The sequence below is a fragment of the Polaromonas sp. P4_F4 genome, from assembly GCF_056401355.1.
In genome coordinates, this window is sequence record NZ_JBFUJO010000007.1 from 1 (window position 1) to 111638 (window position 111638).

Sequence of the window (111638 nt, forward strand, 5' to 3'; positions counted from 1 at the left end):
GCTTTGGGCATTACGATCCATGGTGGCTGGCCTTTGGGAAGATGGTTTGGGTGCTTCGTAAACAACCATCCTATCGACCCTTTGGTCAGCCATCTCCCTTTGCTTTCAAGCACTTACGCACGTCGCCGAAGGCCAACCTGCCAAAGTAAGTGCCATTCGCATTAGCCCGACTTCCACCCCATGCAACTGTCAAAACCCGGAGAGTCCCGTATGAACAAACGCAATTTCCTCGCTGTGGCCGCTGCGGCCGGCATACTGCCGGCAACCTCGGCACCTGCCCTGGCCAAAACATCAGCAAGTGGTCCTGCGCTGCTCACGGTGGCTGGTGCCATCAAAAAGGGCAACCGCGGCCCGCTGGATGCGGCGCTTGACCAGATGATGGCCAAGCATGGCGTCAAGTTCTCCGAGGCGTTTACGCTGGATACCGCGGCGCTTCAGCGTCTGCCGAGCATCACCATCAAGCCCACGCTGGAGTACGACAACAAGGTGCACACTTTGACGGGCCCCTTGTTGACCACGGTGCTGAATGCGGCGGGAGTCAAGACTGATGCTGCGCTGCGTCTTGGCTTGCGGGCTGTCGACGGCTACAACGTGAATATCACTCTGGCTGACGTGAAAACGTACCGGATGATGGTGGCCACCCACATGGATGGCACGCCCTTGGCGCTGGGTGGGTTGGGGCCGCAGTGGGCTGTTTATGATGCCGACACGCTGACCGCATTCAAAGATAAACCCGTCAAGGAACGGTTTGCCCTGTGCCCCTGGGGGCTTTATTTCATTGACGTGAGCCCTGCGTAGAACGCTTCCTGGAACGCTTCGTCAGGCATCACGCAAACACCCTCACACCCTCACACCCTCGTGGCAAGGACTAAAAAAACATGGCCTCGTCTGCTCTCGAATCCTTCGTCTCACAAGCCATGGCGCACGCGCGCGATCTCCCTGAGCCTGCCGACTGCGTGCTGGCGCTCGCCCCGCTGATGCTCGAACTCATCGAACGGGCAACGACGTTTCTTGAACCGCAGCACTATCGAAGCGACCCGAACCACTACGCTCGCAATCTCGTCTACAACGCACCGGATGCAAGCCTCTCGCTCTACACCCTGGTTTGGTCGCCGGGGCAATGGACGCCGGTACACGACCACGGCAGCTGGGGTGTGGTTGGCGTATTGGAGGGCGTGCTGGAGGAGCGTGACTACGTGCGCCTGTCACCCGACAGCGGGGCCGATGAAGGCATTCATCTTGTGCGTGGTGGCGTCATCCTCTTGGGGCGCGGTGCGGTCACGAGCTTTGTGCCAAACCCCGACCACATCCACGTCACGGGCGTTCCACCGGAGAGGCCCCGCGCCGTGAGCCTGCATCTTTACGGCCGAACGATGAACAGCTTCAATACCTATGACATTGCCTCAGGCACACGCCGGCGTGTAAGCGTAGCGCACAACGAAAGTTGAACCGGGACCACGGGCCAGAACACCAAATCCAGGGGCTGCCTGACCCGGCCTGGGGGTTTTATTTCATCGACGTGAGCCCTGCGTAGAACGCGCTACAACACGCGGGCCGCCTGCTGTTTCTTTGAGTTCAGGCGTGGGTTGCCACCAGCACGGCGGCCCACGACAGCAGCGCAACACCAAGCGGCGTGCTGAGGCGTCGGCCCCAGGAAACGTTTTTTTCGATCGCCATCACGGCGGCAAGAACGAGCATCCAGCCGAGGCTGCCGGTGCCGACCGCGAACATCAGCAGCATCAGTGCCCAGCAGCAGCCCACACAGAACAGGCCGTGGTGCGCACCCAGCGCGAACGCCTGCCGCGCCTGCGCATGCCCACGCCAGTGCTCGATCACGAAGCTCAAGGGCGTGCGGCACTTTTCAAGGCACCGGTACTTCAGCTTGCTGAACTGAAAGGCGCCGGCCAGCGCAATCGTCGCTGCGCCAATCAGCCAGCCGTGCCAGGCCAGCGTGGGCACGCTGGCGAGCAGGGTCAGCACCGCGCTGTGCAGCGCATGCGCCAACAGCCCGAATGCGCCCCACACCGCCATGTAGCCCAGGCCGAGCAGCAGCAGCAGGCGCCCATGGTCCGGGCGTTCGGCCGTCAGCCGGTCGAAGGTGTTGAACAGGGGCAGGGTGGTGGGCAGCATCATGGCTGTCGTCATGAGTATCCACGCGGCGGCGTACAGCACCATGGGCACGACCACATCGCCAGCGGGCACGATGCGGCACAGAAACGCCGCCGGGCCGGAGGCTGTCCAGTCAGCGTGCTCGAGATAGCGCCCGTACGGGCTGCGCGCCCACGCCCACAGCGCCATCCACGCGAGCGCAACCAGCGCGACCAGCACGGGCAGGAACACGCGATGGTGGCGCGAGAGGATTGGCGGCGCCGGGCCTGCCACCGGGTTCATTGGGAAATCTCCGCGCTACGCGTTGTTGTATTGGCCCTGGGAGCGGCCCAATGGCTCATGCGTCGAAGACGAAGGTGCTCTGCAGGGCGTTGTGGTTCTTGATGTCGAGGTTAATGCCGAGCGCGGCGTTCTTGGATCGGTAGGTCGGGGCCTTGCCAACAAACACCGGCGCCCCCGGGACCGTCGAGAACACGGTGTCGGATAGCGTGGTCAGCCCACCCATCGCACCACGGTACGGCTCGAGTTCAGCGAAGTAGTTCTTGCCGATCTCGAGTATGCCCTTGCCTTCCTCGACGGTGAATCGGATTGGCGCCCGTTCCACCGACACCACCTCGCCTATGAGCTTGGCAAGATCGGCGACCGGGCCGCCGGCCTGGCCGGTGTAGACCTTGAGCAGTGCCTCTTCCTGTTCCTTGGAGGCCTTGTCGTCGACAAAGATCGCGGCCCTCCAGTTGCCTTCCAGGATATTGCCGGGCACATGGGCCACGGCTGCAATGGTGTTGCCGCCTACATCGACGCCGTCGACCGTTCCCTTGTCAATGCGCCATGCGACGATGGTGTCGCAGGTGCCGTTGTCCGGATCTTCACCGATCCAGCAGGGGCACAGGACGTTGCAGTTGCAAACCTCGAGCAGACGACCTTCCAGGTGATAGCTCATACGAACCTCCATGGGAGCCACATGAACAGGGACTTGTCGTCTTGGCTCGCGGCGGCAAGAGAAAATGATTCTCCGCCGCGGGATGTGCCAAGTCAAGGACGGTGATGGGTGATAAATAGTGATGAAAGGCGATGATGGCCAGCGCAGGGGGGTGAGGGCAGTCCGAGGGGCAGTCCGAGGGGCAGTGGGAGGCCTGCTCTGACGTTCAGGCGCTGACGTTCAGATATTCACCAACGAAACGCCATGCAGGGTTATCCTCCAATTAGAGGATGGACTGGCTGGCTCATCGCTCCCAGACTCGGCTCCTCACGACTGCCGGTTTCAACCAAAAGGAGAACTGACCTATGCGTACCCGAACCCTCATCGGCCGCTCATTGCAGCTGGCTCTGTTGTTTGTTTTGGGCCTTGTCGGCTCATTCGCGCTCGCCCAGGCGCCTGCCCAGGAGCAGGCGCTGACGCGGACGGCCCGTGATGCACAGCTGAAGTGGGGGCCCTGCCCGCCGTTCTTGCCCAAAGGATGCGCGATCGCCGTGCTTCATGGCGATCCTGCGAAAGAGAACGTGGATGTCTTCTTCAAGGTGCCCGCCAAGTCGACCATTCCGCTCCATTGGCACACGTCGGCGGAGCGCATGATCCTCGTGGCAGGTGAGCTTCATGTCACCTATGACGGCCAGAAAACAGCCGTTCTCAAGCCCGGAACTTACGCCTACGGCCCACCCAAGGCACCGCACAAGGGCTTCTGCGCCAGCACCAGTGCCTGCGTCCTCTTCATTGCCTTTGAATCGCCGCTGGACGCAGTGCCCGTCGAGAACAAAGAGAAGTAACGCACCGCTGCCCAATAAATCGTTCGAGCGGACGCGCTAAACGCGCGGATATTGAGGATCGCAAGCTGGGGTTGCGAGGTGGTGTGCTGGCCGCCTGCAGAGGCCGGCATCGGCCCGATATGAGCCGGATGGCCTTATGCGCCTTGCCCGTCTGTTGATCCAGTTGCACACCGTCCGAGATGAGCGCATCCTTCAACACCAGTTGCTACTGCCACGCAGTAAGGAGGTCGTATGAAGCCTGCAAGACTCACCGTAAAGGATGTGCGCGCCCGACCCGTGCTCGTGCCCTTGAAAAGGCCAATCGTCTCGCGGGTCGGCTTGTTCCAAGATTGGCCACTGATCCTCATCGATCTGGAAACGAATGAAGGAATCGTTGGCCGCAGTTATCTCGAACCTTATCTGAAGCATTCTGCGCGTTACATCGTGCCGATGATTGACGATCTTGTTCAGRCCATCAAAGGGCGCGCCGTAGTACCTTTTGATGAGTACCGCAAGGGAATCAACTCGCTCCACCTCGTTGGACGGGAAGGCCTCTCGATGATCGCGGTTTCGGGTCTCGATATGGCCGCCTGGGACGCGCTCTCACAGGCGGCGGGCATGCCGCTCGCCGAGTATCTGGGCGGATCCATAGGGCCCGTGCCTGCATATAACAGCAACGGTTTGTGGCTCACTCCGCTCGAATCCATTGGAGCCGAAGCTGACGAACTCGTACGAGAGGGTAACTTTTCAGCGCTCAAGCTTCGTCTCGGTCGGGACAAATTGGAGGACGACATTGCCTGCATTCACGCTGTTCGGGACGCGGTAGGCAGCGACGTCAAACTCATGTGCGACTTCAACCAGGGCCTGTCTTTCGGCGATGCGCTCCTACGCTGTCACGCATTGGACGATCATGGTCTGTATTGGTTTGAAGAGCCTATCACCTATGACAACATCTCGGGCTACGCGCAACTGGCTCGCGAGCTGAAGACACCGCTACAACTCGGCGAGAACTTCTACGGGCCGCGTCATATGTACCAGGCACTTCTCGCCGGTGCAGGCGACCTTGTGATGCCGGACATGATGCGAATTGGAGGCGTCAGCGGCTGGCTGCGTGCAGCAGCCATTGCGGGCGCCGCAGGTGTTCCCATGTCAACTCATCTGTATCCGGAAGTCGCGGCACACCTCATGCGAGTTACTGAAACGGCGCATTGGTTGGAGTGGCAAGACTGGGCAGATCCCGTGTTGACGGAGCCGTTCAAGATCGAGAATGGGTTTCTCTGCATACCGGACCGGCCTGGGCAGGGCATCACGTGGGACGAGAAGGCCGTTGCCAGGTACTTGTATTGAACGAGCCCCTGCTGCGTACCGCGCCTTAACCCTTGCTTATGTGACCGCAAAGGGCACCAGGCGGTCTTGCCCCGCTTGTTATTTGACCAGCAGCCCGTCAATCTGGCGCAAGTCCTCTGGCGTCAAGGTGCCGTTGGCTTGCCGCAGGCGCAGGCCGCCCAGCAGCACGTTGTAGCGCGCCTGGGCCAGGTCGCGCTTGGTCTGGAACAGCTGGCTTTGCGCGTTGAGCACGTCGATGTTGATGCGCACGCCGACCTGGTAGCCCAGTTTGTTGGCGTCCAGCGCGCTCTGGCTGGACAGCTCGGCCGCTTCCAGGGCCTTGACCTGGCCCTGGCCCGACAGCACGCCAAAGTAGGCGGTGCGCGTACTTTGGGACACGGTGCGTTTTGCCCCCTCGAGGTCGCTGCGCGCCTTGTCCTTCAGTGCGAGGGTTTCTTTCACGCGGTTTTGCGTGGCAAAGCCGGCAAACAGCGGGACATTGAGCAGCAGGCCGACATTGCTGGAATTGGTACGCGTGGACAGGATGCTCGTAGTAGTGCCTGACGGACTGCGGGTGACGTTGTAGCTGGCGGTGGCGTCGAGTGTGGGCTTGTGACCGGCTTCCGCTTTTTTGACTTCGAGCTCGGCAATGTCCAGCCCGCTTTGCGCCTGGCGGATGCTGGGGTGTACCGCTTCGGACTGCTGCACCCAGGCATTGACGTCGGCCGGCACCACCGGCGGCAAATTCACTGGGGCCAGCAGGCCCTTGGGCTGCGATTCGGTTTTGCCGACCAGCTGGTCCAGCGCGATTTTCTTGACGCGCAGGTCGTTCTCGGCGGCGATTTCCTGGGCAATCACCAGGTCGTAGCGTGCCTGCGCTTCCCGGGTATCGGTGATGGTGGCGGTGCCCACCTCAAAGTTGCGTTTGGCCGAGGCCAGCTGCTCGGCCACCGCGGCCTTTTGCGCCGTCACAAAGGCCAGCGTGTCCTGCGCGGCCAGCACATCAAAGTAAGCCTGGCTGGTGCGCACGATCAGGTCCTGTTCGGCTGTCTCCAGCTGTGCCTTGGCCAGATCCACCTGCCGGGCACCCTGCTCGTAAGTGGCCCAGTTGAAGGGACGGTACAGCGGCTGCGTGGCGGTCAGCGTGGCGTTTTGCGTGTTGAAGCTGCGGTCGACCACCGGGTTGGTGTTTTCGAAGCCGGTGCGTGACGCGCCCGCCGCAAGGCCCGCCGTCGGCAGGATCCCGGCCTTGGCCTGTTCGGCCCTGGCAAGGTTGGCGTCGTATTGCAACCGGGCCGACTGGTAGGTTGCGTCAAACGCACGGGCTGATTCGTACAGTTCTACAAGACTCTGGGCCTGCGCCTGCTGGGCAACAGCCATCAACGCCAGGGCGATTGCCATCGACAGGGGCGCTATCACAGGAGGCAACGCAAGCGCCTGAAGTTTCTTGGGCGTGGTCATAAGGGTCCTGAAGAAGTGATGAATCGGCAAATAAAAGGCGAGATGGAAGGCGAGAAGGCAGGGAAGGTGGGCAATCGGCTCAGCGGGCTGTCAGCCGGTCGGCAGCAGTCATCAGTAAATCGGCACGGAAGGGTCGACCTGCTGCGACCAGGCGTCAATGCCGCCTTGCAGGTTGACGACCTCGGTGAAGCCGCTTTGCGCCAGGTAGTTGGCCACCTGCAGGCTGCGCATGCCGTGGTGGCACAGGCAGGCGATCGGCTGGTCGGTGCCGCCGGCTTCCTGCAATTCGGCCAGGCGCGCTGGAATCTCGCGCATCGGGATGCGCATCAGCCGGAAGCCGTCCTCCTTGATCGATGCGGTCTGCAACTCCCAGGGCTCGCGCACGTCGAGCACCACGGGCGGGGAGCCGGGCGCGGCAGCCTGTGCGCTGTCACGCCAGGCGGCGAAGTCGGAAGGATTCAGTTGGGAAATCATTGCGGCGCCCTTGGTTCCTGATATTGCTGGTGTTGCAAGTGTTGCTGTTTGGCAGGTGGTGGCAAGAAAGCTTGTCAGAAGTTGAATTTCGAAGGCTCGGCGAAGTTCAGCAGCCGCGGCGCCACCGTGTCCCAGGCCTGGGTGGTGCGCCAGGATTCTTCGGCGACACGCGTGACCAGGGTGGCGCGCATTACGGGCTCAAAACCCACGATGGCGCTCAGGCGTCCGCCGACCTTGAGCAGCGACAGCAGCGAAGCGGGCACCTCGGCGACCGAACCGCTGAGCACAATCACGTCAAACGGCCCGCGCAGCGGATCGGTGCTGGACACAGCCTGCGCAATGTTGGCGGCGCCGTCGCCGGTGCGCACTTCGGCGTTGTAGATGCCGGCTTTTTGCAGGTTGTCCCGTGCCATCTGGGCCAGCGTGGGGTCGATTTCCAGCGTGATCACTTGCTGCGCGCGGTGCGCCAGCAGCGCCGCCATGTAACCGGAACCGGCGCCGATTTCGAGCACTTTTTCGTGCTTTTGCACGGCCACATCCTGCAGGATGCGGGCTTCGACCTTGGGCGCCAGCATGCACTGGCCGGGGTTTTTCTGCTGCGCCGCTTCGGCGGTCAGCGGGATTTCCATGTCCACAAACGCCAGCGCCCGGTAGGCGGCCGGTACAAAATCCTCGCGCTTGACCACGGCGAGCAGTGAAAGGACCTGGCTGTCCAGCACTTCCCAGGGGCGGATTTGCTGCTCAATCATGTTGAATCGGGCTTGTTCGTAGTTCATGGGGGACCTGTGGGTTGGCGGGGTAAGAAGGGAAGGGGAGTGCACGAGATAAACCCTTGATTTTAGCCGGGGCTGGAGACGGAAGCCGGGCCGGCGGGAGCCGCTTCAGCCGGGGCGGCCGCGTGCGCTTTTCGGCGGAATTTGCGCTTGAACCACTGGCCCAGGTCGTCCAGGTAGCAGTAGGTCACGGGCACCACCACCAGGGTGAGCAGGGAGGAGGTGATCACGCCGCCGATCACCGCCTGGCCCATGGGGGCGCGCTGCTCCGAGCCTTCGGTCAGGGCAAAGGCCAGCGGCACCATGCCGAAAATCATGGCCAGCGTGGTCATCAGGATGGGGCGCAGCCGCACCCGGGCCGCCTCCAGCAGGGCCTCGCTGCGGTCCAGGCCGGGCACCTGGCGGCCGTCTGCGCCGGTCCAGGGCCGGCGCATGCGGATGGCGAAGTCGACCAGCAGGATGGCGTTTTTGGTGACCAGGCCCATCAGCATCACCACGCCAATGACGGAGAACATCGACAGCGTGGAGCCAAACAGCAGCAGGGCCAGCACCACGCCGATCAGCGTGAGCGGCAGCGAGGTCATCAGGGCCAGCGGCTGCAGAAAGCTCTTGAACTGGCTGGCCAGGATCATGTAAATAAACACAATGGCCATCACCAGCGCCGAGACGGCATAGCCAAACGACTCGGCCATGTTCTTGGTGGAGCCGCTGAACTGGTAGCGGTAGCCCGGCGGAAGATCGATGCCATCCAGCACGGCCTTGATGTCGTTGGACACCTCGCCAGCCGAGCGGTTGTAGACGTTGGCGTTGATGGCTACCTCGCGGGTCAGGTCGCGCCGGTTGATCTGGTTGGGGCCGGTCGATGCCTTCACGCTGGCCACCTGGCTGAGCCGCACCACGCGCGTGGAGCCGTCTGCATTGCTGCCGATGGCGCTGCTCATGAAAGGCAGGCGCTCCAGGTCCTGCGGCGCGTTGCGCGCATCGGGCGCCAGGCGCACGTTCACGTCATAGGTCTGGTCGTCGGGTGCGCGCCAGTTGCCGACGGTCTGGCCGGCCACCAGCGTGCGCAGCGAGGCCGCAATCTGCGACACCGACAGCCCCAGGTCGGAGGCGGCATCGCGCCGCACATCCACTTCGATCACCGGCTTGTCGGCCTTGACGCTGGAGTCCAGGTCGACCAGGCCGGGAATGCCGCGGATTTTGTCGGTGACGAGGCGGCTCAGGCGTTCCAGTTCCTTGAGGTCGGGGCCCTGCAGCGAAAACTCGACCTGCTTGTTGCCGCCCACGGCGTCGAGCAGGCCAACGTGGGTCACGGTGATGCCGGGCACCTGCTTGAGACGCTCGCGCAGCACGCCCGACATCTGGTCGGCATTGCGGCTGCGTGCCTTCCGGTCGACCAGCCGCACATACACGCTGGCGTACATCTTGCCCTGTGCGCTGCCGGTGTTGAGGGTGGCCAGCGTGTAGTTCACCTCGGGAAATTCGCGGATGATGGCTTCCACCTGCCGGGCCTTCGCCTCGGTGGCTTCCAGCGATGAGCCCACGGGGGTGTAGAAGTTGAGCGAGGTCTCGGAAAAGTCGGCCTTGGGCACAAACTCCGTGCCCAGCAGCGGCACCATGACGAGACTGACGAGGAAAATCACCACGGCCAGCGCCAGCGTGGCCAGCTTGTGCAGCAGCGACCAGCGCAGGATGGCCTGGTAGCTGTTGCCCAGCGAGTCGGTGGCATGGTCGAACCAGCCGGTCACGCGGCCAATGGTCTTGTCATACCAGGTGACCGGCGCGCGGTGCCGGCCGTGCGCCTCGATGGACGGGTCATGCCAGATGCTGGAGAGCATCGGGTCCAGCGTGAAGCTCACGAACATCGAGATCAGCACGGCCGCGACGATGGTCACGCCGAACTCGTGGAAAAACTTGCCGATGATGCCGCCCATGAAGCCGATGGGCAGGAACACCGCGACGATGGAGAACGTGGTGGCCAGCACCGCCAGGCCAATTTCCTGCGTGCCATCCATCGAGGCCTGGTAGGGCGCCTTGCCCATCTGCACGTGCCGCACAATGTTTTCGCGCACTACGATCGCGTCGTCGATCAGCAGGCCCACGCACAGCGACAGCGCCATCAGCGTGATCATGTTGATGGTGAAACCGAACATGTTCATGAAGAGGAAGGTGCCGATGATGGAAATCGGCAGCGTCAGCCCGGTGATCACTGTGGAGCGCCAGGAGTTGAGAAACAGGAACACGATCAGCACCGTGAGCAGGGCGCCTTCGGTCAGCGTGCGGCGCACGTTTTCCACCGCGACGCGAATCGGCCGCGAGCCGTCGGTGATCAGCTCCAGCCGGGCGCCGGGCGGCAGCAGCGGCTGCATTTCCCGGATGGCCTTGTTCAGCCCGTCGACTACGGCAATGGTGTTTTCATCCTGGGCTTTTTGCACCGTCAGCAGCAGGGTGCGCTCGCCGTTGTAGAGCGCCAGGCTGTCGAGTTCCTGCGCGCCGTCGGCAATGCGCGCGACCTGCTCGACAGTGACAGGCGCGCCGCCGCCCGCGGCCATGCTCTTTCGTGCCACGATGATCTTGCCGAAGTCCTCGGGCCGTTTCATGCGGGCGTCGATCTTGACCACGCGCTCCTGCGCCAGCGAGCGGATGGCGCCGACCGGCAAATCCTGGTTTTCGCTGCGCACCGCGTTGACCACCTGGTCGGCGGTGATGCCCAGCGATTCCATGGCCTGCGGGTTCAGGTCGATATTGATTTCGCGTTTGGTGCCGCCTACCAGCGTGACCGAGCCCGCACCGCGCACGTTTTCCAGGCGCTTTTTCAGCACCTGGTCAGCCCAGTTGGTCAGGTCCACCGCAGACATGCCAGCCCCCACGCTTGTCGCTTCGCGTACTGCGCTGCCCCCCGAGGGGGCTGAACTTGCTTGGGGCGGCCCGGCGCTGCGTTCGGCTATTTTTGATCGGGCGGGGAGTACTGCTACCGACCAGATCGCGCGGCTGGCCGGGTCAAAGCGCAGCACGCGCGGCTCCTTCACCTCATCGCGGAAGCTGGGCCGGATCGCCGCTATTTTTTCGCGCACATCTTCGGCTGCCTTGCGCCCATCCACATACAGCTGGAACTCGATGATGACGATGGCCTGGCCTTCGAAGCTGCGCGAGGTCAGGGCATTGATGCCGGCGATCGAGTTGACGCCTTCTTCAATCTTCTTGGTGACTTCGCTTTCCACAATCTCGGGCGAAGCGCCGGGGTAGTCCGCCGTGACGACCACCACCGGGAAGTCGATGTTGGGGAACTGGTCCACCTGCATGCGCTGGTACGAGAAAAGCCCCAGCACGACAATGGCCAGCATGACCATGGTGGCAAACACGGGATTCTTGAGGCTGACCTGCGTGAACCACATGGTTTGTGCCGTTCAGGGGGCCAGTTTGGCGGGGGCTGGCGCAATGGCCGGTGCATTGCTGGCGGGATTCACCGCGGCGCCGTCCGGTGTGCCCGGCATCTTCGTGAACCGGACGCGGGTTCCTTCACGCAAGGCCGGAATTTCGCCCCGGATCACCAGCGTGTTTTCCGCCAGTCCCGTGATGGCCACGACCTCTTCATTACCGGACGTTCCGCGCGCGCCAGGCTCCACCGCCCGGTGCACCACCCGACCGTTTTCAATCGCCTGCACATAAGGGGCCGGCTTGTCGGTGCGCACCGCGCCGACCGGGACCGCCAGCAGCGATGCCCGCACCGTACCCAGCGTGCCCTGTGCGAACAGGCCCTGGCGCAAGGGCAAGGCACGGCCTTCGCCGGCGCCGGTGCCGGCTGATTTGTCAATGTTGTCAATGTTGTCGATCGCCAGGTAGGCCAGCACGCTGCGGCTGCCCGGCTGCGCACTGGGGTTGATGCGTACGACGCGGGCGCTGATGGGCCGCCTGCTGCCTTCGATTTGCAGCTCGGCGCGCTGGCCCACCCGCACGTTCAGGGAGTCGGTGGCGCTCAGGGTGGCCTCGAGTTCGAGCCGGCTCAGGTCGACCACTTCCACAATCTTCGCGTCGATGCCCACCCGTTCGCCCGGCTGCGCCAGTCGCTGCGACACCTGGCCCGAGATGGGCGACCTGAGCACCGTGTCATCCACCGATTTGGCCGCAACGTCGGTGGCTGCCAGCGCTGCCCGATAGGTGGCTTTGGCGGCATTGAGGTTGGCCAGTGAGGCGTCCAGCGCGGTTCTGGAAATAAAGCCCTGGTCTACCAGCGCCTTGTTGTTGTCGTACTGGCGCTGCACCACCTCGACCTGCGCCCGGGCCGATTCGGCCTGCTCCCGCGCCTGCCGCACGCGCGACTGGTATTCGCCGGCATCAATGCGCGCAATCACCTGGCCGGCCTTGACGAAGTCGCCTTCGCGCACTGCCAGGCCCTGCAGTTCTCCGGCCACGCGGGCCTTGATCACGGCGGAGTTGACGGCCTTGAGCGCGCCCGAGACCGCCAGGCCCTGCAGCACCTCGCGTGGCGCCGCCTTGACCACGTCGGTCGCCGCGAGTTCCACCAGGCTCTGGTCTTTGGCCGCGCTGGCGGCGGCCAGCGCCTGCTGCTGGGCCTTGCGGGCCGACAGGGCACGCAACACGCCGCCCGCGACAAGCAGGACGATGACGAGGGCCACAGCCCATTTGACCCAGCGTTTCGTCATCAGGCTGGTTCCAGGCTCCGACCCGACTCACCCGGGCGAGCGCTCACGCCGTACAGAATGGTGTTGACCTGCATGGCCACGTATTTTTTGGGGTCCATGTCAATGTCGTCGCGAACGCACACGCCCATGGAGTGCTTTGACAGCATCAGGAAAATCATGGGTGCGATCACGGTGTAGACGCCGTAGTCGAGGTCCATGTCGCGGAACTCGCCGCGCTCTATGCCTCTTTGCAGGATGCGGCGAATCAGGCTTTGCCCGGGCTGGATCACTTCCTGCTGGTAAAAAGCCGCGATCTCCGGAAAGTTCTTTGCTTCGCTCATCATCAGCTTGGTGATGCCCGAGGCTTTGGTGGCGCCGACGCGGTCCCACCAGACATTCATGCAATAGGTCAGCATCTCTGCGCTGGTGCCTTCGAAGTTCTCGAGTTCCTCGTTCCATTCCTTGAAGCGGCCCGAAATGTTTTCGCGCACCACCGCCTTGAGGAGTTCTTCCTTGCTTTGAAAGTACAGAAAGAGGGTGCCCTTGGACACGCCGGCACGCGCCGCCACTTCTTCAGCGCGGGTGGCGGCAAAGCCTTTTTCGACGAAAAGATCCAGCGCGGCGTCCAGCAGTTCGCCGGGCCGTGCTTCCTTGCGGCGTTCGCGCTTGGCGGCGACCGACGGAGTGGGTGGGCGGACGAGTTTGGAAAGTGGCATGATTACTGACTGACTGGTTAGTAATATAGCCACTTGCTTTCTGACCGTCAACCAGGTTGATCGGGTTGATTGGGTCAATCGGGTCAACCCGACGCCATCCCCGCACCCGGACGGGGCGGGTCGGTAGACGCCTCGGGTGTTAACTGCGCTTCAAAGGCGTGCCAGCGCGAGCGCCAGCCACTCGCGCAGCACCTGGCGCGAGGCCATCAGCCCCTGCGCAGAAGGCATCCATTCCAGGATATCGCGCTCCAGCGGGACCACGTAGCCCATGGGCGCTGGTGTGACCTGCAGGCCGACAGCCTCAAAAGCGGCGACGGAGCGCGGCATGTGCCAGGCGTGAGTGACCAGGGCGATGCGCTGCACGCCATCGCGCCGGAGCAGGGGCGCCATCAGGCGGGCATTGCCTGCCGTATCACGCGCCTCGGCTTCGTTCCACCGCAGTGTGATGCGGTAGTCCTGCAAGGCCGCGCGCCTTGCCACCTCGGCTTCAGAGTCCCGCTGTGCATCGCTGGCCGCCCAGCCCATGCCGCCGCTGAACCCGAGGGGCAAGCCCGACTGGCGTGCCAGCCAGACGCCATAGCGCAGGCGTGCCGCCGTGTGTGCATTGGGTTGGGCCTCGCCGTATTCAGGCGCCTGCGGCAGCGCCCCGCCGCCCAGCACGACCACAGCCTGCACCTTGCCGGTTTTCAGCGCGGCCACGGGGAGCGGGGCGAATTGCGGCAGGATGGTGCGCGCCAGCCAGACCGACGTGCCATGGCAACTGAGCAGCCCCAGCAGAATCAGCGACACCAGCGCCAGCGAGAGGCCGCCGCGCCGTCCCCGGAAGGCCAGCAGCAAACCGAGCAAGGCGAGCAGCAAGGGCGCCACGGGGGGCAAAGCCAGGCTGGCCAGCAGCGGTCTGAGGGTGCCGAATTCCATCAATTGCTATAAAAATAGAAACTGATGGTACCCCGCGCGCCGGGGCGGCCGTTCCTGAGCGCTCAGTAAAAGCTCAGTAAAAAGCCTGCAGGCCGGTTTGCGCGCGCCCCAGGATCAGCGCATGCACATCGTGCGTGCCTTCGTAGGTGTTGACGGTTTCCAGGTTGATCATGTGGCGGATGACGTGGTATTCGTCATGGATGCCGTTGCCGCCGTGCATGTCGCGCGCCATGCGGGCGATGTCGAGTGACTTGCCGCAGGAGTTGCGCTTGATCAGCGAAATCATTTCAGGCATGGCCTTGTCCTCGTCCATCAGGCGGCCTACGCGCAGGCAGGCTTGCAGGCCTAGCGTGATCTCGGTCTGCATGTCGGCGAGCTTCTTTTGAATGAGCTGGTTTTGCGCCAGCGGGCGGCCGAACTGCTGGCGGTCCATGGTGTACTGGCGGGCGCGGAACCAGCAGTCTTCGGCCGCACCTAAAGCGCCCCAGGCAATACCGTAGCGCGCCTTGTTCAGGCAGCCAAACGGGCCCTTGAGGCCGGACACATTGGGCAACAGGTTGGCATCGGGCACAAACACGTCGTCCATGACAATTTCACCGGTGATGGAGGCGCGCAAGCTCATCTTGCCCTCGATCTTGGGAGCGGAAAGGCCCTTCATGCCTTTTTCCAGCACAAAGCCGCGAATTGCTTCCTGGCCGCCGACCTTGCCGTCCTCATCTTCCAGCTTGGCCCAGACCACAAACACGTCCGCAATCGGGCTGTTGGTGATCCACATCTTGGAGCCCTTGAGGATGAAGCCGTCTACCCCGTCACGCGTCGCGGGCTTGGCCCGCGTCAACATGCTGGCCGGGTCCGAGCCGTGGTTGGGCTCCGTCAGGCCGAAGCAGCCGACCCATTCGCCGGTGGCGAGCTTGGGCAAATACTTCTGGCGCTGCGCCTCGCTGCCATAGGCATGGATCGGGTGCATGACGAGCGAGCTTTGCACGCTGATGGCGCTGCGGTAACCGCTGTCCACGCGCTCCACTTCGCGCGCCACCAGGCCGTAACTGACGTAATTGAGGCCGGCGCAGCCGTAGCCTTCAATGGTCGAACCCAGGAAACCCATGGCGCCCGCTTCATTCATGATCTCGCGGTCGAACTTTTCGTGGCGCGCGGCCATCAGCACGCGGGGCTGCAGTTTTTCCTGGCAGAACTCGTGCGCGGCGTGCACGATGGCACGTTCGTCGTCGCTGAGCTGCTCCATCAGGAACAGGGGGTCTTCCCAGTTGAATTTGGTTTTCATGGTGAGTCTCCTTCTGGATGCATTCGAGATGCGTTGAGGTGCGCTGAAGTGCGTTGGGGCTTTTGCAAAGTGTAGGACTTGGGGCGCCGCCATTGCGCCGCCTTTCGGCCCACCGTAAGTCACCCATTGTTTGACAAGCATGAATAGTTGTCTAATATCAAATAACGATCCAACGATACATTTTTCATATTCATGGAATTCCGCCACCTCCGCTATTTTCTGGTCCTGGCCGAAGAATTGCACTTCGGCCGGGCCGCGCAGCGCCTGTCGATTTCGCAGCCGCCGCTGTCGCTGAACATCCAGCAGCTGGAGGCCTCTGTCGGCGCGAAGCTGTTCACCCGCAACAGCAAGGCGGTGCAACTGACGGCCGCAGGGCTGGCCTTTGTGCCGGCGGCGCGTGCGCTGATTGACCAGGCCGCGCAGGCTGCCAGCCACGCGCGCGACGTGGGGCAGGGCATGGCCGGCAGCCTGGCCATCGGGTTTTCCGGCACCATGCTTTACAGCGGCTTGCCCAACATCCTGGAACGCTTCCAGGCAGAGCATCCTTTGCTGCGCCTGACGCTGAAGGAGCTCAGCTCCAGCGAGCAGCTCATTGAACTGGCGCATGACCGGCTGGACCTCGGCTTTGTGCACACCACGCGCGTGCCGCCCGAGTTGTCGCAGATCCTCGTGTCCAGCCAGGCGTTTGTGTGTTGCCTGCCGGCGGGCCATGCGCTGGCGCGCAAGCGCTCTTTGTCACTCAAGCAGTTGCATGGCGAGGCGTTTGCCGTGGTGTCGCGCGCGGTGTCGCCCGACTACCACGAGCGCATCCTGGCGATCTGCACCGAAGCCGGCTTTTATCCGGAATTCCGCTACGAACTGCGGCACTGGCTGAGCGTGGTGTCGCTGGTGTCGCAGGGCATGGGCGTGGCGCTGGTGCCGGCGGCGCTGCGGCAATCGGCCATGGCCGGCGCCGCCTTTGTCCCGCTGGATGCCGCCACCACGCCTTACGACACGCACTGCCTCTGGAAGACCGCGCGCGACCACCAGTCGCTGGCGGCCTTTGTGAAGGCGGTGCGCGCCATCGCGCCGCCTGTGTCTGAAAAGGCCTGAAAAGGCTTTCCATACCGGCAGGCGGCCGCCAAAAAGCAAAGAGCAAAAAGGCCCTTGCAAAAGTATGTCCCGCGCACGGGACCTAAAGCTGTCACCATAGGGCAGTTCATGGACTTCAAGGAGAACGGCATCAACCCGTATATCTGGTGTGTGGTGGGTGTGCTCCTTGGCGGGCTGGCCTGCCTGCTCGCGAACACCCGCGAAAAAATCATCATCCTCGAGAACCTGGGTGTCGGCGTATTCGGCGCCTACATTGGCGGTGACTTTGTGGCCTCCCTGCTCAGCCATGGCGCTACCAACGACAAGACTTTCAGCATGGGCTCGCTCGGCCTGGCTGTCGCGGGCGCGGTTGTCTCGCTGATCCTGCTGCGGCTGATGCGCCGCGCTGTCGGCCCCATGCACCAGACCAAAGGCCCGCGCCGCCGGGATTGAGCCGCTGCCCGGCAAGGGCAAGGGGGCCGCGCACGGCATTCGCGCGGCCTGCGGCGTAAGATCATCGCTCTCTTTACGACTAACGATGACCAACGGTTTCAAGCGGAGATTTCCATGCCCTCATCCCCCCAAACCATCACGCTAGGCGGCGGCTGCTTCTGGTGCACCGAGGCGGTGTACGTCAAGGTGCGAGGCGTCACCGACGTCGAATCGGGTTACAGCAACGGCCAGGCCGAGCGCCCCAGTTACGAGGACGTGTGCACCGGGCGCACCGGCTGCAACGAGGTCGTCAAGCTGACCTATGACCCCGAGGAAATCTCGCTGCGTGAAATCCTCGAAATCTTCTTCGTGATTCACGACCCGACCAGCCTGAACCGGCAGGGCAACGATGCGGGTACCCAATACCGCAGCGGCATTTATAACTCGACGCCCGAGCAAAAGCAGGTGGCCGACGACTTCATTCGCCAGGCCAGCCAGGACAAGCTGTTTGGCAATCCCATCGTGACGGAAGTGCTGCCGCTGGCCAATTACTGGCCGGCCGAGGCTTACCACCAGGACTATTTCGAGAACAACCCCAACCAGGGCTATTGCGCCTTTGTGGTGGGCCCGAAGGTGGAGAAATTCCGCAAGACCTTTGCCTCGCGCGTGAAGGACTGAGGTCCAGCTGAGGGGCACGCTGAGGGGTCAAGCGCATCGCTTGGTGATGTGGCTCCTTCCCCCGCTGGGGGAAGGCAGGGATGGGGGCTCCCTGCGCATGGGCACCCCGCACCGGTCAATCAGGCCGGAGGCCCCCATCCCAACCTTCCCCCAGCGGGGAAAGGAGTAAGAAGTAAGAAGGGGCGGGACATCAGGCGCCAGCTCACGGGCCGCATGGGCCGGGCGCCAAAAAACAAAAACCTGCAATCCCTAAACCCGGCGCTGTGCGAGATAAAACCACTCCTGGCCCGCGTCGCCGTGCGGATTGGGGAACACCACAAACCCGTCTGCCGGCGCCTTCACCTCCGAGCCGTCGTGGCGCACGCCAATCACCTCGCCGGCCTGCACCGCGTCGAAACTGCGCCACTCGCGGCTGAATTGGTCGTCGGCATGTTCGCGGTCGATGACGTCGACCAGACGCAGGATTTCCGGGTTCACGGACACCGGCGCGAGTGGCAGGGAAGCAATTCCGAGCAAGGCCAGCGTTTGCAAAATGGCATGCCGGGCGACCTGAACCGCCTGCGGGTCGTCGTGCTGGCCGCATTCCAGCGTCACCCCATAGCCGCCGCGTGAACGCATGTATTCGGTGGTGCCCACACCGTAGTTGGGGTCGATCACCAGCGTCTGGGTGCGGGCATTGCCGACCGCGACCGGAGCCGCGCCGCGCCGCTGTACGCCGCGCGCATAGGTTTCCAGCCAGCCCTCCACCATGCGAGGCGCTCCGGTGTGCAGCGCCAGCTGCATTTCCTCTTCGGCCCTGCTGAACGGCTCGAGCGTGCCGCTGTTGTTTTGCGGGCCAACCATCACAAAAGAAGCGCCCCCGGTGTGAAACGAGTGCAGGTCCAGCAGCGCGTCATGCGATTCGAGCAGCGGGCACAGCACATTGGCAATCCGGTCCTCGAAATCCTGCGGAATGGCGCTCGGCGCCATGTTGCGGTTGAGGTTGCGCTCGCCAGTGCGCTGCCTGAGCTGGTAGGCGAGCGGATTGGTGACCGGCACAAAGGTCACGCTGCCGCGTTCGATGGCGAATTGGCCGTTGTCGATTTCTTCCAGCAATTGCGCGATGGCCCGCGCGCCGCAGACTTCGTTGCCGTGCACCGCGCCAGTCACCAGCAGGCGCGGGCCGGGCGCCAGGCCGTGGTAAGTGTGGGCGCGCAGGTGGGTGGGGCGTTGTTCGCGCGCCTGCAATGTGCCGCTCTTGATCGTGTCATTCATGGGTTTGTTTATACAGCGGTTCGCATAAGGCGTGGGTCTCCATCACTGGCCAGTCCCTCATGCATTCAGGGGATAGGCGCTGCTCAGGTCCATCGACATACCCACACCGTTCGCCAGTTTCGATGACTACTGGCAACCGTTCCTGGGCGGCCAGGGTCCCGCTCCGGCCTATGCCATGTCGCTGACCGAGACGGCCAGGGCGGAACTCCGGGAATGCCTGCGAGAGCGCCTGCCCGTACAGCCGGATGGGTCCATTCCCTTAACTGCGCGCGCCTGGGCCGTTCGCTCATTCGTTCCCGCGAAGTGACGCCTGCAGCGGTCAGCGGGCAGTCGTGCCGCTACGGCTGAAAAAAAAACGGGCGAATGGCCGAAAGGCTTGCAAACCCGGTAATAATGCAACTCGATTGCGTTATTGCGCAAAAAAGCAGAACCGAAAAAAACCTACGGAACCATGGCCTCCGCGCTTCCCACCCTTGCCCGCACTGCGGACCCCATCGATGCACTGCTGTCGGCCCATGGCCTGCGCCGTACCAGCGGTGCCCGCCTGGTGCTGGGCTGGTTGCTGGCGCATCCCGATACCAGCTACACCCACGGCCAGCTGCAGGCGGCGCTGTCGGTGGCGAGGGACGGGGAGGGTGAGCAGGTTCAGGGTGGGGCACTGGACCGCGTGACGCTTTACCGCCTGATTGACCGCCTGACGCAGGTGGGCCTGTTGCTGTGCCGGGTGGATGTGAACCGGGTGCGCCGCTACCAGGCCATGCCCGCCAGCGTGCATGCCATCCCGCACTTTGAATGCCAGAGCTGCCACCGCGACAGCCCGCTCGCGGGTGCGCTCGAAGCCAATGCCAGAGACCTGGAACGCGCCGCGCAAACCGCACTGGAGGCGCTCCAGGCTTTGGGCTACCAGGGCACGAGCATGGACTTTGCCGTGCGGGGCGTGTGTGCCGACTGTGTGGCCGCTACTGCTACCGCTGATTCGCAGGGCATGACCGCGTGATCAGCACCCGCCAACTCGCCTACCGCTACTCCGGCGGCCCGGAATTACGGTTTGACGATGTGGACGTGGCGCAGGGTGGCGTGCTGCTGCTTCGCGGCGCGTCGGGTTCGGGCAAGTCGACCTGGCTGGCGCTGGCGGCGGGTTTGCTGAGCCCCAGCGAGGGCAACATGACCGTGGCGGGGCAGTCCATCCAGGCGCTGGGGAAGGCTGCCGGTGATGCGTGGCGCGCGCAGACCATCGGTTTCCTGCCGCAACGTCTTCACTTGAGCGCAGCACTGACGGTCCACGGCAACCTGGCCCTGGCGCAATGGGCGGCCGGCCAGCCGCTTCAGGAGGGCCGCATCGCCGAAGCGCTGGCAGCGCTGGATGTGCAGGCGCTGGCCGACCGCAGGCCGGCGCAGCTTTCGGGCGGGCAGGCCCAGCGGGTGGCGCTGGCCCGGGCGGTGCTGCTCAAACCGTCGGTGATCCTGGCCGACGAACCCACGGCGAGCCTGGACGATGAGGCTGCTGCGGCGTCGTTGGCCTTGCTGCAAAGCACGGCGCAGCAGCAGGGCGCCACGCTGGTGATTGCCACGCACGATGGCCGGGTGGGCACTTTTTTCAAGGATGAAAAAGGCCTTCAGTCCCTGAAAACCGGGGCTGGCAGGCCATGAAAACAATAGCACTTGCCTGGCGTTACCTGTGGTCGAGGCCGCTGGCCGCCACACTGAACCTGCTGCTCTTGAGCCTGGGGCTGGCCTCTGTCACTTTCCTGCTGCTGGTCAGCCACCAGATCAGCCGGGCCTTTGAGCGCGACCTCGCCGGCATTGATGTGGTGGTGGGCGCCAAGGGCAGCCCGATGCAGCTGATCTTGTCGGGCGTGTTTCACCTGGATGTGCCGACGGGCAATGTGCCGCTGGCCGCTGTCAAGGCGCTGGAGAGTCATCCGCAGGTGGCCAAAATCATCCCCATCAGCCTGGGGGACAGTTTTCGCGGCTTCCGTATTGTGGGCACCACGCCGGCCTATATCTCGCATTACGACGCCCGGCTGGCGCAGGGCGCGCTGTGGGCCCAGCCCATGCAGGCGGTGGTTGGCGCGCAAGTCGCCCGGCAAACCGGCCTGAAAGTAGGTGACACCTTTGCGGGGACCCATGGCCTCGGGGGTGGCGGGGATGTGCACGGACAAACTCCCTACACCGTGGCCGGGGTGCTGGCGCCCAGCGGCACCGTGCTGGACCGCCTGGTGCTGACCGCGACCGAGTCGGTGTGGAAGGTGCATGAAACCGACACGGCCCTCGATGAAGAAGACCAGAAGATTCTGGAAGAAGAGCGCGAGGTCACGCTGGCGCTGATCCAGTACAAGTCGCCGCTGGCGGCGGTGACCTTTCCGCGCTACATCAACAGCAGCACCGACATGCAGGCGGCGGCCCCGGCGCTCGAAATCACGCGCCTGCTCAACATGGTGGGCGTGGGCACCGATGTACTGCGCGCCCTGGCCGGCGTGCTGCTGCTCACCGCGGCCCTGAGCGTATTCATTGCCTTGTGGGGTGCCGTGCGCGAGCGCCGCGCCGACCTGGCCCTGCTGCGCATGCTGGGTGCGCCGCCGCGCAAGGTGGCCGGCCTGCTGTTGTGTGAGGCCTTGTGGCTGGCCATGCTCGCCACGCTGCTGGGTGTGCTGGCCGGGCAGGGGCTGACGGCGCTGATTGGCTGGACGCTGCAGCTGGAAAAATCGGTGTTGATCGGTGCGCTGTCGTGGCCGGTCGAGTTGGTCAGTGTGCCGGTACTGGCGCTGGGTGTGGCGCTAGCGTCCGCGTTGCTGCCCGCCTGGGAGGCCTACCGGGTCAACGTGTTTGAACTTCTTCAACCAAGGTGAAACTTCTTATGAAAAACTTTGCTTTCCTTCAGAACGTCCTTCAACAAACGCCGTCCATTCTTGCCGCCGTTGCGCTGGGTGCCGTGTTGTCAGTGGCTTCAGTGGCGTATGCGCAGCACAGCGACAAGGAAACCAAGGAAGACGTCCAGCGACACCGCGCGATGGCCGCGGCCCACGAAGCCGCGGCCAAGTGCCTGGAATCGGGCAAAAAGGAGGAGGTGTGCGAGAAGGAACTGCAGGCTGCTTGCAAAGGGCTGGCGGTAGGGAAATACTGCGGCATGAAACACGTTCATTGAGGCAGGTGAATAATCCGGCTTGGCACCGCGCTACAACTTCTGGAGCACCGCGTGAAAAATCGTCTTTGCATTGAACCTTCGACGGGCTCGTCGACAGGGCGTTTGGCGCTTCGACTGGCGTGCGCGTATTCGCTGGGTTCCGCACTGCTTCTGGCCGCAACCGGCCTGCCGGCGCAAACGCTGTCATCGCCGCTGGCTTCGGGTACTGCGAAATCCGCAGCGCCTGCTGCGCCCGGTTTTGAACTTCCGGCAGGTCGGGGGCCGGGGGTGCATGGCGTCAACAGCCCTTTCCCGAATCTCTCGGCCAGAGACGACGTGGTGCCCTGGTCGGTGTTGACGGCGGTCAAAACGAAGACCGAAAAAAACCGCATTCTGCCGGTCTTCAGCATGGACCAGCTGGCACTGAACCAGAAAACCCAGCGTATCCAGGGCTTCATGATGCCGCTGGACCCGGGCGAAAAACAGCGCCATTTCCTGCTGTCGTCCGTGCCCCTCACCTGCGCCTTCTGCACGCCGGGCGGCCCTGAAAGCATGGTCGAGGTCAAGACCAAAACGCCGGTGAAATACAGCATGGAGCCGGTGGTGGTGGAGGGCCGCTTCCTGGTGCTCAACGACGACGCCTACGGCCTGTATTACCGGATCACCGATGCGACCAGCATCAAGTAAGGTTTCGGGCCGGCTCGCATGACGCGGTTGCCACGCGCTCCGGCCAGGTCCCTGGCCTGGTTACTCGTGTTCGCGCTGTTGCTGGCGCAGATGCTGGGCCTGATGCATGGCGTGGTGCACGGGTCGCAGATGCAGGCAGTGGGCAGCGGGCAGGGGCACCATCATGCCCACGATCACGATCACGATCACGATCACGATCACGATCAAGGCCCACATGCCGACCATGGCAATGGCTGGCTGGAGTCACTTTTCTCCTCACATGACGCCGATTCGGATTGCCGCCTGTTTGACCAGGCCAGCCATGGCAATGCGGCGCCCACGCTGCCGGCATTGAGCTTGCCGATACTGCTGTCATCGTGTGTTGTTGATATTCCCCAGGGCGAAGCACTCGCCCGCTGGGCGGCGCTGTTCGACGCGCGCGGCCCGCCCTTGACCAGCTGAATCCCCCCAGGTTGCGATGCGCTGGCCTCCAGGCCAGGGCGCAGCTTTGCCCCTGCGCCTGAGCAGGTTCGCATTTTCCCGATTCAACAAGGTCATCATGAACCCATCATTTTTGAACGGTGCCGCCGGTACCGTCGTTTACGCCCGTCCGGGCGCTCCCTTTTTTCCGCATCACTTCGTTCAGCGGGCTGTGCTCATGCTGGGCGCCGCGGCTGCGCTGCAATGCGGCGTTGCAAGCGCGCAGACGCCTGCAACGCCTGTTATGCCTGCGATGCCTGAAGTGGGCAGCCTGAAAGAAGTCACCATCACGGGCAACCCGTTAGGTGCTACTGATTTAATAGCGCCTGCCGCCCAGTATTCGGGAACGGGACTGCTGTTGCGCTCCAAGACCACGCTGGGTGAGACGCTGGACGGCGTGCCCGGCGTGAGCAGCACCTACTTCGGGCCGAACGCCAGCCGGCCCATCATCCGCGGGCTGGATGGTGACCGCATCCGCATCCTGGGCAACGGTGGCGCCACGCTGGACGCGTCCAGCCTCAGTTACGACCACTCGGTCACGACCGATCCGATCAGCATCGAGCGCATCGAGGTCCTGCGCGGGCCCGGGGCCTTGCTGTATGGCGGCAGTGCCGTGGGCGGTGTGGTCAACGTGATCGACAACCGCATCCCGCGCGAGGCGCTGTTCGATGAAAAGGGCGGCGTGGGCGGCAAGGTCGACCTGGGCCTGGCGACCGGCAATCGCGAAAAAAGCAGCGGCGCTTTGCTCGAAGGCGGCAACGATCGCTATACCCTGCATGTGGACGCATTCAACCGCGAAACCGGTGATGTCAAGGTGCCGGCCGACCTGGCCTGCACCAAGGACGGCGTCAACACCACCACTAACCGCATCTGCAATTCAGCCAGCAAGGTTCGGGGCGGTGCGGTGGGGGGCTCGGTGTTTTTTGACCAGGGCTACCTGGGCGCGTCGGTCAGCACTTACCGCAGCAACTACGGCACCGTGGCTGAAGACGACGTGACCATCGACATGAAGTCCGACCGTGTCGCGCTGGAAGGCGAGGTGCGCAACCTGGGCGGGCCTGTCCAGAGCATCAAGGGCCAGTTGAGCCATACCGACTACATGCACACCGAGTTTGAAGGGGCCACGCCCGGCACGGTGTTCAAGAACAGGGGCAGCGACTTCCGCCTGGAAGCGCGCCACGCCCGCTTCGGAAACCTGGACGGGGTGGTGGGTTTTCAGGCGGAAAACAACCGATTCTCGGCGGACGGCGCGGAAGCATTTGCGCCTTACAGCAAGACCTCGCAAAACGCGGTTTTTGCGTACGAAGAATACGGCACAAGCTGGGGCAAGCTGAGCTTTGGCGGTCGGCTGGAATCGGTCAAGGTCGAATCGCTGGGCAACCCGCTCGTGGCGCGGTTTGCGCCCTTGACGCGCGACTTCACGCCCCACAGCTATGCGCTCGGCGCCCTGTGGAATACGGCGCCAGGTTGGCAGCTCACAACGAACCTGGCTTACACCGAACGGGCGCCCAAGGATTACGAGCTTTTCGCCCAGGGCCCTCATGTGGCGACCAACGCCTGGGAAACCGGCGATGCGACGCTGGGCAAGGAAAAGTCGACCAGCCTTGATGTGGGCACCAGCTGGAAATCGGGGGCCAACCGCTTTGCCGCCAACGTCTACATGCATCGCTTCAGGAACTACATCGGCCTGATGGCAACGGGCAACACCTATGGCCAGGAAGATGGCGCGCTCAATCCGGCCGATGCCGACGGTGATGGTGTGGATGACAACGATCCGGACAACAAGCTCCTGCCGGAGTTTGCCTACACCGGCGTGCGTGCGCGCTTTGTGGGCCTGGAAGCCAGCGGCAATATCCGCCTGCTGGAAGGCGCTTCCACGCTGGACCTGGCTTTGCGCGGTGACCTGGTGCGTGCCACCAACCTGAACAACGGCCAGCCGTTGCCGCGCATTGCACCGGTGCGGCTGGGTGCCAGCCTGTTGTGGGCAAGCGGGCCCTGGGGCAGCAGCATCGGTTTTGACCATGCCATGGCGCAGAACCGCGTGGCTGCGGGCCAGCGCGCCACATCGGCTTATACGCTATGGAACCTGGCGGCGACTTACCGCACGAAAGCCGGCCCTTCCAGCCTGCTCTGGTATGCCAGGGTGGACAACCTGACCAACCAGCTGGCCTACAGTGCTTCGTCGGTGCTGACCACCACAGCATTTCCCAAAGCGCCTTTGCCGGGTCGCAGCCTGAAGGTGGGATTGCAGGTCGCCTTTTAAGCGCAGGCAGATGGAGCACCAGGAGGCGGGACGCCAGGAGCGCGCACGGTGGAGGGCGCGCTAAGATTGCCCCGGATGAACCAGCCTGTCTTTGTGTCCCTGCTCCCGGTTGTCTTGTTGATTGCTGCAGGTTTTATAGCTGGTCGCGCAGGCTGGATAAGGCCTGTGGCCATTAAAGATCTTTCCAGCCTGGTTTTTCTGCTGCTCGCGCCGGCGCTGCTGTTTCGCACCATGAGCCGTGTGCGCGTCGAGCAACTTGACTTCAAGCCGGTCGCAGCGTATTTCCTGGCCGTCATCATCCTGTTTGCCGGCACGCTGCTGGTGCAGGGCTTCAATCGCCGCGCAGCCGTGCTGGCGCTGGCCAACACGTTTTCCAACACGGTCATGATTGGCATTGTGCTGGTCGGCCTGATGTACGGGCCCGTGGGCCTGGTCACGCTGCTCACGCTGGTTTCCGTGCATTCACTCGTGTTGCTCACCAGCGCCACGGTGGTGCTCGAGCTGGCTGTGGCCTACGAGCAAAAGCGGGGCACTTCGGACGAAGTCACAAGGGCACCGCGCCACCCGGTGACCACGGTGCTGATGGCCGTGAAAAACGCGTTGCTGCATCCGGTGCCGCTGCCCATCATCGCGGGCCTGCTGTTTGCGCAAACCGGGCTGGCGATTCCCGCCGCGATCGACAAGCCGCTGGAGTTGCTGGCCAATGCCTTCGGACCGCTCGCGCTGGTGATGGTGGGCGTGACGCTGGCCTACACACCCGTGGGGCCGCACTGGCGCCAGGCGCTGTTGCTGGCCGGGGTGAAGAACCTGTTGCATCCCTTGCTGGTGTTTGCCCTGTGCCATCTGCTGGGCGTGGGCGGCGTGCCCATGGCCGTGATGGTGGTGGCGGCCGCCTTGCCGATCGGCGCCAATGTATTTCTGTTTTCGCAGCGCTACAAGGTTGCCGAAGAACTGACCACGGCCAGCGTGGCGGTTTCCACTGTGCTGGCGCTGCTGACCCTGACCCTGGTGCTGCTGCTGGTCGGGCAGCCCGTATGAAGTATGAAGTATGAAGTATGAAGTATGAAGTATGAAGAATAGGAGTGTGATCTGATGCAATTCCTGCAATCGTTTCCGGTGTCGGCCCAGGCCATTGGATTGTTGCTGCTGTCCAATGTCTTCATGACCTTTGCCTGGTACGGGCATCTGAAAAACCTGGCGACCTCGCCCTGGTATGTGGCCGCGCTGCTCAGCTGGGGCATTGCCTTGTTCGAGTACCTGCTGCAGGTGCCTGGCAACCGGATCGGTTTTACCCAGTTCAGCGTCGGGCAACTCAAGATCATGCAGGAGGTGATCACCTTGGGCGTGTTTGTTCCTTTTGCCGTGTTTTATCTGAATGAGCCCCTCAAGCTTGATTACCTGTGGGCTGCGCTGTGCATGATGGGCGCGGTGTACTTCATCTTCCGATCCGCCTGAAAGGCTCTTCAGCCAGGCAGGGGCCGCGGAACCGGCTTAGCCGGGCCGCAGGCGCAGCGGCCCCTCGGGGGGGAGCGCAGTACACGAAGTGACGAGCGCGGGGACTCTGTAGCCAAGCAGGGGCCGCGGGACTGGCTTTGCCAGACCGCAGGCGCAGCGGCCCCCTCGGGGGGCAGCGCAGTACACGAAGTGACAAGCGTGGGGGCTCTATCCCACCCCGGTTAAACTCCCCCGCAGTTACAAAAACGTCATAGTTCTGACATATTCCCTGAGGATTCGATATGCTGTTTGGCAAATTGCTGCCGCGCGAAGGCAATTTTTTCGAGATGTTCAACCAGCATGCCAGCCGCATTGTCGAGGCTGCCCATGCCTTTTCGGACCTGGTGGCCAACTACAGCGACGTGCAGAAGCGGGAGTCCTACAACCTGGCCGTTGACAACGCCGAACGCGCGGCCGACCGGATTACCCAGGAGGTGAACCGGATGCTGCACAAGACTTTCATCACGCCGATTGATCGGGAACAGATCCATTCCCTGATCAACACCATGGACGACGTGGCCGACCTGATCCAGGACTCTGCTGAAACCATGGCGCTGTATGACGTGCGCCACATGACCGAAGAGATCGTGCGCCTGACCGACCTGAGCGTGAAGTGCTGCGAGCGGCTCAAGGATGCTGTGGCCCTGATCGGCAAGCTCAATGATGCGGCCACCGCCGAGGCGGCGCTCAAAACCTGTGAAGAGATTGACAAGCTGGAGTCCGATGCCGACCGTGTGATGCGTTCGGCCATGAGCAAGCTGTTCCGTGAAGAGCCGGATGTGCGCGAAGTCATCAAGCTCAAAGCCATTTACGAGTTGCTCGAAACCATCACCGACAAGTGCGAGGATGTGGCCAATCTCATCGAGGGCATCGTCCTCGAAAATTCCTGATCGCCGGCTCCGCTATGCAAACCGTACAGACCGCCCTGTGGGTCGTAGTGCTGCTGGTGTTCCTGGCCATTGCCTTTGACTTCATGAATGGCTTCCACGATGCGGCCAATTCGATCGCCACGGTGGTGTCCACCGGCGTACTCAAGCCGGCTCAGGCCGTCGTCTTTGCGGCCGCGTTCAACCTGATCGCCATTTTCATCTTCCACCTCAGCGTGGCCGCAACCGTGGGCAAGGGCATTGTGCAGCCCGGTGTTGTCGACACACACGTGGTGTTTGGTGCGCTGACCGGCGCCATCACCTGGAACTTCGTGACCTGGTATTACGGCATCCCGAGCAGCTCGTCGCATGCCCTGATAGGCGGCATTGTGGGCGCGGTGATTGCCAAGGCCGGGGCCGCTGCCCTGATTTCGGCGGGCATCCTCAAGACGGTGCTTTTTATCTTTATATCGCCATTGCTGGGTTTTCTGCTCGGCTCCCTGATGATGGTGCTGGTCGCCTGGGTCTGCCGGCGCGCAACGCCGTCAAAAGTGGATGGCTGGTTTCGTCGCCTGCAGCTGGTGTCCGCCGGGGCCTACAGCCTGGGGCACGGCGGCAATGACGCGCAGAAAACCATAGGCATCATCTGGATGCTGCTGATTGCCACCGGCTATGCGTCGGCGAGCGACGCCGCCCCCCCTGGCTGGACGATCGTGAGCTGCTACCTCGCCATTGCGGCGGGCACCATGTTTGGCGGCTGGCGCATCGTCAAGACCATGGGCCAGAAAATTACCAAGCTCAAGCCCGTGGGCGGCTTTTGTGCCGAAACCGGCGGTGCGCTGACGCTGTTCCTGGCGACCGGGCTCGGTATTCCTGTCTCAACCACGCACACCATCACGGGCGCCATCGTCGGGGTGGGTTCCACGCAGCGGGCTTCTGCCGTGCGCTGGGGCGTCGCCGGCAACATTGTCTGGGCCTGGATATTCACCATTCCCGCCTCCGCCTTTGTGGCGGCCATTGCCTACTGGTTCAGCCTGCAGATTTTCTGAACGGTTTTCCGCAGGGCCGCCCCAAGCAAGGTCAGCCCCCGGGAGGCATCCTTCGACAGGCTCAGGACGAACGGAGTTCAGTGAGCAAACCTTGGGGTCATCCCCCTTCAGCCGGGGCCGCGGAACCGGCTTTGCCGGGCCGCAGGCGCAGCGCCCCCTCGGGGGGCAGCGCATTACACGCAGTGAAAAGCGTGGGGGCCCATTTCGACGCCGGGCCGCCCCAAGGCGAAACCGCCCCCTCGGGGGGCAGCGCATTACACGCAGTGAAAAAGCGTGGGGGCCCTGTTTACTGGCTTATTTTCCTCGCCTCTTCCACCTGGTATTCGAAGTAGCGCTGGAAGCTGAACGCAATGCTGGACATCAATGAAACGGTGCCAAACAGCAAGGCAAACACCACGGCGCCTATGGTGAGCCAATTGGTGTAGCCGGCGGGGGCCTCGGGTGCCTCCGGATTGTGGCGTGCATTCCATTTTTCGAACGGCATCAGGCCGTAGTAAATGGCGGTCAGCGCGGTGCCGGCCAGCATGAAGCCCAGCAGCGGAATCAGCACCCAGGCGAGCTGATCGTCCTGGCCATACAAGCGCACGCGTTCAACACCCCACCAGCCCAGGGCTGCGGCGATGGGGTGCACCCACAGCCAGCGGTCTTTCATGCCAAACAGGTACAGGCGATGCAGCCCCAACTGGCCGCCGATGAAGGCCAGCCAGGCGGCGGCTGTTTTGTTTTTTGAGGTGAATGAGTGCATGCGGGGATTATGGAGCGGGCAGTTGGGCGGGCGGTTGCGTATCGCCCGCGCCCAGGGTTTTTTGCATGATGACGATGTCGCGCCAGGCGCCGAATTTCCAGCCACAGGACTCGATGAGGCCGACTTGCGTGAAGCCCAGCGCGAGATGGACGCCGACGGACCCGGCATTGGCCGAGTCACCAATAATGGCCATCATCTTGCGGATGCCCACAGCCTCGCAGCGTGCCAGCAGTTCGGTGAGCAGTGCGCGGCCCAGGCCCTTGCGGTGCAGGTCGGGAGCCAGGTAAATCGAATCTTCCACCGAATACCGGTAGGCCGGCCGCGGCTTGAACCAGTTGCCGTAGGCAAAGCCGGCGATCCTGCCGTCCTCCTCGGCGACCAGGTAAGGCAGGCCCTTGGACAGCACATCGGCCCGGCGGGCCGTCATGTCGGCCACGCTGGGGGGCTCGGTTTCAAAGGTGCCCGTGCTGTGGAGCACATGGTGCCCGTAAATGGCGGTGAGGGCGGGAAGGTCTTCGTCGCGGCTGGGGCGTATGAGAGGCATGGGGTGCGGTAATTCTGGCTAAAAAATCGGTTAGGCGGGTGCCGGGAGGAATCCATTTTCCGGTAAAACCGTCGGAAGCGGGTCAGCGGGTTATAATGTCAGGCTTTGCAGCATTTCGCTGGCCGGGTGGCCATGTCGTGTGTCTCAAGCGCTGCAGGAATATTTGGGGTGTGTATTACCCGTCACATCCCACCACCCGAAGGATAAATCATGGTCGTCATTCGACTTGCACGCGGCGGTTCCAAACACCGTCCTTTTTTCAATATTGTTGTGGCTGACAAACGCGTTCGCCGCGATGGCCGCTTTATCGAGCGCATCGGTTTTTACAACCCGATCGCCAAAGGCGGTGAAGAAGGTTTGCGCATTGCGCAAGACCGTCTGACCCACTGGCTCGGTGTCGGCGCTCAGCCGTCGCCTACCGTTGAGCGTCTGGTCAAGCAGGGCGCCGCCAAGGCTGCCTGATCTTTTCAGACGTCTTGATGTTGCCCGGCCGTGAGCCGTCTGCAGGCTTGACGCCGTCAAGCCTTCCGGACGACGCCATTGAGGTCGGGCGCATCCTGGACGCCTGGGGTGTCAAGGGCTGGGTGAAAATCCTGCCGCACAGCACCGATCCGGAGGCCCTTTTTTCGGCCAAATCCTGGTTTCTCCAGGCACCGGAGGCCAAATTCCGCCCGGGCTTCAACGCGTTCTCCGGAACCGTTTTGCTCAGCGTGGACGAAGCCAAAATCCACTCCGACACTGTCGTCGCCAAAATCAGCGGCCTGGACGACCGCAATGCCGCAGAGGCCTTGCGGGGCGCCCGCATTTTTCTGCCGCGCAGCAGTTTCCCGGCTGCCTCCAAAGACGAGTATTACTGGGTCGACCTGATCGGCCTGAATGTGGTCAACCGCGAAGGTGTGACCTTGGGGCAGGTGCGCGACCTGATGGCGACCGGTCCCCATTCGGTGCTGTGCGTGGAGTACACGGCGCAGCAGGAAGACGGCACGTCTGTAACCGCCGAACGCATGATTCCCTTTGTCTCCGCCTATATCGACACGGTCGATATTGCGGGCAAATGCATCACGGTTGACTGGCAGCCCGACTATTGACGCCGGTGCAGGCTCTCGGGGTGGATTGCCCTGAGTCGGCCGGTGCGCGCAAAATAGCCTTTCCATGCGCTTTGACGTCATCACCCTGTTTCCCGAGCTTTTTGCGCCATTTCTGGTCAGTGGCGTCACCCGCCGTGCCTACGAAACGGGCCTGGTCGAGGTCAAGCTCTGGAATCCCCGCGATTTTGCCGAGGGCAGCTACCGCCGTGTGGACGACCGGCCGTTTGGCGGCGGCCCCGGCATGGTGATGATGGCCGAGCCGCTCACGCTCTGCCTCGAACAAATACGTGCCGAGCGTACCGCTGGCGGCGTGGCAGATGTGCCCACCGTGCTGTTCTCCCCCATAGGCGAGGCGCTGAACCATGCGGGCGTCGAAACCTGGTCAGCCAGCAGCGGTGCCGTGCTGGTTTGCGGCCGCTATGAGGGCCTGGACCAGCGGTTCATTGAAACCCATATCGATCGGCAGATCAGCCTGGGCGATTTCGTGTTGTCCGGCGGTGAGATCGCCGCCATGGCCCTGCTGGACGCCGTGGCGCGTTTGCAGCCCGGCGTGCTGAACGACGAAGGCAGCCACCAACTGGACAGCTTCAATCCGGCGCTGGACGGCTTGCTGGATTGCCCGCATTACACCCGGCCGGAATCCTGGCGCGGCCAGCCCGTGCCGCCCATCCTGTTGTCCGGCAACCATGCCCAGATCGAGCGCTGGCGGCGTGAGGAGCGGCTGGCGCTTACCCAGCGCCAGCGTCCCGAACTGGTGCAAAAGGCGCGGGTGGCCGGCCATTTGACCGCTCGCGACGAAGCTTTTCTGGCTGATTTGTTCGAAAATCCTGAAAAAGATGCCTAGCTGCTATAATCAAAGGCTTTTCGATCCTCTGGCGGCCACTGCAACCATCTGAATCATCTGCGGATGAATCCTTGGATTTGCGGTCTTTAGCGTAGCGCGTGAATGAACGAAGAAGTTAGATGGAAAAATCATGAATCTGATTCAAACCCTCGAGCAGGAAGAAATTTCCCGCCTGAACAAAACCATTCCCGCTTACGCTCCTGGCGACACCGTCATCGTGAGCGTGAATGTGGTTGAAGGCACCCGCAAGCGTGTGCAGGCTTTTGAAGGTGTGGTGATTGCCAAGCGCAATCGCGGCCTCAATTCGAGCTTCATCGTTCGCAAAGTGTCGAACGGCGAAGGCGTTGAGCGTACCTTTCAGGTCTATAGCCCGCTGATCGCGAAGATTGAAGTCAAACGCCGCGGTGATGTGCGTCGTGCCAAGCTGTACTACCTGCGTAGCCGCAGCGGAAAGTCTGCACGTATCAAGGAAAAACTCGGCGCCTGATCAACCGGTCGGGTTGTGCTTGCAGCTCAACCCGGCGCGGGGCGGCCTCAAAGGCAACCTGAAAATTCCCTTGAAAAAGCCGCTCCGAGAGCGGCTTTTTTTATGTCTTGCCAGCTCCCGTGATCGCCTCATCAACAGTCCCTCAACCTCAGCCGATGCGCTCCCATGAAGTTCAGCAAGCCCTTGCCGAAATTTGACCCCCGCAGCATCCCGGTGCAGGGCGTTGATGACCATCTTGCGGGTGTGCCGCTGGAGCGCCTGACGCCGCCGGCCCTGCGCGAGCGCTTTCGGCATCCGCCGGTCTGGACCCCGGAGCACAGTGTCGAAAAGAAATTTGCCGACCGCGAGCCGGCGCTTGCGGCGGTGCTGTTGCCCCTGGTGATGCGGGACGAGCTCACCTTGCTGTTGACCGAGCGGGCGACCAATCTCTCCACACATTCCGGCCAGATCGCGTTTCCGGGCGGCCGCACGGACGAGTCCGACCAGGATGCGGTGGACACTGCCCTGCGTGAAGCCCACGAGGAAATTGGCCTGCCGCGCAACCATGTGGAAGTGCTGGGTACCTTGCCCACCTACGTGACGGGAACCGCGTTCATCATCACGCCGGTGGTGGCGCTGGTGAGGCCGGGGTTTGCGTTGCAGCCCAACCCCGGCGAGGTGGCTGATGTTTTTGAGGTGCCGCTGGGCTACCTGATGAACCCTGCCCACCACCGCCGCCATGAATTCGAATTTGACGGCATGCTCCGGCAATGGCTCTCGATGCCCTACACCGAGCCGTTGGACGAGGCTGACGGCGGCGAATCACGGGAGCGCTACATCTGGGGCGCCACGGCCGGTATGCTGCGCAATCTTTACCGCTTTCTAAGCGCCTGAGTTTATAAGCCCACCCCCGTCCAGGCTCACTGCGTGTAGCCTGTTCCCCCTCAAGGGGGAGGAGAAACAGCCCCACCCCCGTCCGGACTCACTTCGTGTAGTCCGTTCCCCCCTCTAGGGGGCGGTGCCTGCGGCCCGGCAAAGCCGGTTCCGCGGCACCCTGAAATACCCTTCCGCTGGGTTACGCCCACTGAACTCTTAAACCCAGCATGAGCCGCAGGACCGGCTTTGCCGGACTGCAGGCGGGCGGCCCCCTCGGGGGGGCAGCGCATTACACGAAGTGAAAAGCGTGGGGGCTCGCCTCACCGTGGGGGCAGTATGATTCCGCATGAGCTTTTTTGCCGTTTTGTTTGCACTCATCATCGAACAGGCCCGGCCCCTGGCCCGCGGCAACTGGGTTCATGCCGGATTTCGGGGATGGGCGCGCTGGGCCAACCGCAGCCTGGATGCCGGCAAACCACACCATGGCTGGATTGCCTGGACGGTCGCCGTGGTGTTCCCCGCGCTTGCAACGCTGCTGGTTCACTGGCTGCTCTGGAGCATCAACGCCTTGCTGGCCTTTGCGTGGAGTGTGGCGATTTTGTATGTCACGCTCGGCTTCAGGCAGTTCAGCCACTATTTCACCGACATACGCGACGCGCTGGACGATGGCGATGAGACCACGGCGCGCGAGCTGCTCGCGCAGTGGCGCCAGGTGGATGCCAGTGAATTGCCGCGCAGCGAAATCGTTCGTCACGTCATTGAATACTCGGTGCTCGCCGCCCATCGCCATGTGTTTGGGGTGTTGGGCTGGTTTTCGGTGCTGGCCGCACTCGGCCTGGGGCCGGCGGGGGCGGTTTTTTACCGCATGAGTGAGTTTGTGTCGCGTTACTGGGTCTACAAAAGCAAGCGGGCGGAAGCCGCCGGTGAGGGCGCCAGCCCCGCGCTCCAGCAGGCGGCCACGCGCGCGTGGGGCATCATCGATTTTCTGCCGGCCCGCGTCACCTCGCTGGGGTTTGCGGTGGTGGGCAGTTTTGAAGATGCCATTGACGCCTGGCGCAGCTACACACAGCGCTTTCCCGCCAATACACCTGTAGCCTCCGAGAATCGCAATGACGGACTGATTCTTGCCGCCACGTCGGGCGCCGTGAATGTGCGGCTGGGCGGCGAAGCGCTCAAGACCGCTTATTCGTCCGAGGCCTCCCGGGGCGGTGGACTGGATGCCGAAGTGGTGGAGGGGTCTGGAATCATCGAGACCACGTCGGGACGGGAACCTGAAGTGGCGCACCTGCGCAGCATTGTGGGCCTGGTGTGGCGCTCCGTGGTGCTGTGGATGGTGCTGCTCGCCTTGCTGACGCTGGCGCGCCTGCTGGGCTGAGAGGGTCCGAACGACCCCTGCAGCGCGATCCGATCTCGGGTCGATCGCCAAGTTCTGTCGGTGCCCTGAGGGCGCTGTTCAATAACGGGTCTGCGACAGCTCCGCAAACAATTCGCTATACAAACGATAGCGATTTGCGCTGATGCTGCTGGGGCCATCTGCCAAATTCACTTCTGAAATCACGCCGCAGCCGGGCTCATGAAGATGCGTGCAGTTGTAGAACTTGCAGTTCTGTGCGTGCGCCTTGAGGTCGGGCATATAGCCGGCCAGCTGCATCGGGTCGATGTGGTGCAGGCCGAACTCCTGAAAGCCTGGTGAGTCGATGAGTGCGGTGGTCTTGGCGCTGTCAACCCAGTACAGCGTGGTGCTGGTGGTGGTGTGCTTGCCGGAGTTCAGGGCTTGTGAAATCTCGGCCGTCAGCACCCGGGCCTGGGGCACCAGAAGATTGGTGAGGCTGCTTTTCCCGGCCCCGGAGGGCCCGAGCACCAGCGTCTTTTTGCCTTGCAGCAATTCGATGAGCCTGGCGGCCTGCGTTCCGTCGATGTCGGTGTCGGCCTCGGGCTGGGCGGCCTTGGGCTTGATGGCCAGCGGCAGCATCTGGTAGCCCATGGCTCGGTAAGGCGCGAGTTTGGTCCATGCGCGCTGGAACGGCTCGGTCAGGTCGCTTTTGTTCAAGGCAATGATGGGGGTGATGCGCTCGGCTTCAGCCGCGATCAGGGCCCGGGTCAGCTGGCTTTCCGAGAATTCGGGCTCAGCCGCGATCAGGATGAGCACCTGGTCCAGGTTGGCGGCAAACGACTTGGTGCGCATCTCGTCCTGCCGGTAAAACAGGTTGCTGCGCTCCTCGATTTTCTCGATGGTGCCTTCATCCTGCGAGGGCAGCCAGCGTATGCGGTCACCGACCACGGCCTGGCTTTTCTTGCCGCGCGGGTGGCAAATCACACGGTCGCCCGACTCGGTTTCCACCAGCACATGGCGGCCAAACCCGGCCACCACCAGACCCGGCCGGGTGCCCGAGACCGGCGCCGCCCCGGCGCGAGCCGGTTTGCTCAAGCGAGCAGGGCGTCAACCTTGGACGCGCAGAAGAAGTCGCTGGCGGAAATGCCGTTTACGTCGTGCGTGTTGAAGCGGACCGTGCATTTGCTGTAACTCACCGTCAGGTCGGGGTGGTGGTCTTCGGCATTGGCAATGAAGGCCAGTGCATTCACAAAAGCGATGGTCTCGTAGTAATTCTTGAAGCTAAAGGTCTTCTCCAGCGCGCCATCGATCAGTCGCCAGCCCAGTGGCTGCTCGCCATTGAGCTTGCTCAGTTGCGTGACGATTTCGGTGGCGCTCAGGGCACGGCGGTTTTGATGAACAGGATGGCTCATGATGCAACGCTTTGGGTTGAAGGGTTCATGCGTCCCAGCCGCTCGGAGGCGGGCGGGTGCGAGTAATAAAACTTCACAAACACCGGGTCGGGTGTCAGTGTGCTGGCATTGTCCTGGTAGAGCTTGAGCAGGGCGCTTTGCAGATCCTTGCCATCCGTCTGTGCGATCGCATAGGCGTCGGCCTCGAACTCATGCTTGCGCGAGAACTGGGCAAACAGCGGCGAGATAAAAAAACTGAACAGCGGAACCACCAGCATGAACAACAGCAGGGCCAGCGCGTCGTTGGCTCCGGTCATGCTCGGCCGCACGCCGAGCCCGGTATAAAACCAGGCCTGGGATGACAGCCACCCCAGCAGCGCAAAACCGACCAGGCTCAATGCAAACATCGAAACGATGCGTTTGATGATGTGTTTGTGCTTGAAGTGACCGAGTTCGTGGGCCAGCACCGCGTCCACCTCGCCGGGGGTCAGTTGCTTGAGCAGGGTGTCGTAAAAAACCACGCGCTTGGCCGCGCCAAAGCCGGTGAAGTAGGCGTTGGCGTGGGCCGAGCGTTTGCTGCCATCCATCACGAAAAGCCCCTTGGCTGCAAAGCCGCAGCGCTGCATCAGTGCTGTCACCCGCGCCTTCAGCACTTCATCTTCGAGTGGTTTGAATTTGTTGAAAAGTGGTGCGATCACGGTGGGGTAGAGCACTAAAACCAGCAGGTTGAAACCCATCCACGCCCCCCAGGCCCAGAGCCACCACCATTTGCCGGCGCTGCCCATCAGCCAGAGGATCAGCGCCACAATCGGCAGGCCGACGACGGCGCCGACCAGCGTGGATTTCACCAGGTCGGTCAACCAGAGCCGGAAGGTCATTTTGTTGAAGCCGAAGCGCTCTTCAATCCTGAAGGTGCTGTACAGGGTAAAAGGCAAGTCGAGCAGGCCGCTGATGACGCCGAATGCCGCCAGCAGTGCAAGCTGGGTCACCAGGCTGCCATAGGCTGCCAGGCCGGAGTGGAGCAGCGCCTGATTGAGCGCATCGATGCCGCCCAGCAGCGTCCAGCCCAGCAGCAAGGCGGCCGCGAACGCCGTCTCCAGCATGCCGAAGCGCGCTTTGGCGACGGTGTAGTCGGCTGCCTTCTGGTGCGCCTCCAGCGAAATGGTGGCCGCAAATGCCGCAGGGACGCTGCTCCTGTGCCGCATCACATGGTGTATTTGCCGGGACGCCAGATAAAACCTGACCAGCAACCCGATCACCAGCAAGGCGGCAAACACCAAGGTAAAGACAAGTGAATAGTCGGTCATGATTCGCAGTTTAGGCTATCGGCGAGAATCGGGAGATGTCTGAAATTGAATCCACACTCAAAAAATCCGACCAGAACCTTGTCTGGCTTGACTGCGAAATGACCGGCCTGGACCCGGAAAAAGAACGGCTGATCGAGATTGCCGTGGTCGTGACTGGTCCGCAGCTCACGCCGCGCATCGAAGGCCCGGTGCTGGCCATTCACCAGTCCGATGAGCTGCTGGACCAGATGGACAATTGGAACAAGGGCACGCACGGCCGCAGTGGGTTGATTGACAAGGTCAAGGCCAGCACGGTCACCGAGGAGGCTGCCGAGGCCCAGTTGCTGGCGTTTTTGGCCCAGTACGTACCCAAGGGCGGATCTCCCCTGTGCGGCAACAGCATCAGCCAGGACCGCCGCTTTCTGGTCAAGTACATGCCGAAGCTGGAAGCGTTTTTGCACTACCGCAACGTGGATGTCAGCACGTTCAAGGAGTTGGCCAAGCGCTGGCGGCCCGAGGTCTATAGCAGTTTCAAGAAACGCCAAAGCCATACCGCGCTGGCCGATGTGCATGAATCGATTGACGAGCTGGAACACTACCGGCAGCATTTTTTGAAGTGATGCTCTCAAGCGAGTTCTGGCCATTTCCCCGCATTGATGGCGTTTGTAGCTCCTGAAATAATAGCAAACAGCCTGGCGAGCGCCTCCCGCGGAAAGCCGTAATGGCCTTGGCTGAACCGGGGGACTGGTAGAAACCCGTAAACCGAGCTATAATCAAAGGCTTGCAGTTGCACAGGGTGCGCTGCATTTGTACATCTACCTCACACTTTTGGACTCTACCGACAGAGTCACCGCTTCGGGCTGATTCGCCTGAACCGCATATTCGTTTGATGGTTGGTGTTTTATTAACCATGAACGAATCCTCTCGCATCGCGGGGGGTGAAGTTTCCTGTCCTTCGCTAACAAAGCGTTGCGCACGGGTGATGATTGAGAATAAACATGACTGACTCTTTTGAGGCTCGCGGCGACTTTTTGCCTGAAGCAAACACCGATACCGACATCCTGGGCGTTCCGGATTTTTCCGATGCGCCTGCCACCGCCGCCACCTCGCTGGACGCCATTGCGCCCCAGCCCAATGGTTTCGTGAAGCTGGGCCTGGCCCAGGAACTGCTGCAGGCCGTGGCCGACATGGGTTTTACCCAGCCTACCGCCGTGCAACTCGCCACCATCCCCAAGGCCATGCAGGGCCTGGACGCAGACGGCACAGACCCGAAAGCCAAATTCACCGACCTGCTGGTTTCCAGCCAGACCGGCAGCGGCAAGACCGCCGCTTTCCTGCTGCCCGTGCTGCACACCCTGTTGATGCAGCAGGAAGAAGCCGAGCGTCAGGAACGCGCTGAATTTGAACGCCTGAGCGCGGAAGCCATCGCCAAAGGCGAAGCTCCTCCGAAAAAGCCCAAGCGCAAAGACCCGACCAATGCCCGCAATTTCAAGGCCGCCACCCCTGGCGCGCTGATTCTGTGCCCGACGCGCGAATTGGCCCAGCAGGTTTGCGCCGACGCGATTGACCTGGTGCGCCATTGCCGCGGCCTGCGCATTGCCAATGTGGTGGGCGGTATTCCTTACCAGCTGCAGATTGCCAAGCTGCAAAACGCCAATCTCGTGGTGGCCACGCCGGGCCGCCTGCTGGACCTGCAGCGCAGCATGCAGATCAAGCTCGACCAGGTGCAATTCCTGGTGGTTGACGAGGCCGACCGCATGCTGGACCTCGGCTTTGCCGACGACCTGACCGAAGTCAACCAGCTCACCATTGAGCGCAAGCAGACCATGATGTTCAGCGCCACGTTTGCGCCGCGCATCATGCAGCTGGCCACGCGCGTGATGCGCCAGCCGCAGCGCGTGGAAATTGATTCCCCGCACGAAAAACACCTGTCCATCACGCAGTCCCTGCTGTGGGCCGACAACATGACCCACAAGCGCAAGCTGCTGGACCATTGGCTGCGCGACACCACAATCAACCAGGCCATCGTGTTTGCGAGCACGCAGGTCGAGTGTGACGGCCTGGCCAATGACCTGGTGCAGGACGGCTTCAGCGCCGTGGCGCTGCATGGCGCCCTGGGCCAGGGTTTGCGCAACCGTCGCCTGATGGCTTTCCGTGACGGCCGCGTGCAGGTTCTGGTCGCTACCGATGTGGCCGCCCGCGGCCTGGACGTGCCCACCATCACCCACGTGATCAACTACGGCCTGCCGATGAAAGCCGAAGACTATGTGCACCGCATCGGCCGCACCGGCCGTGCCGGCCGCTCGGGCCAGGCCATCACGATTGCCGAGTTCCGCGACCGCCGCAAGATTCAGGATATCGAGCACTACACGCAGCAAAACCTCAAGCCCAGCGTCATTGCCGGTCTGGAGCCGCAGCAGCGTTTCGCGCCGACGTCCGAGCGTCCGCGCGGCAATTTCGGTGGTGATCGCGGCGGCCGCAGCTTCGGCGGCGGCGGTGGTGGCTACGCAGGCCGCAAGCCGTCAGGCGGCTTTGGCGGTGGTTCGGGTGGTGGGTTTGGCGGCAACCGCGATGACCGCGGCGGCTCCTTCCCGGCGCGTCCCGCGCCGCAGGGCAACGGGTATGCCGATCGCACCAGTTTCAATGATCGCGGCCCACGCCGCCAGGACGACCGCAGCTTTGGCAACAACAACGCTGGCTTCGCCCCACGTGACGATCGCAACTTCGGCGCCCGCAATGAAGGCTTCGCGCCGCGCCCTGACTTTGCAAACCGCAAACCCGCGTTCGCCAAGCCTGCGGGCAAGGTGTTTGTGCCGCGCGATGCTGCCAAGAAGGCTGGCAAGTTCTCCAAGCCTGCACGCGACTGATCGCGGACCGGCCTCGATAAAAGCCCCGGCGACGCCAAGTCGCCGGGGCTTTTTTTGTATATGATCCGCAGGCCGCGCGCCTTTCGGCGCGCATCCGGAAAACAGATGACCGCAGCCGCCTGGCCACCCCTCTCGAAGCACTGAACGCAAGCCACGGTCGCACGCCCTGAGCGCGCGGCCGCTGCCTTGCCTGAACGCCTGCCGGATCGTCCCGGCCGGGCGTTCCCTTTCGACCACGCACTCATCGCGAAGCGGCCCGGCGCCGCCCGATGTCTTGCGCCGTCCGCTTCATTCTTTTTTCGGAAAAAATCATGTCCCTGTTCAATACCCTGATGGCGTCGGCCATCTCCCTGGTTCCGCGCGCGTTGATCCGCAAGGTCTCGCGCCGTTATATTGCCGGCGAAACCGCGGCCGAAGCGCTGGCGCGCGTTCGCGCGCTCGATGCCCGAGGCTTCTCGGCCACGCTAGACGTGCTCGGTGAGACGGTCTCGTCGCTGTCGCAGGCCGACCGCACGACCGATCAGTACCTGCAGATGCTCGACGCAATCGGTCACCACGGCCTGCGCGCGAATATCTCGGTCAAGCCGACCGCGCTGGGCCTGTTGCTCGATGAGGCGCATTGCGAAAGCAACTTCCGGCGCCTGATTGCGGCGGCCGAGCGGCACGGGATTTTTGTGCGCATCGACATGGAAGACGCAAGCATTACCCAGAAGGAAATCAATCTGCTCGCGCGATTGAAATGCGATCATGACCGCGTCGGCATCGTGCTGCAGGCCTACCTCAAGCGTACTTACGGCGACATCGGGCCGCTGCTCGGCGAGCGTGAAAATCTGCGCCTCTGCAAGGGGATCTACGTCGAAGGCCGCGAGCACTTGGTCGACCAGGCATGGCGAGACCGGCGCGCCATCAACGCGCATTTCCTGAACCATGCGGCGCGTTGCTTCGACAGCGCGACCTTTGTCGGCCTCGCGACGCACGACGAAGAGTTGATCGACCAGTTGATCGAACTGTCGCGCCGCAAAGGTGTGGACAAGGACCGGTTCGAGTTCCAGATGCTGCTCGGTGTCTGCGAAAACCTGCAGGGCAGGCTGCTCGGCATGGGTTACGCAGTGCGCATCTACGTGCCTTACAGCAAGGACTGGTACGGCTACAGCATGCGCCGGATCAAAGAAAATCCGCAGATCGCGGGTTACCTGATGAAGGCCGCGCTGACCCGTTGAAGCTCAGCTCATGCCGTTGCGGCTGGCCAGTTCCACAAAGAGTCCCGACTGGTCGAGGTCTGTCAGGCCGTGTTCCACACCCTCGGCGTAGAGCTGCTCGAAGAGCCCGGTGATGGGCGCATCAAAGCCGATTTCCTGAGCGGTTGCCAGCGCATTGCGCATGTCCTTGAGCTGTATCGACAAGCGGGCGCGTGGCGCGAAGTCCCGCTCCACCATGCGCTGGCCGTGCAACTGCAACACGCGGCTGTCGGCAAAACCGCCGGTGATGGCTTCCTTGACCTTGGCCATGTCGGCGCCGCCCTTGGTGGCGAACAGCAAGGCTTCGGCCACCGCGCCAATCGTGATGCCGACAATCATCTGGTTGGCCAGTTTGGTGAGTTGCCCGCTGCCGTGCGGGCCGACATGCGTGGCGCGGCCAAACACCTGGAGCAGGGGCAGGGCGCGCTCGAAGTCGGCCGGCTTGCCGCCCGCCATGATGACCAGCGTGCCCTGTTCAGCGCCGACGGTGCCTCCGGACACCGGCGCATCCAGGTGCGCGATGCCCAGGGCGCCCAGCCGCGCGGCGTGGTCGCGTGCTTCACGGGGCGTGATGGACGCCATGTCAAGGAAGAGCGACCCTGGTTTCATCGCTGCTGCAACGCCTTGCGCGAACAGTACGTCTTGCACCACGGCGCCGTTTTCCAGCATGCTGACCACGATGTCGGCCCCGCGCGCTGCCGCACTGGCCTGGGCGTGAACTGTCGCGCCCAGGGCGGCCAGCGACGCGGCCTTGTCGGGGGTGCGGTTCCACGCCTGCAGCGCATGGCCGGCTTCACACAGACGCCTGGCCATGGGCAGCCCCATGCTGCCGGTGCCCAAAAAGGCGATTTTTTTTGCGTGCGGGTCGCTTTCAACGGTCATTCAGGTTCCTGGTTAATGGCGGATGTACCCATCATCCGGCACGCAGCGCAAGAAGGCTGTCAGGCGGCTTTCTTCATGGCCGGCGAGAACATGGTTTCCATCTCATGGCGCACCTTGTAGGCGGGTGTTGAGGTGTCCATGGCCACGTCGGCCCAGCTCAGGCTCTGGCCTTTCTTGACCGCCCGCACCACCTTGACCTGGTGCGCCAGGCCCAGGGGCAGGCCACCCATCTGCAGGGAGGTGTCGGCCGGCAGCAGCTTGCCCCAGACCGTGTAGCCGCCTTCGCCGTCCAGCATGTCGCCGGGTTTGAGGTCGCGCTTGGCGGTGGCCACCACGTCGGCGTTCCAGCAGGTCGCCACGCCGGTCGGTTCGCCGCGCAGCGCCACGCTGGCCACCGACACGCCGACCTCCAGCCCGATCAGGTGCCAGCGCTTGTACAGCGTGAAATAGCGGCCGCTCGGATCGGTATGTGCGTTGTACTCTTCAAAGCAGTTCTTGATGTAGTCGGTTTCGGCCTCGACCGTGACCCAGACCCCCATGCGGATGTCGTAGGGAATCTTGCGGCCATTGGCTTCCAGCGAGGAGATGACTTCGACCATGCCCTTGCGCTCCAGCACGCCGCCCTCTTGAATAGGTCGCGTCACAAAGGGAATGTCTTCGATGCTGGCGGGCGGGTAGAGCAGGCCGTTGCTGGGCACGGTGAGGCCGGTAGCGTTGGCCACGGCGGTGCATTCGATGGAGGGTTTGGAGCCATCGAGGAAGCTGTTGAACATTTTCGGGTTCAGTCCGCCACGCAGGGCCTGCTCGGGCGTGAGGCCGTAGTTGCCCCACACCGTATCGGGCGTGGATTCGCAAAAATGCGGCAGCCATTTGTGGCCACGGCCTGCCGCCACCACCGGAAACCCGCAGGTGCGGGCCCAGTCCACCAGGTCGCAGATCAAGGCCGGCTGGTCACCGAAGGCCAGCGAGTAAACCACCCCGGCCTCAGCCGCCTTGCGCGCCAGCAGCGGGCCGCAAAAGGCATCGGCCTCCACCGTGACGTTGACCACATGCTTGCCATGCGCAAAAGCCTGCAGGCAGTGCTCGACGGCCGCCACCGGGTTGCCGGTGCATTCCACAATGATGTCGATTTGCGGATGCATGACGACCGCCTGCCAGTCGTCCGTGATCCAGGTCGCGCCTGTTTTGATCGCCGTTTGCGCCGATTCCGCCTGGCTCATTTCGGGTTTCCAGCCGACGCGGGCGAGGTTGGTGCGGGCCGCGTTGGGCGACAGGTCGGCAATGGCGACGAGGTGTATGCCGGGGGTTCTGGGAATCTGCGCCAGGTACATGGAGCCGAATTTTCCGGCGCCTATCAGGCCGATGCGCACGGGTTGGTTGTCGGCGGCGCGTTGCTGGAGTTTGGTGTAGAGGTTCATGGTGTTTTGTTCGTGAAAACCGCTCTTGCCGAGCCTGTCGACGTGCCGCTTGCGCAGCGCGCTTCGACAGGCTCAGCCCGAACGGAAAGGGGGTGGAAAGTTCTCAGGCCGCCTTGCGTTCAGGGGCGATTTCGTCCGTCGACGTTTGCAGCGCGGTGGCCGGCACGCCATCTCTCCAGGGCAGGTCCACCGGGTAGTCAGCCAGCAGGCAGTCATCCGGCAGGCAGGTGATGGGGGTGAAGTCGCGGTGCGCAATGTACTCGGGGCGCTTGTGGCGGCGAATGTGGTTGCTGACGGCGCACAGGCTCAGGTAGACGCTGACGCGGTTGAAGGGCGACAGGTTGCTCCCCGAGGCGTGGACCAGGCAGGAGTGGAACAGGATCATCGAGCCGGCCGGGCCTTTGGGGCTGACAATGCCACCCTGTTTGCCGCCGGCACGCTGCACCAGCTGGCGAATCAGGTCGTTGTCCACCGTCCACAGCGGGTAGCTGGTGGTGGTGAGGTCATGTCTGGCGTCCACCACGCCCTTTTTGTGGCTGCCGGGAATGAACATCAGCGGGCCGTTGTGCTCGGTGACATCGTCCAGGAAGATCGCCACATTCATCGCACGTTCGGTCGGCATCATGTCGTCGTTCAGCCAGGTGCCGTAGTCCTGGTGCCACTGCCAGACATCGCCTTCAAAGGCCATCTTGCCGTTGATCTTGAACTGGTGCATGTAGAGTTTTTCACCCAGCAGGTCTTCCACCGGCTCGATCATGCGCGGATGCCGGCCCAGTTTGGCAAACGGCTCGCTGTACATGTGGGCGGCGAAGTTGGTGCGCACCGCGTCCTTGCCTTTTTCGCGCACGTTGTAGTCCTCGCGCCGGCTGTAAAGGTCGGGCACGGCGTTGTTGAGCGCCTGCGTTTCTTCCGGCGTAAAAAGGCCGGGGAAAAACAGGTAGCCGTCGCGGTCGAATTGGGCGAGTTGTTCGGGCGTCAGTTTCATCGTGTGTCTCCATGGCTTTGGCGGGGCAGAACGGGCTGGGCTGTGATGTTCGCGGAAGGGGCAGGCTGCTTGAGTGCGCTGGACAGCAGGCTCGCCAGGTTGTGGCTGGCGTCCTCGTCATGCTGGCGGATCAGGGTTTCGGCCGTGTCTTCATCTCCGCTGGCTATCGCCCTGGCAATCGCCTCGTGCTCATCCCAGATCGATTCGCGCATGGTCGACACCTGCAGCACCGCGCCCATGGCGCGGCGGATGTGGTGCCAATGCAGCTGCGCGCTCTGGGCGATCAGCGGGTTGCCGGATGCGGCATAAATCGCAGCATGAAACTGCGCGTCCGCCGCCATCATGGCCTTGACCTTGTTGCTCCGTGCGGCAGCGCGCCCCTGGCTGATCAGACGCGGATCCAGCGGGCTGCGGGCACGTGCAGCGAGCCGGGCGGCCAGCGCGTCCAGAGCGCCGCGTACCTGGTAAATCTGCACCAGCCAGGCCACGTCGAGCGGCGCCACCAGCACTCCGCGGCCGGGCGCGTCCAGCACAAAGCCATCTTTTTTCAGCAGCCGCAAGGCCTGCAGGACCGGCTGGCGCGACACCGCCAGCCGCTCCGCAATATCTTCCTGCATGATGCGCGAACCCGGCGCCAGGGAGCCGTCGCTGATGGCGTCCAGCAGGCTGCGATAGACCTGGTCCACCAAGTCGGGGGTTGATTCGATTTTGATGAGATGGGAAGTCATTTTTTGTACTCTGTATACAGAATACGCCGAATGGCAAAAAAGCTACTCCGGGTTTTCCCGTGGGGTCAGGGGCGTGCGCGACTGTGCCAAGATGGCGGCAGTTTGAGCAGTTTTGACGACTTGATTTTCAGGAGCATCCATGAACCAACCTGACCCTGCGTGGCTAGACAGCATGTACAACAACCGGGCGCGCGTGGCGGAGCACGAGGCGCATTTCACGCACTGGGCCGAGGCTTCGGCGCAGGCCAGGAGCACGCTGCCTTGCACGCTGGACGTCCCCTACGGCCAGGGCAGCGGTGAAAAGCTGGACGTGTTTCCGGCTGCGAAGCCCGGGGCGCCGGTGGTGGTGTTCATTCACGGCGGTTACTGGCGGTCGCTGGACAAGGCCGACCACTCCTTTGTCGCTCCTGCCTTCGTGGAGGCGGGCGCCTGTGTGGTGATTCCCAATTACGACCTGTGCCCGGCCGTGACCATTCCCGACATCGCGTTGCAGATGGTCAGGGCGCTGGCCTGGACTTACCGCAACGTGGCGCGGTTTGGTGGCGACCCGAAGCGCATCACCGTGATGGGGCATTCGGCCGGTGGCCATCTGGCCGCCATGCTGCTGGCCTGCCGGTGGCCGGTCCATGCCGGGGACCTGCCGGCCGAGCTGGTCAAAAACGCGCTGTCGATTTCGGGCCTCTATGAGCTTGAATCCATCATGCATACGCCGTTCCTGCAGGAGGCGCTGCGCTTGACCCCGGCGCAAGTCCTGCAGGCCAGCCCGGCGTGGATGCCGCCGCCTGCGCGGGGCGTGCTCTACACCGTGGCCGGGGCCGACGAGAGCGAAGAATTCCTGCGGCACAACGCGCTGATCGAGCAGGCATGGGGCCCCCGGGTGGTGCCTGTGCGCGAAGCCTTGCTGGGGCTGAATCACTTCAGCATCGTCGAGGCCCTGGTGCAGCCTGGTCACCGGCTGAACCAGCTGGCCCTGGATCTGTTGCGGGCTACGGCCTAGGTGTGATGTTTCAATAGGGTGAACAGGCCCTAAATATTGACGTCGTACTCCAGTGCGACGTCAGACGCCGGGATGCCGCCGCGAATCGCCCAGTTCTCGCGTGGCGCTTCCCGCACCACCACCTTGATGTGGTCGGCGGGGACGCCGCACAGGCCCAGGTTTTGCACGATGGCCTGGTACAGCGCGCGTTTGGTCTCGACGGAGCGCCCGATGAAGCAGTCGATGCTGACCAGGGTGTATTGGTCGCCCTTGTCTGGAGGCCCGACAAAGCGGTGCGGCTCGTGGACGAAAAGGCGAATCATCGTGGTCCAGTGCGGGACTTTAAGCACCGCAATCATCGCGGCCTGCACGGCATCGATGAGGGCCGTTTCTTCTTCGCGTGAATATTTTCGACGTATTTCAATGGCTGCAGTGGGCACGGATCCTCGCTTTCATGGTTTGGCGATGACTGTACTCCTGCAGCAGCCTGGACCGGCAAAGCCTCACATCAGCAGGTGTTCGCCTGCGTTGTCGCCGCCCAGGATCACGTAGTTGACCTTGCGGATGTCCATCAGTTTCTTGCCCCCGGCATAGCTGATGGAGCTCTGGATGTCTTCTTCCATCTCGCGCAGGGTGTCCGCCAGCGTGCCCTTGATGGGTTCCAGGATGCGTTTGCCTTCGACGTGCTTGTACTCGCCCTTGTTGAAGTCCGAGGCGCTGCCGTAATACTCCTTGAAGAGCTTGCCATCGACCTCCACGGTTTTGCCGGGGCTTTCTTCCAGGCCGGCGAGCAGGGAGCCTATCATCACCATGGTCGCGCCAAAACGGATGGACTTGGCAATGTCGCCATGCTCGCGTATGCCGCCGTCGGCAATGATGGGCTTGGTTGCCACGCGGGCGCACCACTTGAGCGCCGAGAGCTGCCAGCCGCCGGTGCCAAAGCCGGTTTTCATTTTGGTGATGCAAACCTTGCCGGGGCCAACGCCCACCTTGGTCGCATCGGCGCCCCAGTTTTCCAGGTCAATCACCGCTTCGGGCGTGGCCACGTTGCCGGCAATCACGAACGATGCGGGCAGCTTTTGCTTGAGGTAGCCGATCATTTTCTGCACGCTGTCGGCATGGCCGTGGGCAATGTCTATCGTGATGTATTCGGGGGCGAGACCCTCGGCCACAAACTGGTCCACCGTGTCGTAGTCGGGCTTTTTAACCCCCAGCGAGATTGACGCGTAAACGCCTTTGGCCGTCATGTCTTTGACAAACTGCAGGTTGTCCAGGTCAAAGCGGTGCATGACGTAGAAGTAGCCGTTCTTGGCCATCCAGGTGCAGATGTTTTCATCGACCACCGTTTTCATGTTGGCCGGCACCACCGGGATGCGGAAGGTGCGCCCGCCCAGCGTCACACCGGCATCGCACTCCGAGCGGCTTTCTACCCGGCATTTGCGGGGCAGCAGCAGCACATTGTCGTAATCGAAAATTTCCATGTTTCCCAAGCTCCTGAAGACTGTTGATAACCAGGGATGCTCTGCCTAACTCGCGCCGCGCGCGGCGGGGCTTTTGCGGGATGAGCCGCAAGGCGCAAAACCCAAGGCAAGGCTGGACGCCTTGCCTGGTTTTGCAACGCGGCGGATCGCCCGCAAAACCACGCCCCTTCGGGTTCGACCCAAAACGGGCGCTTTGCCCACCAAACCGCTTGCGTGTGCCTTCGGGCACACGACGCGCGGTGTTGGCGGACAAATCATCCCGTTTTGGACTCGAACGCGCATGGCGGGAGTTAGGCAGAGCATCCCCAGGCACTTGGACTGGACCGGTTCTTGTCCGCATTGTCCCCATGGAACGCAGAAACAAAAAACCGGGCGCAATTGCTTGGGCCCGGTAAGTGATTCTAGGCGCGCGGGTGTCCGGCGATGATGCCGTGACCTGTATACCCTTTATATGGGCAGTCCCATTCCGGGATGCTATTTCGAGCTCCTATTTCGGGCCCTGGCTGGGCGTCGGGGGGCTTGCCTCGCAGCGCGACTGGGCCGCAGCCCGCACCCGGTTTTTCTCATCCTCAACCCAGCCAATCACACGCAGCCGGCCCGCATTGGCGCCCTGTGCAATGGCCATGGAGCGCGCTTCGAAAAAGCGGTTCTGGTTCTGCTCTGTGTTTGACAGCTTTCGACCATCCCAGGAGACCTGGAGCAGGTTTCTGACAAGGTTCCGCTCGGTGGGCGAGCCCTCGGTGCCGGCTGGCAGGGTGTCAACCAATGCCAGCCAGGCCGTCCAGCGTTGCCCCTGCGCGGCGGGCGGGACGGGCTTGAGCTCTATCGAAGCACCCAGATAGTCGGCCAGCGGCAGGCCGTGGGCCACGCGCAGCGTGCTGCCCTTGAGGTGGTTGACGGAATGGGTGCGGCTGCTGCTCCTGGCGGGAACGGGTTGCCTCGAGGCCTCCAGACGGGCCAGCGCATCGCGCGTTGCTACCGCGGAAAGCGGCGCGTCGTCGCCTTTGCTACCGGGAACGACCCAATCCAGCGCGATCTGGCCGGCGCTTGCCCGCGGGGTGGCCGGGTCGATCCAGCAGCTGTCGCAGTCGGCGTTGATGAAGCGCTCGATGAGTTGAGTTGGCCGGGGCTGGCCGTCGCTGGCGCAGAACGATTGGGCCCAGGTGCCGGACGCGGCGCAACTGAACAAAGCGGTTAACAGAACAAGGTGTTTCATTTCAGGGGCTCCTGCAGCACAGGCATTTTCCCAGATGTCGTTTGGGGCGCCTGGCTCTTACACCCGTTACACAGCCTGGCCGAGCCTGAGCGCAGTCGCTATCAGGTGATCCCTGAAGTCGCTGGCCAGCGTGCCGGGTGATTGCCCCTGCAGCGTCAGCACTTGCAGGCTGCGCTGGCGAAATTGCGGTTCGCTCACCGGCACGGCCACCAGCTCACCTGCCCGAACGGCGTGCGCGGCGCTGACCAGGGCCGAGAGCGTCAGCACCTCGCCCTGCATGACCAGCGCCAGCAAGGTGGGGTAGTTGCCGGTGTAAGCCACCTGGTAGTGCAGGCCCTTGAGGCTGCAGCACAGGTCCAGCATCTGCCGCACCGTGGTGCCGGCCTCGGGCACGGCCAGCGGATGGCGCACGATGTCAGCCACCGACACACTGCGTCGCCGGGCCAGTGCATGGCCGGGTGCCGCCAGCACCATGATGGGCGCGGGCTGGTTGTGTTCGATCTTCAGGCCCTTGTCCGGGGCGACGGAAAACTTGATCCCCAGGTCCACCTCGCCGCGCAGCAGGTGCCGGCTCACTTCGTCGGGCGTACCCACCTGCAGGTGAATGCCGCAGCCGGGATGCGCTGCGCGAAAGGAAGACATCACCTCCGCCATGAAGCCGCAGGCCAGGCCTTCGGTGCAGGCGAGGCGGATGCGGCTGGCGCGTTGCCCGCCCAGCCCCTTGACCTCGTCGACCACGCGTTCAGCATCGAGCATGGTGGTGCGCACATAGGCGGCCAGCCGCTCCCCGGCAGCGCTGAGCGCCATGCCGCGGGCCTGGCGCTCGAACAAGGCACAGCCCAGGCTGTCTTCGAGTTTGGTGATCTGGCGGCTGACGGCCGATACCGCCACATGCAGCTGCTCCGCCGCCTGAGTCACCGAGCCGGTGCGGGCGACTTCCAGAAAGTAGCGGGTGGCTGTGCCCAGCAATGACAAGGACATCGTATGGCTTCCCGTGTGGCTTGCGTGCATTGCCGCCAGCGCAAGGCTGAGTTGCTTATTCTCAAATTGTGAAAGCTCTTTGAGTTTATTAGACTTTTGGCAATGCTCCAAGGAAGCCAAAACATGACGCGCGACCAATTACTCGAATCTGCCTCCGCCTGGTTTGACGCCGGGCATTTCCAGCGCGACCTGGCCCGCCGCGTGGCCTGGCGCACCGAGAGCGACAGTGGGCAGCCCGGCCCAGCCTTGGGCGACTATTTGCGCGATGACATCGTGCCGTCCCTGATCCGGCTGGGCTTTGACTGCGAGGTGAAGGCCAATCCGGTGGCTACCGGCGGGCCGCTGCTGGTGGCGCGCCGCGTCGAGGGCCAGGACCTGCCTACCGTGCTGACCTACGGGCATGGCGATGTGGTCAACGGCCAGGACAAGCACTGGCGCGAGGGCCTGAGCCCGTGGCAATTGACCGTGGAGGGCGACCGCTGGTACGGCCGCGGCACGGCAGACAACAAGGGCCAGCACACCATCAACTTCGCAGCGCTGGAGCACACCCTGGCCGCGCGTGGCGGCCGGCTGGGCTACAACGTGACGGTGCTGCTGGAAATGGGCGAGGAGGCGGGCAGTCCGGGCCTGCGTGAGCTGTGCGAGCGCGAACGCGAGCTGCAGCGCGCCGATCTGCTGATCGCCTGCGACGGGCCACGCGTGCAGGCGCAGCAGCCCACCTTGTTCCTGGGCTCGCGCGGGCTGGTCAATTTCTCGCTGCGCCTGCAAAGCCGCGAGCGCGCCTACCACTCGGGCAACTGGGGTGGCGTGCTGACCAACCCCGGCATCGTGCTGGCGCACGCCATTGCGTCCATGGTCGATGAACGGGGGCGTATCCAGGTCGAGGGTTTGCGCCCACCGGCACTGGCGGACAACATCCGGCGCGCGCTGCGCGACGTGCAGGTCGGCGGCGGCACGGACGACCCGCAGATCAATCCCGCCTGGGGTGAGCCCGGCCTGACGGCGGCTGAACGCCTGGTTGGCTGGAACACGCTGGAAGTGCTGGCGCTGGGGGCTGGCTCGGCCGAGCGTCCGGTCAATGCGATTCCGCAGCTGGCCGTGGCGCACTGCCAGCTGCGCTTTGTGCCGGGTACGCCGTGGCAGCAGTTGCCGGACATCGTGCGCGCCCATCTGGACGCGCACGGCTTTGACGCCGTGGAAGTGAGCGTTACCGCCGACTCACCCGCCACGCGGCTGGATCTGGACAACCCCTGGGTCGGCTGGGCCATGCAGTCCATGGCCGCCAGCAGTGGCAAGCCCGTCACCCTGCTGCCCAATCTGGCCGGCTCGCTCCCCAACGACGTGTTTGCCGATGTGCTGGGCCTGCCCACGCTGTGGGTGCCGCATTCCTACCCGGCCTGTGCGCAGCACGCGCCCAATGAGCACCTGCTGGCGTCGGTCGCGCGTGAGGGCCTACAGATCATGGCCGGGCTGTACTGGGACTTGGGCGCGCCAGGTCTGCCCTGGCAGCGCAGCGCGTCTGCCCACTGAATCTTGCGTTTAAATTTTTAACCTGAAAAGAGAACAGCATGACATCGACATCACGCCGCGCAACGCTGATAACTGTCCTGGCCGCTCTGGTGACCAGCCTGGCGAGCCCGCTGGCCTTGGCCCAGAGCTGGCCCAGCAAGCCCCTCAAGCTGATCGTGCCGTTCCCGCCGGGCGGCGCAACCGACACCGTGGCCCGCCTGATTGCTGAGCGCCTGGGGCCCCGCCTGGGGCAAGCCGTCATCATCGAGAACAAACCGGGCGCGGCAACCGTCATCGGTGTGGATGCGGTGGCCAAGTCCATCCCCGACGGCCACACGCTGCTGGTCTCAGGCGCCAGCAGTTTCACCGTCGTGCCGGGCTTGCGCAGCAAGCTGCCCTTCGATGTGCTCAAGGACCTGATCCCGATCGCTTTGGTCACCTATGCGCCCCTGGTGCTGGTCACGGCGCCGTCCAAGCCCTACCAGCGCCTGTCCGACGTCATTGCGCAAGCCAGGGCCAAGCCCAAATCGCTGACCTATTCCACCTATGGGCCCGGGACTGCGCCCCATCTTTCCGCGGAGCTGCTGGCCCACGCCGCCGGTGTCGAACTGGAGGCCGTGCCCTACAAGGGCAGCGCCGAAGCCCTGATAGGCCTGATGCGCGGCGATATTGATATGGGCGTGGAAACCCTCTCGGCCGCCAGTGCGCAGATCAAGGCCGGCAAGCTGCGCGTGCTGGCGGTGACCAGCGCCAAGCGCACGGCGTTCCTGCCCGAAACGCCGGGCATGGAGGAGTTGCGCCTGCCGCAGGCCAGCTTTGACGGTTTCTACGCCGTCGCCGCACCTGCAGGAACGCCTGTGGCGGTGGTCCAGCGGCTGACGCGGGAAATCAGCGAAATCATGGCCATGCCGGAGGTGAAGGAAAAATGCGCCCAGTTGTCGCTGGAAGCCGTAGCCCTGGGCCCCGACGCGTTGCGCGCGATCATGAAAACCGACATCGCCAGGTTTCGCGACCTGGGGGAGCGGATCAAGATCAGTCTGGATTAGAGCCGCTAACAAAACCCTCCTGGCGTCGTTGTGCCGCCTTGCCGTGCTGCAGCACTGTCTGCGGCGGCACGCCTAGCCAGGACCGCTTCGCTGGGTTTTGTGAGCGGCTCTCTTAACCCTTCCCCGGGTGCGGGGAGGGGGTGTGGGTGCCGGTTTTCTACAATGGACCCATGTTTCCACAAGTCACCCGAGATTCCCCGCTGCTGCACAACCTCAACCCCGAGCAACATGCCGCTGTCACCCTGCCGAATGAGCACGCCCTGATTCTTGCCGGGGCGGGCTCCGGCAAGACCCGCGTGCTGACCACCCGCATTGCCTGGTTGCTGCAAACCGGCCAGGTGTCGCCCGGCGGTATTCTGGCCGTGACGTTTACCAACAAGGCGGCCAAGGAAATGCTGGCCCGCCTGTCTGCCATGCTGCCCGTCAATGTGCGCGGCATGTGGATTGGCACCTTCCATGGCCTGTGCAACCGGTTTTTGCGCGCGCATTACAAGCTGGCCAATCTGCCGCAGAGTTTCCAGATCCTCGACACGCAAGACCAGCTGTCGGCGATCAAGCGGCTGTGCAAGCAGTTCAATGTGGACGACGAGCGCTTTCCGCCCAAACAGTTGGCGTGGTTCATTGCCAGCTGCAAGGAAGACGGCTTGCGTGCCAAGGACGTGCAGGTGCGTGACGAGGAAGGCCGCAAGAAGGTCGAGATCTACGCGCTGTACGAAGAGCAATGCCAGCGCGAAGGCGTGGTGGATTTTGGCGAGCTGATGCTGCGCAGCTATGAACTGCTGCGTGACAACGCCCCCGTGCGCGAGCACTACCAGCGGCGTTTCCGGCACATCCTGATCGATGAGTTCCAGGACACCAACAAGCTGCAATATGCCTGGATCAAGATGCTGGCGGGCCAGGGCCCCGAAGCCACGCAGGGCGCCGCCGCGATGCCGGGTGGCTCGGTGGTGGCGGTGGGTGACGACGACCAGAGCATCTACGCCTTTCGCGGTGCGCGCGTGGGCAACATGACCGATTTTGTGCGCGAGTTCGATGTGCAGCACCAGATCAAGCTGGAGCGCAACTACCGCAGCTTCGGCAACATTCTGGATTCGGCCAACGAGCTGATCAGCCACAACAGCAAGCGCCTGGGCAAGAACCTGCGCACCGAGGCCGGCCCGGGCGAGCCGGTGCGCGTCTATGAGGCCACTTCTGATTTTGCCGAGGCCCAGTGGTTTGTCGATGAAGTGAAGCAGCTGGTGCGAGACGGCGCCGAGCGCAAGGAGATCGCGCTGCTGTACCGCAGCAATGCGCAAAGCCGGGTGATGGAGACGGCGCTGTTCAATGCCGGTGTGCCTTACCGCGTGTATGGCGGCCTGCGCTTTTTCGAGCGCGCCGAGATCAAGCATGCGCTGGCCTACCTGCGCCTGCTGGAGAACCCGCACGATGACACCAGCTTTTTGCGCGTGGTCAACTTTCCGCCGCGTGGTATTGGTGCGCGCAGCATTGAGCAGTTGCAGGACATTTCGCGCGCCTCGGGTTGCTCGCTGCATGACGGTGTCAGTGCGGTGACTGGCAAGGCCGGAGCCAACCTGGGCGCCTTTGTGGCCAAGATCGATGTGTTGCGCGAGCAAACCACCGGCCTCACCCTGCGCGAAATCATCGAGCTGGTGCTGCAGCACAGCGGGCTGGAAGAGCACTATAAGACCGAAAAAGAGGGTCAGGACCGGCTGGAGAACCTGGCCGAACTGGTCAACGCCGCCGAGTCCTTCGTCAGCCAGGAAGGCTTTGGCCGCGATGCCGTGGCCTTGCCGGTGGACGAACTGGGTTCGCGTGCGAACCTGGCATTGGGCCAGTCGCCTGCCAGCCAGGGCCTCGATCCTTCCGCTGCGCTGCTGAGTGAGCCCTTGCCGGAATTGCTGGCGCCCGACACCGAGACCGGTGAAACGCTGTCACCGCTGGCGGCCTTTCTCACGCATGCCGCGTTGGAGTCCGGCGACAACCAGGCGCAGGCCGGCCAGGATGCCGTGCAGCTGATGACGGTGCACTCGTCCAAGGGGCTGGAGTTTGACTGCGTCTTCATCACCGGCATGGAAGAGGGCCTGTTCCCGCATGAAAATTCCATGAGCGACCACGATGGGCTGGAGGAAGAGCGCCGCCTGATGTACGTGGCCATCACGCGTGCGCGCAAGCGGCTGTACCTCAGCCATTCGCAGACCCGCATGCTGCACGGCCAGACGCGCTACCACCTGAAAAGCCGGTTTTTTGACGAGCTGCCGGAAGCGGCGCTCAAATGGATCACGCCCAAAAACCAGGGCTTTGCATCCGGCCTGGGCATGGGATCCGGTGGGTGGGGCGGTGCTCATAATTCAGGAGCTAGTGGCACCCGTGGCGACTGGGCCAGCAACGTTTTTTCTTCAAAGTCCGGTTCATCCGAGCGCTTTGCCAATCCACCGGTGCCGCCGCAGCGCAACGCGCCTTCGCATGGGCTTAAAGGCGGCATGCAGGTGTTCCACGCCAAGTTTGGCGAGGGCAAGGTGCTGATGCTCGAAGGCAGTGGTGACGATGCGCGGGCGCAGATCAATTTCACCCGGCATGGCGTGAAATGGCTGGCACTGAGTGTGGCCAAGCTGACGGTGGTTTAGGCGGTGGTTAAGATAGGTTAGCCCCGTGGTGCAGTGCCCGCACCCCCAGGATCAAGCAGCCTGTGAGAACACATGAACGAACCCGAACCGTCCGCTGACACCTCTTCCCCGATTTACGTGCCGCATCAGGAGTTTTGCGCCGGCGTGCCCAGGGGGCGTTTTCGTTTGATCGTGAATCCGGAGCGCGCGCAGAAGTACGTCAGGCATCGCCTGTTTGTTGTGGGTATCTCGCTGCCTCTCCTGGGCATTGGCACGGCATTGAGCCTGTGGGGTTATCTTTGGGCGGGGCTTCCGCTGGTCATCGTCGGCGTCCTGCTGCATCGCGTCATCAAGGCGCACGCCGCAAAAATCCTGCTGTACCTTGCGATGCATGATGCCAAGACCTACGACCAGGCCATTGAATACGAAATCCTCGAAGTACGTTACGCGAGTTGAGCGCCGCCGCGCTCCCTCGCCTGGCCCTGTGCAGGGCCAGGCGCGCCGGCCGGTCAGCTGCCGATGCGTCCACCGTCGTTTTTCGTGATCACGATTGTGGCCGAGCGCGGACGTTTGCCGGCCCCGTAACCCGCATTGGCCGGCCACTGGCTGGTGTATTTGGCCGGGTCGCCGATGTTGGCCTGCGCGGTGGTTTCGCCCGGGTGCTGGATGTTCACAAACAGGGTTTTGCCATCGGGTGTTTCGGCCAGTCCCGTGATCTCGCAACCCACTGGTCCCACCAGAAAGCGCTTGAGCTTGTCGGGCGTTGGCGTCTTGCCGACGTAGGTGTCAACCGCCAGTGCGCCGCCATCGGCTTTGGGGTAGTTCAGGGTGACCTTGCGGCCGTCGCCCACCTGGCCCGGCAAGCCGGCCAGCATCATGCAGTTGGTGACGTCGGTGTAGGCACTGTCGTCGGTCTGGATCCAGCAAATGCCCGTGCTGTGGCTGAAGGCCAGGCCGTCGGGGCTCGAAAAGTCCTGGTCGCCCGTCAATTTCGACAGGTTCACGGAGCCGGGTGCTGCACTGGCTTCGGCGCCGAAAAGATACACGTCCCAGGTGAAGCTGGTCGCAGCCGAACCGGCGGCGCCTTCCTTCATACGCAGGATGTGGCCATTTGGATTGCCGGTTTGCACCGTCGCTGTGCCCCTGATGTCGGAATAGGCGCGCGGGTTGGCGCTGTCGGGTGCCAGCTGCGACGAGCCACTGGGCTCGACACGGCGGTTGCTGTTGTTGGTCAGCGAGTAATAAATTTCACCATTGGCCGGGTTGACCGAGCACCATTCGGGGCGGTCCATTTTGGTGGCGCCCACGGCATCGCCCGCCAGACGCGTGTTCACGGCGATGTCGGCCTGATCGGCGAACGGGTATTTGGCATAGCCGGCAACTGCCGGGTTGGTCTGCGAAAGCTCCAGCCACTGGCCGGTGCCGTCCGCATTGAATTTGGCCGCGTAAAGCTTGCCGTTGTCGAGGTACTTGTCGCCGGCGGCCAGGCGGTCGGCCGAGTTGGCGTCAGCCGCATCCCACTTGGCGGCAGACACCCACTTGTAGATGTACTCGTTGCGTGAATCGTCGCCCTGGTACACGGCCAGCGGCTGGCCGGGAACCACCTTGCCGAACGCCGCACTTTCATGGGCGAAACGGCCAAGTCCAGTGCGTTTTTTGGCGGGTTTTGTTTTGTTGTAGGCGTCCATCTCGACGATGTAGCCCATGCCGTTGAGCTCATTGCGGTAGTCGTCGCTGCCATCGGCCGAGGTGCCGGTTTTGGCGTTGATCCAGCGCGCGAACCTGTCGTCCTTGCCGGCGGTTTCCCAACCGTGGCGCGTGCTGGCGCCTTCGGCACGGCCGTAGCGCACCAGTGCGGTCACGCTTTTGTTGCCTTCGCGTGCCGCGTCATCGCCCTTGGGGCGCGTGAAGTAGCCGGCCCAGTTTTCCTCGCCAGTCAAAAAGGTGCCCCAAGGCGTTTTGCCGGTACCGCAGTTGTTCAGCGTGCCGCGGGTTTTGGTGCCGTTGGGCGAGAACCTGGTGACCATCAGCGGGTTGCCGCGCGCCGGCCCGGCAATCTCGATTTCGCTCAGCGGTGTCAGGCGGGTGTTGAAAGCGGAGTCCTTGAGGTACTCCCACTTGGCACCCTTGCGGCGAACTTCGACCACGGCCACACCATGAATGGCGAGCTCTTTTTCGACTTCACTGGCCGGGCGCGGGAGGACGCTGGTGCCGCCGTTGGCATGCAGGAAGAACGACGAGAGTTTTTCGTCCGTTGTTGCTTCGTGGTTCATCGCCAGCAGGCCGCGGCTGTTGGCGCTGTTTGATGGTCGGCCGCTGTTGTCCAGCCCAAACCACTCCATGCCGTCGTGATGGTCGCCCGCGCGGTTTTCATAGTCGCTGTCAGTGCCGTCGTTTTTGTAGGCGGGTGTGGACGCCGTCAGGGGGTCGCCCAACGCGTAGAGCACGCTGGTGGTATAGCCGGGCGGCACCACCACCATGTCGGCCAGGCCTTTGGCCACTTCCTTGAAACCCAGCAGCTTTTCATGGGGTGCGGCAACGGCTTCATCGCCAAAATCCACGGCCGACGCGGCCAGGCTGCCAAAGACGGCGGCGGCAGCGGTGCCCACAGAGCCCCGCAACACCGAGCGGCGGCTCAGGCGGGCATCCAGAACCGTTTCGAAAGACGGATTGTTCGACGTGTTGTTGTTCAGGTCATCAGGGTCGATATAGGCGCTATCGGTGTGGGTTGGCTTGGACATTGGCAGCTTTCGTGTGACATTGCATTGAAACTGGCAACGGGATCGCGTTGCCGGTTCACGCATTGTGTGAAACAAAGGTGACAATTCCGTGACGCCCGCTCCCCCCAGGCTTGCCGGGATAGGAGGGGTATGGGGATATGCGGGGATCAGCCTCGCGTATGAGCCTCGCCTGTGAATGCCCGGCCGGTTGCTTCTGCGATGTTCAGTCCGCGCTCAGGATCGGTCGGCTGGCTGGTCACCGGAGTCGGTGGGTAGTTCGGGCGTGGCCAGGAAGCTGTCCCGGAAGGTGAAGTAAATCGAGGTGAAAAACATCGCCACGATGACCAGCGCTACGGGAAACATCACGACCGTTGCGAGCGTGGGGTTGCCCAGCACGCTGGCAATCAATGAAACCAGCAGGGCCGCAAACAGAAACACACCGGTCCACGCGAAACCAAATACCGTGAGCGCACCCAGATTTTTGTAGCAGGCCATGAAACTGAAAAACAGGCTTTTGACCGGCGTCACGCCATGCCAGTGCACCAGCGCCGGAGCATGCCAGAACAGCAGTGACAGCGGCAGGTAAAGGCCCAGCGCCACCCACATGGCCGTCTGGAAACCGCGCTGCAGCAACAGCTCTTCGGTGATCTTGCCGCCCACGAGGTACAGCCTGGCAAATTCTCCGCCATCGAACAGCGCCGAGATTCCCATCAGCGTTAAAAACCCTGCCGCGTACAGCCCGCCCAGCACCATCATGGCGCGCATGCGCTGCTGGCCGGCACGAAAGGCGCTGATCAGAATCGACGGCATCGGAAATTTGCCCTTGGTGGCCTCTTGCGTAGCGGCCATCAGGCCCAGCGTGGCGGCGGGCAGCAAGGCGAGTGCCAGCGCCGCGCCAATGAAGGGCACCAGCGTCGCCAGCGAGAGCATGGCCATGAACATGAAAAACAGGCCCGACATCGCCAAGGGCTGCTTCATGAAGGTTTTGATGCCGAGCTTGACCCAGGTGACGCCGGTACGCGCGGGAACAATATTGAGTTTCATGGTGTTGACAGGGACGGGCCGAAAATAGGATGGAAAAGGGGGGGCAGGGGACAGGGCAAACCTGTTCAAGGATCTGCGACAACGCCGGATGACGCATAAATTGGACGCTGCAAAGGCACAGTTTGCCTCAAAGTCGGGCCGCCACGCCCGGAGTTGCCCCCTGCGGCGGGGAGCCGCGGCTTGCTGGGGTTAAAGGTTGGGTTAAAGGGCGTACGGGTCTGTGAGCCGCTGGCGCAGCACACGCTCGAAATGGCCCGGGTCGTGCGCCTTGAGCACGGCCGCCTCGCGCGGCAAATGAAAGTCCCACAGCCGTGAGATCCAGAAGCGCAGCGCCCCGGCGCGTTGCATGGCCGGCAGCAAGGTGCGCTCCTGCGCAGTCAGGCGGCGCACGCTCTGGTAGGCGGCCACGAAAGCATCGGCACGCGCGCTGTCCTGTGCACCGCTGTCCAGATCAATGCACCAGTCATTGAGACAAACCCCGATATCAAACAAAAAGGTATCGCAGCCGGCAAAATAAAAATCAAAAAACCCGGTGAGCTTGCCGTCCTCAAACATGACGTTGTCACGAAACAGGTCGGCGTGCACCGCGCCCCGCGGCAGGCTGCGGCAGGCCGATGAGGCGGCGACATGGTTCTGGTAAGCCAGTTCACCCAGGATCAGGCTGCGTTGCTCGGGCGTGAGGTGCGGCAGCACCACGGGCACAGTTTCGTTCCACCAGGCGAGGCCGCGCAGGTTGGGCTGCTGGCGCGGGTAGTCCAGCCCGGCCAGGTGCATGCGGGCCAGCATCTCGCCTACGGCAGCGCAGTGCGCGGGTGTGGGGGCGAGTTCGCTGTGGCCACGCAGCTTGTTGACCACGGCAGTCGGCTTGCCCTTGAGCCGGTGCAGGATTTCACCCTTGCCGTTTTCGGCCGGATCGGGCACCGGAATGCCATGTGCCGCCAGGTGTTTCATCAGGTGCAGGTAATACGGCAGTTGTTCGAACGTCAGGCGCTCGAACAGCGTCAGCACGTAATGGCCCTGATCGGTGTCTACAAAGTAGTTGGTGTTTTCGATGCCGCCTGCAGCGCCCTTGATGCTCTGCAGTTGCCCCAAATTCAAGGCGTTCAAGAACGCTGCGGCCTCGTCAAACGAGACCTCGGTAAAAACGGCCATGCCTGAAACTGAACCCTGAGCTAAAAATTTAAAACTTGAGCACGTTCCAGACGCGCGAACCGTTGGTGTCGCCGCTGGCTGCTGCCGGTGCGGCGCCCCTTGCGCCTTCTGCCGGCTTGACCTCGTAGGCAGGACCACCGGTTTTGGGTTGGACGACGATTTGCTGGGTCTCGCCGCCTACCCGTAACTCATCGATGCGCGTGCCGGCATCTTCGGTATGGATGCGTTTGATGGCTTTGTCCGGGCGTCCGGTGCGCGCTGGTGCCGCCTCTTTTTTCTCTGCGGCCGCAGGTGCCTGCGTTTGCGCCACAGCTGCAGCCAGCGGCAGCGCTGTGAGCACAGCGGCAAGAAGGGGGCTAAAAACGTGTTTCATACTTGTATTGTAGGCTTGCGGGGACGTGTTTACAAAGGCCTTGAGTGTCGTAAAAAGGTGGCTTGCGACGTAGGCGGAAATCCAGTGTGAAAGAAGGCGCCAGGCGCCGTTTGTGTTTGATGGAGGCCTCTGCCGATATCCCTGACAATCAGGCCCTATGAGTTCTGACAAAAAAACACTGCTGCTGGTGGACGGCTCCAGCTACCTGTACCGCGCCTTCCATGCCATGCCCGACTTGCGCGCCAACCCGGGCGATCCCACCAGCCCGGCCACGGGCGCCATCCGCGGCATGATCAACATGATGCAGAAGCTGCGCAAGGACGTGCGCGCCGACTACGCCGCCTGCGTGTTTGACGCCAAGGGTCCGACCTTTCGCGATGCGCTCTACCCGCAGTACAAGGCCCAGCGCTCACCCATGCCCGACGACCTGCGCAGCCAGGTGGAGCCTATCCATGAAGTGGTGCGGCTGCTGGGCTGGAAAGTGCTGGACGTTCCCGGCGTGGAGGCCGATGACGTGATTGGCACGCTGGCCTGCCTGGCTTCGAAGCAGGGCATTGAAGTCATCATTTCCAGCGGCGACAAGGACCTGAGCCAGCTGGTCGATGAAAACATCACCGTCATCGACACCATGAATGACCGCCGGCGCGACCTGGCCGGGGTCGAAGCCGAATTCGGCGTGCCGCCGCGCCTGATGGTGGACTACCAGGCACTGGTTGGCGATGCCGTGGACAACGTGCCCGGCGTGCCCAAGGTTGGCCCCAAAACGGCGGTGAAGTGGCTGCTGGAATACGGCTCGCTCGATGCCCTGGTGGCGCGTGCCGGCGAAATCAAGGGCGTGGTCGGCGACAACCTGCGTCTCTCGCTGGAATGGCTACCCAAAGGCCGGGAGCTTCTGACCATCAAGAAAGACTGCGACCTGATCGACTACATCGATGGCCTGCCCGCTCTGGAATCAATAGCCATCGGTGGGCAGCAGACGGAGGCCTTGAAGGCTTTTTACGAGAAATACGGCTTCAAGGGGCTGGTCAGGCAAATCGACACCGAAAGTACGCCACCCGAATTGATTGGCGGACCCGAGGGTCGGCATGCCAAATCGCCGGGCTCCGTGGGTCCTTCGGCTTCGCCCGGCTTGTTTGACGAACCCTCGCTGCCGGATGTCCCTTTGGCCGGGCGGGCCAGCAATCTCAAGTACGACACCATCTTCACCTGGGAGTTGCTTGACAGCTGGCTGGCCAAAATTGAAGCCGCAGAATTGGTGGCGGTGGACACCGAAACCACCTCGCTGGACGAAATGCTGGCCCAGATCGTGGGCATCAGCTTCAGCGTGACACCCGGCGAGGCTGCCTACATTCCGCTGACGCACGACTACCCCGATGCGCCCGCGCAATTGCCGCGAGACGAGGTGCTGGCCCGCCTCAGGCCCTGGCTGGAAAACCCGGCCAAAGCCAAGCTGGGCCAGCACGTCAAATACGACCGCCATGTGTTTGCCAACCACGGCATCGAAGTGCAGGGCTATGCGCACGACACCATGCTGCAAAGCTATGTGCTGGAAGTGCACAAGCCGCATGGCCTGGCCAGCCTGGCGGAGCGGCATGTAGGGCGCAGCGGCATCAATTACGAAGATCTGTGTGGCAAGGGCGTGCACCAGATCAAGTTCAACCAGGTCGATATTGCCAAGGCCGCGGAATACTCGTGCGAGGACTCCGACCAGACGCTGGACGTGCACCGCGTGCTCTGGCCCCAGATCCAGGCCAACGACAAGCTGCGCTTTGTGTATGAGCTCGAAATGAAAAGCAGTGAAACGCTTTACCGCATCGAGCGCAACGGCGTGCTGATTGACGCCCCCACGCTGGCCAGACAAAGCGGTGAGCTGGGCGCGCGCATTGTGCAGCTGGAAGCCGACGCCCATGAACTGGCGGGCCAGCCCTTCAACCTGGGCAGTCCCAAGCAGATCGGTGAAATCTTCTTCAGCAAACTGGGCTTGCCTGTCGTCAAGAAAACCCCGAGCGGTGCGCCGAGCACCGACGAGGAGGTGCTGGAAAAACTTGCGGAGGACTATCCCTTGCCCGCCAAGATCCTGGAGCACCGCGGGCTTTCCAAACTCAAGGGAACCTACACCGACAAGCTGGCGCAGCTCGCGCATCCCAGGACGGGCCGGGTGCATACGCATTACGCACAGGCGGTTGCCGTTACCGGGCGCCTGTCGAGCAACGATCCCAACCTGCAGAACATTCCGGTGAAAACGGCGGAGGGCCGCCGCGTGCGCGAAGCCTTCGTCGCACCGGCCGGCAGCGTGATCGCCAGTGCCGACTATTCGCAGATCGAACTGCGCATCATGGCCCACCTCAGCGAAGACGAGGCCTTGCTGCGCGCCTTCACCGAGGGGCTTGACGTGCACCGCGCCACAGCGGCCGAGGTGTTTGGGGTTGCGGTGGAACAGGTGAGCAGCGAACAGCGCCGCTACGCCAAGGTCATCAACTTCGGCCTGATCTACGGCATGAGCAGCTTTGGCCTGGCGCGCAACCTGGGCATCGAGACCAAGGCGGCGGCTGCCTACATTGACCGCTATTTTCAGCGCTACCCCGGCGTCAAGAACTACATGGACGAAACGCGCCTCTCCGCCAAAAGCAAGGGCTATGTGGAGACCGTGTTCGGCCGGCGCCTGTATTTGCCCGAGATCAACTCACCCAACGGCCCGCGTCGTGGCGGCGCAGAACGCGCGGCCATCAACGCGCCCATGCAGGGCACCGCGGCCGACCTGATCAAGCTCAGCATGGTCAAGGTGCAGGAGGTGCTCGACGCCGAGAAGCGCGCCACCAAAATGATCATGCAGGTGCACGATGAACTGGTGTTTGAAGTACCCGAGGCGGAAGTCGAATGGGTGAGGGTCGAGATCCCCCGCATCATGGCGGGCGTGGCCGACCTCAGGGTACCGCTGCTGGCCGAGATCGGAGTCGGCCCGAACTGGGACAAGGCGCACTGAGCCTGCTACGCTAGCGCCAATACGTTTCAGTCAAGGACCCGTGAAGCTCCCTCCCCTTCTGGGGGAGGGTTGGGGTGGGGGCCAGCGACGACCGAGTCAGCACGGTGGCCCGACGCCCACGCCGTGAGCCCCCATCCCGGCCTTCCCCCAGCGGGGGAAGGAGATGATCGGCACTGCATGCGGCGTGCTAACGGAACCGTATTGACACTAGCGCGACACGGGAGGCAGCATGCCGGTCGCCAGACCGAGCGACAGCGCCTCGGGCGCGCCCAGCGTCTCGTGACTGCGGCAGGTGGCCTGGCGGATCTTCTCGTACAGCGAGGTCGCCGTTGGCAATGGCAGCATGGCGCGCAGGTAGCGCAGCAGCGTGAGCTGCTGGCCGGGGCTGAGTTCGGTCGCACAGGTTGCCTGACCGAAATCCAGGTCCGGGCGGACCTGCGACAGCAGCAGGCGGGCCGGCGGGATGCTTTCGGGCAGCAAGCGCTGGCGGCCTGCGGCAAGTACCAGCACGCAGGGTGTGTGGCAGTAGCTGCCGGGAAGCAATTCGGTGTTGAATTGGCGGTTTTTCAGCATGGAGCCGAGCGTGATGGCAGGGCCGATGTCCCCGCCTTGCAGGTCCAGGGCCATGATCTTTTGCTGGCAGCGATGGTGCTCCATCTCGTACAGGGCCTGGTTCATGAGCGCGACGGCGTCGGGAGGGAACTCGCCGCGCCACTGCAGCTTGCAGGTCTGGCCCTGTACCTGCAACTCAAGTCGGCTGTCGCCAATGCGCAGCAAGAGCGGTGTCTGGCTGTTGCCGGCCGGGGCCGGCGCTTGCGCGCCACGCCCTGCGGGTGGCAGAGGGGCGGCACAACCGGCAAGGACCAACAAGCCGAAAATGGCCACCCAGCGGGTCAATTGCAACAGGACAGCAGGCATGCCCGGGGCTCTGAACTCAGAAAGGGGAGTGACAGGTGTAGCAGGGGAAAACATGGAGGCTCTCTTTCTCGACGGACAACGCTTTCACGGGTGCTTCGTTAGCTTCGCAAACTTTGTTGGCGGGCACGCCGAAAGAGACCTTGAATTCGTCGATGTTCATATAGCTTGGCGTAAAAGCGATGGGCCCTGGAAGTTGCGATGCGGACTGCTCGCCAGGACCATGGCCAGTTCGCGCTATTTTGCACCAGGCTTTCGGCTGGAACCCTCGCGCGCCGGGACGGGCCAATAAGCCGAGAATACGGCGCATGACAGACATCAAGACTTACGGCATGTCCGAGCGCGCGGACCACCTCGACTTTGACATCCGGTCGCAACTGGTGCGGCCGCCGCTGGTGCGCCCGCATCGGCACGAATACTTCCAGGTCCAGATCAGCCTGCAAGGCGATACCGAGCAGAATGTGGCCGGTACCGTACGGCCCTTCCGGCGCGGTTACCTCAGCTTCATCCTGCCCTACCGCGTGCATGTGATTCCGCACCCCGAGGGTTCGCGCTACGTCATCATCAACATGGCGCAGCAGTTCCTGCGGCCGGGGCTGGATGTGGATCCGCTGGATCTGGAAGACGTGCCGCTGACCAGGGCGCCCGAGCTGGCGCCGTTTCTCTTTCAGGAATACACAGACTTTTATTTTTCGGAGGACGAGTTTGCTGACATTGAGGCCCTGCTGGACAAGCTGGCGCATGAAAACGCCAACCGCCGCTTCGGCTCGGTAGAAATCATCCGCGGCCTGATGCTGCAACTGCTGGGGCTGACCTGCCGCAAGTTTGAAGCCGACCTGCTGCGCTTTTCGGCCAGCCAGGCGCAGCAGGGCAGCCGGCGCGCCAGCCTGCAACGGGCGGTGCGCTACATCCGCGAACACCTGGCCGGCGAGGTCACGCTGGCCGATGCCGCTGCGGCGGCCTTTTTGTCCCCCAATTACCTCGCGCATCTGCTCAAAAAAGAAACCGGCAAGACCTTCACCGATCTGGTGACGGAGCGACGCCTGGAGTTTGCGCAGGAATTGCTGGCGCACAGCAGCCAGCGCATTGCCGCAGTGGCCCATGCGTCGGGCTTTGCCGATGAGGCCTATTTCGCGCGGCGCTTTCGCCAGCGCTTCGGCCAGACGCCCCGGGCCTTCCGCGACAGTGTGCGCGCCAAGATTTCCGGCGCAGCCTGAGAATCTTTAAGTCCCGCTGCAGCGCAACACCGCTGCATTGAATCGTCCGGTAAATGCGTAATTGCGTCTGCCTGCACGCGGCGTGCCCGCCCTAAGCTCAGTGGCTGGAGAAAAAACACGCTGACAACAAGCTCCAGCTTTCATCAATCCCAGGAGACACACATGACAAAACCAGACATGAGCAAACGAGGAATTCTGCAAACAGGCGCCCTGATGGCGACAGGCGCCGTCGTCGGCTGCGCCACGCCCGGCACGGCGGCCAATGCGCCGGCCACGCCTTTCACGGTGGCCGACACCTATGTCCCCATCGCGGGCAGTACCGAGATGTTTCCGGTGCGCCGCATTTACTGCATTGGCCGCAACTACGCGGCCCACGCAATCGAAATGGGCTCCGACCCCACCCGCGAGCCGCCTTTCTTTTTTCAAAAACCCACGGATGCCATCCAGGTGGTGCCACCGGGCCAGGTGGCTGACCACGCCTACCCCACGCTCACCAAAAACTACCACTACGAAGTCGAGCTGGTGGCAGCCTTGTCCAAGGGCGGGCGCAACATTCCGATCGACAAAGCGCTGGAACATGTTTATGGCTACGCACTGGGCCTGGACATGACACGCCGCGACCTGCAGCGCGGCATGGGCGACCAGAAAAAGCCCTGGGAAATCGGCAAGAGCTTTGACCGTTCAGCGCCCATAGGCCCCATCCATAAAGTCGCGCAGACCGGCCACTACACCAAGGGCGCGATCTGGCTCAAGGTCAACGGCCAGGTCAAGCAGCAGGCCACGCTGAACCACATGATCTGGTCGGTAGCCGAGCAGATCTCCAGGCTGTCCGAAGCGTTTGAGCTGTTTCCCGGCGACATCATTTACTCGGGTACGCCGGAAAACGTCGGGCCTGTCGTCAAGGGCGACGTGATTGAATGCCACGTTGATGGCCTGCCGGAGTTGAGCGTCAAGATCGTGTGAGCCGGCGTTTTCTGCGGTTTGGGTCTGCTCCGGCAGGAACTTCCGCAGCCGCACGAGCCCCGACTGCGTGCTTCAAACCACTCCTTCTACGGAAATCACCATGCTGAACAACGACCAGAAAAACGACTTCGATGCCTTGCTGCCGGGGCTGGCCAGCGAAGCCGGCACCAGCCGCCGCACTGCGCTGAAAGCCGCCCTGGGTGCGGGTTATGCCGCTGCCACCCTGCCCATCATGGCGCAGACGGCCATCAAAACCTCGTCAGAAGGGCTCAAAACCGGCGAAACCACCTATGAGGTCAACGGCTTCAAGGTGCCAGCCTTTTTTGCCGCCCCGGCTGGCAAGACCAACCTGCCCGTGGTGCTGGTGGTTCAGGAAGTTTTTGGCGTCCACGAATACATTGCCGACACCGCCCGCCGCTTTGCCAGGGCCGGCTACCTGGCCATCGCGCCCGAGTTGTACGCGCGCCAGGGCGACCCCAGCACCTACAACGAGATCGGCAAGCTGATAGCCGAAGTCGTCAACAAGGTGCCCGACGAACAGGTCATGGCCGACCTGGACGGCGCCGTCAAGTGGGCCGGCGCCAACGGCGGCAATACCGGGAAGGTGGGCATCACCGGCTTTTGCTGGGGTGGCCGCATCACCTGGCTGTATGCCGAGCGGAGCAAAAACGTCAAGGCAGCCGTCGTCTGGTATGGCCGCCTGGTCGGTACTCCGTCAGCGCTCACGCCCAAGCATCCGCTAGACCTGGCGGCCAGCCTGAAGGCGCCGGTGCTGGGACTCTATGGCGGACAGGACGGCGGCATTCCGCTGACCACCGTGAACCAGATGAAAGACGCACTGGCCGAGGCAGCAGCCAAGGGCAACACCGTCGCCAAAGCCAGCGAGTTTGTGGTGTATCCGCAGGCGCCCCATGCTTTCCATGCCGACTACCGCCCCAGCTATCGCAAGGACGCGGCTGACGACGGCTTCAAGCGTGCGCTGGAGTGGTTCAAGATGCAAGGCGTCGCCTGAGCGCATGAGCTGACGCCAGGGGGCCTGGGCGCGTGCGCCCCGGCGCTGACCGAGCCGCCGCCTCATGGGTCGGCGGCTTTTTCACGCGCCCCTCTTGACACGCTTGATAAGATAAAGATCAACCCCGGACGGCGGCAGCAACGCCGCATCCGGGGTTTTGCCATCTGTGGTGTAACCTTCGGGGTTGCCTCTACAGGTATCAGGTAATCAATCAGGGCTGCGGCCCAATAAAAACGGGCGTGAGTAGCTATGACTTTGGTAGCAATTTTGGTGGGAACGCTGGCCGCGGGCATTGGCAGCGTGTGGCTGGCGGCCTTGCTCAGCTTTGGCATGCTGGCCCGTTACACCCAGCACATGCTCAGTCTGGCCGCAGGCGCGCTGCTGGCCACCGCCTTCATGCACCTGTTGCCCGAAGCGTTTGAGAGCCAGGCCGGCGCCAAGGAGCTGTTTGCCACCTTGCTGGTCGGGCTGGTGTTCTTCTTCCTGCTCGACAAGGCCGAACTGTGGCACCACGGCCATGAACACCACGATGGCGAACACCACGAGCCCCCCCAGCCCCTCCAACCTGCCCGGCCTGCTCACGGTGCACACGCGCACCACCCTCATCGGCATGATCATCATCACCACGATCAGTCTTCACACGCCGGCGGCAAGAAGTCCGGCGGCTGGGCCGTGCTGGCGGGCGACAGCGTGCACGCCTTCGGTGACGGCATCCTGATTGCGTCGGCCTTCATGGCCGACCTGCGCCTGGGCGCCGTTGCCGCGCTGGCGGTGCTGGTCCATGAAGTGCCCCACCATATGGGCGACCTGGTGGTGCTGCGCCAAAGCTCCAACAACAACCGCCGCGCGGCTGTGGTCAAGGTATCACTGGCCGGTGCGGTGACGGCTTTGGGCGGCATGATTGGCTATGCGCTGGTCGACAAGCTGTACGACTACCTGCCTTTCTTCCTGATCGCCGCCTCCAGCAGTTTTATCTACGTCGCGCTGGCCGACCTGATTCCCCAGCTGCAAAAGCGCGTCACGGCGAAAGAAACCGCAGCGCAAATTGCCTGGCTGGTCATTGGCATCGGCATGGTGACCCTGATCAGCGGGCTTGCGCACGGGCATTAGGTGCCTGGACATGAGCACTCCCCACTCAGTCCGCAAAACCGCGAAAAACCGCGCAAAAGGTCATTGACATCGGCACACAGAAAAGACGAGCTTATGAATGAAGAATTGCAAGCATTGATCAACTCTCTTCGGGAATTCGCCAGGGAGCGCGATTGGGAGCAATTCCATTCACCCAAGAATCTTGCATCGGCCTTGACGGTGGAGTCCGCTGAGCTTCTGGAGCATTTTCAGTGGCTGACAGAAGCGCAGAGCCGTGAGCTTTCAACCGAAAAGCGCATCGCCGTGGGGGTGGAGATGGCGGATGTCTTTTTGTATCTGTTGCGCCTGTCTGATCAGTTGAATATTGACCTGGTCGAGGCGGCCAAACTGAAGCTGACATTGAACGCTGCCAAGTACCCGGTAGACAAGTCGCGTGGAAGCAGCAAAAAATACACTGAGCTTTAGAGTAAACAGGAAATAGCTGCCGGCGTTATTGAGACGCTATTCAGGCGCTATTTGTCTGCCGCCACAAATACCGCCGCAGGCCGCTCCCCCGCCAGGGCCTGCAACAGGTTGCTCGTTGCCAGCACCGCCATCGCATGCCGCGTCTCGAATGTGGCGGAGCCGATGTGGGGCAGGGCTGTCACCTTGGGGTGCGTGCGCAGTGGTGAATCCATGGGCAGCGGTTCGGTGGCGAACACGTCCAGCCCGGCGGCGCGCAGTGTGCCGTGGTCCAGGGCGTTGAGCAGGGCCTCTTCCTGCACGATGGCGCCGCGGGCGCCGTTGACGAAGATGGCGCCGGGCTTCATCAGGCCAAACTCCCGCGCGCCCATCAGGCCGCGGGTTTCATGGGACAGCGGCAGCACGGCGGCGACGATGTCAGCGCGCCGCAGCAAGTCATCAAGCGGTGTGTGCGTGGCCTTGCCGGCGAGTTCGGGCAGCTCATGGGCGACGTCCACCGGACGGCGGCTGTGGTACAGCACGGGCATGTTGAACCCCAGCGCGGCACGCCGTGCCACGGCCTGGCCGATGCGGCCGAATCCGAGGATGCCCAGCGTTTTGCCGTGCACGTCCCAGCCAAACAGGTCTTCGCCGATGTTGCGCGTCCAGCGGCCCTCGCGTACATGGCTGGCCAGTTCCACCAGGCGGCGGCTGGAGGCCATGATCAGCGAGAAGATCGTGTCAGCCGTGGTTTCGGTCAGCACGCCGGGCGTGTGGCACAGCATGATGCCGCGCGCAGCCAGGGCGGGCAGGTCGTAGTTGTCAACGCCGACGGAGACGCTGGAAATCACCTTGAGTTGCGGCGCGCTCGCCAGCAGCGAGGCAGTGATGGGGTAGCTGGAGCCGATCATGCCTTCCGCGCTGGCCAGGGCGGTGTGGAACGCGGCCAACTGCCCGGGCAGGCGCGGGTTGGCCACCGTGACCTCGTGCTCCGCCTGCAGGCGCGCCAGCTGGTCGGGCGGTAACTCGCGGAAGACCAGAACTTTTTTGCGCAGGGATGGTGAAGCTGGCGCGCCCATGATTTTTAAAGCCTTGCGGCGTTGAGTTCGGCGCGCGTCGGCAGGCCTTCGCTGTCGCCCAGCACCTGCACCGCGCGTGCGCCAATCCAGGCGCCGCGCTTCACGGCCTCGGGCACGTCCAGGCCGTCGAGCAGCGCGCTGATCACGCCCACCGCAAAGCCGTCACCGGCGCCCACGGTATCCACCACTTCGGCCACCGGAAAACCCGCCACACGGCCGCTGCCGGCTTCGCCCTCAAAGTAGGCCCCGTCTGCGCCGAGCTTGACCACGACCAGCTTCGCACCGAGCTGGCGGTAAAAGCGGGCGACGCCTTCGGGCGTGGTTTCGCCGGTCAGGAAGCGGCCTTCTTCCATGCCGGGCAGCACCCAGTCGGCGCGCGTGGCCAGGTCGTTGATGGCGTCGCGCATCAACTCGGGCGTGGCCCACAGCGTGGGGCGCAGGTTGGGGTCGAACGACACGCTGCGGCCGGCGGCGCGCATCAGATCCATGGTCTTGCGGGCAACGGGCAGGGTGGTGGCCGAGATGGCCGGAAACACGCCGGTGGCATGCAGGTGGCGGGCCGACAGCAGCCAGGCTTCGTCAATGTCATTCACGCCCATGTAGCTGGCGGCCGAGCCCTTGCGGTGGTATTCCGTCGGCGGGTCGCTGCCATCGGTGACCTTGCCCTTGAACTGGAAGCCGGTTTTTTGCGTCGCATCGCAGACCACGTGCGAGCAGTCGATGCCTTCGGCGGCCATGGCGGCCAGCAGATAACGGCCCATGGAGTCTGTGCCCAGGCGGCTGGCCCAGCCGACCTTCAGGCCCAGGCGCGCCAGGCCGATGGCGACATTGGTCTCAGCACCGGCGGTGCGCTTGTGAAAGGCCTCGGCATGCTCGAGCGGGCCGGGCCGGTCGGCAACCAGCAGCATCATGGCTTCGCCAAAAGTAATAACGTCCAGCGTACTGGTCATGAGGGGGCTCTCCTGCTGTTGGGTGAAAGCGTGGGGCCGCGGCTTTGAAGGTTTTGAAGCAGCGGGCCGGATAGACTTGATTGTGAAATCGGTTTCAGTGAATTATAAAAGAAGCATGACTTGCGCCGCAACCGGGAATCTCCAGGGTTCCCAGGCATTCTTCCCGTAAATCTGGCGGCTAGGCAGTCCGGTGAGGCACGGAGGAGCCGCGCGGCACCAGCCGGCCGGACAGCAAAATCTGGCGCGGCGGCAGGTCCAGGCCTTTGAGGCGCTCAATCAGGCAGCCGGCGGCCAGCTGGCCCAGTTCGTCGGTCGGCTGGGCGATGGTGCTCAGGCCCGGGCCCACATAAGGCGACCATTCGGTTTCGTCAAAACCCACCAGGCCCACGTCGGAGCCGAAGCGCCAGCCCAGCCGCGCCATGGCCGCCACGACTCGCAGGGTCACCACGGCGTTGCTGGAGACCACGCCAGGTGGGCGTTCGCCGGCGCGCTGGCGCAAGTCACGCAGGGCCTGGTCCAGCCCTTGCGTGTCGTCTGCCACGCTTTCAAACGTGTGGCCTGCCAGCCCTGGCGTATCCGCCGCAGACTCGCCGATAAAGTTGCGAAACGCGCTTTCGCGCTCCATGCGCGAGCTCACATCCTTCAGCGGCTCCGAGACAAAAAGCAGCTCGCGGTAGCCGGCGTCCACCAGGTGGCGGGCGCCCAGCTGCACGGCGCCGGCGTTGTCGAGCGACACGAAGTCGGCCTGCATGTCCTGGTGGCGCCGGTCCACCAGCACCACTGGCTTGCCATGGTGCGCGGCCTCGGCGGCGGCGCCGGCATCGCGCCCCAGCGTGTTCAGAATCAGCCCTTCCACCTGGTAGGCGGTCAGGGCCTCGATGGCCTCGGTCTCACGCCGGCTGTCGTTGCCCAGGTTGAACAGCATGAGCAGGTAACCGGCCTCCTGACAGGCTTTTTCGGCACCCCGCAGCACCGCCACGGAATATGGGTTGGTCACATCGGCCACCACCAGGCCAATCAGGCGCGAGCGGCCCCGTTTCAGCGCCTGGGCCATGGGGCTGGGGCTGAAGCCCAGCGCGGCGACGGCGACTTCCACGCGAGCCGCAATGTCCGGCGTGAGCAACCTCTCGCGATGGTTCAGAAACCGTGACACCGTGGCTTTGGAGACACCCGCCTCCCGCGCCACATCAGCGATGGTGGCGCGGGCCGAAGGCTGCGCGGCGGAAATAGGGTGCAAAGTTTTCTTGCCGGTCATGGGGTGGGGATGGCAGGTTCTGAAACCAGTTTCAGCGAATGGTAGCACCAGTCTGTTCCTCAATGGCTGTCGATCTGACGCGAGATTTGACGAATGGTGGCGCTCGGCCCGAACTGATGGGCCAGAACCACTTTCCTGCGGATTTTTTTTTGGGGGGTCGGCGGTTAGTAGCGCCACCGCGCCGTGTCAGCCGGCAGCTGACAAACACAGGGCCTGGCCGCCTATAACTCCGGGCGGCGGCTGGCGCGAATATTCCATGTAGCTCCATGCAACTTCCATGCAAACCAGCCAAGGAACCGCCATGAATCTGAATCTGAATCCGCACCCGGCTTCGGAAGCCGAACATTTTGCTGGCCGGCGGACTGCTCGTGCGCCTGAAGCCCCGGCCAAGGTCCGCAGCCGCCATCCCCTGTTGCGGGCATGCATTGCCTTTTTGATTGCGGCACTGGCCAGCATGGCCGCCTCTGCTGTGGTGCACAACATGCTGCCATCCATGCTGGCTGGGGGGTGATGGTGGCCGCCTCCAGCCCCTCTCTTGATCGCGGTGTGCCCATCGGAACGGGGTCGTCCGATGAGCCTGCGCAGGTTAGCGGGGCAGATACGCCGGTGGCCGCTGCTGACAGTGCGGTCCCGGAAAGAGGGCCCCGCAGCCTGTCAAGAAACCATGAAGAGCCGGAACTCAGGAGCGAGCCCGACCTTCCCTCGGACGGCCCTGATGAGGAAGGGGAGGCCATGATCCGCGAATTGCCGCTCCGGCCCGAGTTGTCTGATCCGCCCGCACAGCCCGAACCCGAACCGACGGAAAAGAAATAGCCATGGCCACCAGCCCTGATGTGCCGCCACCCGAGCCCGTACCACCGTTGTCCACGCCGCCTGATCCCGGTGAGGTGCAGCCCACGCCCATGCCCATCGACATCGGATAAGGACCAACCGGCGCAAGGCCGTCTTCCTGCGCGTCATGGTCATGGAGTAGCGCTTACCGGCAATACCGCGCGCCGGCCCCTGTCGTGCGGAGCCGCGGCGCAACACGACCGGAAGCCAAAAGGCGGACGCAGTCTAGGACTTGCGGCCCGAGCCTGATTTTTTCCCGCCGCCGGTGGTTTTGTTCACTGTGGCCCAGGCACGTTTTTCGGCTGTGGCTTTGCTGACGCCCTGTTTTTCATAGCCTTCCCCGATATGTTCGGCCTGGCGTTTTTGCTTGTCGGTGTAGCTTGACTTGTCTCCGCGTGGCATGGCGCTCTCCAGGGTTAGGGTGAGGGGGACTTGCGCTCTTTATGAAATCACCTTGCCGCGGCGGCGGTGTCAACCAGTATTGACGCTGCGTGTAGGACAAGTATCCATGCAGGCCGTTGAACCGGCGCACCGGCATGACCCTCTGAGGACCAGGCGGGCGTTGACGCAAGGCCGCTATGAGCCAGCCGGGCTCCCGGTCATCCTTTTCAAAGTTGAGGCGAAAAAACGGGGCGACTATCGCCCCGCTGTCAGGCTGTGCAAGCGGGAGGTCAGCTGCGGCCGCTCTGATTACCCCCTGGGTTGCCTGGCTGATCGATTGTCTGATTGCCTTTGTCCGCCTGGCTGCTGCCCTGGTTTCTGCTGCGGTGACCGCCGCTGGCCTGGCCTCCTTTGCGGCCCGCCTCGCTGGCTTCCTCGGAGGTGAACTGATGGGCCTTGCCGCTCTGGTGCGCAGCCTTGCCCCCTTCGCTGGCAATTTCCCGCTGACGTTGCGGGTCCATCGCGGCGAAACCTCGCTCGGACTTGCCGCTGCGCTGGCTGTCGCCCCGGTTATCCCCCTGGTTCTGGTTACCCTGGTTGCCTTGATTCCCTTGGTTGCTGGAAGCCATTAAAAAGTCTCCTTCAGGATTGAAACAACGCTTTGACTGACGAATTACTCCGGTCGCGTTGCTGTTGAAGTGGCGGGCACCATTGCCCGCCACACTTTCAATTTAGGGGTGCCAGGGGGAGCTATCTGTCAGTCCTGCCGGGCTGGCGATGTAGGACAGACGGAAGACGAAATTCGATGCAAATCCCGATGGCTGGCGCGGGAATTTGCCTTGCTATCGGCCCCCAGCCCCGTCAGGCCAGGCCGCATCGGCATACAGCACAGCGACGCTGGGCGCAATAGCTGCCCGGCAGCAGGCGAAAAATCCCTACAGACGGGCAAGGCAGCGTCTCATGGGGAAAACGTGCAGTCTGGTTACATTGAAATCTGGCTGAACACCCGGCCAATCCCCGTTTAAAAAAGGAAATACCTACATGCACGCATCCAAATTGAAATCCGCTGCCACGATGGCGCTGGCCTTGTCTGCTTTGCTGGCGCTGGGCGCTTGCGGCAAGAAAGTGGACGACGCCGCCACGAAATCGACACCCTCGCCGGAGCCCATGACAAGTCCTTCCACCACGCCCGGCTCCACAGGTTCCACCAGCGGTTCTACCGGGTCTACGGGTTCTACCGGTTCCAGTGGCGGCGCCATGTCGGGCAGCACCCCCATGGGAACCGATACGACGGGTTCAGCAGCGACTCCCCCGGCATCGGCAGCCAGCGGCGCCCGCAACTGATTCGTCGCTGGATCGTCCCGCAGCGCAGGATGAGAAAGCTGCCAGAAAACTCCAGGGCGTTGTGCGCGCCACGGCGTTTTTTCAGCAGGGCCTGAAGGGTTTCAGCCCTGCGCCACCGGCCGGTCCGGGTCGCTGCACCAGTCGCTCCAGCTGCCCGCATACAGGCCTGTGCGACCCAGACCCGCGACTTCCATCGCGATCAGGTTGGGCACCGCACTGACACCGCTACCGCAGTGGTGAACGACGGTGGCCGGATCGCGCTGGCCCAGCAAGGCTTCAAACTCGGCTTTCAGTTGCGCTGCCGGTTTGAATTTGCCGTCGGCGCCGAGGTTCTGGCTGAAAGGCCGGTTCAGCGCACCGGGAATGTGGCCGGCCACCGGGTCCAGTGGCTCCACCTCGCCCCTGAAACGGGGTGCGGCACGTGCATCTATCAGTGTCTGGCCGGGGCGTCCGAGCCGTTCGGCCACGGTCTGCGCATCGACGAGCTTGGCCCGCGCAGGGGAGAGCAGAAAAGTCGCCGCAAAGTGCGCGGGTTCTTCGCCGCTGTTGACGTCGCCTCCCGCTGCCTGCCAGGCCTGCAGCCCGCCATCGAGCACCGCCACCCTGTCGTGGCCGGCCCATTTGAGCATCCACCACAGCCGGCCGCAGTAGTTGGCACCATTGCGGTCGTAGACGACGGCCTGCATGTCATTGGCAAAGCCGACGCTGGACAGCCAGGTGGCAAATTTTTCACGATTGGGCAGCGGGTGGCGCCCGCCTGAAGCGGGGGCGTCGGCGCCGGTGGCCGTGATCACGCCATGGGCGCCCGGCACCCCGTGCCTGGCGGTCAGGGCCTTGTCCAGGTCGGCGTACACGGCGCCGGGAATGTGCGCCTCCAGGTATTGCTGTTCTCCAGCGTGCGGCTGCATCAGGTCAAAGCTGCAGTCAAACACGCGCAGGCGTTGGCCCCGGGCCATCAGCCCCTGCAGCCGCTCCGCAGAAATCAGGGTGGTGTAGTTCATCTCAATGCTCCTTCACTTGCAGGTCAATGCTCTTCGGCGGGCGCGTTAGGTGCCGCATTTGCCCGCAGCACGGTGGCAACAATCGCGCTGACAATAATGAGCGCCATGCCGGCCCAACCCATCAGGGGAATATTGTCGCCAAACAGGATCAAGCTGTAGAGCGCCGCAAACACAATGCCAGAGTACTGCAGGTTGGCGACCATCAGGGTTCCGCCATGGCCATCGGAGGTGGAAGACATCGAATACGCCTTGGTCATGGCCAGTTGGCCGAGAGAAGCCAGAATTCCCAACGGGGGCAGCCAGAGCGCATGTTGCCAGTGCCAGGGCGAAATCCCCGTGACCAGCATGCCCAAGGCGCCAGCCACCGTAGTACCCACTGCAAAATAAAATACTGTACGCGTTTCGGGCTCACCCATGCGCGAAATCGCCATCACCTGCATGTAGGCAAATGCGGCCCCCAGTCCGGACAGCAGTCCCACGAGGCCGGCAAGGGTCTGGTTCTGGTCCATGGCGGGGCGCAGCAGCATGACCACGCCGGCGAAGCTGGCGAGAATTGCCAGTACCAGCGGGCCCTGGCTGGTTCCCCGCTTGTTGGGGCGACCGAGCATGAGCGAGCCGCCCACCAAAAACGCGGCAATCCAGACGCTGCTCATGTAGTTGAGCGTCATGGCGGTGGCCAGCGGCAGGTGTGCAATGGCATAAAACCAGGCCGACAGCGCCACCACGCCGACAACGCTTCGCCACGCATGCATGGCGGGCACGCTGGTGCGCAGGGAGGTGCCGGCGGCGCGGGCATAGGCGGCCATGAAAAGAATGCCCAGCACGCCGCGGTAAAACACCAGCTCGGCGCTGTTGAAGTGCTGGGAGGCGTACTTGACGCAAACTCCCATCGTGGCAAACAGGAACGAGGAGGCGATCATCCAGACGGCTTGCATCGTGTGTGGTCGTCCGCAGATTTTTCAGGCGTAAAAAAAGGCCGTAACCCGGTACGGGTCCGGGTTGGCAGCCATCAAGTGCATAGCGAGGGGCATGCCCTCAGATCATTTGCGTGGTTTTGCTGGCGCCCATTTCGCGGCGATACCACTCGTGAAAGTGCTGCATGCCGTCTTCCATGGGGCTCTGGTAGGGGCCGAACTCGTTGTCGCCGCGCTGCATCAGCGCCTTGCGGCCGGCGTCCATGCGCAGCGCGATTTCGTCGTCCTCCACGCAGGTTTCCATGTAGGCGGCCTGCTGCGCTTCGATGAACTCGCGCTCGAAGGCGCAGATTTCCTCGGGGTAGAAAAACTCGACCACGTTGAGTGTCTTGTCGGGGCCCTGCGGGTGCAGCGTGCTGACCACCAGCACATGCGGGTACCACTCGACCATCACGTGCGGATAGTAGGTGAGCCAGATCGCGCCGTATTTGGGTGCCACGCCCTGGCGGTATTGCAGCACGACGTCATGCCATTTTTTGTAGGTGTCGGTGCCGGGCTTGCCCAGCTTGTCGGACACGCCCACGGTTTGCACCGAGTAACTGGGTTTTAGTTCCCAGCGCAGATCTTCCGTGGTGACAAACCCGCCTAGCCCGGGGTGGAAAGGGCCCACATGGTAGTCCTCAAGGTAGACCTCGATAAAGGTCTTCCAGTTGTAGTTGCATTCATGCAGGTGGACCTTGTCCAGCTGGTAGCCGGCAAAATCCAGGTCGGCCCTTGTGGCCAGCTGCGACATCTCGCCGGCGATGTCCCGGCCGTTGTCTTCGAACACCAGGCCATTCCAGGTGGTGGTTTTGTAGCGGTTGAGGTTCAGGCAGGGATCAATTTCGAAGTGCGGTGCGCCGATCAGTTCGCCCGAGGTGTTGTAGGTCCAGCGGTGCAGCGGGCACACGATGTTGCTGTCGGCCCCGTTGCCCAAAGAGCCGCGCCCCTGCAGCATGGTCGACTGGCGATGCCTGCAGACATTGGAAATCAGTTCAATGCCTGACCTGTTGCGCACCAGTGCGCGGCCTTCACCCTCATGGGGCAGCGCATAAAAGTCGCCCAGGTTGGGTACCGCGAGCTCATGGCCCAGGTAGCGCGGCCCGCGGGCAAACAGCTTTTGCTGCTCCCGCTGGTACAGGCCGGTGTCAAAGTAGCTGGAGATGGGGAGCTGGCTGGTGGCCTGCAGCAGGCGAAGGCTTAGATCAGACATGCAATTTTGGTGGACATGCCGCAGCAGGCGGGCTTGGGGGGCAGGTAAATCGGCAGGCTGGGCAACCGCCAATGGGGGGAACAAAGCTGGAGGGCTGCACTGCGGGCCCGAGGCGACGTTATCAAGTGCTGTTATCGAGAACTATTATCAATTGTACCCCTGTGGGGGGTGGGGGGATATTCCCAACCCGTCATCGGATAATAGTGTTGTGCCTCCGAGAACCCGCCGGGGAACCTAAAACGGACCTGCAACGGCCTAAAATCACACCTCCACCCAATTACCATGGCCAAAAGCTCCCCTTCTCCTGTCCCTGCCGCTGCTTCAGCAACCAGCGGATCATCGGCGCCTCCATTACCTGCCAGCTATGAAGCTGCCCTGCAGGAGCTTGAGGGGCTGGTGGCTGGCCTCGAGTCGGGCCAGTTGCCGCTGGACCAACTGCTCACGGGCTACCAGCGTGGGGCGCAGTTGCTGAAGTTTTGCCGCGACAAGCTTGAGGCCGTGGAAACCCAGATCAAGGTCCTGGAGGGCACGGAACTCAAGCCCTGGGTACAAGAGTAGGGCGAGAGTAAGAGTAATTTCCAGGGTCACCCCTGAATACAAGTCATCAGAGACCATACAGAGACCATAGCTTGAACGCCCCTGAAAAACTGCCTTTGTTCACGTTGAGCGCCTGGAGCGCACAGCAGCTTGAGACCATCGAGCAGGCCTTGTCCCGCTGGGTGGCTTGCCCGACCGATGCGCCGGCACCCGCAGGCCTGGGCGATGCCATGCGTTATGCCGTGCTCGACGGCGGCAAGCGCCTGCGTCCGCTGCTGGTGATGGCTGCCTGCGAAGCCGTGAACGGCAATACCGGTGCTGCGCTGCGCTCAGCCTGTGCGGTCGAGCTGATTCATGCGTACTCGCTGGTGCATGACGACATGCCGTGCATGGACAACGACGTGCTGCGCCGTGGCAAACCGACGGTGCACGTCAAGTTCGGCGAGGCGCAGGCGCTGCTTGCGGGTGACGCCCTGCAAGCGCTGGCCTTTGAATTCCTCACTCCCGACGATGGCTCGGTGAATGCCGCCACGCAGGCACGCCTGTGCCGCATGCTGGCGCAGGCCGCGGGCTTTCAGGGCATGGCCGGTGGTCAGGCGATAGACCTGGCCAGTGTGGGCCTGCCCTTGACGTCCGGGCAACTGCATGAAATGCACCGCCTCAAAACCGGCGCACTGCTGCAGGCCAGCGTGATGATGGGCGCGGCCTGCGGCGCCGCACCGCTCGCCGCGCAACAAGCTCTGCGTGATTACGGCGCGTCGGTCGGCCTCGCATTCCAGGTGGTGGACGACATTCTCGATGTCACCGCCGACTCGGCCACGCTGGGTAAAACAGCCGGCAAGGACGCGGCCCAGGACAAGCCCACTTTTGTCTCGCTGATGGGACTGCAGGCGTCCAAAGACTACGCGCAGCAATTGCTGGGCAAGGCGCTGACCAGTCTTGATGCCAGCGGGCTTGGCAACACCGATGCATTGCGCGCGCTGGCCGACATGCTGGTCAATCGCCACCACTAGGATCCGGGAGCCGGGGACCGGCCTCGCCATAACAGACACACCACGATGTACCCATTGCTCGAAACCATCAACAGCCCCGCAGACCTGCGCAGGCTGCCCCGCGCCCAGCTCAAGGCCCTGGCTGACGAGTTGCGAGCCTTCGTGCTCGACAGCGTTTCCAAGACCGGTGGGCATCTGAGCTCCAACCTTGGCACGGTGGAACTGACGGTGGCGCTGCACTATGTTTTCAACACGCCCGAGGACCGGCTGGTCTGGGATGTGGGCCACCAGACCTATCCGCACAAAATCCTCACGGGGCGGCGCGATCGCATGGGCAGCCTGCGCCAGTTCGGCGGTTTGTCGGGTTTTCCGCGCCGGGACGAGAGTCCGTACGACACCTTCGGCACTGCGCATTCCTCGACCTCGATTTCTGCCGCGCTGGGCATGGCGCTGGCCGCCCACCAACAGGGGGAAGACCGCCATGCGGTCGCCATCATCGGTGACGGTGCCATGAGCGCCGGCATGGCCTTTGAAGCCCTGAACAACGCGGGCGTGCATGACGACTGCAAGTTGCTGGTGGTGCTCAACGACAACGACATGAGCATCAGCCCGCCCGTCGGAGCCCTGAACCGCTACCTGGCGCAATTGATGAGCGGCCGCTTTTATGCGTCGGCCAAAAATGTCGGCAAGCAGGTGCTCAGGGTGGCGCCGCCGCTGCTTGAACTGGCCAAACGCCTGGAGGCGCATGCCAAGGGCATGGTGGTGCCCGCCACGCTGTTTGAAAATTTCGGATTCAATTACATCGGACCGATTGACGGCCATGATCTGGAGTCCCTGATTCCCACGCTGGAAAACATCAAGCACCTCAAGGGCCCGCAGTTTCTGCACGTCGTCACCAAGAAAGGCCAGGGGTACAAGCTGGCCGAAGCGGACCCGGTGGCCTACCATGGCCCCGGAAAATTTGACCCGGCCATGGGCCTGCAGAAATCCAGCGCACCCGCCAGGAAAACCTTCACGCAGGTGTTCGGCCAGTGGCTGTGCGACATGGCGGAGCAGGACAAGCGCCTGGTTGGCATCACACCCGCGATGCGGGAAGGCTCGGGCATGGTGGAGTTTCACAAGCGCTTCCCGGGGCGCTACCACGACGTGGGCATTGCCGAGCAGCATGCGGTGACCTTTGCAGCCGGCATGGCCTGCGAAGGGCTCAAGCCAGTGGTCGCGATTTATTCGACCTTTTTGCAGCGTGGCTATGACCAGCTGATTCACGACGTGGCGCTGCAAAACCTGCCGGTGGTGTTTGCACTCGACCGCGCCGGCCTGGTCGGCGCCGACGGTGCCACGCATGCGGGCGCCTACGACATTCCGTTTTTGCGCTGCGTTCCCAACATGAGCGTGGCGTGTCCGGCCGATGAGAACGAGTGCCGAAAGCTGTTGAGTTCGGCGTTTGAGCAAAACCATCCGGTGGCCGTGCGCTATCCGCGCGGTGCGGGCGCCGGCGTCGAGCCCGAGCCGGGCCTGCAGCCGCTGCCCTTTGGCAAAGGCGAGATTCGCCGCGAAGGTTCAGGCATCGCGATCCTGGCGTTTGGCACGCTGCTCTATCCTGCCTTGCAGGCGGCCGAGAAGCTGGGTGCCACCGTGGTCAACATGCGCTGGGCCAAGCCGCTGGATACCGAATTGCTGCTCAAGGTGGCGGCTGGCCACGAGGCACTGGTCACGCTGGAAGAGGGCGCCATCATGGGCGGGGCCGGCAGTGCCGTGGGCGAAGCGTTGCAGGCCGCCGGCCTCGTCAAACCGCTGTTGCACCTGGGCCTAAAGGACGAATTCATCGAGCATGGCGACCCCGCCAAGCTGCTGGCGCTGCAAGGCCTGGACGCGGCCGGTATTGAAGCGGCCATTACCGCGCGCTTTGCCGCGCTGCTGGAGTCCGGCAAGCCTGCCAAGCCGGCACTCAAGTCGGTCGCCTGAGTTCTCACATCTCTTCACTGGTTGAATCTAGTGTGGTGTTGCACGCTATCCGGTACATAAAACCGCGTCTTTTTGCCCATGGCGGCGTTGCAAATCCTCGCAATAGTGGAACTATTGCTGTGGTTTGCGCCTTGCCCTGAACAAAAATCCATCGGTTTTATTTGTACCGTCAAGCATGCAACACCACACTAGCGTCCAGTTTTCTGCAGGATGCCCTCGATACCTCAGGGTGAACGGCGGAGAAGGCGAACGCGAGGTTTCTACATTCCAGCCGGGGCCGCGGAACCGGCTTCGCTGGGCCGCAGGCGCAGCGGCCCCCTCGGGGGGGCAGAGAGCTACGCGCAGCGAGCGAACGTGGGGCCACGCCGACAGCTTCCCGTCAGGTCTTCGAGGGTAAACCCGAGGGGGTGCAGTACGCCCCATTTTTACAATTCCCGAGGTCTTAGCAAACTGCGCCACTGGCCAATCTGGCCAGTGCAGATTTCAATTCACAACTCGGAGTAAATCCTGATGGATCGTCGTTCCCTCATCAAGCATGCCGGCATTGCGGGCGTTCTGGCCGCTGGCGTCGCGCCTGCTGTTCACGCACAGGCCGCGGTTCGCTGGCGCCTCGCCTCGAGCTTTCCCAAGTCGCTGGACACCATTTACGGTGGCGCAGAAACTTTTGCCAGGCATGTCAAAGCCGTGTCCGGCGGCAAGTTTGAGATTTCTGTCCACGCTGCCGGCGAGTTGATGCCTGCTTTTGGTGTGGTCGATGGCGTGCAGCAGGGCTCGATTGAGGCTGCCCATACGGCGCCATATTACTTTTTCGGCAAGGATGAAACCTTTGCCATTGGCGGTGCGATTCCCTTTGGCCTGAACAGCCGCCAGATGAGTGCCTGGAGTTTCGAGGGCAACGGGCTGAAGCTGATGCGCGAGTTTTATGCCAGGTACAACATGATCAGTTTCCCTTGCGGCAACACCGGCGCCCAGATGGGTGGCTGGTACCGCAAGGAAATCAAGTCGCTGGCCGACATGAAGGGCCTGAAGTTCCGCGTGGGAGGTTTCGCCGGTAAAGTCATTGAACGCCTGGGCGGCGTGCCGCAGAACATTCCCGGCGGCGAGATTTATCAGGCGCTGGAAAAAGGCACCATCGATGCTGCCGAATGGATCGGCCCCTACGATGACCAGAAGCTGGGCTTCAACAAGGTGGCGCCGAACTACTACTACCCTGGCTGGTGGGAGGGCGGCTTGCAGCTCGACCTGTACATCAACCAGAAAGCGTATGACGCGCTGACGCCCGAGTTCAAGGCCATTGTGGAAGTTGCCAGTGCCGCAGCGCATGTGGACATGCAGGCCAAATACGACACCAAAAACCCGACGGCCCTGAAGCAGCTCGTAGGTGCCGGCGCCAAGCTCCGCCCCTTCCCGGCCGATGTCATGAACGCGGCCTTCAAGGAATCCATGAAGCTCTATGAAGAGCTGTCCGCCAAGAATGAGAATTGGCGCAAGGTGTATGCGGACTACGCGAAGTTCCGCGGCGACCAGAACCTGTGGTTCCGCTTCACCGAAGCAACGTTTGACCGTTTCATGCAGGGCCAGAAGATGTAGCACAGTGTTGCGCTTTTGAGTCGTCGAAAAACCGCAGCAAGCTGCGGTTTTTTTATGAGCGTCTACGGGTAAAAACCGGGGTCCGGTGATTTTTAAACTGACAAAATGTCGAGGCTTCGCCTGATCGTTACAGGTTGTCTTGCAATGTCTTGACCTCCTGAGCACGGTTCTGGCGAATCAAGGTCTAGCAAAACATTACATAACGTTCTAGGAGAGACTTCATGGATCGTCGTTCCCTTATCAAAAATGCCGGCTTGGCCGGTGTGCTGGCAGCCGGTGTCGCACCCGCAGTGCATGCGCAGGCTGCCATTCGCTGGCGGCTGGCTTCGAGCTTCCCCAAGTCGCTGGACACCATTTTTGGTGCGGCTGACATCTTCGCCAAATCCGTCAAAGCCATGTCGGGCGGCAAGTTTGAAATCTCGGTGCATGCCGCTGGCGAATTGATGCCGGCTTTTGGCGTGGTCGATGGCGTACAGCAGGGCTCCATTGAATGCGCCCACACAGCGCCTTACTATTTCTTTGGCAAGGACGAAACCTTTGCGCTGGGCTGCGCCATTCCTTTCGGCCTGAACAGCCGCCAGATGACGGCCTGGATGTACGAGGGCAACGGCATGAAGCTGATGCGCGAGTTCTACGCCAAGTTCAACATTATCAATTTCCCCGGCGGCAATACCGGCGCCCAGATGGGTGGTTGGTACCGCAAGGAAATCAAGTCGCTCAAGGACATCAAGGGCATGAAAATGCGCATCGGTGGCTTCGGTGGCAAAGTGCTTGAGCGCATTGGCGGCGTGCCCCAGAACATTCCTGGAGGCGAGATTTATGCCGCGCTGGAAAAAGGCACGATCGACGCCGCCGAATGGGTGGGTCCGTACGATGACCAGAAGCTGGGCTTCAACAAGGTGGCGCCCAACTACTACTACCCAGGCTGGTGGGAAGGTGGTCCCCAGTTGGACTTCTTCATCAACAACAAGGCATTTGAAGCACTGTCCCCGGAAAACAAGGCGATTGTGGAAGCAGCGGCAGCCCAGGCCCACTCTGACATGCAGGCCAAGTACGATGCCCGCAACCCTGCTGCGCTCAAGCAGTTGGTGGGGGCCGGTACCAAGTTGCGCCCCTTCCCCAAGGACGTGATGAACGCCGCTTTCAAGGAGTCCATGGAGCTGTACAGCGAGTTGTCGGCCAAGAACGAGAACTGGCGCAAGGTCTACGCTGACTTTTCGAAGTTCCGTGCCGAGCAGCACCTGTGGTTCCGTTTCACCGAGGGCACGTTTGACCGCTTCATGCAGGAACAAAAACTGTAATTGAAGACTCCGGCCTGAGACTCCGGCCCTTTTTAAAAAACCGCATTTCGATGCGGTTTTTTTATGGGAGATTTGTCTGCGGGCGGTGACTATTTCGCGGGGAAAAGATATGTTCAAATAGGTTTCTCGCCGCCCGTGAAGTCAGAAAAAACGGGTCATGAATCCGCGTGATGGCTATCGGGTGAGGCGGAAATGAGGCAGAAAAATTGTTTTGTTTTTGTTGTTAGTTGACACATTCCCCAGGAGTACAACATGGATCGTCGCTCACTCATCAAAAACGCCGGTATCGCCGGTGTGCTGGCTGCCGGTGTTGCACCCGCGGTACATGCGCAGGCGGCCATTCGTTGGCGCCTGGCGTCGAGCTTCCCCAAGTCGCTGGACACGCTGTTTGGCGGTGCCGAGACCTTTGCCAAAGCCGTGCGCACCATGTCCGGCGGCAAGTTTGAAATCTCCACCCACGCCGCCGGCGAGCTGATGCCTGCTTTTGGCGTGGTGGATGGCGTGCAGCAGGGTTCGGTGGAAATGGCCCAAACCGCGCCTTATTACTTTTTCGGCAAGGACGAAACCTTTACGCTGGGTTGCGCGATTCCGTTCGGCCTGAACAGCCGCCAGCTCACCGCCTGGATGTACGAAGGCAACGGCCTGAAGCTGATGCGCGAGTTCTACGCCAAATACAACATCATCAACTTCCCCGGCGGCAACACGGGTGCCCAGATGGGTGGCTGGTTCCGCAAGGAGATCAAAAGCGTCAAGGACCTGAAGGGCCTGAAGTTCCGCATCGGCGGCTTCGCCGGCAAGGTCATGGAACGCATGGGTGTGGTGCCGCAGAACATTCCGGGCGGTGAAATCTACACCTCGCTTGAAAAGGGCACGATCGACGCGGCCGAGTGGGTTGGCCCTTACGATGACCAGAAGCTGGGCTTTGTGAAGGTCGCCCCGTTTTACTACTATCCCGGTTTCTGGGAAGGCTCTGCGCAACTGGATTTCTTTATCAACCAGAAGGCCTGGGACAGCCTGTCGGCTGAAAACAAGGGCATTGTCGAGGCCGCGTGCTCGCAGGCTCACATCGACATCCAGGCCAAGTACGACGCCCGCAATCCGCTGGCGCTGAAACAGCTGGTCGCCAGTGGCGCCAAGCTGCGGCCGTTCCCGACGGACATGATGAACGAAGCGTTCAAGCATTCCATGACGATCTACGAAGAAACCTCGGCCAAGAACGAAAGCTTCAAGAAGATTTACGCCGACCTGTCCAAGTTCCGGGCTGACCAGAACCTGTGGTTCCGCTTCACCGAAGGCACCTTCGACCGCTTCATGCAGGCGCAAAAGCTCTGAGGATTTCCCGCTCGCCCTCCCGCAAGTCAAAGCCGCCTTCGGGCGGCTTTTTCATGGGCGGTTGCGGAATGCCTTGAGTTCTGCAATCAGGCGTTCGAATTGGGCGATCATCTGTGGGTCGGCGGCGTAGAACACGTCGAACTTGCCCATCAGGGTACGCACATACAGCCGCGGCGCGATCAGCCAGTCCAGGCCGGGCACGCGGATCAGTTTGCCGAAGGCCAGCTCGCGCAGCTCCATCTTTTTGTTCCAGATCCACGTCTGCTGCAGCATCTGCCCGTCAAGCCGGGTGACGCTGCGCAGGATGCACCACCATGTGTAGAACATCATTGCCATCGCGGCCAGCACCCAGACCAGCATGGAAGCTGCGCCGCCCGTCACCTTGCCGCCCCACCACAGTTGTGCAAACCAGCCCGCCGCTCCGAATACCACGGCACTGGCCAGCAGCTTGAACAGGCGCGAAAAGGCGGGACCTTCGACCGCAGGGGCTCCGGAGGGCGTGAAGCGAAAGGGCGGTGGCCCCAGCGCTTCAAGAGGGGTGTTGTTCATTTCTTGAACAGCTCGTCGAGCTTCTTCTGCTCGTCGGCGGCGTTCTGGGTGTCGCGCTGACCCTGCGTTTCGCCCGGATTGAGCTCGGCAGGCTTGTCATCGATGGCTTCAGCGGGCATCTCGATCTTCACCTTGTCGATGTCGATCTTTTCCTCTTTGTCGAGAAACACGGTGACGGTTTGCGGCACGAAAATCACAATCGTCACGAGCACCAGCTGCATCGCTACCCAGGGAATGGCGCCGAGGTAGATGTCGTTGGACTTGATGGCTTTGGGAATGCGGCCTTCCTTGAACAGCGTGTCGGCAATACCGCGCAGGTAAAACAGCGCAAAGCCGAACGGTGGATGCATGAAGCTGGTCTGCATGTTCACGCACAGCAGCACGCCGAACCAGATCAGGTCAATGCCCAGCTTGTCGGCGACGGGGCCGAGCATGGGCAGGATGATGAAGGCGATCTCGAAGAAGTCGAGGAAGAAGGCCAGGAAGAAAATAAAGAGGTTGACAGCGATCAGGAAGCCGGTCTGACCACCGGGCAGGCCACTGAGCATGTGCTCCACCCATTTGGCGCCGTCCACTCCCTGAAACACCATGGAAAAGACGCGAGCGCCGATCAGGATAAACACCACCATGGCGGTCAGCCGCATGGTACCGAGCATGGCTTCCCAGATCAGCGCGCGGGTCAGTCGCTTATGCATGGCCGCCAGGATCAGCGCGCCCACCACGCCCATGGCGCCGGCTTCCGTAGGAGTAGCGATGGCGGTGTTGATTCCTGGCAGACCGCCCATGGAACCCAGCACGGCGAAAATGAGAATTGCAGACGGGATGATGCCGCGCAGGCATTTGGCCCACAGGGGCCAGCCGTTCAGGGTACGGGCATCTTTGGGCACGCCTGGTATATGGTGGGGTTTGAAGACACCCAGCATGAAGGTGTAGCCGGCAAAAATCAGCACCTGAAGGATGGAGGGGCCCCAAGCGCCCTTGTACATGTCGCCGACGGAGCGGCCCAGCTGGTCGGCCATGACAATCAGCACCAGCGACGGCGGTACCAGCTGGGTGATGGTGCCGGAGGCGGCCAGCACACCGGTGGCATAACGCATGTTGTAGCCGTAGCGGATCATTACGGGCAGCGAGATCAACGCCATGGCAATCACCTGGCCGGCGACTGTGCCGGTGATGGCGCCCAGGATGAAGCCGACAATAATGACCGAGTAGCCCAGCCCGCCCTTGGCCGGGCCAAACAGCTGACCCATGGAGTCAAGCATGTCTTCCGCCAGCCCGCACTTCTCCAGGATGGCGCCCATGAAGGTAAAGAAGGGAATGGCCAGCAGCAACTCGTTCGACAGGATGCCGAACATGTTGAGCGGAAGGTTGGACATGAAGCTGGCCGGGAACCAGCCCATCTGAATGGCCAGGAAGCCTGAGCCCAGCCCAAGTGCGGCTAGCGAGAAGGCGACCGGGAAGCCGATCAGCATGATCAGCACGAGGCCCGCGAACATGATCGGGGCAAAATTTTCCATCTGCATTTGGTGGTCCTGAGAGTATTTTTTTCTGGATGAACGATGGAGCGGGTTATTGAACCGGCTTTTCGTAGTGGGTGTCCATCTCGAACTTGCCCTGCAGGTAGCAGATGCGCTTGATGATTTCGGACAGGCCCTGGACAAACATCAGGCCGAAACCGAGCGGCAGCAGCAGCATGGCGGGCCAGCGGATCAGGCCACCGGCATTGGGCGACATCTCGCCCGACTGGTACATGCTCACAAACAGCGGCCAGCTCAGGTAGGACAACAGGCCCATGACGGGAAGCAGAAAGAAGATCAGGCCAAACAGGTCGACATAGACAGGCCCGTAACCCTTGAGCTTGCCGTAAATGATGTCGACGCGCACATGCTCATTGAGCTTGAGCACCACTGGCGCACCCAGCATGACCATGGCCGCGAACAGATACCACTGGATTTCGAGCCAGGCATTGGAGCTGATGTCCAGGCCATAACGCACGAAGGCGTTGCCGGCTGAAATCAGCGCGGCCAGCAGCACCGTCCAGGCGGCGATTTTGCCAAACCGGGTGGAAATCCAGTCATAGGCGAGGGCGAGTTTGAGTAATGCGGACACGGACTGTCTCCGAAAAGTTTTTTTTGAATGAAGAAGTGCCCGCGAGCGGTCACCAAGGCCTGAATGGTACGCTGTCTGCCTCGTGCGCCACTGAATAAAGACTGACAAAAAAGTTTCGGGTTTACCCTAGTTTTCTTGCGCTGCCCGGCCCTGTGTTCGGGCCTTATTCCGGCGCAGCAGACCGGGCGTTAGTTTTTAGTGTCAGTAGACGCTAAGGCCATGCCCCGTGGTGACCTCGCCAATCACGGCGGCCTCGCCAAAACCCTGGGCCTGAAAAATCGCCATGACCTCGGCTGCAGCATCCGGGCTGCAGGACACCAGCAAGCCGCCGGAGGTTTGCGGATCGCTGAGCAGCGCCCGGTCCACCTCGGCAAAGGAGGAGGGCAAGGTGATCTCCTGGCCATAACTGGCCCAGTTGCGCCCCGACGCGCCGGTGATGCAGCCTTGCGCCGCCAGTTCGCGCGCACCGGCGATGAGCGGGATGCGGGACCACTCGAGCCTGGCCTGCAGGCCGGCGCCGCGCGCCAGTTCCAGCCCGTGGCCGGCCAGGCCGAAGCCCGTGATGTCGGTCAGCGCATGCACGCCTTCGAGCTGGGCCAGTGCGATACCGGGCTTGTTGAGCTGGGTGGTCAGGGCGATCATGCGGGCATATCCTTCGGCGGGAAGGACTTCCTTCTTGAGCGCAGCCGACAGAATGCCGATGCCTAGGGGTTTGCCCAGCACCAGCACGTCGCCGGCGCGGGCGCCCGAGTTTTTCTTGACCCGCGAGGGGTGAACCAGGCCCATCACGACGAGGCCATAGATCGGTTCCACCGAATCAATGGTGTGGCCGCCCGCAATCGGAATGCCGGCATCGCGGCAGACATCCTGCCCGCCGCGCAGGATGGCGCCAATGGTTTCCAGCGGCAGCACGTTGATGGGCATGCCCACCAGGCCCAGCGCCATGATGGGCGTGCCACCCATGGCATACACGTCGCTGATCGCGTTGGTTGCGGCGATGCGGCCGAAGTCGTAGGGGTCGTCCACGATGGGCATGAAGAAGTCGGTGGTGGCGATCAGCGCCTGCTCGTCATTGAGCTGGTAAACGGCGGCGTCGTCAGCGGTTTCAATGCCGACCAGCAACTGTGGCGGGATCGGCAGGTTGCTGGAATTTTTGAGGATCTCGCTGAGCACGCCCGGGGCAATCTTGCAGCCACAGCCGCCGCCGTGCGAAAGGCTGGTCAATCGGGGCGTGGCGGGCGGGGTCGTTGTCGAAATCGGGTCGGGCGCATTCATGATGAGTCTTTCAGGCGGGCTGGCGGGGCGCGGTGTGAGGGGGCTGCCCCAGGGCAGAAGTCACCAAGTTTATGACAAGGCGTTTTTCCTCCCGAGGGTCAAACAGATACGCGCGCTGCCCGCATTGCTTTTGCAGCAGCGCCAGGAAATCCGGCTCAAGCGCGCAGCGCCGCACCAGCGCGGCAAGCTGTGCGTCGTCGCCCAGTGCAAAGTAGCCCGCATAGTCGGCCCCCAGCATGCCCATATTGCCGCTGATGCGCGAAGCCAGCACCGGCGTGCCCGACTGGACGGCTTCCAGGATGACGTGGGCTCCCCCCTCCATCCGGGAGCAGTTCACCAGCACATGCGCCCGCTTGATGCGCTGGCGCGTTTCCGCGCGCGGCAGGCCACCCAGCCAGCGGTAGCGTGGCGTGCGCCGCGCGGTCGCGCGGGCCGCCTCTTCAAACCGGGGCGCCAGCGCCAGGCCGATCTGGTCAAAATGAATGCCGGGCGGGTAGTCCCGGCAAGCGGCCTCCATGAAGGTCAGGGGATCCTTTTCTTCGCGCAAATGGCCGACCATCAGCGCACGGAAGCTGCGACTGGACTTGACGGCAGGCCGTAGCGCCGGGGCTGACTGGTACACCACCTGCGCCTTGCCGCGCCATGCGGCGGGCAGCGCGGCCAGGCCGGCTTCCTGCAGCACCACCAGCCGGGACGCAAGCGCCAGTGATTGCTGTGCATCGGCGTCGGTATGGATGTCGCGGTAGAGATCGGTGCCGGTCAGCACCACAATCAGTGGTTTGTCCGGGTATGCCTTCGCCCAGGCCTGGATGGAGGGGGCCGAGCGGCGGGCGTGCAGGGCGATCATGGCCTGGGGGGCGGGGCTCCGGGCCGCCAGCGCTTGCGGGGGAGACGTCCACGTCGAGGTCAATGCGATGTCACAATGACTCGATAGAAATTGGGCCCAGCGGTGCGCGGTATGCCAGTTGCCGTTGTTGGCGTCGGCCGTCGCCGGGCTTACGAGGACTACTGTTTTGGTTTCAGATTCCATACCCCACCCGTCATCCGGCTCGCCGGAAAGTTCACCCGCCATGGCCACCTCAGACCTGATCGATTCTTCCCTGATACGCAGTGCGGGGCGGGAGCTGCTGTCGCTGGCGCTGATGGATGCGCGCAATCATACGCTGCACCTCTTTGCCCAGTACCAGAAGGCGCTGGAGGGGGTGAATTTCGCCGTCCCGCAACTGGCCACGATCAATCCCCCCTTGTGGGAGCTGGGCCATGTGGGCTGGTTTCAGGAGTGGTGGATCGGCCGCAACATGCAGCGCGCGCTGGGAACGCGCTGTGAGCCCGCCCATCCCCGGCTGGCGTCCATCGAGCCGAACGCCGATCGCTGGTGGGATTCCACCCATGTGCCGCACGACACGCGCTGGACGCTGGATGTGCCCGACATGAGCGGCTGCCGTGCGTATTTGCTGGACACGCTGGAAAGCACGCTGGATTTGCTGGGCAAGGCGGCAGAGGATGACGAGGCCCTGTATTTTTACCGCCTCTGCCTCTTCCATGAGGACATGCATGGCGAAGCTTTTGTCTATACGGCCCAGACCCTGGGGCTGCCGCTGGACAGGCCTTTGCAGGAGGCCTTGACCCCGGCGCCGATGGCGGTGCGCGAACCGCTGCTGATTCCGGCGACAGTCTGGCAGATGGGCAGCGCCGGCGGGGCGCAGGGCAGTGGCTTTGCCTTTGACAACGAGAAGGCGGTCCACCCGATCAGCGTGCCCGAGTTTGAAATTGACGCGCAGCCCGTCACCTGGGCCCAGTTTGTGGAGTTTGTGGACGACGGCGGCTATGACCGCCAGGAGCTGTGGCAGGCCGAAGGCTGGCAGTGGCTGCAAGGCCAGGCGGCCGGCGAAGGCCGCCGGGGCCCGCGTTACGTGGACCAGATCGGCGTGGCCAGCGGCGCCGTCATGCAGACCCGCTTTGGCCGGCCCATGCGCATGCTGGGCAACCAGCCGGCCATGCACATGACGTGGTGGGAGGCTGACGCCTGGTGCCGCTGGGCCGGGCGCCGCCTGCCCGCCGAAGTCGAGTGGGAAGTTGCCGCCCACACGGCGGCGCGCCGTGGCTTTCGCTGGGGTGATGTGTGGGAGTGGATGGGCACGACCTTCCGCCCGTATCCGGGTTTTGCACCCGACCCTTATCGTGAATATTCCGAGCCCTGGTTTGGCAGCCACAAGGTGCTGCGTGGTGCCTCCATGGCCACCCGGGCACGCATGAAAAGCCCGAAATACCGGAACTTCTACCTGCCTGACCGCGATGACATCTTTTGCGGATTCAGGTCCTGCTCGCTATAAAAATAATAGCTTTATGCCCTTATGCCCAATAATTGACTGGGTCAGGGCTCTTTTTTATTGATTTTTTCCTTGCGGTAGTTCCACCACGGCAGGGTGGCACGCAGGGACAGCACCTTGCCGCTCTGGGCCAGATCGCCGTGGTAGCCCGGCAGCCTGTCCAGGGTGGCCTGCCACTCGGGGCTTTGCAGCTCTTTCACCAGGGCCTGCACCTGCGGCTCGGGCAGGGCCGACTTCAGGCACACCAGGTGATAGCGCTCCTGGGTCAGGGGCACAAAGCCCAGACCCTGTTCGCGTGCCGCCGCTTCAATGCCCAGCCCCGCATCCGCGGCGCCGCTGGCAACGGCCTGCGCTACGGCGGCGTGCGAGGGTTCCTGGCTCGCGTAGCCCTGTATATCGGAGGGGTGCATGCCGGCCTGCGCGAGCAGTTCGTTCAGCAGCACGCGCGTGCCCGTGCCCTCGGCGCGGTTGACATAGCGCAGGCCCGCCCGTTGCAAATCCGCCAGGCCAGTGATGCCCAGCGGGTTGTTTTTGGCCACGATCAGGCCCTGGGTGCGGTGGGCAAATCCGATCAGTTTGTGCAAGCCGGGCTTGAGCAGGCTGCGGTAGGTGTGCGCCGCCACCGACTTGCTGGCGGGTTGATCCAGCGTGTGAAAGCCGGCCATCATGCAGCGCCCGGCGTTTAGTGCGGCAATCGCGTCCACGCTGCCCATGAAGCGGATGTCCAGGTGCAGGCCGCGGGAGCCCGCCTGCTCGCGCAGCGCCGACAGCGCCGCATCGTGGCTCGCATAGAGCGTCAGGACGTGGGCATTGTCGTCAAAAGCGGTTGAGAAGGCGCGTTCAATGTCGCTGGTCAGGGCTTCGATCTGCGGCGCCAGCCGGGCTTGCGCCTGACGCTCTGCCCACAGCAGTTTTTCACCAAACTCGGTCAGGCGCGCGCGCTGGCCCTTGTCCCAGACGATCAGCGAGCGTCCCAGCGTCTGCTCCCAGCCCTTGAGCGCACCCCAGACATGGCGATAAGACAGGTCGAGCGCCCTGGAAGCGCCGGAAATGGAGCCTTCCTCGCGCACCGCATGGAGCATGTCCATCAGCGGGTTGCGGATCAGGGCATCTTTACCCCGCTGGGGGGACAGCAGATAGGAGAGTTCGACTTTGTGCATGGCATGCAGGTTTCTGTGCTGATTATGCGTGCAGGGTAGGCGCGCAAGGCCTCCCAAAATGCCGGGGACCGGGCCGCTCCTCCCCTGTGCGGGCCGGTGCAGGCGCGCAGCAGCCTATGCAAACGCATTCATAACTGGTGATTCCCGATGCGCGTGCGCGCTTTCGTTCCTACGATAGAGTCTGCGCAGTACTTTTGGCATGAACACGTTTTCCAGCAGCGCCGTCACGGCTCTTTCGCTCATCACCTCCCTGGATCCCGCACTGGCCGGCATCGTCCTGCGGTCGCTGGCCGTCAGCGCGTGTGCCTGCGCCATTGCCTGCAGCAGCGGCCTGCTGCTGGGCGCCTGGCTGGGCGTGTCGCGCTTCAGGGGCCGTGCCGCGGTGCTGGCTGTGCTCAATACCGCCCTGGCCCTGCCTTCCGTGGTGGTCGGGCTGGTGGTCTATCTGCTGCTCTCGCGCACCGGGCCGCTGGGCTTTCTGGGCTGGCTGTTTTCTTTCAAGGCCATGGTGCTGGCGCAGGCAGTGCTCGTGCTGCCGGTCGTCACGGCGCTGGTGCGCCAGACCATTGAAGACGCCGACCGCAGCCATGGCGAACAATTCCAGTCGCTGGGCGCGCGCCGCTTCATGCGCAGCCTGATCCTGCTGTGGGACGAGCGTTATGCCTTGCTGACGGTGCTGATTGCCGCCTTTGGCCGTGCCATTTCGGAGGTGGGGGCCGTGATGGTGGTGGGCGGCAATATTGACGGTTTCACCCGCGTCATGACGACGTCGATCGCGCTGGAAACCAGCAAGGGCGACCTGCCGCTGGCGCTGGCGCTGGGCATCCTGCTGCTGGGCGTGGTGCTGCTGCTCAACATCCTGATTGCGCTGGTGCGGCGCTGGCGCGAGCAACTCGATGACCGCTTGCCCGACCTGGCACCGGTTCCCGCATCGGTTCTTGCGGCTCGGAGTGCGCAGCCATGAAGCCGCTTTTCAATTTGCATTCGGTTGGCGTGCAGTTTGGAAAAGTCCGCGCGCTCACTGCCTGCACCTTGCGCGTCGAGGCGGGTGAACGGCTGGCCCTGGTGGGCTCCAACGGCAGCGGCAAAAGCACCTTGCTGCGCACGCTGCATGGGCTCGTCGGCCCCCAGTCGGGCAGCTTCCAGCACGATGCGCAGGCACGCCAGGCCATGCTGTTTCAACGCCCCTACATGCTGCGCGCCAGCGTCCTGAACAACGTGGCCCTGGGCTTGTGGCTCAATGGCCTGCCCTGGAAGCAGGCACGCGAGCGGGCGCTGCAGGCGCTTGGGCGGGTAGGGCTGGCAGAGCTGGCCGGGCGCAATGCCAAGGCCCTGTCTGGCGGGCAGCAGCAGCGCGTGGCATTGGCACGGGCCTGGGCCCTGAAGCCGCAGGTCCTGCTGCTGGATGAGCCCACGGCCAGCCTGGACCCGACGGCCAAGCGCGAAGTGGAACGCCTGATGGCTGAATTCGCCGATGCCGGGATGACGCTGATTTTCAGCAGCCACAACCTGGGCCAGGTCAAGCGCCTGGCCAGCCGCGTGATTTATCTGGAGCAGGGGCGCCTGGTGGCGGATCTGCCGGCGTCTGCTTTTTTCAACGGACCCCTTCCTGCGGCGGCTGAGAATTTTTTAAAGGGAGAGCTTGCATGAGTGGTTTGAGCATGACGCCGCAGAGGTTCAGATCCATGAGGGTTCTGAGGGTTGCGGCCGGCGTTATCTGGGCCCTGGCGGCCACTGCCTCGATGGCCCAGACGTCCTCCATCGTGATGGCGTCGACCACGTCCACCGAGCAGTCGGGGCTGTTTGCGCACCTGCTGCCCGAGTTTAAAAAGGCCACGGGCATGGATGTCAAGGTGGTGGCGGTCGGCACCGGCCAGGCCATCGACATGGGCCGCCGCGGTGATGCCGATGTGCTGTTTGTGCATGACCAGGTGGCCGAAGAAAAGCTGGTGGCCGAAGGCTTTGCCATCCAGCGCTTTGCGGTGATGTACAACGACTTCGTCCTCGTCGGTCCCGCATCCGACCCGGCCGGGGTGAAGGGCAGGGACATTGCCCTGGCACTGAAAAAACTCCAGGCGGCCAATGCCAATGTCGTCTCGCGCGGCGACAAGAGCGGCACCCATGCGGCCGAACTGCGCTACTGGAAGACCGCAGGTATCGAGACCCCGGCGGGAACACCGGGCTTCGCCAACTACAAGGCCTGTGGCTGCGGCATGGGCCCGGCCCTCAATATTGCGGCCAATACCCCGGGCGGAGGCGCTTATGTGCTGGCAGACCGCGGCACCTGGCTGTCCTTCAAAAACCGGGCTGACCTCGCCGTGCTGGTCGAGGGCGACACACGCCTTTTCAACCAATATGGCGTCATGGTGGTCAACCCGGCCAAACACCCGCACACCAAAGTGGCGCAAGCGCAGAAGTTTGTGGACTGGATTGTTTCGCCAGCGGGGCAGGCGGTCATTGCCAGCTACAAAATCAATGGCGAGCAGCTGTTTTTCTCCAATGCGGCGAAGTAAACCCGGCGGCGCTCCCTGAACCGAATCCGCAAATCAAGCTTCCCATGGACTCGAGCGCGTACTTATAATTTGGGCGTGTCACCCCGCCCATCATCCCGCCCGCCACTTGCTGTGTGGGCACGCCTGGCAGCTTTCTTAAGCTTTCTGGCCGTGCTGTCCGCGCTGCTGGCGCCGGTGTCCATGCTGGCCGAAGAAGTGCGTACCGGCAAGCTGGGCGGCACCTGCAGTGTCAACACAGCGCTTGCTGACCATTCGGATTCCGGCACGGGCGACGCGCTGGCGGCCGGCTCGCACTGCGACTTGTGCGGCTCCATGGGGTTGGCGCCGCCGCCGCTACCGGTCTTTGCCATTCCCTGCTTTCCGGGCAACCAGGTTGCCTCTGTGGACTTTCCGGCGGACGCTGGCGCCGCCATCCCCGGGCTGCCTTTCAGCCGCGGGCCGCCTGCACTTTGAATTGAACCGCCTCCTGTGAGGCTTTCCTGCGCGCTGACCTTGTGGCCGGTGCGCTAGTCACCGTTCATTTCAAAGTGTGGATTCCATGACATCTTCCTGCGCACAGGGTGCGTTTTCCTGCAGTGGCGTCGCCACGGCCGTATTGGCAAGCCTGGCTGCCGGTGCGGTGTTCCCCCCGATTGCGTCCGCGCAGACGTCCGCTGCTTCCGCGGACGCACCCGTCAGATCCCTGGGCGTGGTTACCGTCAACGGGGGCCAGCCGACCTCATTGCCGACGCAGATTCCGACGACGATTGAAGGCGTGAGCCGCGAGCAGATCGAGCAGACCATCAACGCCACCGACAGCGAAGATGCGCTGAAATACCTGCCCAGCCTGCTGGTGCGCAAGCGCTACATCGGCGACTACAACCATGCCGTGCTGTCCAGCCGGGCCTCCGGCACGGGCAACAGTGCGCGTTCGGCGGTGTATGCCGACGGCATTCTGCTGTCCAACTACCTGGGCAATGGCACCGTCTACGCGCCGCGCTGGGGCCTGGTGACACCCGAAGAAATCGAGCGGGTTGACGTGCTCTACGGGCCGTTTTCTGCGGCTTATCCGGGCAATTCTGTCGGCGCGGTGGTGGACTACATCACACGCATGCCGACGCAGTTTGAAGCGCATGCCAAACTCGGCGGTTTCACCCAGAACTTCAAGCTTTACGGCACCGACAGCCGCTTCAGCGGCAACCAGGCGAGCGCCTCGCTGGGCAACCGCAACGGCGGCTGGTCATGGTTCATCAATGCCAACCGCACCCACAGCGGCGGCCAGCCGCTGACCTTTGCGACGCGGGCGATCAGCACGGCCGCTCCGGCCGCGGGCGCGGTGGCGGTCACCGGCGCTGTGCCGGGCCTGGATAGGACCAACACCCCATGGCTGTTGTTGGGCGGCGCCACGCAATATGACACCGAGCAGGAGCACCTGAAATTCAAGGTGGCCTATGACTTTTCGCCCACGGTACGCGCCAGTTACACGCTGGGCTACTGGAAAAACAGCACTGAAAACCGCTCGCAAAGCTACCTGCGCAATGCGGCCGGCACGCCGGTATACAGCGGCCCCATCAGCATTGACGGCAAGGGCTACACCCTGGCGGCGAGCGACTTTGGCGTCAGCAACGATGCGCTGACCCATCTGATGCATGGCTTGTCAGTCAAGTCCAGCACCCGGGGCGTGTTTGACTGGGAAGTTGCCGCCAGCCTCTACGATTACCAAAAAGACCAGCAGCGCGCTGCGACAACAGCCCAACCCGGCTCATTGCGCGGTGGTGCGGGCACGCTGCAGGACCAGAACGGTACCGGCTGGAACACCCTGGCGTTCAAAGGCATCTGGCGGCTCGACGGCATCAAGGGCGCGCACATCGCAGACTTTGGCTACCAGCAAGACAGCTACAAGCTGCGCATCCTCAAGTCCAATATCGCAGGCAACTGGATCAGTGATGGTCCGGGAACGGTGGCGAATGACGTGGCTGGCAAAACCCAACTCCGCAGCCTATATGCGCAAGACGCCTGGACCTTTTCGCCGCTTTGGAAAGCCGTGCTGGGCGCGCGGGCCGAGAACTGGAATGCCTCCAATGGCTTCACCATCTTTGGCGTCGGCAATGCTGCCAATACCAGCTACGGCTCGCGTAGCGAAAGCTACGTGTCTCCGAAAGCTGCGCTTTCTTACCAGTGGGCGTCTGACACCGTATTCAAGGCCTCAACCGGCCGTGCCGTGCGCTTTCCGACCGTGAGTGAACTGTATGGCGCGACTTCCACCACCAATGCGAAGTTCATCAACGACCCGAACCTGCGGCCTGAAAAGTCCTGGACGACTGAACTCACGGCTGAAAAGGACCTGGGCAATGGTTTGCTGCGTCTGACCTTTTTCACCGAGAGTGTGCGCGACTCGCTGTACTCGCAAACCACCTTTGACCCGGCGGCCAACCTCAATGTCAGCCGGGTGCAAAACGTCGGACGCATCAAGACCAACGGTGTGGAGGCGGCTTTCACCGGCAACGACGTGTTCCAAAAAGGCCTGGACTTCAACGGCAGCGTGACCTACGCTGACTCGCGCATCAAGGAAAACGCTGGTTTCGTGAGTACGCCCGGCGACACCATTGGAAAATATCAGCCGCGCGTGCCGGTGTGGCGCGCTACTGCGCTGGTCAGTTACCGGTTCGACCCAGCCTGGACCGGCACCTTTGGCGCCCGCTACAGCGGCAGCCAGTTTTCCACGCTTAACAATGCAGACGTGAACGGCTTCGCCTACCAGGGATCGAGCAAATACTTCACCACGGATGTGCGGGTACGCTGGCAGGCCAGCAAACAGTGGAGCGCGGCGCTGGGCATCGACAACCTCAACAACTACCGGTACTGGAACTTTCACCCCTATCCGCAGCGCACTTATGTGGCTGAGCTGAAGTACGCTTTATGACACCGGGCTTCAAACGGCAATCGACTTTTGGTTATTTTTTGAATTTTTTTGGTTATTGAAAGGGCATCATGAAATTTTTAATGGCTGCAAAAATCATGGCAAGCTGCGCGGTTTTGACGGGCGCCATGCCCGCCTTTTCCCATGTGCTCTTGCAGGAGCGCACGACAACAGCGCTGAGCATGTACAAAGCCGTCATGCTCGTGTCCCATGGGTGCGAGGGGTCTGCAACCAACCTGATCAGGGTCACCGTACCGGCTGGTTTCCAGGGGGCCAAACCCATGCCCAAGCCAGGCTGGAATCTATCCACCAGCCTGGGCAAGCTGGCCACACCTTATGACAACGGCCATGGCGGCATGGTCATTGAGGGCGTGACCGAAGTGACCTGGACGGCGGCCTCCAAAGACAGCGCATTGCCCGATGCGCACTACGACGAGTTTGTCCTCAGGGGCCGGGTTCCCAAAGAGAGCGGACCCCTATGGTTCAAGATTTTTCAGGGCTGCGAAAAAGGCAGCACTGATTGGGCCGAAATACCTGCAAGCGGAACTTCCACCAAGGGGCTGAAAACCCCGGCGGCGCTGCTTGAAATCCTCCCACCCAAATGAGCTTGCTGCTCGCTGCCAGAAAGGTCACACCATGAACCCCGTTTTTACCCTGCTCCGGCCCCTCGCTGGAGTTCGCCCAGTTGTTGTTGTGGGTGTCTTGCTGATGTCGGTCTCAAGCCAGGCCTGTGACTCCGACGAGATGATTGCGCAGATGAGAGGCGCATGCAGTGAAATGATTGCCGGCTACCAGAAGGCGCTGGGCAAGCAGCTTGCCTCGCCGGCGGCCCAGAGCGCCATCGCCCAGGCCCGTACGCATTGCCAGGCGCTGGAGTTTGACAAGGCGGGGCTCAAGCTGGCGCTTGCCGCACAGCCTGCCAAAGCAGTGAATTGATCCATCCCGATTGCCTATCGGTGCACATGACGCACACCTGACGCACGTGGTGCACAGTGCACAGTGCACAGTGGTGAGAAATTTTTTAGAAAGAATCCCATGAAACTGAACGTTTTAATCGCCGCAGCCCTGGCTGCCCTTTCTGCTCTGTGCGGGGTTGGCACCTCGGCCTGGGCGCAGACCATTGAAGTGAAGGACGCCTGGGTCCGCAGCACCGTCGAGGGCCAGCAGGGGACCGGCGCCTTCATGAAGATCACGGCCGGGGAAACAGTCCGCCTGGTGGGTGTCTCCTCGTCCCTGGCGGGTATTGCCGAGGTGCATGAAATGAAACTGGAGAACGACGTGATGAAAATGCGCCGGCTGTCCGTTGTTGTTTTGCCCGCCGGAAAAACCGTGGAACTCAAGCCGGGTGGCTACCACGTGATGCTGATGGACCTGAAGCAGCCCCTGCCCAAGGGCAGCACCATGCCGCTGACGCTGCGCTTCAAGGATGCGAAGGGTGTTGACAGCAAGGTCGAGCTGACGGTGCCCGTCAGTACCGTGGCGCCAAATGCCGGCGCTGCGGCGGGCGAGTCCAACGACAAGGCGGCGCCTCACGCTGCGCACAAGCACTGAGCCTGCCCAGGCCACCGAGCCGGCAGGCCTGGAGCAAAGGCTAGCTGCGCCTGCCCGGGCCCAGCCTGCGGTACACCGTGGCGCGGCTCACGCCCAGCGCTTTGGCCGCCTTCATGACGTTGCCACGCGCATCATCGACGGCCTGGCGGATCAGCTCGGTTTCGAGTTCTTTTAAGGGCCGCGGTGTGCTGGCTGGGGTGGCGTGATGCCGCGGCGCTGAGAGGCGGCTCTGGCCCAGCAGCAAGGGCAGGGCGTGCAGTCGCAGGCCCGTCCAGAGCGGGATGTCCATGGGGCCGCGGGGGGTGGCCGCCTGCTGGCGCGCAGCGTCAAACAGCATTTCATAAGGCAGCGCAAACAGGTCGTTGCAATGCAGCCCCACGGGGATTACCGTGGCCAGCTGCGGCACCAGTTGCCGGGCTATCTGGTTGGCGCCCGTCACGCGGCCGTCAGCGTCCACGCACATCAGGCCGTCAGTGTCGTCGCCCAGTGGGCGGCCCGGCCAATTCAGCCGGATCATCAGGCGATGCGGAAGGCTGAGCGTGAGTGCGTTCTCAATGCTGCGTGCCGACTGGATGACCAGGTGCTTGAGTTCCGGCCGCTCGGCCGCTTCGATGCCCGTCAGGTCCAGCATGCCGACACAGCAGCCGTCCGGACCAAACAGCGGCGCGCCAGCGCAGCTATACACCGAGGTCATGTTGAAAAAGTGCTCACCGCGGTGCAGCCAGACCGGCTGCAGCTCCGTCAGCGCCGCGCTGATCGCTGTGGTGCCGACCCGATGCTCCGAGAGGTCCGTGCCGATGCGCGTGATCAGCTCGGCACGCCGGTCGCGGCGGTCAATCGGGCCGTTCACATCGACGACCACGCCGTGCTGGTTGGCAAGTATGGCGAAGTAACGGGTGTCGGCAAGGGCACGGCCCAGCGCCTCGAGCACTGGCCGCGCTGCCTGCACCAGCACTCGGTTGGACTCCAGGGTACGCCGCAGCTCAGGGGCTGACACCATGTCAAACGAGGGCTCGTGCTCCGGTCGGTAGCCATTGCCCAGGCAGCGCAGCCAGGAGCGCTCTATCCAGCTTTCGATGGGCAGAGCCGTGCCGGCGGGTGTCCGGTCACCGTAAAGAATGGCCTGGCGTGCCTGGCTGATGTGCGCCAGGCGATCCTGCCCGGCGGGTGCCAGGCCAGAATGGGGGGAGCTCATGGAAGCCATGCGGCATTGTGGCCAATTTGGCAGGTTTGCGCGAGTGGAGACTTTGGTTGACTGCCACCGTGGGGCAAGGTCTGGCCGGATGCGCGCGGCGCGCGTCCGTGCTGAGGGAGCCGGTTTGGCAATAAAAATGCCATGACCTAAACGTCAACGGGTATTGTGCGCTATAAAAAACATAGCTGTTTTGAGGCCCACCGTTGTCATGACCAGCGAACCCAGCACATGCAGCACGGCCGTGAGCACGGCCAGGCCGTAGCGCGCGTCCATCAGGTAGATCACGACTTCTGCCGAGAATGCGGAAAACGTCGTGAGGCCGCCCAGGAATCCGGTCACCAGCCCCAGGCGCCAGACCGGGTCCAGTTGGGGCATGGACTCGAAAATAGCGATGCAGGCGCCGATCAGGCAACCGCCGATCAGGTTGGCGGCCAGCGTTCCCCAGGGGATCAGCCCGCCGGGCGTCAGCCATAAAGCCAGGCCCCAGCGGGACAGCGCGCCTAGTGAGGCACCGATACAGATGGCAATGACAGTCAGCATGGTGGTGGTCAAGGGTGGGTTTGGCGGGAAAATACAGGCATGACTTTAACCGCAGCGGTGATGACGGGCGCAGCCCGGCCCCAACCTCCAACCGGCGATACAGGATTTCTGGGTATCCTGATGCTGGACACCCGGTTTCCACGGCCACCCGGCGACATCGGTCATCCGGATACCTTTGACGTGCCGACCCGCCGGCACGTGGTGCATGGCGCCTGGCCCGCCAAAGTGGTTCAGTCGGCCAGGAGTCTGCGGGCCGCACGGCTGCTGCCTGCTTTCCTCGATGCGGTGCAGGCCTTGCAGCGTGACGGTGCGCTGGCCATCACTACCAGCTGCGGGTTCCTGGTGCTGCTGCAGCGCGAACTCCAGACGGCCGTGCAGGTCCCGGTGATCACGTCCAGCCTGCTGCAGTTGCCCGGGTTGCTGGCTGGCCAGCCTCACGTGGGCGTGCTCACCATCAGCGCCAGCCAGTTGGGCGCCGAGCACCTGCTGGCGGCCGGTGTGCCGCCTGAACGGCTGGGCGATGTGATCGTGCAGGGGGTGGACCCTGCGGGTGAATTTGCCACGGCCATTTTGGGTAATCGCGAGACCATGGATAGCCGGCAGGCCGGTGCCGATGTGGTCGCTGCCGCAGTGGCGCTGAAGCGGCGTGCGCCGTCGCTGCAAGCCATGGTGCTGGAGTGCACCAACATGCCGCCCTACCGACAGGCGATTGAGGCGGCGACGGGCCTTAAAACCTGGGCGCTGACCGATGACCCGCGGCTCACCCAGCCCTGGCGATGACAAGCCACTTGCCGGTGCTCAGGTGTCAGCCGTCCTGGCCATCAGCATTTGCGATCACATCTTGCCGGGCAGCCAGGTCGCTATCTGCGGGAAAAACCACAGCAGCAGCACCATGCCGCACATCAGGAAGAAGAATGGCAGCGTGACCCGCGCAATGTAGGTGATTTCCTTTTTGGTCATGCCTTGCAGCACAAACAGGTTGAATCCGACGGGCGGGGTAATTTGCGCCATCTCCACCACGATGACGATGAAAATCCCGAACCAGATGAGGTCCAGGCCCGCCGTCTGCACCGTGGGCAGGATGACGCCCATGGTGAGCACCACCATCGAAATGCCGTCCAGAAAACAGCCCAGAATGATGTAAAACAAGCTCAGGGCGAGAATCAGCAGGAAAGGGCTCAGGCCCAGGCTGGATACAAACTCGGCCAGGTGGCGCGGCAGGCCGATGTAGCCCATGCTCAGCGTCAGGAACGCGGCGCCCGCCAGAATCAGCGCAATCATGCAATACAGGCGTGTGGCGCCCAGCAGCGACTCTTTGAAGGTGGTCCAGCTCATCGACCGTTGCACGAGCGACAGCACCAAGGATCCGACCACACCAATGGCCGCAGCCTCTGTCGCCGTGGCGATACCTGTGTAGATGGAGCCGAGCACAGCGCTGATAAGCAGCACCACAGGAATCAGGTGGCGCGATTCGTAGACCTTCTGGCTGAACGTCATGGCCGCGTCGGGCGGCGGGATTTTGCCCTTGTTCATCAGCGCCCAGACGATCAGGTAGCCCGAAAACAGCGATGCGAGCAACAGGCCGGGGAAAACGCCTGCGATAAAGAGTTTGGCAATCGATACATCGGCGCTGACGCCGTAAACGATCATGATGATGGAGGGCGGGATCAACAGGCCCAGCGTGCCGGCACCGGCCAGCGAGCCGATGGTGATGTCTTCGGGGTAGCCGCGTTTGGCAAGTTCCGGCAATGTCATCTTGCCTATGGTGGCGCAGGTCGCCGCTGACGAGCCCGACACCGCCGCAAAAATGGTGCAACCGATCACGTTGGTGTGCAGCAGGCCACCCGGCAGGCGGCTGACCCACGGCGCCAGGCCTTTAAACATGCTTTCACTGAGCTTGGTGCGGAACAGGATTTCTCCCATCCACACGAAAAGCGGCAGGGCCGTCAGCGTCCAGCTCGATGAAGAACCCCAGATGGTCACGGCCATGGCATCGCCCGCGGCGCGTGAGGAAAATAGCTGCATGCCGATCCAGGCGACGCCAGACAGTGTGAGGCCGATCCAGACGCCCGAGCCCAGAATGAGGAACAGCGAAAGAATCAGTAAAGAGGTAATGGCAAGTTCGGACATGGGGTTTGTTCTTCTGACTATTCGTAGTGCAGGGCTTCGGCTTCGTCGCTGCCCGCCTGAACGCGGCGCCCGATGATTTCCAGTACCAGCTCATCGATAAAGGCAATCATCAGGATCACGGCCCCGACGCCCATGGTGAGCTGCGGGATCCACAACGGCGTCGCGTCATTGCCGGTGGAGACATCATTGAACTGCCAGGAGTTGATCGACAGCTTGACGCTGTAGTAAGCAAACAGCATGGCCAGCGCCGTCGCTGCTGCAAGCGCCCATAGTTCAATCGCCCGCTTGGCTCGTCCTCTGACGGCGTTGAGGATCAGCGTGACGCGGATGTGCTCGCCTTTTTTGAGGGTGTGCGCCAAGGCCAGGAAGCCGCTGGCCGCCATGCAGTAGCCGGCATACATGTCGGTGCCGCGCAGCGACCAGGCAAACTGCCGGTCCAGCACACCGGCCAGCACGGAGACCAGCGTGCCGATCATGCCGAGGGCACCCAGCCAGGCCGCGCCGTCATAAAGCGCATCAAGCAGCCGGCGCATGTTTATTTCTTGACCGCGGTTGATTTCTCGTAGGCTGACAGCAGCGCTTCACCGTCGGCGCCGGCGCGTTTGGTCCAGTCTGCTTTCATGATGCCGCCGACTTGCCGGAAGTCAGCCACCAGCTTGGGCGACGGGGTCATGATCTTCATGCCTTTTTCAGCCAGCGCCTTTTTGTAAAATTCGTTTTTCTCTTCGCTGATTTTCCAGCCGCGCACCTCGGCGTCTGCCGCTGCTTTCAGAACGGCCGCCTGGGTAGGTGCATCGAGCGAGTCAAACGATTTCTTGTTGACGATGACGGCATTTTTCGGCAACCAGGCCTGTACGTCATACCAGTACTTGATGCTCTCGTAGGTCTTGGTGTCGTAGCCGGTCGAACCGGAGCTCATGTAGCTGTTGACCACGCCGGTGGCCAGCGCCTGGCTCAGCTCGGCCGCCTGTACTGTTACGGGCTGCGCGCCGATCAGCTCGGCGATCTTGCTGGTGGCGGGGCTGTAGGCACGCCACTTCAGGCCCTTCATGTCGGCGACGGCGGTGATTTCCTTGTTGACATACACCCCCTGCGGGGGCCAAGGCACGGTGTAGAGCAGCTTCATGCCTTGCGTGCCCAGCAGTTTGTCGAGCGCCGGTTTTTGCGCATCGGCCAGCTTGCGGGCGGCCGGATAACTTGATGCCAGAAAGGGCAGACCATCCGCGCCATAAATCGGGTTTTCATTTTCAAAGTTGGCGAGCAAAATCTCGCCCAACTGTGCCTGGCCGCCCTGAACGGCACGCTTGATCTCGTTGGCTTTGAAAAGCGATGCATTCGCATGCACCGTGATCTTCAGCTTGCCACCGCTGGCTTTGTCAACGTCTGCAGCGAATTGCGCCAGGTTTTCGGTGTGATAGTTGGATGCAGGGTAGGCCGCCGGCAAATCCCATTTGGTCTGGGCGAATGCTGTAGCGCCGACACTGAGTACGGCGGCAATCAGTGCAAGTTTGAATTTCATGGGGGGCTCCTGGACAATAGGTTGGTTGCTAAGTCGTCATAGGATACGACGCAAATCCCGCGCCAGTTCCCCGGACATACCCCAAAAATTGCTCCCACCCTGATAAGGCCGCGCCATGAACCTGCGTTTTGTTGAAGCTTTTTATTGGGTGGCATCACTCAAAAGCATCTCGCGGGCGGCTGAAAAGCTCTGCCTCACCCAATCGGCCATGTCCAGCCGCATTGCGACGCTGGAGGAAGAACTGGGCATCCTGCTGCTGGACCGGCGTGACAAGCAGTTCAAGCTGACAGTGGCGGGTACTCGTTTTCTGGTTTATGCGCAGAAGTTGCTGGAACTGCAGCGCGAAGTTAAAGCCGAGATGGGGTCGGGGCAGGCCATGGCGATGTCGATGCGCATTGGCGCCATCGAGTCCGTGCTGCACTCCTGGCTGATTCCCTGGCTGGAAAAGCTGCGAGCCGACCACCCGGGGCTGGAGCTGGAGCTGACGGTGGAAACCACGCCGATCCTGATCGACCAGATCCAGCGTGGCACGCTGGACCTCGTGTTTGCGGTGTTACCCGCGTCGGCCGAGGGCGTGCGAAGCCAGGCCTTGCCATCCATGGACATGGCGTTTGTCGGGCACCCGGACCTGCACAAAAAAAGAATTTACAAACTCGATGAGCTGGCCGGGATGGAGTTGTTGACCTTCCAGAAAGGCTCCCAGCCGCATGTCACGCTGCTTGACTTGTTCAGGCAGCGCCGCATGGAGCCCAAAAAGGTGCACGCCATTTCCTCCATTTCAGCGATGGTGCAGTTGGTGCAGGGCGGCTTCGGGGTGGCCTTGCTGCCGCGCGCCGCGGTAGAGCGGCTCACTGGCTTTGCGCGCCTGAAACTGCTGACCTGCGACGCCAGGTTGCAGTCCTTGCCGATCAATGCAAGTTACCGCACCGACCCCAGTTCGAGGACCGTGGAAACCGTTGTGCAGTCGGCCATCGCCTTCGCCGGAGGCCGCAACAACGCACCAAAAAGGCGATTAAAGGTAAACCCTTAATATCGAAAAAATCGATGATGTAAGCAAAAAATTTTGAATTTGCTGAAGGCTGAAGACCCCCACACAATTCGCTCATCGTCATCAAGATGACATACGCAACGGGGAGTTTTCTGGTGAGTACACCGTCTGAATCAGCACTGTTGGTTTTCGGGGCCGGCGACATCAAGAATGCCGCGCATGTTCGCGGCATCATCCGGCGGGGCCGGTGGACCTCGCACACCAGCGGCCTGGCCAGCGAACACGTGCAGGGCAATGTGGTGATCCTTCCCGCAGACGAAGCCAACGACTTCCTGCGTTACTGCCAGCGCAATCCCAAGCCTTGTCCGCTGCTGGCGGTGTCGGAGCCGGGCCAGGCCGGACTGCCGACGCTGGGCACAGACATCGACATCCGCACCGATCTGCCACGCTATCGTGTCTGGCGGCACGGCGAGGTGGTGGACCAGCCGACCGACATCAGCGCGCTCTGGCGCAAAGACCTGGTCACGTTTGTCATTGGCTGCTCTTTTTCGTTTGAAGAGGCGCTGATGAAAGCAGGCCTGCCCTTGCGCCATATCGAACAGCAACGCAATGTGGCGATGTATCGCAGCAATATCGCCACCGAGCCCGCAGGCGCATTCCATGGGCCCATGGTGGTGTCCATGCGGCCCTTCAAGGCGGCCGATGCGATTCGCGCCATTCAGATCACATCGCGATTTCCCGACGTGCACGGCGCGCCGGTGCACATGGGCGATCCGGCCCGGATTGGCATCGCTGACCTGGCCAGACCGGACTATGGCGATGCCGTCGAGGTGCTGCCTGACGAGATTCCCGTTTTCTGGGCCTGCGGCGTCACGCCGCAAGCGGCCATTGCGCAGGCGCGCCCCGAGTTTTGCATCACGCACGCACCCGGGGCAATGCTGATCACCGACTTCCTGAACCATCAATTGGCTGCTTTTTAGACCCCACTATTTTTTGACTGGAGATGATGATGAAAAAACTGCTTGTTTCTCTTGCTGCCGTCACGACCCTGGGTGCTGCTTTTGCGCAAACCAAATGGGATTTGCCGTCCGGTTACGGTGCAAATACCTTTCAGGTGCAGAACCTGCAGCAGTTTGCTGACGGCATAGACAAAGCCACGGCGGGCAAGCTGAAAATCACCGTGCACGCCAATGCCTCGCTGTTCAAGGCCAACGAGATCAAGCGCGCTGTGCAGTCTGGTCAAACGCCGGTGGGGGAGCTTATCTTGTCGGGCGCTTCCAACGAGGCACCGGTTTTTGGTGTTGATTCCATTCCTTTCCTGGCCACCAGCTATGCAGATGCCAGGCGGCTCGATACCGCATCGCGCACGCTGCTGGTCAAAACCCTGGCGGCGCAAGGCATCAAGTTGCTCTATACCGTGCCGTGGCCACCGCAAGGTCTGTACTCCAGCAAGCCAGTGGCTTCGATGAAAGACCTCAAGAGCACCAAGATGCGGGCTTACAACCCGGCAACAGCCTTGATCGCAACATCGGTGGGGGCCCAGCCTGTCACCATTCAGCTGGCCGAGCTGCCGGCCGCGCTGGCAACGGGCGGGGTGGACAACTTCCTGACTTCCAGCGCCAGCGGGGTCGACAGCAAGCTCTATGAAAGCGTCAAGTATTTTTACGATGTGAACGCCTGGCTCCCACGCAACGCGGTGGTGGTCAACCAAAAGGCCTTCGACGCGCTGGATCCCGCCGCTCAGGGCGCCGTGTTGCAGCAAGCGGCCATAGCCGAGCAACGCGGCTGGCAAATCAGCGAGCTAAAAGATGCGGAGTACATGCGTGAACTGGCAGCCAAGGGCATGAAGATTGACACCACCAGTGATGGCCTGAAAAAAGAGCTCAAAGTCATTGGTGAACGCATGACGGCTGATTGGCTCAAGCTGGCGGGTGACGAAGGCAAGCTCGTCATCGACGCCTACAGCAAGAAGTGAGCTCAGATATGTCGTACGTTCCCGAAGCACTGGGCAGCGCTGCAGCGGCAAACCGCCCAGCCAATACTCTTACCGCGCTTCGTCGCTGGCTGGACTCCATCTATTTAGCGGCTGCAGTGCTGGGAGCGGTGTGCATAGCCCTGATTTGTGCCCTGATGGTCGTTCAGTCGCTGGGTCGGCAGTTCGGATTTACCACGGGCGCTGTCAACGACATCGTTTCATGGCTGTGCGCCGCAGCGGCTTTTTTTACCATGGCGCACGCATTCAAACATGGTGATTTCGTGCGAGTGACCTTGCTGCTCGAGCAGGTGCAGCCCCCAACCCGCAGGGCTCTGGAGCTGGTCAGCCTGTTCGTCGCGGCCTGCGCTGTGGCCTATCTCGCCTACTGGGCAGTCCGATTCACTTACCAGAGCTGGGAGTTCAAGGAACTCGCACAAGGTTTGTTGCCGCTGCCGATATGGATTCCACAGTCCAGCTTCGCACTGGGGGCCGTGCTGTTGCTGGTCGCCGTGGTGGATGAGTTGGTGATTGTTCTGCGGGGTGGTGTGCCGACCTTCGTGCGCCTTGTCGAGGAACGGCATGCCCAGGGCGATTTTTCGTCAGATCTTTGAGTCGTTTAAGTCAGGAAATAGAACATGGACATTTTGACTATTGGCGGCATCTTGCTGCTCCTGATGTTGCTTTTGCTGTCTGGCGGCGTCTGGATCGCCATGACGCTGGCCATTTGCGGCTGGGTGGGGCAGGCATTTTTTACCACCACGCAGCCGGGGCTCAACCTGTTTTCTGCTTTTTGGGAAAGTAACGCGAGTTGGGAGCTGGCCGCTTTACCGCTCTTTATCTGGATGGGAGAAATCCTGTTTCGCACCAAGCTAAGCGAAGAGATGTTTACAGGGCTGGCACCGTGGCTGGGCCGGGTGCCGGGGCGCCTGTTTCACACCACCATTCTCGGCTGCGGTATTTTCGGCTCGGTGTCAGGCTCCTCTGCCGCGACCTGCGCCACCATTGCCAAGGTGTCCTTGCCCGAGCTTAAAAAGCGCGGCTACAACGAGAAAATCGCGTTGGGCTCCCTGGCGACGGCCGGCACGCTGGGTATCCTGATTCCTCCGTCCATCACGATGGTGGTTTATGCCGTCGCGGCAGACGCCTCCATCATCCGGATTTTCCTGGCGGGCTTTCTGCCGGGGATCGTTTTGATGCTGCTGTTTTCGGGCTACATCGCCTGGTGGTCCATGCGAAACAAGGCGCAAATGCCGCCTGCGGAGCCGGTGACCAGTTTCAAGGAAAAGCTGAGGCTGTCGAAGAATCTGATCCCCTGCGCATTGCTGATCGTTTTCATTTGCTGGTCTTTGCTGGCGGGCTGGGCCACGGCGACCGAGTGCGCTGCGTATGGCGTGGTAGGGGCGCTGGCTTTGGCTCTCTGGAGCCGCTCACTGACCTGGGCCAACTTTAACGAAGCCCTCATGGGGTCAGCGCGTACCAGTTGCATGATCATGTTCATCCTGGCGGGGGCCGCATTCCTGACCAAGACCATGGCCTTCACCGGTGTGCCGAGAGAGCTGGCTGAGTGGGTCGGTTCGCTGAACCTCTCGCCCTACAGCCTGATTGCCTGCCTGGTGGTGGTTTATCTGGTGCTGGGTACCGCGCTGGATGGCATCAGCATGATTGTTTTGACTGCGGCCGTGGTGATGCCCATGATCCAAAAGGCCGGGTTTGACCTGGTCTGGTTTGGCATCTTTGTTATTTTGCTGGTCGAGATTGCCGAGGTGACGCCGCCTGTGGGATTTAATCTTTTCGTGTTGCAAAACATGACCGGAAAAGACAGCAATGTGATTGCCAGGGCTGCCATTCCATTTTTTATGTGCCTGGTGGTTTGCATCGCGTTGATCACGCTGTTTCCGCAAATTGTCACCATCGTGCCAGACCTGGTGATGGGAAAAGCCAAATGACATCCTGTAGTTCTCGCGTGAACTGGCCTTCAATACAAGTTCAAGTATGTTCAAGTATGTTCAAGTCGCAGCCCCCTTGTTGAAGCTCTTTTTAATAGTTACCGTATTCTCTAGAAAAGATTGTTGAAAATGACCCAAGAAAACACCTCAAACACAGGCAGTGGACGCTGGCAGTTCTGGATTGATCGCGGCGGCACATTCACCGACATCGTGGCCAAGAAGCCCGATGGCTCGCTGATCACGCACAAGCTGCTGTCCGAAAACCCGGAGCAGTACCGCGATGCAGCGGTGGCCGGCATTCGGCACTTGCTGGGCCTGAAAGCCGGAGAGCCTATCAAGTCCGATGTGGTGGAGTGTGTGAAGATGGGCACCACGGTCGCGACCAATGCGCTGCTGGAGCGAAAGGGCGAGCCGACACTGCTGGTGACGACGCGCGGCTTTCGGGATGCGCTGCGCATTGCCTACCAGAACCGCCCCCGCTTGTTTGACCGCAACATCGTGCTGCCCGAGCTGCTCTACAGCGCCGTGGTTGAGGCCCATGAGCGCGTCGGTGCGCAGGGTGAGGTGCTTCAGGCGCTGGACGAATCGCTATTGAAAAAGGAGCTGCTTGCGCAATACCAGAAAGGGCTGCGCAGTGTCTCCATCGTTTTCATGCATGGCTACCGCTATACCGACCATGAAAAAGCCGCCAGGCGCATCGCCCAGGAAGTCGGCTTCACGCAAATCAGCACCTCGCACGAAACCAGCCCGATGATGAAGTTCGTCAGCCGCGGAGACACCACCGTGGTCGATGCCTATTTGTCACCCATACTGCGCCGCTACGTGGAGCAGGTGGCCAGCGAGATGCCCGGCGTCAAACTCTTTTTCATGCAGTCGTCGGGCGGCTTGACCGATGCCCATGTGTTCCAGGGCAAGGACGCGATTCTGAGCGGCCCGGCCGGCGGCATTGTCGGCATGGCCCGCACGGCCGCCATTGCAGGCCATGCCAAGGTGATCGGCTT

Annotated in this window: 111 protein-coding genes (1 of these 111 running past the window's edge); 62 read left to right on the forward strand and 49 right to left on the reverse strand. The window is 62.6% G+C overall.

The features are described from left to right. The first annotated feature begins 210 nt into the window (after positions 1-210). Both AC1DUR_RS09390 and AC1DUR_RS09395 read left to right on the forward strand, forming a co-directional pair. Complete coding sequence (locus AC1DUR_RS09390) at positions 211-798, forward strand: putative pterin-binding protein (RefSeq protein ID WP_477718633.1); 588 nt, start codon at positions 211-213, stop codon at positions 796-798. 80 nt (positions 799-878) lie between these two features. Continuing rightward, entirely contained in the window at positions 879-1448 is a 570-nt protein-coding gene (locus AC1DUR_RS09395) for a cysteine dioxygenase family protein (RefSeq protein WP_477718634.1), read from the forward strand. Between the two features lie 127 nt (positions 1449-1575). Here AC1DUR_RS09395 and AC1DUR_RS09400 read toward each other — a convergent pair whose 3' ends face one another. Next, complete coding sequence (locus AC1DUR_RS09400; RefSeq protein ID WP_477718635.1) at positions 1576-2391, reverse strand: DUF2182 domain-containing protein; 816 nt, start codon at positions 2389-2391, stop codon at positions 1576-1578. A 55-nt stretch (positions 2392-2446) separates the two neighbouring features. Then, positions 2447-3049, reverse strand: a complete 603-nt coding sequence (locus AC1DUR_RS09405; protein WP_477718636.1) for a DUF1326 domain-containing protein — start codon at positions 3047-3049, stop codon at positions 2447-2449. A 344-nt stretch (positions 3050-3393) separates the two neighbouring features. Between AC1DUR_RS09405 and AC1DUR_RS09410 the strand changes: the two genes are divergently transcribed. Beyond that, entirely contained in the window at positions 3394-3873 is a 480-nt protein-coding gene (locus tag AC1DUR_RS09410) for a cupin domain-containing protein (RefSeq protein WP_477718637.1), read from the forward strand. 231 nt (positions 3874-4104) lie between these two features. Beyond that, entirely contained in the window at positions 4105-5199 is a 1095-nt protein-coding gene (locus tag AC1DUR_RS09415) for an enolase C-terminal domain-like protein (protein WP_477721528.1), read from the forward strand. 78 nt (positions 5200-5277) lie between these two features. Here AC1DUR_RS09415 and AC1DUR_RS09420 read toward each other — a convergent pair whose 3' ends face one another. From AC1DUR_RS09420 to AC1DUR_RS09455, 8 genes are all read right to left on the reverse strand, one after another. Next, the gene (locus AC1DUR_RS09420; RefSeq protein ID WP_477718639.1) at positions 5278-6639 is read right to left on the reverse strand and encodes a TolC family outer membrane protein; all 1362 of its coding nucleotides are present in this window, start codon (positions 6637-6639) and stop codon (positions 5278-5280) included. Positions 6640-6750: 111 nt separating this feature from the next. Beyond that, the gene (locus AC1DUR_RS09425) at positions 6751-7113 is read right to left on the reverse strand and encodes a rhodanese-like domain-containing protein (RefSeq protein WP_477718640.1); all 363 of its coding nucleotides are present in this window, start codon (positions 7111-7113) and stop codon (positions 6751-6753) included. A 74-nt stretch (positions 7114-7187) separates the two neighbouring features. Beyond that, the gene (locus AC1DUR_RS09430; protein WP_477718641.1) at positions 7188-7889 is read right to left on the reverse strand and encodes a protein-L-isoaspartate O-methyltransferase family protein; all 702 of its coding nucleotides are present in this window, start codon (positions 7887-7889) and stop codon (positions 7188-7190) included. Between the two features lie 62 nt (positions 7890-7951). Further along, positions 7952-11281, reverse strand: a complete 3330-nt coding sequence (locus tag AC1DUR_RS09435; protein ID WP_477718642.1) for an efflux RND transporter permease subunit — start codon at positions 11279-11281, stop codon at positions 7952-7954. A gap of 12 nt (positions 11282-11293) precedes the next feature. After that, entirely contained in the window at positions 11294-12550 is a 1257-nt protein-coding gene (locus AC1DUR_RS09440) for an efflux RND transporter periplasmic adaptor subunit (protein ID WP_477718643.1), read from the reverse strand. Beyond that, complete coding sequence (locus tag AC1DUR_RS09445; RefSeq protein WP_477718644.1) at positions 12550-13245, reverse strand: TetR/AcrR family transcriptional regulator; 696 nt, start codon at positions 13243-13245, stop codon at positions 12550-12552. The genes AC1DUR_RS09440 and AC1DUR_RS09445 overlap by 1 nt, the downstream gene beginning before the upstream one ends. Before the next feature lie 150 nt (positions 13246-13395). Beyond that, positions 13396-14163 (reverse strand): YdcF family protein, encoded by a 768-nt coding sequence (locus AC1DUR_RS09450; RefSeq protein WP_477718645.1) that lies wholly within the window; start codon positions 14161-14163, stop codon positions 13396-13398. A 73-nt stretch (positions 14164-14236) separates the two neighbouring features. Next, complete coding sequence (locus AC1DUR_RS09455; protein ID WP_477718646.1) at positions 14237-15445, reverse strand: acyl-CoA dehydrogenase; 1209 nt, start codon at positions 15443-15445, stop codon at positions 14237-14239. Between the two features lie 192 nt (positions 15446-15637). Here AC1DUR_RS09455 and AC1DUR_RS09460 point away from each other — a divergent pair, with 192 nt between their 5' ends. From AC1DUR_RS09460 to msrA, 3 genes are all read left to right on the forward strand, one after another. After that, a complete protein-coding gene (locus AC1DUR_RS09460) occupies positions 15638-16537 on the forward strand; it encodes a LysR family transcriptional regulator (protein ID WP_477718647.1) in 900 nt (299 codons plus the stop codon). Between the two features lie 108 nt (positions 16538-16645). Beyond that, complete coding sequence (locus AC1DUR_RS09465; protein ID WP_477721529.1) at positions 16646-16969, forward strand: GlsB/YeaQ/YmgE family stress response membrane protein; 324 nt, start codon at positions 16646-16648, stop codon at positions 16967-16969. A 114-nt stretch (positions 16970-17083) separates the two neighbouring features. After that, a complete protein-coding gene (gene msrA, locus AC1DUR_RS09470; protein ID WP_477718649.1) occupies positions 17084-17626 on the forward strand; it encodes a peptide-methionine (S)-S-oxide reductase MsrA in 543 nt (180 codons plus the stop codon). Between the two features lie 249 nt (positions 17627-17875). Here msrA and AC1DUR_RS09475 read toward each other — a convergent pair whose 3' ends face one another. Next, positions 17876-18880 carry a succinylglutamate desuccinylase/aspartoacylase family protein gene (locus tag AC1DUR_RS09475; RefSeq protein ID WP_477718650.1) on the reverse strand — a complete coding sequence of 335 codons (1005 nt, stop codon included), beginning with the start codon at positions 18878-18880 and terminating at the stop codon, positions 17876-17878. 451 nt (positions 18881-19331) lie between these two features. Between AC1DUR_RS09475 and AC1DUR_RS09480 the strand changes: the two genes are divergently transcribed. From AC1DUR_RS09480 to AC1DUR_RS09530, 11 genes are all read left to right on the forward strand, one after another. Continuing rightward, positions 19332-19877 (forward strand): Fur family transcriptional regulator, encoded by a 546-nt coding sequence (locus AC1DUR_RS09480; protein ID WP_477718651.1) that lies wholly within the window; start codon positions 19332-19334, stop codon positions 19875-19877. Then, positions 19874-20530, forward strand: coding sequence for an ABC transporter ATP-binding protein (locus AC1DUR_RS09485; RefSeq protein WP_477718652.1), 657 nt, complete (start codon positions 19874-19876; stop codon positions 20528-20530). Before AC1DUR_RS09480 ends, AC1DUR_RS09485 begins: the two co-directional genes overlap by 4 nt. Beyond that, entirely contained in the window at positions 20527-21729 is a 1203-nt protein-coding gene (locus tag AC1DUR_RS09490) for an ABC transporter permease (RefSeq protein ID WP_477718653.1), read from the forward strand. Before AC1DUR_RS09485 ends, AC1DUR_RS09490 begins: the two co-directional genes overlap by 4 nt. A gap of 8 nt (positions 21730-21737) precedes the next feature. Beyond that, positions 21738-22025 (forward strand): hypothetical protein, encoded by a 288-nt coding sequence (locus tag AC1DUR_RS09495; protein ID WP_477718654.1) that lies wholly within the window; start codon positions 21738-21740, stop codon positions 22023-22025. A gap of 51 nt (positions 22026-22076) precedes the next feature. Next, the gene (locus tag AC1DUR_RS09500) at positions 22077-22691 is read left to right on the forward strand and encodes a DUF3299 domain-containing protein (RefSeq protein ID WP_477718655.1); all 615 of its coding nucleotides are present in this window, start codon (positions 22077-22079) and stop codon (positions 22689-22691) included. A gap of 18 nt (positions 22692-22709) precedes the next feature. Next, a complete protein-coding gene (locus tag AC1DUR_RS09505) occupies positions 22710-23132 on the forward strand; it encodes a hypothetical protein (protein ID WP_477718656.1) in 423 nt (140 codons plus the stop codon). Between the two features lie 97 nt (positions 23133-23229). Continuing rightward, entirely contained in the window at positions 23230-25413 is a 2184-nt protein-coding gene (locus AC1DUR_RS09510; protein WP_477718657.1) for a TonB-dependent receptor, read from the forward strand. 75 nt (positions 25414-25488) lie between these two features. Next, positions 25489-26451: an AEC family transporter gene (locus AC1DUR_RS09515; protein ID WP_477718658.1), complete on the forward strand. Its 963-nt coding sequence runs from the start codon at positions 25489-25491 to the stop codon at positions 26449-26451. A 54-nt stretch (positions 26452-26505) separates the two neighbouring features. After that, positions 26506-26868, forward strand: a complete 363-nt coding sequence (locus AC1DUR_RS09520; RefSeq protein WP_477718659.1) for a DMT family protein — start codon at positions 26506-26508, stop codon at positions 26866-26868. A 281-nt stretch (positions 26869-27149) separates the two neighbouring features. After that, positions 27150-27797, forward strand: coding sequence for a DUF47 domain-containing protein (locus AC1DUR_RS09525; RefSeq protein ID WP_011482621.1), 648 nt, complete (start codon positions 27150-27152; stop codon positions 27795-27797). A gap of 14 nt (positions 27798-27811) precedes the next feature. Continuing rightward, the gene (locus AC1DUR_RS09530; RefSeq protein ID WP_477718660.1) at positions 27812-28822 is read left to right on the forward strand and encodes an inorganic phosphate transporter; all 1011 of its coding nucleotides are present in this window, start codon (positions 27812-27814) and stop codon (positions 28820-28822) included. Positions 28823-29108: 286 nt separating this feature from the next. On the opposite strand, the gene AC1DUR_RS09535 is transcribed toward AC1DUR_RS09530, so the two are convergent. Both AC1DUR_RS09535 and AC1DUR_RS09540 read right to left on the reverse strand, forming a co-directional pair. Further along, complete coding sequence (locus AC1DUR_RS09535) at positions 29109-29567, reverse strand: hypothetical protein (protein WP_477718661.1); 459 nt, start codon at positions 29565-29567, stop codon at positions 29109-29111. A 7-nt stretch (positions 29568-29574) separates the two neighbouring features. Continuing rightward, positions 29575-30111, reverse strand: a complete 537-nt coding sequence (locus AC1DUR_RS09540) for an N-acetyltransferase family protein (RefSeq protein WP_477718662.1) — start codon at positions 30109-30111, stop codon at positions 29575-29577. Between the two features lie 210 nt (positions 30112-30321). Between AC1DUR_RS09540 and rpsP the strand changes: the two genes are divergently transcribed. The 6 genes from rpsP (at position 30322) to AC1DUR_RS09570 (ending at position 34760) form a co-directional block, all read left to right on the forward strand. Then, positions 30322-30573, forward strand: coding sequence for a 30S ribosomal protein S16 (gene rpsP, locus AC1DUR_RS09545; RefSeq protein ID WP_011482625.1), 252 nt, complete (start codon positions 30322-30324; stop codon positions 30571-30573). Positions 30574-30590: 17 nt separating this feature from the next. Next, positions 30591-31199, forward strand: a complete 609-nt coding sequence (rimM, locus tag AC1DUR_RS09550) for a ribosome maturation factor RimM (RefSeq protein ID WP_477718663.1) — start codon at positions 30591-30593, stop codon at positions 31197-31199. Positions 31200-31263: 64 nt separating this feature from the next. Next, positions 31264-32043: a tRNA (guanosine(37)-N1)-methyltransferase TrmD gene (trmD, locus tag AC1DUR_RS09555; RefSeq protein WP_477718664.1), complete on the forward strand. Its 780-nt coding sequence runs from the start codon at positions 31264-31266 to the stop codon at positions 32041-32043. A gap of 130 nt (positions 32044-32173) precedes the next feature. Further along, positions 32174-32530 carry a 50S ribosomal protein L19 gene (rplS, locus tag AC1DUR_RS09560; RefSeq protein ID WP_305635523.1) on the forward strand — a complete coding sequence of 119 codons (357 nt, stop codon included), beginning with the start codon at positions 32174-32176 and terminating at the stop codon, positions 32528-32530. A 165-nt stretch (positions 32531-32695) separates the two neighbouring features. Beyond that, on the forward strand, positions 32696-33403 hold the full coding sequence (locus tag AC1DUR_RS09565; RefSeq protein ID WP_477718665.1) for a CoA pyrophosphatase: 708 nt from the start codon (positions 32696-32698) through the stop codon (positions 33401-33403). A gap of 328 nt (positions 33404-33731) precedes the next feature. After that, positions 33732-34760 (forward strand): CobD/CbiB family protein, encoded by a 1029-nt coding sequence (locus AC1DUR_RS09570; RefSeq protein ID WP_477718666.1) that lies wholly within the window; start codon positions 33732-33734, stop codon positions 34758-34760. A 78-nt stretch (positions 34761-34838) separates the two neighbouring features. Here AC1DUR_RS09570 and rsgA read toward each other — a convergent pair whose 3' ends face one another. From rsgA to AC1DUR_RS09585, 3 genes are read right to left on the reverse strand one after another with little or no spacing between them, the layout of a single operon-like run. Next, positions 34839-35813: a ribosome small subunit-dependent GTPase A gene (gene rsgA / locus AC1DUR_RS09575; RefSeq protein WP_477718667.1), complete on the reverse strand. Its 975-nt coding sequence runs from the start codon at positions 35811-35813 to the stop codon at positions 34839-34841. Continuing rightward, entirely contained in the window at positions 35810-36130 is a 321-nt protein-coding gene (locus AC1DUR_RS09580; protein ID WP_477718668.1) for a 4a-hydroxytetrahydrobiopterin dehydratase, read from the reverse strand. Before AC1DUR_RS09580 ends, rsgA begins: the two co-directional genes overlap by 4 nt. After that, positions 36127-37416 (reverse strand): M48 family metallopeptidase, encoded by a 1290-nt coding sequence (locus AC1DUR_RS09585; RefSeq protein WP_477718669.1) that lies wholly within the window; start codon positions 37414-37416, stop codon positions 36127-36129. Before AC1DUR_RS09585 ends, AC1DUR_RS09580 begins: the two co-directional genes overlap by 4 nt. 35 nt (positions 37417-37451) lie before the next feature. On the opposite strand from AC1DUR_RS09585, the gene orn reads away from it, so the two are divergent. The 3 genes from orn (at position 37452) to AC1DUR_RS09600 (ending at position 41482) form a co-directional block, all read left to right on the forward strand. Then, positions 37452-38015, forward strand: coding sequence for an oligoribonuclease (orn, locus tag AC1DUR_RS09590; RefSeq protein ID WP_477718670.1), 564 nt, complete (start codon positions 37452-37454; stop codon positions 38013-38015). A gap of 378 nt (positions 38016-38393) precedes the next feature. Next, on the forward strand, positions 38394-40262 hold the full coding sequence (locus AC1DUR_RS09595; protein WP_477718671.1) for a DEAD/DEAH box helicase: 1869 nt from the start codon (positions 38394-38396) through the stop codon (positions 40260-40262). 311 nt (positions 40263-40573) lie between these two features. Next, positions 40574-41482: a proline dehydrogenase family protein gene (locus AC1DUR_RS09600; protein ID WP_477718672.1), complete on the forward strand. Its 909-nt coding sequence runs from the start codon at positions 40574-40576 to the stop codon at positions 41480-41482. 3 nt (positions 41483-41485) lie between these two features. Here the strand turns inward: AC1DUR_RS09600 and AC1DUR_RS09605 are convergent, their stop codons facing one another. From AC1DUR_RS09605 to AC1DUR_RS09620, 4 genes are all read right to left on the reverse strand, one after another. Continuing rightward, positions 41486-42382, reverse strand: a complete 897-nt coding sequence (locus tag AC1DUR_RS09605) for an NAD(P)-dependent oxidoreductase (protein ID WP_477718673.1) — start codon at positions 42380-42382, stop codon at positions 41486-41488. Between the two features lie 59 nt (positions 42383-42441). After that, complete coding sequence (locus AC1DUR_RS09610) at positions 42442-43800, reverse strand: NAD(P)H-dependent oxidoreductase (protein ID WP_477718674.1); 1359 nt, start codon at positions 43798-43800, stop codon at positions 42442-42444. A 103-nt stretch (positions 43801-43903) separates the two neighbouring features. After that, positions 43904-44785: a phytanoyl-CoA dioxygenase family protein gene (locus AC1DUR_RS09615; RefSeq protein ID WP_477718675.1), complete on the reverse strand. Its 882-nt coding sequence runs from the start codon at positions 44783-44785 to the stop codon at positions 43904-43906. Beyond that, positions 44782-45513, reverse strand: coding sequence for a GntR family transcriptional regulator (locus tag AC1DUR_RS09620; protein WP_477718676.1), 732 nt, complete (start codon positions 45511-45513; stop codon positions 44782-44784). Before AC1DUR_RS09620 ends, AC1DUR_RS09615 begins: the two co-directional genes overlap by 4 nt. Before the next feature lie 139 nt (positions 45514-45652). Here AC1DUR_RS09620 and AC1DUR_RS09625 point away from each other — a divergent pair, with 139 nt between their 5' ends. Next, positions 45653-46510, forward strand: coding sequence for an alpha/beta hydrolase (locus tag AC1DUR_RS09625; protein ID WP_477718677.1), 858 nt, complete (start codon positions 45653-45655; stop codon positions 46508-46510). A 29-nt stretch (positions 46511-46539) separates the two neighbouring features. Here the strand turns inward: AC1DUR_RS09625 and AC1DUR_RS09630 are convergent, their stop codons facing one another. The 4 genes from AC1DUR_RS09630 to AC1DUR_RS09645 form a co-directional block, all read right to left on the reverse strand. Further along, positions 46540-46929: a tautomerase family protein gene (locus tag AC1DUR_RS09630; protein WP_477718678.1), complete on the reverse strand. Its 390-nt coding sequence runs from the start codon at positions 46927-46929 to the stop codon at positions 46540-46542. Between the two features lie 63 nt (positions 46930-46992). Beyond that, a complete protein-coding gene (locus tag AC1DUR_RS09635) occupies positions 46993-47970 on the reverse strand; it encodes a GMP reductase (RefSeq protein WP_477718679.1) in 978 nt (325 codons plus the stop codon). A gap of 487 nt (positions 47971-48457) precedes the next feature. Beyond that, a complete protein-coding gene (locus tag AC1DUR_RS09640) occupies positions 48458-49186 on the reverse strand; it encodes a hypothetical protein (RefSeq protein WP_477718680.1) in 729 nt (242 codons plus the stop codon). Between the two features lie 66 nt (positions 49187-49252). Further along, on the reverse strand, positions 49253-50167 hold the full coding sequence (locus AC1DUR_RS09645) for a LysR family transcriptional regulator (protein ID WP_477718681.1): 915 nt from the start codon (positions 50165-50167) through the stop codon (positions 49253-49255). 123 nt (positions 50168-50290) lie between these two features. Between AC1DUR_RS09645 and AC1DUR_RS09650 the strand changes: the two genes are divergently transcribed. From AC1DUR_RS09650 to AC1DUR_RS09665, 4 genes are all read left to right on the forward strand, one after another. Beyond that, positions 50291-51697, forward strand: a complete 1407-nt coding sequence (locus AC1DUR_RS09650; protein WP_477718682.1) for a M20 family metallopeptidase — start codon at positions 50291-50293, stop codon at positions 51695-51697. A gap of 38 nt (positions 51698-51735) precedes the next feature. Then, complete coding sequence (locus AC1DUR_RS09655; protein ID WP_477718683.1) at positions 51736-52722, forward strand: Bug family tripartite tricarboxylate transporter substrate binding protein; 987 nt, start codon at positions 51736-51738, stop codon at positions 52720-52722. Between the two features lie 170 nt (positions 52723-52892). After that, positions 52893-55346, forward strand: a complete 2454-nt coding sequence (locus AC1DUR_RS09660; RefSeq protein WP_477718684.1) for a UvrD-helicase domain-containing protein — start codon at positions 52893-52895, stop codon at positions 55344-55346. 72 nt (positions 55347-55418) lie between these two features. Then, a complete protein-coding gene (locus tag AC1DUR_RS09665) occupies positions 55419-55781 on the forward strand; it encodes a hypothetical protein (protein WP_477718685.1) in 363 nt (120 codons plus the stop codon). A 53-nt stretch (positions 55782-55834) separates the two neighbouring features. Here the strand turns inward: AC1DUR_RS09665 and AC1DUR_RS09670 are convergent, their stop codons facing one another. The 4 genes from AC1DUR_RS09670 to AC1DUR_RS09685 all read right to left on the reverse strand — a co-directional run bounded on the left by AC1DUR_RS09670 (position 55835) and on the right by AC1DUR_RS09685 (position 60614). After that, positions 55835-58066 (reverse strand): PhoX family protein, encoded by a 2232-nt coding sequence (locus AC1DUR_RS09670; protein ID WP_477718686.1) that lies wholly within the window; start codon positions 58064-58066, stop codon positions 55835-55837. 213 nt (positions 58067-58279) lie between these two features. Further along, a complete protein-coding gene (locus tag AC1DUR_RS09675; RefSeq protein ID WP_477718687.1) occupies positions 58280-59089 on the reverse strand; it encodes a BPSS1780 family membrane protein in 810 nt (269 codons plus the stop codon). A 201-nt stretch (positions 59090-59290) separates the two neighbouring features. Beyond that, on the reverse strand, positions 59291-60241 hold the full coding sequence (locus AC1DUR_RS09680) for a homoserine kinase (RefSeq protein ID WP_477718688.1): 951 nt from the start codon (positions 60239-60241) through the stop codon (positions 59291-59293). 28 nt (positions 60242-60269) lie between these two features. Continuing rightward, positions 60270-60614 (reverse strand): hypothetical protein, encoded by a 345-nt coding sequence (locus AC1DUR_RS09685; RefSeq protein WP_477718689.1) that lies wholly within the window; start codon positions 60612-60614, stop codon positions 60270-60272. Between the two features lie 157 nt (positions 60615-60771). Here AC1DUR_RS09685 and polA point away from each other — a divergent pair, with 157 nt between their 5' ends. Then, the gene (polA, locus tag AC1DUR_RS09690; RefSeq protein WP_477718690.1) at positions 60772-63597 is read left to right on the forward strand and encodes a DNA polymerase I; all 2826 of its coding nucleotides are present in this window, start codon (positions 60772-60774) and stop codon (positions 63595-63597) included. A gap of 207 nt (positions 63598-63804) precedes the next feature. Here the strand turns inward: polA and AC1DUR_RS09695 are convergent, their stop codons facing one another. Both AC1DUR_RS09695 and AC1DUR_RS09700 read right to left on the reverse strand, forming a co-directional pair. Next, positions 63805-64515, reverse strand: a complete 711-nt coding sequence (locus tag AC1DUR_RS09695; protein ID WP_477718691.1) for a hypothetical protein — start codon at positions 64513-64515, stop codon at positions 63805-63807. 16 nt (positions 64516-64531) lie between these two features. After that, positions 64532-64822 (reverse strand): hypothetical protein, encoded by a 291-nt coding sequence (locus AC1DUR_RS09700; RefSeq protein WP_477718692.1) that lies wholly within the window; start codon positions 64820-64822, stop codon positions 64532-64534. Between AC1DUR_RS09700 and AC1DUR_RS09705 the strand changes: the two genes are divergently transcribed. The 5 genes from AC1DUR_RS09705 to AC1DUR_RS09725 all read left to right on the forward strand — a co-directional run bounded on the left by AC1DUR_RS09705 (position 64821) and on the right by AC1DUR_RS09725 (position 69258). After that, positions 64821-65729 (forward strand): helix-turn-helix transcriptional regulator, encoded by a 909-nt coding sequence (locus tag AC1DUR_RS09705; RefSeq protein ID WP_477718693.1) that lies wholly within the window; start codon positions 64821-64823, stop codon positions 65727-65729. The two genes, AC1DUR_RS09700 and AC1DUR_RS09705, sit on opposite strands and share 2 nt — an antisense overlap. Positions 65730-65891: 162 nt before the next feature. After that, on the forward strand, positions 65892-66692 hold the full coding sequence (locus AC1DUR_RS09710) for a fumarylacetoacetate hydrolase family protein (protein ID WP_477718694.1): 801 nt from the start codon (positions 65892-65894) through the stop codon (positions 66690-66692). A 100-nt stretch (positions 66693-66792) separates the two neighbouring features. Then, positions 66793-67704, forward strand: coding sequence for a dienelactone hydrolase family protein (locus tag AC1DUR_RS09715; protein WP_477718695.1), 912 nt, complete (start codon positions 66793-66795; stop codon positions 67702-67704). 249 nt (positions 67705-67953) lie between these two features. Next, positions 67954-68814: a ZIP family metal transporter gene (locus AC1DUR_RS09720; protein ID WP_477718696.1), complete on the forward strand. Its 861-nt coding sequence runs from the start codon at positions 67954-67956 to the stop codon at positions 68812-68814. 93 nt (positions 68815-68907) lie between these two features. Beyond that, positions 68908-69258, forward strand: a complete 351-nt coding sequence (locus tag AC1DUR_RS09725) for a nucleotide pyrophosphohydrolase (protein WP_477718697.1) — start codon at positions 68908-68910, stop codon at positions 69256-69258. A 47-nt stretch (positions 69259-69305) separates the two neighbouring features. Here AC1DUR_RS09725 and AC1DUR_RS09730 read toward each other — a convergent pair whose 3' ends face one another. The 3 genes from AC1DUR_RS09730 to AC1DUR_RS09740 form a co-directional block, all read right to left on the reverse strand. Then, on the reverse strand, positions 69306-70313 hold the full coding sequence (locus tag AC1DUR_RS09730) for a 2-hydroxyacid dehydrogenase (RefSeq protein WP_477718698.1): 1008 nt from the start codon (positions 70311-70313) through the stop codon (positions 69306-69308). 5 nt (positions 70314-70318) lie between these two features. Beyond that, positions 70319-71263 carry a sugar kinase gene (locus tag AC1DUR_RS09735; protein ID WP_477718699.1) on the reverse strand — a complete coding sequence of 315 codons (945 nt, stop codon included), beginning with the start codon at positions 71261-71263 and terminating at the stop codon, positions 70319-70321. 178 nt (positions 71264-71441) lie between these two features. Beyond that, on the reverse strand, positions 71442-72518 hold the full coding sequence (locus AC1DUR_RS09740) for a LacI family DNA-binding transcriptional regulator (RefSeq protein ID WP_477718700.1): 1077 nt from the start codon (positions 72516-72518) through the stop codon (positions 71442-71444). Between the two features lie 301 nt (positions 72519-72819). Between AC1DUR_RS09740 and AC1DUR_RS09745 the strand changes: the two genes are divergently transcribed. Then, positions 72820-73029: a hypothetical protein gene (locus tag AC1DUR_RS09745; protein WP_477718701.1), complete on the forward strand. Its 210-nt coding sequence runs from the start codon at positions 72820-72822 to the stop codon at positions 73027-73029. Positions 73030-73574: 545 nt separating this feature from the next. On the opposite strand, the gene AC1DUR_RS09750 is transcribed toward AC1DUR_RS09745, so the two are convergent. Then, positions 73575-73751 (reverse strand): hypothetical protein, encoded by a 177-nt coding sequence (locus tag AC1DUR_RS09750; RefSeq protein WP_477718702.1) that lies wholly within the window; start codon positions 73749-73751, stop codon positions 73575-73577. A 269-nt stretch (positions 73752-74020) separates the two neighbouring features. After that, positions 74021-74359 carry a KGG domain-containing protein gene (locus AC1DUR_RS09755; RefSeq protein ID WP_477718703.1) on the reverse strand — a complete coding sequence of 113 codons (339 nt, stop codon included), beginning with the start codon at positions 74357-74359 and terminating at the stop codon, positions 74021-74023. Positions 74360-74771: 412 nt separating this feature from the next. Between AC1DUR_RS09755 and AC1DUR_RS09760 the strand changes: the two genes are divergently transcribed. Then, on the forward strand, positions 74772-75074 hold the full coding sequence (locus AC1DUR_RS09760; protein ID WP_477718704.1) for a hypothetical protein: 303 nt from the start codon (positions 74772-74774) through the stop codon (positions 75072-75074). A 101-nt stretch (positions 75075-75175) separates the two neighbouring features. Here the strand turns inward: AC1DUR_RS09760 and AC1DUR_RS09765 are convergent, their stop codons facing one another. From AC1DUR_RS09765 to AC1DUR_RS09775, 3 genes are all read right to left on the reverse strand, one after another. Next, a complete protein-coding gene (locus tag AC1DUR_RS09765; protein ID WP_477718705.1) occupies positions 75176-76075 on the reverse strand; it encodes a sulfurtransferase in 900 nt (299 codons plus the stop codon). A 23-nt stretch (positions 76076-76098) separates the two neighbouring features. Further along, positions 76099-77010 (reverse strand): DMT family transporter, encoded by a 912-nt coding sequence (locus AC1DUR_RS09770; protein WP_477718706.1) that lies wholly within the window; start codon positions 77008-77010, stop codon positions 76099-76101. 100 nt (positions 77011-77110) lie between these two features. Continuing rightward, positions 77111-78241, reverse strand: a complete 1131-nt coding sequence (locus tag AC1DUR_RS09775; RefSeq protein WP_477718707.1) for an aromatic ring-hydroxylating oxygenase subunit alpha — start codon at positions 78239-78241, stop codon at positions 77111-77113. Between the two features lie 282 nt (positions 78242-78523). Here AC1DUR_RS09775 and AC1DUR_RS09780 point away from each other — a divergent pair, with 282 nt between their 5' ends. From AC1DUR_RS09780 to AC1DUR_RS09805, 6 genes are all read left to right on the forward strand, one after another. Next, entirely contained in the window at positions 78524-78799 is a 276-nt protein-coding gene (locus tag AC1DUR_RS09780) for an exodeoxyribonuclease VII small subunit (RefSeq protein WP_477721530.1), read from the forward strand. A 71-nt stretch (positions 78800-78870) separates the two neighbouring features. Next, positions 78871-79791 carry a polyprenyl synthetase family protein gene (locus AC1DUR_RS09785; protein ID WP_477718709.1) on the forward strand — a complete coding sequence of 307 codons (921 nt, stop codon included), beginning with the start codon at positions 78871-78873 and terminating at the stop codon, positions 79789-79791. A gap of 45 nt (positions 79792-79836) precedes the next feature. Then, positions 79837-81735: a 1-deoxy-D-xylulose-5-phosphate synthase gene (gene dxs, locus AC1DUR_RS09790; RefSeq protein ID WP_477718710.1), complete on the forward strand. Its 1899-nt coding sequence runs from the start codon at positions 79837-79839 to the stop codon at positions 81733-81735. A gap of 510 nt (positions 81736-82245) precedes the next feature. Further along, entirely contained in the window at positions 82246-83325 is a 1080-nt protein-coding gene (locus AC1DUR_RS09795; protein ID WP_477718711.1) for a TRAP transporter substrate-binding protein, read from the forward strand. Positions 83326-83546: 221 nt separating this feature from the next. Further along, entirely contained in the window at positions 83547-84626 is a 1080-nt protein-coding gene (locus tag AC1DUR_RS09800; protein ID WP_477718712.1) for a TRAP transporter substrate-binding protein, read from the forward strand. Positions 84627-84878: 252 nt separating this feature from the next. Beyond that, positions 84879-85958, forward strand: coding sequence for a TRAP transporter substrate-binding protein (locus AC1DUR_RS09805; RefSeq protein ID WP_477718713.1), 1080 nt, complete (start codon positions 84879-84881; stop codon positions 85956-85958). 51 nt (positions 85959-86009) lie between these two features. Here the strand turns inward: AC1DUR_RS09805 and AC1DUR_RS09810 are convergent, their stop codons facing one another. The 5 genes from AC1DUR_RS09810 to senB form a co-directional block, all read right to left on the reverse strand. Next, positions 86010-86507: a hypothetical protein gene (locus AC1DUR_RS09810; protein ID WP_477718714.1), complete on the reverse strand. Its 498-nt coding sequence runs from the start codon at positions 86505-86507 to the stop codon at positions 86010-86012. Then, a complete protein-coding gene (locus AC1DUR_RS09815; protein WP_477718715.1) occupies positions 86504-88030 on the reverse strand; it encodes a TRAP transporter large permease in 1527 nt (508 codons plus the stop codon). The genes AC1DUR_RS09810 and AC1DUR_RS09815 overlap by 4 nt, the downstream gene beginning before the upstream one ends. A 46-nt stretch (positions 88031-88076) precedes the next feature. Next, positions 88077-88616 carry a TRAP transporter small permease subunit gene (locus tag AC1DUR_RS09820; RefSeq protein ID WP_477718716.1) on the reverse strand — a complete coding sequence of 180 codons (540 nt, stop codon included), beginning with the start codon at positions 88614-88616 and terminating at the stop codon, positions 88077-88079. Between the two features lie 201 nt (positions 88617-88817). Continuing rightward, positions 88818-89891 (reverse strand): selenide, water dikinase SelD, encoded by a 1074-nt coding sequence (selD, locus tag AC1DUR_RS09825; protein ID WP_477718717.1) that lies wholly within the window; start codon positions 89889-89891, stop codon positions 88818-88820. A 10-nt stretch (positions 89892-89901) separates the two neighbouring features. Continuing rightward, entirely contained in the window at positions 89902-90921 is a 1020-nt protein-coding gene (gene senB, locus AC1DUR_RS09830) for a selenoneine biosynthesis selenosugar synthase SenB (protein WP_477718718.1), read from the reverse strand. Between the two features lie 40 nt (positions 90922-90961). Here senB and senA point away from each other — a divergent pair, with 40 nt between their 5' ends. Continuing rightward, positions 90962-92224, forward strand: a complete 1263-nt coding sequence (senA, locus tag AC1DUR_RS09835) for a selenoneine synthase SenA (RefSeq protein WP_477718719.1) — start codon at positions 90962-90964, stop codon at positions 92222-92224. A gap of 41 nt (positions 92225-92265) precedes the next feature. Here senA and AC1DUR_RS09840 read toward each other — a convergent pair whose 3' ends face one another. Beyond that, positions 92266-93381, reverse strand: a complete 1116-nt coding sequence (locus AC1DUR_RS09840; protein WP_477718720.1) for a substrate-binding domain-containing protein — start codon at positions 93379-93381, stop codon at positions 92266-92268. Positions 93382-93580: 199 nt separating this feature from the next. On the opposite strand from AC1DUR_RS09840, the gene AC1DUR_RS09845 reads away from it, so the two are divergent. The 8 genes from AC1DUR_RS09845 (at position 93581) to AC1DUR_RS09880 (ending at position 100344) form a co-directional block, all read left to right on the forward strand. Further along, on the forward strand, positions 93581-94345 hold the full coding sequence (locus AC1DUR_RS09845; RefSeq protein ID WP_477718721.1) for an ABC transporter permease: 765 nt from the start codon (positions 93581-93583) through the stop codon (positions 94343-94345). Continuing rightward, on the forward strand, positions 94342-95031 hold the full coding sequence (locus AC1DUR_RS09850; protein ID WP_477718722.1) for an ABC transporter ATP-binding protein: 690 nt from the start codon (positions 94342-94344) through the stop codon (positions 95029-95031). Before AC1DUR_RS09845 ends, AC1DUR_RS09850 begins: the two co-directional genes overlap by 4 nt. A 35-nt stretch (positions 95032-95066) precedes the next feature. Beyond that, positions 95067-95894: an ABC transporter substrate-binding protein gene (locus AC1DUR_RS09855; protein ID WP_477718723.1), complete on the forward strand. Its 828-nt coding sequence runs from the start codon at positions 95067-95069 to the stop codon at positions 95892-95894. Positions 95895-96005: 111 nt separating this feature from the next. Further along, positions 96006-96347, forward strand: coding sequence for a DUF2946 family protein (locus AC1DUR_RS09860; protein ID WP_477718841.1), 342 nt, complete (start codon positions 96006-96008; stop codon positions 96345-96347). A gap of 85 nt (positions 96348-96432) precedes the next feature. Then, entirely contained in the window at positions 96433-98796 is a 2364-nt protein-coding gene (locus AC1DUR_RS09865) for a TonB-dependent receptor (RefSeq protein ID WP_477718724.1), read from the forward strand. Positions 98797-98864: 68 nt separating this feature from the next. Next, complete coding sequence (locus tag AC1DUR_RS09870; RefSeq protein ID WP_477718725.1) at positions 98865-99398, forward strand: YcnI family copper-binding membrane protein; 534 nt, start codon at positions 98865-98867, stop codon at positions 99396-99398. Positions 99399-99429: 31 nt separating this feature from the next. Then, positions 99430-99729, forward strand: coding sequence for a hypothetical protein (locus AC1DUR_RS09875; protein WP_477718726.1), 300 nt, complete (start codon positions 99430-99432; stop codon positions 99727-99729). A gap of 99 nt (positions 99730-99828) precedes the next feature. Next, positions 99829-100344 carry a copper chaperone PCu(A)C gene (locus AC1DUR_RS09880; RefSeq protein WP_477718727.1) on the forward strand — a complete coding sequence of 172 codons (516 nt, stop codon included), beginning with the start codon at positions 99829-99831 and terminating at the stop codon, positions 100342-100344. A 40-nt stretch (positions 100345-100384) separates the two neighbouring features. On the opposite strand, the gene AC1DUR_RS09885 is transcribed toward AC1DUR_RS09880, so the two are convergent. Together AC1DUR_RS09885 and crcB are read right to left on the reverse strand one after the other, a co-directional pair. After that, positions 100385-101548 carry a helix-turn-helix domain-containing protein gene (locus tag AC1DUR_RS09885; RefSeq protein WP_477718728.1) on the reverse strand — a complete coding sequence of 388 codons (1164 nt, stop codon included), beginning with the start codon at positions 101546-101548 and terminating at the stop codon, positions 100385-100387. A 144-nt stretch (positions 101549-101692) separates the two neighbouring features. Next, on the reverse strand, positions 101693-102079 hold the full coding sequence (gene crcB, locus AC1DUR_RS09890; protein WP_477718729.1) for a fluoride efflux transporter CrcB: 387 nt from the start codon (positions 102077-102079) through the stop codon (positions 101693-101695). A 39-nt stretch (positions 102080-102118) separates the two neighbouring features. On the opposite strand from crcB, the gene AC1DUR_RS09895 reads away from it, so the two are divergent. Further along, the gene (locus AC1DUR_RS09895; RefSeq protein WP_477718730.1) at positions 102119-102859 is read left to right on the forward strand and encodes an aspartate/glutamate racemase family protein; all 741 of its coding nucleotides are present in this window, start codon (positions 102119-102121) and stop codon (positions 102857-102859) included. Positions 102860-102913: 54 nt separating this feature from the next. Here the strand turns inward: AC1DUR_RS09895 and AC1DUR_RS09900 are convergent, their stop codons facing one another. From AC1DUR_RS09900 to AC1DUR_RS09910, 3 genes are read right to left on the reverse strand one after another with little or no spacing between them, the layout of a single operon-like run. After that, positions 102914-104209, reverse strand: a complete 1296-nt coding sequence (locus AC1DUR_RS09900) for a TRAP transporter large permease (protein WP_477718731.1) — start codon at positions 104207-104209, stop codon at positions 102914-102916. Positions 104210-104226: 17 nt separating this feature from the next. Continuing rightward, positions 104227-104742: a TRAP transporter small permease gene (locus AC1DUR_RS09905; RefSeq protein ID WP_477718732.1), complete on the reverse strand. Its 516-nt coding sequence runs from the start codon at positions 104740-104742 to the stop codon at positions 104227-104229. Positions 104743-104744: 2 nt separating this feature from the next. Beyond that, on the reverse strand, positions 104745-105728 hold the full coding sequence (locus AC1DUR_RS09910) for a TRAP transporter substrate-binding protein (RefSeq protein ID WP_477718733.1): 984 nt from the start codon (positions 105726-105728) through the stop codon (positions 104745-104747). A 115-nt stretch (positions 105729-105843) separates the two neighbouring features. Between AC1DUR_RS09910 and AC1DUR_RS09915 the strand changes: the two genes are divergently transcribed. The 6 genes from AC1DUR_RS09915 to AC1DUR_RS09940 form a co-directional block, all read left to right on the forward strand. Continuing rightward, positions 105844-106758: a LysR substrate-binding domain-containing protein gene (locus AC1DUR_RS09915; protein WP_477718734.1), complete on the forward strand. Its 915-nt coding sequence runs from the start codon at positions 105844-105846 to the stop codon at positions 106756-106758. Between the two features lie 113 nt (positions 106759-106871). Next, positions 106872-107696 (forward strand): putative hydro-lyase, encoded by an 825-nt coding sequence (locus AC1DUR_RS09920; RefSeq protein WP_477718735.1) that lies wholly within the window; start codon positions 106872-106874, stop codon positions 107694-107696. Between the two features lie 26 nt (positions 107697-107722). Beyond that, positions 107723-108691, forward strand: a complete 969-nt coding sequence (locus AC1DUR_RS09925; protein ID WP_477718842.1) for a TRAP transporter substrate-binding protein — start codon at positions 107723-107725, stop codon at positions 108689-108691. A gap of 8 nt (positions 108692-108699) precedes the next feature. Continuing rightward, positions 108700-109302, forward strand: a complete 603-nt coding sequence (locus tag AC1DUR_RS09930; protein WP_477718736.1) for a TRAP transporter small permease subunit — start codon at positions 108700-108702, stop codon at positions 109300-109302. 24 nt (positions 109303-109326) lie between these two features. After that, positions 109327-110637 carry a TRAP transporter large permease gene (locus AC1DUR_RS09935; RefSeq protein WP_477718737.1) on the forward strand — a complete coding sequence of 437 codons (1311 nt, stop codon included), beginning with the start codon at positions 109327-109329 and terminating at the stop codon, positions 110635-110637. A 129-nt stretch (positions 110638-110766) separates the two neighbouring features. Then, positions 110767-111638, forward strand: the beginning of a protein-coding gene (locus AC1DUR_RS09940) for a hydantoinase B/oxoprolinase family protein (protein ID WP_477718738.1). It continues 2764 nt past the right edge of the window; the window shows 872 of its 3636 coding nt (coding positions 1-872); its start codon is at positions 110767-110769; the stop codon falls past the right edge of the window.

Bases quoted from the DNA above. Each gene is read 5' to 3' on its own strand.
- AC1DUR_RS09390 (WP_477718633.1), top strand. From the start codon at position 211: ATGAACAAACGCAATTTCCTCGCTGTGGCCGCTGCGGCCGGCATACTG.
- AC1DUR_RS09395 (WP_477718634.1), top strand. From the start codon at position 879: ATGGCCTCGTCTGCTCTCGAATCCTTCGTCTCACAAGCCATGGCGCAC.
- AC1DUR_RS09400 (WP_477718635.1), bottom strand. From the start codon at position 2,391: ATGAACCCGGTGGCAGGCCCGGCGCCGCCAATCCTCTCGCGCCACCAT.
- AC1DUR_RS09405 (WP_477718636.1), bottom strand. From the start codon at position 3,049: ATGAGCTATCACCTGGAAGGTCGTCTGCTCGAGGTTTGCAACTGCAAC.
- AC1DUR_RS09410 (WP_477718637.1), top strand. From the start codon at position 3,394: ATGCGTACCCGAACCCTCATCGGCCGCTCATTGCAGCTGGCTCTGTTG.
- AC1DUR_RS09420 (WP_477718639.1), bottom strand. From the start codon at position 6,639: ATGACCACGCCCAAGAAACTTCAGGCGCTTGCGTTGCCTCCTGTGATA.
- AC1DUR_RS09425 (WP_477718640.1), bottom strand. From the start codon at position 7,113: ATGATTTCCCAACTGAATCCTTCCGACTTCGCCGCCTGGCGTGACAGC.
- AC1DUR_RS09430 (WP_477718641.1), bottom strand. From the start codon at position 7,889: ATGAACTACGAACAAGCCCGATTCAACATGATTGAGCAGCAAATCCGC.
- AC1DUR_RS09435 (WP_477718642.1), bottom strand. From the start codon at position 11,281: ATGTGGTTCACGCAGGTCAGCCTCAAGAATCCCGTGTTTGCCACCATG.
- AC1DUR_RS09440 (WP_477718643.1), bottom strand. From the start codon at position 12,550: ATGACGAAACGCTGGGTCAAATGGGCTGTGGCCCTCGTCATCGTCCTG.
- AC1DUR_RS09445 (WP_477718644.1), bottom strand. From the start codon at position 13,245: ATGCCACTTTCCAAACTCGTCCGCCCACCCACTCCGTCGGTCGCCGCC.
- AC1DUR_RS09450 (WP_477718645.1), bottom strand. From the start codon at position 14,163: ATGGAATTCGGCACCCTCAGACCGCTGCTGGCCAGCCTGGCTTTGCCC.
- AC1DUR_RS09455 (WP_477718646.1), bottom strand. From the start codon at position 15,445: ATGAAAACCAAATTCAACTGGGAAGACCCCCTGTTCCTGATGGAGCAG.
- AC1DUR_RS09460 (WP_477718647.1), top strand. From the start codon at position 15,638: ATGGAATTCCGCCACCTCCGCTATTTTCTGGTCCTGGCCGAAGAATTG.
- AC1DUR_RS09465 (WP_477721529.1), top strand. From the start codon at position 16,646: ATGGACTTCAAGGAGAACGGCATCAACCCGTATATCTGGTGTGTGGTG.
- msrA (WP_477718649.1), top strand. From the start codon at position 17,084: ATGCCCTCATCCCCCCAAACCATCACGCTAGGCGGCGGCTGCTTCTGG.
- AC1DUR_RS09475 (WP_477718650.1), bottom strand. From the start codon at position 18,880: ATGAATGACACGATCAAGAGCGGCACATTGCAGGCGCGCGAACAACGC.
- AC1DUR_RS09480 (WP_477718651.1), top strand. From the start codon at position 19,332: ATGGCCTCCGCGCTTCCCACCCTTGCCCGCACTGCGGACCCCATCGAT.
- AC1DUR_RS09490 (WP_477718653.1), top strand. From the start codon at position 20,527: ATGAAAACAATAGCACTTGCCTGGCGTTACCTGTGGTCGAGGCCGCTG.
- AC1DUR_RS09495 (WP_477718654.1), top strand. From the start codon at position 21,738: ATGAAAAACTTTGCTTTCCTTCAGAACGTCCTTCAACAAACGCCGTCC.
- AC1DUR_RS09505 (WP_477718656.1), top strand. From the start codon at position 22,710: ATGACGCGGTTGCCACGCGCTCCGGCCAGGTCCCTGGCCTGGTTACTC.
- AC1DUR_RS09510 (WP_477718657.1), top strand. From the start codon at position 23,230: ATGAACCCATCATTTTTGAACGGTGCCGCCGGTACCGTCGTTTACGCC.
- AC1DUR_RS09515 (WP_477718658.1), top strand. From the start codon at position 25,489: ATGAACCAGCCTGTCTTTGTGTCCCTGCTCCCGGTTGTCTTGTTGATT.
- AC1DUR_RS09520 (WP_477718659.1), top strand. From the start codon at position 26,506: ATGCAATTCCTGCAATCGTTTCCGGTGTCGGCCCAGGCCATTGGATTG.
- AC1DUR_RS09525 (WP_011482621.1), top strand. From the start codon at position 27,150: ATGCTGTTTGGCAAATTGCTGCCGCGCGAAGGCAATTTTTTCGAGATG.
- AC1DUR_RS09530 (WP_477718660.1), top strand. From the start codon at position 27,812: ATGCAAACCGTACAGACCGCCCTGTGGGTCGTAGTGCTGCTGGTGTTC.
- AC1DUR_RS09535 (WP_477718661.1), bottom strand. From the start codon at position 29,567: ATGCACTCATTCACCTCAAAAAACAAAACAGCCGCCGCCTGGCTGGCC.
- AC1DUR_RS09540 (WP_477718662.1), bottom strand. From the start codon at position 30,111: ATGCCTCTCATACGCCCCAGCCGCGACGAAGACCTTCCCGCCCTCACC.
- rpsP (WP_011482625.1), top strand. From the start codon at position 30,322: ATGGTCGTCATTCGACTTGCACGCGGCGGTTCCAAACACCGTCCTTTT.
- rimM (WP_477718663.1), top strand. From the start codon at position 30,591: ATGTTGCCCGGCCGTGAGCCGTCTGCAGGCTTGACGCCGTCAAGCCTT.
- trmD (WP_477718664.1), top strand. From the start codon at position 31,264: ATGCGCTTTGACGTCATCACCCTGTTTCCCGAGCTTTTTGCGCCATTT.
- rplS (WP_305635523.1), top strand. From the start codon at position 32,174: ATGAATCTGATTCAAACCCTCGAGCAGGAAGAAATTTCCCGCCTGAAC.
- AC1DUR_RS09565 (WP_477718665.1), top strand. From the start codon at position 32,696: ATGAAGTTCAGCAAGCCCTTGCCGAAATTTGACCCCCGCAGCATCCCG.
- AC1DUR_RS09570 (WP_477718666.1), top strand. From the start codon at position 33,732: ATGAGCTTTTTTGCCGTTTTGTTTGCACTCATCATCGAACAGGCCCGG.
- AC1DUR_RS09580 (WP_477718668.1), bottom strand. From the start codon at position 36,130: ATGAGCCATCCTGTTCATCAAAACCGCCGTGCCCTGAGCGCCACCGAA.
- AC1DUR_RS09585 (WP_477718669.1), bottom strand. From the start codon at position 37,416: ATGACCGACTATTCACTTGTCTTTACCTTGGTGTTTGCCGCCTTGCTG.
- orn (WP_477718670.1), top strand. From the start codon at position 37,452: ATGTCTGAAATTGAATCCACACTCAAAAAATCCGACCAGAACCTTGTC.
- AC1DUR_RS09595 (WP_477718671.1), top strand. From the start codon at position 38,394: ATGACTGACTCTTTTGAGGCTCGCGGCGACTTTTTGCCTGAAGCAAAC.
- AC1DUR_RS09600 (WP_477718672.1), top strand. From the start codon at position 40,574: ATGTCCCTGTTCAATACCCTGATGGCGTCGGCCATCTCCCTGGTTCCG.
- AC1DUR_RS09605 (WP_477718673.1), bottom strand. From the start codon at position 42,382: ATGACCGTTGAAAGCGACCCGCACGCAAAAAAAATCGCCTTTTTGGGC.
- AC1DUR_RS09610 (WP_477718674.1), bottom strand. From the start codon at position 43,800: ATGAACCTCTACACCAAACTCCAGCAACGCGCCGCCGACAACCAACCC.
- AC1DUR_RS09615 (WP_477718675.1), bottom strand. From the start codon at position 44,785: ATGAAACTGACGCCCGAACAACTCGCCCAATTCGACCGCGACGGCTAC.
- AC1DUR_RS09620 (WP_477718676.1), bottom strand. From the start codon at position 45,513: ATGACTTCCCATCTCATCAAAATCGAATCAACCCCCGACTTGGTGGAC.
- AC1DUR_RS09625 (WP_477718677.1), top strand. From the start codon at position 45,653: ATGAACCAACCTGACCCTGCGTGGCTAGACAGCATGTACAACAACCGG.
- AC1DUR_RS09635 (WP_477718679.1), bottom strand. From the start codon at position 47,970: ATGGAAATTTTCGATTACGACAATGTGCTGCTGCTGCCCCGCAAATGC.
- AC1DUR_RS09640 (WP_477718680.1), bottom strand. From the start codon at position 49,186: ATGAAACACCTTGTTCTGTTAACCGCTTTGTTCAGTTGCGCCGCGTCC.
- AC1DUR_RS09645 (WP_477718681.1), bottom strand. From the start codon at position 50,167: ATGTCCTTGTCATTGCTGGGCACAGCCACCCGCTACTTTCTGGAAGTC.
- AC1DUR_RS09650 (WP_477718682.1), top strand. From the start codon at position 50,291: ATGACGCGCGACCAATTACTCGAATCTGCCTCCGCCTGGTTTGACGCC.
- AC1DUR_RS09655 (WP_477718683.1), top strand. From the start codon at position 51,736: ATGACATCGACATCACGCCGCGCAACGCTGATAACTGTCCTGGCCGCT.
- AC1DUR_RS09660 (WP_477718684.1), top strand. From the start codon at position 52,893: ATGTTTCCACAAGTCACCCGAGATTCCCCGCTGCTGCACAACCTCAAC.
- AC1DUR_RS09665 (WP_477718685.1), top strand. From the start codon at position 55,419: ATGAACGAACCCGAACCGTCCGCTGACACCTCTTCCCCGATTTACGTG.
- AC1DUR_RS09670 (WP_477718686.1), bottom strand. From the start codon at position 58,066: ATGTCCAAGCCAACCCACACCGATAGCGCCTATATCGACCCTGATGAC.
- AC1DUR_RS09675 (WP_477718687.1), bottom strand. From the start codon at position 59,089: ATGAAACTCAATATTGTTCCCGCGCGTACCGGCGTCACCTGGGTCAAG.
- AC1DUR_RS09680 (WP_477718688.1), bottom strand. From the start codon at position 60,241: ATGGCCGTTTTTACCGAGGTCTCGTTTGACGAGGCCGCAGCGTTCTTG.
- AC1DUR_RS09685 (WP_477718689.1), bottom strand. From the start codon at position 60,614: ATGAAACACGTTTTTAGCCCCCTTCTTGCCGCTGTGCTCACAGCGCTG.
- polA (WP_477718690.1), top strand. From the start codon at position 60,772: ATGAGTTCTGACAAAAAAACACTGCTGCTGGTGGACGGCTCCAGCTAC.
- AC1DUR_RS09695 (WP_477718691.1), bottom strand. From the start codon at position 64,515: ATGCCTGCTGTCCTGTTGCAATTGACCCGCTGGGTGGCCATTTTCGGC.
- AC1DUR_RS09705 (WP_477718693.1), top strand. From the start codon at position 64,821: ATGACAGACATCAAGACTTACGGCATGTCCGAGCGCGCGGACCACCTC.
- AC1DUR_RS09700 (WP_477718692.1), bottom strand. From the start codon at position 64,822: ATGCGCCGTATTCTCGGCTTATTGGCCCGTCCCGGCGCGCGAGGGTTC.
- AC1DUR_RS09710 (WP_477718694.1), top strand. From the start codon at position 65,892: ATGACAAAACCAGACATGAGCAAACGAGGAATTCTGCAAACAGGCGCC.
- AC1DUR_RS09715 (WP_477718695.1), top strand. From the start codon at position 66,793: ATGCTGAACAACGACCAGAAAAACGACTTCGATGCCTTGCTGCCGGGG.
- AC1DUR_RS09720 (WP_477718696.1), top strand. From the start codon at position 67,954: ATGACTTTGGTAGCAATTTTGGTGGGAACGCTGGCCGCGGGCATTGGC.
- AC1DUR_RS09725 (WP_477718697.1), top strand. From the start codon at position 68,908: ATGAATGAAGAATTGCAAGCATTGATCAACTCTCTTCGGGAATTCGCC.
- AC1DUR_RS09730 (WP_477718698.1), bottom strand. From the start codon at position 70,313: ATGGGCGCGCCAGCTTCACCATCCCTGCGCAAAAAAGTTCTGGTCTTC.
- AC1DUR_RS09735 (WP_477718699.1), bottom strand. From the start codon at position 71,263: ATGACCAGTACGCTGGACGTTATTACTTTTGGCGAAGCCATGATGCTG.
- AC1DUR_RS09740 (WP_477718700.1), bottom strand. From the start codon at position 72,518: ATGACCGGCAAGAAAACTTTGCACCCTATTTCCGCCGCGCAGCCTTCG.
- AC1DUR_RS09745 (WP_477718701.1), top strand. From the start codon at position 72,820: ATGAATCTGAATCTGAATCCGCACCCGGCTTCGGAAGCCGAACATTTT.
- AC1DUR_RS09750 (WP_477718702.1), bottom strand. From the start codon at position 73,751: ATGCCACGCGGAGACAAGTCAAGCTACACCGACAAGCAAAAACGCCAG.
- AC1DUR_RS09755 (WP_477718703.1), bottom strand. From the start codon at position 74,359: ATGGCTTCCAGCAACCAAGGGAATCAAGGCAACCAGGGTAACCAGAAC.
- AC1DUR_RS09760 (WP_477718704.1), top strand. From the start codon at position 74,772: ATGCACGCATCCAAATTGAAATCCGCTGCCACGATGGCGCTGGCCTTG.
- AC1DUR_RS09765 (WP_477718705.1), bottom strand. From the start codon at position 76,075: ATGAACTACACCACCCTGATTTCTGCGGAGCGGCTGCAGGGGCTGATG.
- AC1DUR_RS09770 (WP_477718706.1), bottom strand. From the start codon at position 77,010: ATGCAAGCCGTCTGGATGATCGCCTCCTCGTTCCTGTTTGCCACGATG.
- AC1DUR_RS09775 (WP_477718707.1), bottom strand. From the start codon at position 78,241: ATGTCTGATCTAAGCCTTCGCCTGCTGCAGGCCACCAGCCAGCTCCCC.
- AC1DUR_RS09780 (WP_477721530.1), top strand. From the start codon at position 78,524: ATGGCCAAAAGCTCCCCTTCTCCTGTCCCTGCCGCTGCTTCAGCAACC.
- dxs (WP_477718710.1), top strand. From the start codon at position 79,837: ATGTACCCATTGCTCGAAACCATCAACAGCCCCGCAGACCTGCGCAGG.
- AC1DUR_RS09795 (WP_477718711.1), top strand. From the start codon at position 82,246: ATGGATCGTCGTTCCCTCATCAAGCATGCCGGCATTGCGGGCGTTCTG.
- AC1DUR_RS09800 (WP_477718712.1), top strand. From the start codon at position 83,547: ATGGATCGTCGTTCCCTTATCAAAAATGCCGGCTTGGCCGGTGTGCTG.
- AC1DUR_RS09805 (WP_477718713.1), top strand. From the start codon at position 84,879: ATGGATCGTCGCTCACTCATCAAAAACGCCGGTATCGCCGGTGTGCTG.
- AC1DUR_RS09810 (WP_477718714.1), bottom strand. From the start codon at position 86,507: ATGAACAACACCCCTCTTGAAGCGCTGGGGCCACCGCCCTTTCGCTTC.
- AC1DUR_RS09815 (WP_477718715.1), bottom strand. From the start codon at position 88,030: ATGCAGATGGAAAATTTTGCCCCGATCATGTTCGCGGGCCTCGTGCTG.
- selD (WP_477718717.1), bottom strand. From the start codon at position 89,891: ATGAATGCGCCCGACCCGATTTCGACAACGACCCCGCCCGCCACGCCC.
- senB (WP_477718718.1), bottom strand. From the start codon at position 90,921: ATGGAATCTGAAACCAAAACAGTAGTCCTCGTAAGCCCGGCGACGGCC.
- senA (WP_477718719.1), top strand. From the start codon at position 90,962: ATGGCCACCTCAGACCTGATCGATTCTTCCCTGATACGCAGTGCGGGG.
- AC1DUR_RS09840 (WP_477718720.1), bottom strand. From the start codon at position 93,381: ATGCACAAAGTCGAACTCTCCTATCTGCTGTCCCCCCAGCGGGGTAAA.
- AC1DUR_RS09845 (WP_477718721.1), top strand. From the start codon at position 93,581: ATGAACACGTTTTCCAGCAGCGCCGTCACGGCTCTTTCGCTCATCACC.
- AC1DUR_RS09850 (WP_477718722.1), top strand. From the start codon at position 94,342: ATGAAGCCGCTTTTCAATTTGCATTCGGTTGGCGTGCAGTTTGGAAAA.
- AC1DUR_RS09855 (WP_477718723.1), top strand. From the start codon at position 95,067: ATGAGGGTTCTGAGGGTTGCGGCCGGCGTTATCTGGGCCCTGGCGGCC.
- AC1DUR_RS09865 (WP_477718724.1), top strand. From the start codon at position 96,433: ATGACATCTTCCTGCGCACAGGGTGCGTTTTCCTGCAGTGGCGTCGCC.
- AC1DUR_RS09870 (WP_477718725.1), top strand. From the start codon at position 98,865: ATGAAATTTTTAATGGCTGCAAAAATCATGGCAAGCTGCGCGGTTTTG.
- AC1DUR_RS09875 (WP_477718726.1), top strand. From the start codon at position 99,430: ATGAACCCCGTTTTTACCCTGCTCCGGCCCCTCGCTGGAGTTCGCCCA.
- AC1DUR_RS09880 (WP_477718727.1), top strand. From the start codon at position 99,829: ATGAAACTGAACGTTTTAATCGCCGCAGCCCTGGCTGCCCTTTCTGCT.
- AC1DUR_RS09885 (WP_477718728.1), bottom strand. From the start codon at position 101,548: ATGGCTTCCATGAGCTCCCCCCATTCTGGCCTGGCACCCGCCGGGCAG.
- crcB (WP_477718729.1), bottom strand. From the start codon at position 102,079: ATGCTGACTGTCATTGCCATCTGTATCGGTGCCTCACTAGGCGCGCTG.
- AC1DUR_RS09895 (WP_477718730.1), top strand. From the start codon at position 102,119: ATGACTTTAACCGCAGCGGTGATGACGGGCGCAGCCCGGCCCCAACCT.
- AC1DUR_RS09900 (WP_477718731.1), bottom strand. From the start codon at position 104,209: ATGTCCGAACTTGCCATTACCTCTTTACTGATTCTTTCGCTGTTCCTC.
- AC1DUR_RS09905 (WP_477718732.1), bottom strand. From the start codon at position 104,742: ATGCGCCGGCTGCTTGATGCGCTTTATGACGGCGCGGCCTGGCTGGGT.
- AC1DUR_RS09910 (WP_477718733.1), bottom strand. From the start codon at position 105,728: ATGAAATTCAAACTTGCACTGATTGCCGCCGTACTCAGTGTCGGCGCT.
- AC1DUR_RS09915 (WP_477718734.1), top strand. From the start codon at position 105,844: ATGAACCTGCGTTTTGTTGAAGCTTTTTATTGGGTGGCATCACTCAAA.
- AC1DUR_RS09925 (WP_477718842.1), top strand. From the start codon at position 107,723: ATGATGAAAAAACTGCTTGTTTCTCTTGCTGCCGTCACGACCCTGGGT.
- AC1DUR_RS09930 (WP_477718736.1), top strand. From the start codon at position 108,700: ATGTCGTACGTTCCCGAAGCACTGGGCAGCGCTGCAGCGGCAAACCGC.
- AC1DUR_RS09935 (WP_477718737.1), top strand. From the start codon at position 109,327: ATGGACATTTTGACTATTGGCGGCATCTTGCTGCTCCTGATGTTGCTT.